This window comes from Pseudomonas spartinae, assembly GCF_965197125.1.
Taxonomy (GTDB): Bacteria; Pseudomonadota; Gammaproteobacteria; order Pseudomonadales; family Pseudomonadaceae; genus Aquipseudomonas; species Aquipseudomonas composti_A.
This window is the reverse complement of sequence record NZ_CBDAMB010000004.1, coordinates 226,130-335,716: the sequence shown is the minus strand read 5'-3', so window position 1 is coordinate 335,716 and position 109,587 is coordinate 226,130. Positions and strand designations below refer to the sequence as shown.

Here is a 109,587-nt window from a genome sequence, read left to right as displayed (position 1 = left end):
GGAAGTGCGCGATGTTTCCGCGTAATGCTTCGCTGGTGCGCGCCAGGCTCTCGCTTTCCTGCTGTGCATGCTGGAAGGCGGAGGCCGATTGCTCGGTGCTGTCGCGTACCGAGACGATGCCTCGGCTGATCTCTTCCGCTACCGCGCTCTGCTGCTCGGCGGCCGTGGCGATCTGCTGGTTCATGCCGTTGATGCGTTCGATCATGCTGACGATGCGGGCCACCGCCTCGCCAGCCTCGGACACGCCGGAAACCGACTGCGAACTGGAGTTCTGGCAGCGTTCCATGTAGCGCGCGGTCTCGTCGGCGATCTTCTGCAGGCTGGCAATCAGCCCTTCGATCTCGGTGGTGGCCTCCTGGGTGCGCCGGGCCAGGCTGCGTACCTCGTCGGCTACCACGGCAAAGCCGCGCCCGGCCTCACCGGCACGGGCCGCTTCGATGGCTGCGTTGAGGGCCAGCAGGTTGGTCTGGTCGGCCACTGACTTGATCACGTCGAGCACGCTGCCGATATTGCTGCTTTCGGCTTTCAGGCGTCCCATGGCCTCGCTGGAATTGTCGATCACCTGTGCCAGTTCGCCGATCAGGTTCACTGCCTGCCCGGCTTTCTGCTGGCTTTGCGCTGCGGCCTCGTCAGCCTCGCTGGCGGCTTGGGCGGCGGTTTCGGCACTACGCGCCACGTCCTGCACGGTCGCCGCCATTTCGTGCACGGCGGTGACGATCTGCTCCACTTCGCGCTGAGCCTGGGCCACGCTTTCGGCGTTGCGCAGGCTCGACTCGCTCAATTCCTGGCTGGAGTGAGCCACGGTACGTGATGAGGCATCGATGCCCTGGGTGACCTGGCGCAGGTTCTGCTGCATGCGCAGCAGGGCGGCAAGTACGCTGTTTTCCGCACTGTTGACGGCGGCTTCCATCGTCCGCAGGTCACCTTCGGCGACACGCTGGGCGATGCGGTTCAGGTCGCCTGGTTCGGCGCCCAGAGCGCGCAGCAGTTTACGGCTGATCAAATGGCCGAGCAGGGCGGCGAGTATGAAACTGATCGCCGTGATCAGAATGAGGATATTGCGCTCCTCCTTGTAGTGCGCTTCGTTTTCGCTCAAGCGTTGGTCGGCAATCTCGGTGGTGTGCTTGAGATAGCCCTCCAGGGTGCCGGTCAACTCCTCAAGTAGAGGCGTGCATTGCTCCTTGACCATGCGTTTCGCTTCCACGTCTTCACCGTTGAACAGGTGCTCGGCGATGCTGTGCGCGACCTCGCTGTAGCGTGCTTCCAGTTGTTCGATGCGTGCGAGCAGCTCGTGCCCTGTTGTTGAAACGTCCTTGTGGGTCGTGATTGCCTGGCGCAAGGCGGCGAGACTGTCGACGACTCTTTTCTCTTTCTGGGCGATGAAGTCACGCTGCGCCCCACGCTCTGCCGGCTCGCTGTTGAGAGCCAGGTTGCGCAGTGCGATGGCCCTGTCGCTGACGGCGTCACTGAGCTGGTTAGCCAGCTTTTTACGAGTCTCTATCCCGTTGATGTAGATGGAGAAGTCTTCGTCCGATGCCGCGAGGTTGTAGAGCGAGACGCCTGCTATCAGCAGCAACAGGGCGAGCAGAGAGCCATAGCTGGCGTACAGCAGTGTGCGGATCGAGAAGCCAGTTGCGGTAGACGGCATAGAGGCACCCTTTAGGGATATGACGCGTTTGTGCGGATTGTTTTGATGTACGCAAGAGCGATGGCTGCGTTTTATTTTTATGTGCATCCTGCGTCTAACCGTATGTCCCTAACGAGGTTGTCGTCTGAAGGTGCGCTCCTTGGCTGACTCGCACTGTGGTCAGCTGTCATTGCCTGGTGTGGTTGTGGCTTGCTGGGCTTGAGTCTCGCTCTGCGTGGCGCTCAGCAAATGGATCAAGATGATTGGACTTGAGCTTAGGATAGATATCGGTATGCCGCTTCGCTTCTTTAGGGTCGCGATATGGCATGTGGACGAGGCGATTTCCGAGAGCCGCTGTCTGGGAGCGATGCGGGCGCGCGAGGGGAGGGACTGGCTGGCGCTTGAGTGATCTGGAGATGGCCGGCGGCGAGCGCCGCCGGCCATGGCCTTACTTGAGCTTGGGCAGCTTTTCGTCCGGCAGGGCGTAGCTGTGCTTCTCGTGGATCATGGTGGCGATCAGCGCGTAGAGACTGACGCCGGCCACCAGCAAGCTGATGAAAACCAGGATGGCCGGCTTGTCGGCGAAGGTGAATACGGCGCTGGCGCCTTCGTAGGTAGTGATGCTCATGCTGCGTTCCTCGCGATAGGGCTGGCCGCTTGAGCGGCCAGGCTACAAAAAAGACTCAGGCCGACTTCGGCGTGGCGGTGGCCAGCGCTGCCGGCTCGCTGCCGCCGACGCTGCTGCTCGGGCCATACATCGAAGCCCATTCCGGGTAGGCCTGGGCTGGCACCTCGGTCAGATCCAGGCCACGTTCTTCGGCATGCGCCGGGACGCGCAGCAGGTCGGCCTTCTTCAGTGCATAGGAAATCAGGTAGCCGGGGACGAAGCCCAGGGTTGCCATGACCAGAGCGCCGCCCAGTTGGCCGAAGAAGCTGATCTCCGGCATGCCGTTCACGTTCGGGTAACCGGCCAGGAAGATGCCGCTGATGACGATACCGGCGAAGCCGCCGAAACCATGCACGGCGAAGGCACCGACGGCATCATCGAGCTTGAACTTGAGCAGCAGGTTGTTGATCAGCGGCGCGGTGGCCGATACGCCCATGCCGATCAGGTAGGCCAGGCCGGGGTGGTACAGGTCCAGACCCGGGGCTACCGAGATGATGCCGACCAGGCCGCCGGACATCATCCAGAACGGCTCGCGGGTGGTCAGGTAGGCGCCGATCAGGCCGCCGGCGAAGCCCATCAGGGTGTTGAAGGCGAACGCCGAGAGGTTGGTCGGCTGGCCGTAGATGTTGATCCACTGTGCGCCCGAGTTGTAGATGATGCAGCCGCCGAGGAAGCCGAAGAAACCGACGATGATCAGCATCAGGCCGACCACGCTCATCGGCATGCTGTGACCGACGATGGCGTTGGCGCTGCCATCGGCGTTGAAGCGGCCGATGCGTGCGCCGAGGTTGATCACCACCGCCAGGGTGAAGAAGCCGGCGATCATGTGCACGCAGCCCGCCGCACCGACATCATGGAAGCCCCATTTGACGGTCAGCCAGCCTTCCGGGTGCCAGCCCCAGGAGGCCGCCAGCAGCCAGAGGAAGCCGCCGAGGAAGATGGTCATGATGATGAAGGCGCTCATGCGCGTACGTTCGATCAGCGCACCGGAGAGAATCGAACCGGTGGTGGCGGCGAACATGGCGAAGGCGGCCCAGAAGATACCGGTGGCGTTATCGCTGATGTTCGGGCCCATGGACTGGCTCCAGGGCATGCCGGCGAGAATGGCGTCCATGCGCGGCACGATGCCGTCCGGGAAACCGTTGTAGACCGCCCAGCCGACCAGGAACACGCTGGGCACGATGAAACCGAAGGCGAGGATGTTCTTAACCCCCGCGGCCAGTGCATTCTTCAGACGAGACGCGCCGATCTCGTAGGAGAGAAAGCCCACATGAATGCAGATCATCAGGGCGATACACCACCAGTAGAATATTTCCATATTCAGGGTGTTGGTCATCTCTATCAGAGCCTGTAGCTCCTCCAGAGTGGGGGTCTTCTGCTCTTCCATCTATCAATCCTCGATACTGTTCTTGGAATGTCGGTCGGTCTTGGCAGTGGGACTTCAGGTGGACGCCATACAGGCGCGTTATTTATCTGTAGTTATAAAAAGTTCCCTGAATGAATAGGCAATCCTTGTGCCAGAAGGCGGCTCGCTGGCCCGCGGGCCAAAGGCTGGGATCGCTTGGAAACATCCGGTTAAAAAATGCCCCCTTTGTGTTCATCTCGCTGGCATCGCGCATGAAAATGGGTCGTTGTCATGGGTTTTTCTGCAACATGCCCTGGATCTGTTGCACCGATTCCTGGGTGCGCCGTGCCAGGTTGCGCACTTCGTCGGCGACCACGGCGAAACCTCGGCCCTGCTCGCCGGCACGCGCGGCTTCGATGGCGGCGTTCAAGGCCAGCAGATTGGTCTGCTCGGCAATGCCCTTGATCACGCCAGCGACCTGAGCGATCTGCCCGTAGGTGGCCTGAATGCTGGCCTGTTCGCGCTCCTGCAGGCTGGCGGCGGCTTTTTCATCGGTGATCTCGCGTACCGCGCCGGTGACGTAGAGCAGCTTGCCCTGGGCATCGCGCAGGCAGCGGCCGCGCTCGCGGTACCAGACTTCGCCACGGGTCTTGTGGCGCATGCGGTACTCCACGGCATAGAAACCGTCGCCGCTCCTGTCCACCATCGAGGCGTTGAAGGCCTGCATCACGGCCTTGAGGTCATCGGCATTGACCACCTGGAAGTAACTCTCCCAGCCGTCCGGGAATTCGGCGCGGCTGTAGCCGATCAGCTCGCGAAACTGCTCGGACCAGCGGATCAGGTTCTGCGGGTGGTCGGGGTCGCCGTCCACCACATTCATGGCCCAGCAGCCTTCGGTCAGGGTGCGCTTGGTCAGTTCCCAGACCTGGCGTTCCTCATCCCATTGCGCGCGTTCGGCGGCGACATTCTGGTTCTGTGCATGGCTGGCTCGCAGTTCGTCATCGAGCAGGGCGCATTGCTGTTCGGCCTGGGCCAGACGTTGTTGCAGGGCCGCGTATTCGGCTGCGCTGCAGGGCGGCGGGGGTTGCTGCTCACTGTGCTGACGAATGCGCTGCAGCTCCTCCCAGTCGCGCTGCAGACGCTGCAGGCTACCGAGCAATTGCGGTTGCTGCTGCAGGTGCGGTCGTTCGCCTGCCGGCGGACGCTGGCTGAGCAGGTGTTCGAGCCATTGATTGAGTTCACTGGCCAGGTTTCGGGTCGTATTGCTGAACCACATCGGCCGATCCTCCTCGGGGTCGTTGAGGGCTGCCCTCCTGATTGGCAGCCGCTGCCCGGTTCCCTAGCAATTCTCTTTCCAAAAGCCGCGGCAGCGCGCACGGTGCTCGCGGCATGCCGACCTCAGGCCTTGACCCGGCTCTTGTCCGGGTCATAGGCCACGGTGCCGGCAGCGACAGTGGCGCCGATGCGTTTCTGCTGGCCATCCAGCTTGCCGACCTCCAGCCGCGTGCCGGGCGTGCAGTAGTCCACTGCCAGGCGGCACAGGGCGATGTTCTTGCCCAGTACCGGCGAGCGTGTGGCGCTGGTGATGACGCCGACCTGAGCGCGGCCGACATGCACGCAATCGCCGTGGGCGGCCGGCTCGTTACCGTCCAGCTCCAGGCCTACCAACTGCTGCAGGGGGTGCGCCTTGCGCCGCAGCAGGGCGTCGCGACCGATGAAGTCGTCCTGCTTGCTCTTGAGCGGCACACAGAAGCCGATGCCGGCCTCGAACGGATCGGTCTGGTCGCTGAACTCGTAGCCGGCGAAGATCAGCCCGGCCTCGATGCGCAGCATGTCCAGCGCGTGCAGGCCGAGCGGTGCCAGGCCCAGCGGCTGGCCGAGCTGCCAGAGGCGTTGCCAGAGCACCATCGCATCGCTGGGGTGGCACCAGATTTCATAGCCCAGCTCGCCGGTGTAGCCGGTGCGCGAGACCATCAACGGCACACCGCCGTAGTCGTCGAGGCGACCGATGAGAAAGCGGAACCAGCCCAGCTCCTCCAGCTTCGGTTGAGTGCCGGGCGTCCAGATCATCTGCCGCAGCAGCTCGCGGGCGAGCGGGCCCTGCACGGCGATATTGTGGATCTGCTCGGAGGCGGACTTGATCCACACCTTCATGCCCAGCTTCTCGGCCTGCTGGCGCAGCCAGTCGCCGCCGAAGTCCTCGCCGCCGATCCAGCGAAAGGCGTCCGGCCCCAGGCGCAGCAGCGTGCCGTCATCGAGCATGCCGCCGTGCTCATAGCACATGGCGCTGTACACCACCTGGCCAACGCTGAGCTTGCGCACGTCGCGGGTCAGGCAGAGGTTGAGCAGGGCTTCGGCGTCGGGGCCGAGCACCTCGAACTTGCGCAGGGCGGACAGATCCATCACCGCCACCCGTTCGCGGCAGGCGTGGTATTCGGCCAGCGTGCCGTAACCGTCGAACTGGGTGGGCGTCCACCAGCCGCGATAGTCGACGAACTGGCGGGTGAGGGCGCTGGTGCCCGGATGGAAGCCGCTTTCGCGGGTCAGCACTGGGTCGGCGTCGGGCGTCTTGCGGTTGGCCATGGCGATACTGAAGCGCTCCTTGTCGGCATACAGGCGGATATGGATGTCGGTTGGCTGCCAGCCGTTGGCCGGGTCGATGTCGTCCGGGCAGGAGCTGCTGGCGCACACCAGCTCGCGCTGGGCACGCAGCAGCACGTAGTCGCCGGGGCGCGACCAGGGTTCATCCAGGGTCAGCTGCTGGTGCGCATCGATTCCGGTATTGAAGAAAAAGTTGATCGCTGGCCAGCCGCGCCGCGCCTGCACGCCGTGGGCGGCGAGCGCGCGGCTGAGGTTGTCGCTGCAGTTGGCGTGGCCGAAGTAACCCTGCGCCTCGTAGTAGCGTGCGCTGCAGGCCAGGGCGAAAGTGTCGTGGCGGCCGACGGTGTCGCGCACCACCTCCAGCATCGGCCGCAGGTCGCGATCGAAGAAGCGGCTGAACAGGCCCGGGCCGGGATAGGCGTTGCCGTTCAGGGTGCGGGTGACGGTGGGGTCCAGGTCGATCTCGCGGCCGGCGTCGAGGCCATGGCGGTCGAAGGCGACGAAGTCCGAGCACTGCCGGCCGGCGACGTCGATCACCTGGATGTACTGACCCGGCGCGACGATGTAGTCACGCGCCGTGCCAGGGGCGATGGTGAATTCGTCGACCACTTCGCCGAGCGGCGCCGGCAGGCTGGGAATCAGCAGGCTCGAGGGGGTGGCGCGGTGGATGAGCAGGCGCAGCTCGCTGGCGCGTTGCTGGCTGTCCACGGTGACCGCGCCGCCGGGCGCCGCGACTATCACCAGCAGCGCCGCGCTGGCGCTCAGGCTGCGGCTGAAGCCGGCGGGCGTAGCGGGCTGCCAGAGACATGCGGCCGTGGGCAGGTGGCGGGAATCGATATGGCGTTTGCCCAGGCCGCTGACGACGTGCTGCGATTCACGACTGCCATCGTTGAGCAGGCGCGCAATGAAATCGGCGCCAGGGCTGGAACGCAGGCCGAGAGCAGCGAGCGCCTCGCGGCCCGTTTCGTCGAAAGCCAGCAGCTCGGCGTGCTGGTCACCTTCGAGGTCGATCACCTCGATCCGGTCGCCCGGCTCCAGAGCGATCACCGTCAGCCCGCCCGGGGCGACGCGATGGCGCTCCAGGCCGGGAGCGCGAGCGAACAGCGCCGGCTCGTGCGGCCGGGAAATCACGGGCATCTGCATGCAGGGCACCTTGGTTCTTGTGATTGCTGCCGGTGCGCATGGCGCACCCTGGGGGCGTGCGCAGGCTGGCAGGGGGCGTGCGCAGGCTGGCAGGGGGCTCAGCCCACGGCCTTGATGGCCGTCTGTGGCGCATCGGAAAGGTAGGCTTCGAGCGAATCGTCCAGTGCTTCCAACCAGGGGGTGTGATGCGGCGTGGCCAGGGTGCCGGTCATCAGCGAGCGGTGGCACTTGTTGCGGTAGCCCATGATGTCGTCGTACTTGTCGTGCTTCCACTCGAGGAAGGTCTGGTTCACTGCGGCGATGTCGAAGCTGGGGTAGTCGGTGGCGTCGATCAGGGTCTGGATGTACTGGCCCTGGTACTCGAACATTTCCTGGGCGTTCTTCAGGGTCAGCTCCTGCTCGCGCCAGGCCAGGTCCTCGGCGTGCATGGCGGCGTGGTCGGGCAGGGCGATACGTCCGAGGATCACGTCGCGGGCGTACCAGGCCTGCGCGTCGAACATGTTGAAGCTGTACCACTGGTCCTGCATGCCGAGGTAGACCAGCTTGGGGTTGTCCTCCCAGAACACGCCCTTGTACAGGTTCAGCGGCCACAGGCGGTTGTCGGTCTTCAGCCGCAGGTTCTCGGCCAGGAAAGGGAAGTGGTGCTTGTAGCCGGTGCACAGGACGATGGCGTCGACGTGCTTGCTGGTGCCGTCGGCGAAGAACGCGGTGCTGCCTTGGACGTGGCTCAGCAACGGTTTCTCTTCCCAGTTTTCCGGCCACTTGTAGCCCATCGGTGCGCTGCGGTAGCAACTGGTGATCGAGCGTGCGCCGTACTTGTAGCACTGCGAGCCGATGTCCTCGGCCGAGTAGCTGGCGCCGACGATGAGCACGTCCTTGCCCTTGAATTCCAGTGCATCGCGAAAATCATGGGCATGCAGCACGCGTCCGGCGAAGCTCTCGAAACCCTCGAAGTAAGGCACGTTGGGGGTGGAGAAGTGGCCGCTGGCGACCACCACGTAGTCGAAGTGTTCGCTGCTGGTGAGGTCCTGGTCGTAGCTGTGCACGGTGACCTCGAACTGGCCGCTGGCCTCGTCGAAGGCGACCCCGCGCACGGCGGTGTTGAAGCGGATGTACTGGCGCACGCCGGCCTTTTCGACGCGACCCTTGATGTAGTCCCACAGCACTTCGCGCGGCGGGTAGGAGCCCATCGGCCGGCCGAAGTGCTCGTCGAAGGTGTAATCGGCGAACTCCAGGCATTCCTTCGGCCCGTTCGACCACAGGTAGCGGTACATGCTGCCGTGCACCGGCTCGCCGTGCTCGTCCAGACCGGTGCGCCAGGTGTAGTTCCACATGCCGCCCCAGTCGCTCTGTTTCTCGAAGCAGACCAGTTCGGGAATCTGCGCGCCCTTGGCGGCGGCGGACTGGAAGGCGCGAAGCTGAGCCAGGCCGCAGGGGCCGGCGCCGATGATGGCGATGCGAGTGGTCATGGAGAGTCTCCCGTGTCGATCATTTCTAATGACTTTAAGGAAATAAAAGTTCCTGTTGAGAAATACGATACGGGCTTGGCGCCTCCCTGCAATTCGCTCTGAAGAGATACCTCGTTGGAGATAGTTGGCCGCCTGTCGTTGCCCCGCTGCGGGGCAGGAAGGCCTCTCGCTGGTGCAATTGAGTGAGTGTTTTTGTTTCTCTTCGGGAAATAATCTTTCTTTATGGTGTTTTTTACCGAACGCCCTGGGGCATGGAAATTGCTGGTTCCATTGACCATCACCTGCCTTGGTGGAGAGCGCATGCTCCAGTTGCTATTGCGGACCTTCCTGGCCGAGCGTCGGCCACGAGGCGTGCCGGCAGCGCCGGCCTATCGTCAGGCGCTCGCCGCCTTGCCCCTGCGCCTGTTGCAGCAGGGCGGAGCTGATGCACCGCTACTGGAGCTGCTGCCGCAACTGCAGCGCGCGCTCGATGCTGCCGCGCTCAACCTGTGGTTGCCGCAGCAGGGGTTGCCGGGCTGGCGCTACCTGGGAACACCGGCCGCTCTGGAGGCAGGCGACTGCCCCGGGCACGGTGATGAACTGCCGCTGCCAGGTGCTGTGAAGCTTTGTGCCGGGTGCCTGTCTCAGGGCCGCTATCGTGCTCTGGCCGGCCTTTATCAGGAGCAGGGGCGTAGCGCTGTGCTGCAGGTGGATTTCGCCCGCCGTCCGCAGTTGTGGCAGCGTGATCGCCTGCGCGAGATGGCTCGCCCGTTGGCAGAGGCCCTGCAGGCCTTCGCCGAGGAGCGGCGCCTGCGTCGGCGCGAACTGAGCGCCGAGCGTGGCGTACTGGCGCGTGAGCTGCACGACTCGGTGGCGCAGCAGCTCAGTTACCTGCAGATTCGGGCCAGCCGCTTGCAGGCTGTGCTGGAGCAGCGAGAGCACGCGGCGGCCGATGTCATGCTCGATGATTTGCGTGAGGGCTTGCGGGTCATGCATCGGCAGGTGCGCGAGCTGATCAGCAGTGCGCGACTGACCATGGACGGCCACTCCCTGCGCCAGGCACTGGAAGCCTCGGTGGAGGCGTTCTCGCGCAGCAATGGCTGCGTCTTCAGCCTGGATAATCGCCTGCCCGCCCATTCGCTGCCGAGCGAGGTGGAGTTGCAGGTGCTGCAGATCGTGCGTGAGGCGCTGGCCAATGTCGTGCGCCACTCACATGCCAGGCAGGTGTCGATACGTCTGTGGCCGCAGGGCAGCGGTGTGGTGGTGGAGGTGCATGACGACGGTGTCGGGTTGCCACCGATGCCGCCAGAAGAAGGGCATTTCGGCCTGAACATCATGCGTGAACGAGCGGCTTCCATCGGCGCACAGCTGGCCATCGAGTCGTCGCCTGGCAAGGGCACCTGCGTACGCCTGCAGTGGGGACGAACATGAACGCGCCTTTCAGCCTGCTGTTGATCGATGACCACCCGCTGTTACGACGAGGGCTGGCGGAGCTGTTCGAAGCATCCGGGGCATTTCGGGTGGTTGGCAGCGTATCCAGCGGTACCTCGGGTATCGAGCTGGCACGGCGTCTGCTGCCGGACATGATCCTGCTCGACCTGCACATGCCCGGTCTGGATGGGCTGGATACGTTGCATGCGCTCAAGCTGGATCTGCCGGACAGTCGGGTCATGGTGCTGACCGCTTCGGCTGCCCGTGACGACCTGCTCGCCGCGCTGCGCACCGGCGCCGATGGTTATCTGCTCAAGGACAGCGAGCCGGAGGAGCTGTTGGAAGCGGTCACGGCCTGCGCCAGCGGGCAGGCGCGGCTCGATCCGGCGCTCTCGGCGCTGTTGGCCGGCGGCATGCGTGAGCGCGCAGTTTGCCGCGAGGCGCCGCGCGTCGAGCTGACCGAGCGCGAGCGGCAGACCCTGGTGCTGATCACCGAGGGCTTCAGCAACAAGTTGATTGCCCGTCAATTGGGCATCAGCGAGGGCACGGTGAAGATCTACGTAAAGCATCTGCTGAGCAAGCTCAGCCTGCGCTCGCGCCTGGAGCTGGCAGCCTGGGCGCATCGTATGAACCTGAGCGATGGCATGGGAGAGTCGTGATGGAGTGGCTGAAGCAATGCCTGGGGCCGTTGCGTGGCCGTCTTGCCAGGGCCATCGGTACGCCGGATTTCGATGAGCTGCCGGTGGCGCTAATTCAGCTGGATGAGTCCGGGGCAATGGTGCGCGGCAATCGTGGCTGGGAAGTGCTCAGCGGACATCGCGTGCGCGATTGCCTGGGCCTCGATCACCGCGAGTTTCTGCATATCGAGGATCGGGGGCTATGGCAGCAGGCCATGCACGACCTGAGTGTGGGGATGCCGCCGTGGATCGGCAGTTTGCGCTACCTCGGCCGTGGTGGTGAGCTGTACTGGGTCGAGGCCCGGCTGGTGCGGCGCACGGGTGGCTACGTGGCCAGCCTGGCCGACATCAGTGCCCAGGTGCCGCGTAATCAGCAGCTGCAGGCAGGTTATCGCAGCCTCAGCAACCTGCTCGATGGCCTGCCGCTGATGGTGTACCGCTGCCGCAACAATCGGCAGTGGACCATGGAGTACCTCAGCGCCGGCTGCCTGGAGCTGACTGGCTACGCACCACACGCGCTGGTCGACAGCCAGAGCCTGACCTTCAACAGCCTGATCCATCCCGAGGATCGCGGACGCATCTGGCGTCTCGTCCAGGAGGGCGTGCGCAGTGCGCGGCCGTTCAGCTTCGACTATCGCCTGTTGTGCGCCGACGGCAGCGAGAAGGCGGTCAGCGAGCGTGGCCGGGGGATCTACTCGGATCTCGGCGATCTGCTCGGGCTCGAGGGGGTGGTCATGCCGCGCGATGGCGAATCGGCGTATCTGCAGGAGGTGGTCGCGGGCTTTTACTGAGAGCAAGAACGTTCAAGACCTGCCTGGGGCGTTTGGCTAAGCTCGCCGTCCCAAGGAGGTTCCATGTCCCGTCAACACGAATTCACCCACGGCGTCCGCGATATGCTGCCCATGCTGCTCGGCGCGATTCCCTTCGGCATCATCTTCGGCAGCCTGGCAGGCGCTGCCGGGCTCGATCCCTGGCAGACCCAGGGCATGTCCCTGCTGGTTTTCGCCGGCTCGGCGCAGTTCATCGCCATCAGCCTGCTGAGCGGTGGTGTCGGCATCGCCGTGGTGCTGCTGACCACCCTGGTGGTCAATCTGCGCCACGCCCTGTACAGCGCCAGCATGCAGCCCCACGTGCGTCATCTGCCCAAGCGCTGGCGCATGCCGCTGGCCTTCTGGCTCACCGACGAGGCCTATGCGGTGGTGGTGCAGCGCTATGCGCGGGGCGATCAGGGGGTCTATCGCCATTGGTACTTTCTTGGCGCGGCGCTGGCCATGTACTGCAACTGGCAGTTGTGCACGCTGATTGGCGTGCTGTTCGGCCAGGCGGTGCCAAATATCGCTGATTGGGGGCTGGACTTCGCGATGTTGGCGACCTTCATCGGCATCGTCGTGCCGATGCTGCGCAACCAGCCGCAAGTGGCTGCCGCTCTGGTCGCTGGCGCCGTGGCGCTGCTGTGTCATGCCTTGCCCTACAAGCTTGGGCTGATGGCGGCTGCGGCCAGTGGCATCGTCGTCGGCGTGTGGTTGGAACGACGCAATCCGGCGCTGCAGGAGGAGTTGGTCTGATGGATATCTGGTTGCTGATTCTGGGCATGCTGGTGATCACCTTCATCACCCGCTACAGCCTCTTCGCCTTCCCTGATCTGCGTTTCCCGCCGTTGATCAGGCAAGGGCTGCATTACGTACCGACTGCCGTGCTCACGGCCATCGTGATACCCGGCATGCTGATGCCGGATGGACAGAACTGGATGCTGAGCTGGAACAATGCCTATCTGCTGGCGGGTGTGGCGGCCATCGCCATTGCCGCCTGTACCCGGCATCTGCTGGCGACCATTGGTGGTGGTTTGCTGGTGTTCTTTCTGCTGCGCTGGGCGGTCGGGCAACTGCCCATCTGAAGATGGGCGGCACCCGCATCGTGCATTGAGGCCCTCTACACCAGCGCGCTGACCTTCAGCTCGCGCTGGCTCAGGCGCAGGTAGTGTTCGTCGGCCTTGAGCAGCAGCGCCTGGTCGTCGACGCTCAGCTCTGCCTGCGCGCGTCCTTCGGCCTGGCTGCGGTAGAGGCTTTCACCGGGGCGGCGCCGCAGGCATTGATAGCGCTGCTGGCGTGACTCCACCTTGAGACTGAGCATGTCGATATAGGCGACCTGCATTTCCTCGCTCTGCCCGGTCTCCAGTGCGCTGCGTTGCAGGGCTGGCGTGTGGGTGAAAGGCGAGGCCGAGAGCATGACGTGTTGGCATTGCTGCAGGTCGGGGCGCGGTTCGCCATTGAGCAGCCAGTTGCCACGCAGATCGCGCTGCAGGCACAGGTTGCGCTGACCGTGGTTGTCGACCTTCAGCCAGAGGCGGCGGAAGCGCCAGCGTGGGTCGCAATCAATCAGGTAATTGGCAACGATGCTGTCGCCCTTGATGACTTGCATGAGGTGGCTGGTAGCGTGGATGCCATTGGCATCCTGGCTCAGGCGCAGGGTTTCCACGCCGGGGGTGTACCAGGGTTTCCATACCAGGGTTTGCTGCATCGGTCGACTCCATGCCGAGCGCGAAACAGGAGGGAAGGCGGCTACTGCGCGCAGAACACGTTCCCTCGTGTTCCATGTTGTTTGTGCGCGCAGCATAAAACGATAGCAATGTGATGTCTGCCAGCTTTTGCTGACAGTTGCGCAGTTTTTTGCGCTACAGCTTCAAACTCTCGGCTTGAGCGGTTGCTGCTCGAACTTCACGGCGTCCAGACCATGGTTGATCAGCGCACGGATGTTGCCGTGATCGCTGCCTTGCGGCGTGGCTACTACGCTGCGGTAGTGCTCACCGAAGGCGCGCAGCGCTTCGTCCTGGCTGAACCCTTCCAGCAGGGCCAGGCCCAGCGTCTTGCAGGAGCCTTCGTTCTGTCCGGCCGCGTTCTCCACGTCACCGTTGCGGAAGGCGCTGGGCTGATAGTCATAGTGCTCGGCGACGAAGGCCAGGGTTTCACTGAAGGCGTAGTCGTCCTGCTGCAGACGGCTGCGCAGCGCGTTGAGAGCGGTCATTCATGCTTTCCTTTGGCAAATGCGGCTTTCTGCTCGGCAGAGGCCTCTTTCTGATACTTGGCCTTCCAGTCGGCATAGGGCATGCCGTACACGGTCTCGCGGGCCTGGTCGGCGCTGACGTCGACACCGAGGTCGTCGGCGGCGGCCTTGTACCACTTGGACAGACAGTTGCGGCAGAAGCCGGCCAGGTTCATCAGGTCGATGTTCTGCACGTCAGGACGGCTGCGCAGGTGCTGCACCAGTGCGCGAAAGGCTGCAGCTTCCAGCTCGAGGCGTTCTTGCTCGGTCATGGTGGGCTCTCCGGGGATTGGGTGGCGCGATGATAAGAGCCTCGCCGGGGAGCGACAAGCCGCCAGGAGAGGCTGTCAGCGATGGCCGGCGAGGGTGATCGATACCGACTCGGCGAAACGCAGGGCATGGGGTTTGTCCACTTCCACTTCAGCGTAACGCACGGCCTGGTGGGTCATGACCAGGTCGAGGATTTCCTGGGTCAGGCGTTCGAGCAGGGCGAAACGATTACCCTCGACATGGGCGATGATCGCCTTGGTGATGGTGCGGTAGTTGAGCGCATGCTCGATGTCGTTGACCTGCACGGCATCGACGGCCGGGTACAGGATGGTCAGGTTGATCAACACGTCCTGCTTGTTGTTGATCTCTTCTTCCTTGATGCCGATGTAGGTGCGCAGGCGCAGGTCCTTGACGCGGATGCGCGCCATTCCGGGTTCCAGTCGCGGCATTAGTTGTTCCGTCCGATCAATTGCAGAAATTCGTGGCGAGTGTTGCAGGACTCGCGTAAGGCGCCAAGCATCACCGAGCTGCTCATGACCGAGTTCTGCTTCTCCACGCCACGCATCATCATGCACATGTGCTTGGCTTCGATCACCACCGCGACGCCGGCGGCGTTGGTCACGCTGGCAATGGCATCGGCGATCTGCTTGGTGAGGTTCTCCTGGATCTGCAGGCGCCGCGCGTACATATCGACGATACGCGCCACCTTGGACAGCCCGAGCACCTTGCCGGTAGGAATGTAGGCGACATGCGCCTTGCCGATGAAGGGCAGCAGATGGTGTTCGCACAGCGAGTACAGCTCGATGTCCTTGACGATCACCATCTCGTCGTTGTCGGACTCGAATAGCGCACCATTGACGATTTCGTCCAGCGATTGCTGGTAGCCATGACACAGATACTGCATGGCCTTGGCGGCCCGCTTGGGCGTGTCGAGCAGGCCTTCGCGCTCCGGGTTTTCACCGAGGCCTAGAAGAATTTCGCGATATTGCTGGGAAAGTGGTTGGCTCATGGCAGGGTCCTGAGCGGTCGCCTCACTTGAGGTGGCGGCCGCCGTTGAGGGTAATGGTGGTTCCGGTTACGTAGGGGGTGTCCAGCAGATAGCGCAACGTCTGGTAGAAGGCCTCTGGGCCGGGTTCTATGCCCAGCGCCGATTTGGCCAGGGTTCTGGTGCGGTAGGCGTCGTCATCGTCGGCGTTGAACATCAGTAAGGCCGGCGCGATGGTGTTGACCTTGATGCGTGGCGCCAGGCGCGCGGCGAACGACAGCGTCAGGCTTTCCAGGCCGGCCTTGCTGGCGCAGTAGGCCGGGCGCTTGGCACTTCCCTTGCGCACCACGTCATCGCTTACGTGAACGATATCGGCCTGGGCCGACTGCAGCAGCAGATCGCTGCAGTGCAGGTTGATCAGATAGGGCGCCAGCATGTGCACGCTGAACAGTTGGCGAAAGGCATCGGCCTCTTCGCCGGGTGTTTCGGCCAGCCACTGCGAGGCGTTGTGCACGATTGCGCGCAGGCCGCTGCACTGCGCCTTGATCTGCTCGATGAAGGTCAGAATTCCCGTCTCATCGCTGAAGTCGGCCTGCACGGCGATGGCGCCGCGCTCACGCAGCCGCGCGATGCTGTCGCGTTCCTGGCGGTAGCTGATGATCACCGGCTGGCCCGCGTCGAGCAGGCGCTCGGCGCAGTGGAGGCCGACCCGCTGGCCGGCGCCGGTGATCAGAATGGGGAAGCTGGCAGCGCTCATGTGCAACTCGTGTGAGACATGGGAGGGCAGGGCGCTTGCGCCCCTGCAATACCTGGCCGTGGCAGGCGATGTTGGTCAATCGTCGGACAAAGCTATACCAGAGCTGCAGGTTGTACAACCATGCGGGCCATGTGGTTTTGCCGTCAGGATCAGCGGATAGGCCTATTTGTCTGAGTTTCAAGGCTTTTTGTAGGGATGTTTGAGCGGTGTTTATTTGTACGTTACCTGTACGTTATGTGTGTTTTGTATAGGTGTTGGTGGCTGCGCAACGAAATCGGCCAGCGCTGGGCTGGCCGATTCGGTGGGGGCGGGGGCGATCAGGATTTGCCGATGCTTACGGCTCGCCTGTTCAAGCGCTGCGGCTGGTTGCCCAGCAGCCAAGGCTCCAGCAGGCGCGTGGATAGCGGGATGAACAGATAGGTCATCAGTGGCGTCAGGGCCAGCGTCGACAACAGTACGCGGGTCACCAGTGACAAGTCGGCGAGCCAAGGGCCCAGCAGCAGGTTGAACGCCAGTGATACCGGAAAGAACGCCAGCCAGATCGCCACGCTCTGCTTCCAGCGTGGCGCTTGGCGGTGGGCGCTGCCGAACCAGGCGTCGAGGCCGACTGCGCGCTTTTCCTGCGGTTGCGCAAAAAGCCCTGCACCACGCTGCAGCCAGGCCTGGCGTGAGGCGGAATGCTCCCAGGAGGCCATGGTCTGTTCTTCACTGAAACGGAAAACGATCTGGAATTCGTCGTCACCGGCTGGTGGTGCCAGTACGCCGGAGCCGAGATAGCCCGGGAAGTCGGTGGCCAGGTGTTCGCCTTCACGCAGCCAGGCGATGAAGTCGTGATAACGGCCATTGGCGACGCGGCGCGCCACCATCAGGGTTACAGGGGACATTGTGTATCTCCTCGGGTGTTGCCGTCAGCCGGGGTATGGCGTTGGGCGTGGTCGAACACGGGGTGCTGTGCTCGACGAACAATGCAGCAAGGATTATTCCCGTTTTGCGGAAATTAGCCAGCGCCAGCTGATGGTGGGCGTTGGGGCGGGCAGGTGTCGTTTCTTCGGCAATGTGCCGCACTGTCAGGGTGCGGTAATTGCGCCAGATGAGGGCGCAGGCGGCAGAACAGTCGATAGCCCCACTCCTAGCTGCTTACGCGCACAGAGCGAGCAGTCGCCGCTGAAATAAAGGCTCGATGACCAAGCCGGGTTGTGCATGGAGCTATCTTGTATAATTCTTGCACAATGTGAGCCCGGCCAAGCTGGGTTACAATTCCCGAACATTCGTTGCCATGATGCCCGAAGCCATGCCCGAACTCGCCTCCGTCACATCGCTTACATCCAGCGCGTTGAAGCAGGAAGAGCTGTTCCCCATCCGTGAGGTGTCCCGTCTTACCGGCGTCAACCCGGTCACCCTGCGTGCCTGGGAGCGGCGTTATGGCCTGATTCAACCGACACGGACCGACAGCGGCCATCGCCTCTATTCGCAAGCCGATATCGATGCGGTACGCAGCATCCTCGCCTGGATCGAGCGCGGCGTCGCGGTCAGCAAGGTCGGCTCGATCCTGGCCAAGAGTGCCAGCAGTCGCAGCACCGCTGCGCCCGCCTACAACGAAGTCAGCGGTGACGACTGGAGTCAGTGGCAGGACCAGCTGCGCAGTGCGCTGCAGAACTTCGACGAGCCTCGCCTGGAACGCCTCTACGGGCAGATTTTTTCCTGCTATCCGCTGCCGGTGGTGTTTCAGGACATCTTCATGCCGGTCTGGCAGGAGCTGTTGCTGCGTCAGGACGAAGTGGGCCAACGCGGCGAGTGGCTGATGCTCGACGGCTTCCTGCGTGGGCGCTGCCTGCAGCGCCTGCAACTGGGGCGTGATGATTCGCGCGAGCGTATTCTGCTGGTGGCTTTACCCAGTCACTGCCGGGAGCTGGAGCTGCTGGTTGCCGCGTTGTTGCTGGGCAATCAGGACATCGAAGTGACGGTGATGGGCCCCGGAGTACCCTTGACCGACCTGGCGCTGGTCTGCGAACGCATGCAGCCGCAGGCGCTGGTGGTCTTCAGCAATCAGCCGCCAGGCGAGGAATTTCCGCGGCAGCTGGCACGCCTGGCGCTGGGGCTGCAATGCCCGGTGTTGCTGGCCGGTGACAGTGCCGATCTGGCGGAGGAAAGTCTGGCCGGTTCGGCCATTGCCTGTCTGGGTAATGAAGGGCGTCTGATGCAGCGTCGTCTGCAGCAGTTTCTGGCCGGTCACCTCGACACCTGAAGCGGCGCTTCAGCCAACCGCCGCCGTTTGCAGGTGCAGTTCACTGTGCTGCTCGAACAGGTACTGGCGCAGGGTCTGTTCATCTTCAGCATGCAGCGTCTGCAGGGTGTAGGCGTAGTGCGTCTGGCCGACGCGCCTGACCAGCTGGGCGCGCAGTTGTACGCGCTGCCCCTGCGGTAGAAGCAGCTGCAGCAATTGATCCTTGGCCGGCGTGCCGCTCTTGCTGTACTTCACCCGCATCCCGTTGTTCGACAACTCCAGCGCCTTGAGGCCGCTGGGGCGATCACTGCTGTCGAGCAGGGTCAGCGCCATGGGCAGCACGAGGCGCCAGGGGCGTTCGCTCACACCTTGTTCGAAGATCAAGGGTGCGCCCAGCTCCAGACGCGACTGGCTGTGCCCATCCTGAATCAGGTGCAGGGGAAAACTCAGGTGCTGCTGGTCGGTGTGGGTGTCCAGGCTCAACTGTTCTTCGCCACCGAGGCGGGCCAGAAGCTCATTGAGTTGTTCGCCCAGCGTCAACTGCGGCGCAACATTGGTGCGTCGCTTTTGCGCAGGTTTGGAGACGATCTTCTGGATGAAATCCAGTTCGTCCTGAGTCAGCAGCGGGTCGCTTTGCATGGAATGAGACTGCATGGGAACAAACTCATCTGACTGCGCTGCCGGAGGATAGTTTTGGCCGTTCGTCAGCTTCTCAGCCGCTTCAATTCGGCCTTGAGCTCGGCCACTTCCGCCTCCAGTTCGCGCACGCGCTGTTTGGCTTCGACCTGCTCGGTGACGTCTTTCTGGATGCCGATGTAGTAGGTCAGCTGATCGCTCTCGTTGAGCACGGGCGTGATCGACAGCTCGTTCCAGAAGGCGCTGCCATCCTGGCGATAGTTGCGAATGATCTGACGGCACGGCTTGCCGGCCTTGACCGCTTCGCGAATGGCCTGCAGGCCGAGCTGGGCGCGGTCGCTGCCCTGCAGGAAGCGGCAGTCCTGATAGAGGATGTCATCGCAGGTATAGCCGGTCAGGCGTTCGAATGCCGCGTTGGCGTAGATCAGGATATTGTCTTCGCCCTCCTGCTCGGCCACCACGATGCCATCGTTGGAGGCGTCGACTACCAGTTGCAGCAGTTTGGCATTGATCATGGGTCCGGTTCCGCGATGGAGGTGCGTTGCATTCTAAAACATCGGGTCGGGCTGTCCACTTGCGGCATAATGCGCGGCGTTTTTCCTGTTTCTGGAGTTGTCATGAAAGTCGCCATTCTCTCGGGCTCGGTCTACGGCACGGCCGAGGAAGTCGCTCGTCATGCCGAGCGACTGCTCAAGGCCGCCGGGCTGGATGCCTGGTACAAGTCGAACATGAGCCTCGAGGAGCTGCTGGCCTTTGCGCCGGATGCGTTCCTCACCGTGACGTCCACCACCGGCATGGGCGAACTGCCGGACAACCTGCTGCCGCTGTACTGCGAAATTCGCGACCGCCTGCCGGCCTGGAGCGGCAAGCCGGCTGCAGTACTGGCGCTGGGCGACTCCAGCTATGACACCTTCTGCGGCGGCGGCGAGCTGATACGCGAGCTGTATGCCGAGCTGGGCCTGCGCGAAGTGGCGCAGATGCTGCGCCTGGACTCCAGCGAGACGGTGACCCCGGAAGCGGATGCCGAACCCTGGCTGCACGAGCTCGCTGCCGCGCTGAAGGCTTGACGCGCAGCCTCGCGACACCTCGGGCTGGTCGCCTGCCCGAGGTTGGCTCCTGCCGATAAAGACGGCGAATACCTGCCTATCGCCCCGCGGCGCATCGGCGCCGTGACCCGTAAAGCCATCAACATGGCTGCCAGGGCAACTATCGCCGGCGACGCGCCTGGCTAGACTGCGGACACCACCGATCAACAAGAATATCGAGGTGACCGCCGTGAATGCTCCGCTGAAGCTCCCTGCCGTGAAGAATCAGGTGTCCGAGGTCGAATGGCGCGCGCGCATCGACCTCGCCGCCTGCTACCGGCTTATCGCCCTCTATGGCTGGGACGACCTGATCTTCACGCATATCTCCGCCAAGGTGCCGGGCACCGAGGACTTTCTCATCAACCCCTACGGGCTGATGTTCCACGAAATCACCGCGTCGAGCCTGGTTAAGGTCGACCTGGCGGGCAACAAGCTGATGGACAGCCCGTTCGATATCAATCCGGCCGGTTACACCATTCACAGTGCCGTGCACGAGGTGCGCGAGGACGTCGGGTGCGTGCTGCACATCCATACGCCAGCCGGCATCGCCGTGTCGGCGCAGCAGCAGGGCTTACTGCCGTTGTCGCAGCAATCGCTGTTCGTTCTCTCCAGCCTGGCTTACCACGGCTATGAAGGGGTGGCGCTGCATCATGACGAGAAGGCGCGGCTGCAGGCGGACCTGGGCGACAAGAACTTCATGATCCTGCCCAATCACGGACTGCTGACCGCGTTCGGCAGCATTGCCGATGCCTTCCTCGGCATGTTCATCCTGCAGCGTGCCTGCGAGATCCAGGTCATGGCGCAAAGCGGCGGTGCCGCGCTGATCCACATTCCGCAGCAGATTCTCGACGGTGCGCGGGCGATGGTCGCGGGTGTGATGAAGACGTCACAGGGCATGGGCGGAGCGCTGCCGTGGCCGGCACTGTTGCGCAAGCTGGACCAGCAGATGCCGGGTTATGACCAGTGACGGGCTTGCCAGGGATCGAGCTGGATGACTGGAGGGCAAGGGCGCTGACGCTGGATTTCGCCGGTCGACAGATTCGCTACTGGCTGGGCGGTGAGGCCGACGCCGAGCCGCTGCTGCTGATTCACGGTTTTCCCACCGCCAGTTGGGACTGGCACCGCCTGTGGGCGCCGCTGGCCGAGCGCTACCGGCTGATTGCCTGCGACATGCTCGGCTTCGGTTATTCGGCCAAGCCGCGCGGGCATGCCTACAGCCTGCTGGAACAGGCCGATCTGCAGCAGGCGTTGCTGGCCCATGTCGGCGAACAACGCCCGCTGCACGTGCTGGCCCACGATTATGGCGACAGCGTCGCCCAGGAGCTGATCGCGCGGCATCAGCAGGGGCGGCTGCAGCTGGCGAGCTGCGTGTTCCTCAATGGCGGCCTGTTCCCCGAGACGCATCATCCGGTGCGGGTGCAAAAGCTGTTGCTCGGGCCACTGGGGCCGCTGATCGGGCGCCTGTTTTCGCGGCGCAAGCTGGCGCAGAGTTTTGCCCGCATCTTCGGCCCGCACACCCAGGCCAGTGACGCCGAGCTGGATGCCCTGTGGCAACTGGTGGCCTACAACGATGGCCCGGCGGTGATGCATCGCCTGATTCGCTACATGCCCGAGCGGCGTCAGCAGCGCCAGCGCTGGGTCTCGGCGATGCAGGCCACGACGCTGCCGATGCGGGTGATCGATGGTGCCTTCGATCCGATCTCCGGCGCGCACATGGTGGCGCGTTACCGTGAGCTGATCAGCGGCGCCGACACGGTGCTGCTCGACGGTATCGGCCACTATCCACAGCTGGAGGCGCCAGCCGCCGTGCTCGATCATTACCTGCAGTTTCGCGATGCGAGGAGCGTGCATGCGTAGACGTACCCTGCTCAAAGGCGCTGCACTTGGCGGCGTCGCCGCGCTCGGTGTCGGCTACTGGGCCTTGCCAGCGGGGCCGCGACCGGCAGTCGTCAGCCTGCAGGGCGCGCGCCAGGTCCTGGCGGATCTGCATGGCAAGACGCTGCAGAGCATTCGTGGCTGGAGCCCGAGCGAGGTGTTCAATCACTGCGCGCAGAGCATCGACTACTGCATCGACGGTTACCCCGAGCTGAAGCCGGCCTGGTTTCGCCACAGCCTGGGCCCTGCGGCGTTCGCCGTATTCAGTGCGCGCGGGGCGATGCGTCATCCGCTGGATGAAGCGATCCCCGGCGCCGCTGCTCTGAGTGAGCCGGCCAGTCAGGCGCAGGCGTTGCAGCGCTTGCAGGTGGCGTTCGAACGTTTCGCCGCTCACGAGGGCGAGCTACAGCCGCACTTCGCCTACGGTGCGCTCGATCATGCCGAATACGCCGAGGCGCACGTGCTGCACCTGTACAACCACCTGAGCCTGATCCGCATGGTCTGAGCAGGGGCGGGCGCTCGAATAATTTTTGTCGAACCTCGGTCTTCGTGAGCGACTCAGTAACTGTGTCACTCACAGGAAAGTCGAGGTTAGCGATGAACAAGACGTTATCTGCACTGCTGCTGAGCGGGATTCTGGGCGCGATGGCGCTGCCGGCTCTTGCCGATACCGAGTCCAGTGGCGGCACCTCCACGGGCACCACCATGCCGACGACGCCGGACGACACCAAGCCGATGCCTCCGGCCGATGACGAGGATGGCATCCCGCCGGTTCAAGGGCCGAACACCGAGGGCAACCCGGGCGGTCAGGGTGCCGGGTCGGGCGATGGTACTGGCGGCAACGGTTCGGGCTCAGGCTCCTCGGGTTCCGGTTCCGGTTCCGGCACTGGTAACTGAGCCGCATAAGGTCGCATTATCGGCCGTCATTCAGCAGCCCCGCGCGCCTTGTGAAGCACGCGGGGCTGCCTGACACTCGGCGCATTCACAACCTGCCCGAGGAAGCTGCCGATGAGCGATGCCATCCGTTTCGAAGATCAAGTAGTCATAGTCACCGGCGCCGGCGGTGGCCTGGGTCGTGCCCATGCGCTGCTGTTCGCCCGTCACGGCGCCAAGGTGGTGGTCAACGATCTCGGCGGCAGCACCCACGGTGAAGGGGCCAACGCCTCGGCTGCCGACAAGGTGGTCGAAGAGATTCGCGCCTTCGGCGGGAGCGCGGTGGCCAACCATGACTCGGTGACCGATGGCGACAAGATCGTGCAGACCGCGCTGGATCATTTCGGCCGCATCGACGTGCTGGTCAACAACGCCGGCATCCTGCGCGACAAGAGTTTCCCCAAGATGGAGGACGCCGACTGGGATCTGGTCTACAAGGTCCACGTCGAAGGCGCCTACAAGACCACCCACGCGGCCTGGCCGCATTTGCGCGAGCAGAACTTCGGCCGGGTAATCTTCACCTCGTCCACCTCCGGTATCTACGGCAACTTCGGCCAGAGCAACTACGGCATGGCCAAGCTCGGCCTATACGGCCTGACGCGTACCCTGGCCATCGAAGGCCGCAAGAACAATATCCTGGTCAACGCCATCGCCCCCACCGGTGCCACGCGCATGACCGAAGGCCTGATCCCGCCGCAGGTGTTCGAGCAACTGGGGCCTGAGCTGGTCAGCCCGCTGGTGGTGTACCTGGGCAGTGCGGCCTGTCAGGACAGCGGCGGTCTGTTCGAGGTCGGCGGCGGCTGGATCGGCAAGGTGCGCTGGGAGCGCAGCCTAGGCGCCGGTTTCGATCCCAAGGCGGGCTTCAGCCCGGAAGACGTGGCGGCGCAGTGGCAACGCATCTGCGATTTCGAGGGCGCTGCGCACCCGGCGGACAACGTCGAGGCGCTCAAGGAGATGATGGCGAACCTGCAGAAGTACGCACTCTGAGTCGCATGGAAACACCATCAGGCCGGCCGCGATGCCGGCCTTTTTCGTTCGCCTGATCGACTCTCGGGCGGGTAGCGCTGGGCCGCACTTTCGTCGGGTGCCGCCGCTGCACAGCGCGGCTAAGCTCGCTGCATCATCATCAGAAGGAATGACCGATGCGCCGTCTGCTGTGGTTGCTGCCCATCGTCCTGCTGGCCGCCTGTTCCACCCCGGGTGCTTTCTTCGGTGCCACGCAAGGTGAGGCCTTCGCGCCTCACAGGCTCAGTGACGAGAACCATGCGCTGGTCTATCTCTATCGCCCGCGCAACGACTGGGCCGACCAGGAGCTGGAGGCGCCGGGGCTGTTTCTCGACAACCGCTTGATCGGCAGCCTGCCCAGCAACGGCTACCTGGTGCTGGAGTTCGATGCCGCCAACTACAAGCTGGAGATGCGCCGGCCGCTGGCAGGCAGCTTCTGGACGCTGCTGGCCGACGGGCCGTTCGACTTCACCCTGATCGCCAGCTTCACACTCGACGCTGCAGTCGGCGCCACCTACTACCTGCGTTACGACGAGGACGGCCCGCCCCCGAGCGGCGTTGTGCCCGGCGGCGCTGGCGAAGGCCCGCTGCAATTGGTGTCAGCCGAGTTGGCGCAGACCGAGTTGAGGGCCACCCGCCAGGTTCAGCCGCTGGCGCGTATCGAGGCCAGCGATCAGGAGCCGGAGCGGCCGCAGCGTGGTTTCTGGCGCTCGATCGGTGAGTCGCTGGACAAGGTCGGTATCTGATCTCCGGCAAGGCGGGGAGTAGTACCCGGCTGTTACCTGTCGGAAGTAACAGGGGCGAATAATGGCGTTCGTTCCACCTACCTTCAGGAGACGATCATGGCTGCCAAGAAGATTCTCATGCTGGTCGGCGATTACGCCGAGGACTACGAAACCATGGTGCCGTTCCAGGCGCTGCAGATGGTCGGCCACACCGTGCATGCGGTCTGCCCGGACAAGGTCACGGGGCAGACGGTGCGCACCGCCATCCACGATTTCGAGGGCGATCAGACCTACAGCGAAAAGCCGGGCCACAACTTCGCCCTCAACTATGACTTCGCCAAGGTGCGTGCCGAGGACTACGACGCGCTGCTGGTGCCCGGTGGCCGCGCGCCCGAATACCTGCGCCTGAACGCCGATGTGATCGCCCTGGTCAAGGCGTTCGCCGCGGCCGACAAACCCATCGCCGCCGTCTGCCATGGCCCGCAACTGCTGGCTGCCGCTGGCGTGCTCGAAGGCCGCGAGTGCAGCGCCTACCCAGCCTGCGCGCCGGAGGTGGGGCTGTCCGGCGGCACCTATGTGGACATTCCGGTGGATCAGGCCCACGTGCAGGGCAAGCTGGTCACCGCGCCGGCCTGGCCTGCGCATCCGGCCTGGCTGGCGGCGTTTCTCAAGGTGCTCGGCACGGAAATTCGCCTGTAACCCAGGTAGCCGGATGCCATTCGGGGGCGCACCATTGTCGGTACCCCCGGATCGCGTCCGGGCGACGACGCTCACGAGGAGATCAAGGCGATGTGCGAACTCTATGTAAAGGCCGATCCCATCCTCTACGAATCGCGCTCGCGCTCATTGCGCATCCGTGGCGTGGTGACCACCTTGCGTCTGGAAAATCAGTTCTGGGACATCCTGCGTGAAATTGCCGAGGTCGATGGCATGACCACCAACCAGCTGATCGCCAAGCTATATGAAGAGGTCATGGACTTTCGCGGCGAAGTGGTCAATTTCGCCTCGTTCCTGCGCGTCAGCTGCACCCGCTACCTGGCTCAGAAGGCCGGGCGTCAGGTACCGCTGAGGGTGGTGGGGGCCAACGCCTGAGTCACTGGTACATCCAGAAATTGGGATGTTCCTGCGCCTTGGCGGCCTCGGCTTGCTGCGCTGTGCGGGGCTGCTGGAAGAATCGTTTGATCAGGCTCATGCGCGGTGGCTCCTGTGAGGGTGGGTGAACAGGCGTGCATGATCGGGAAACCGCTTCGATTGATAAAACGGATTGTCTCTATTCTGGTGATTAGCGAAGACTATGCTTTCGCGCTGCTGCCACGTCGAGGCAGATGCACGCTGACGCGCAGGCCACCGAGCGGTGATTCGTCCAGGGCGATACTGCCCTGATGCAATTCGACCACGCGGCGCACGATAGACAACCCCAGGCCGGCGCCCTGGCCTTCGCCAGTGCGGAAGAAGCGCTCGAACAAGCGCTCGCGCAACTCCACCGGCACACCGGGGCCACTGTCGAGTACCTGCAGGACCAGATTCTGCGGCGTAGCCTGCAGCTGTACCTGAATGCAGCCGCCGGCCGGCGTGTACTGCACGGCATTGCTCACCAGGTTCTGCAACAGGATGCCCAGGCTGGGGCCATCCGCCGGCAACTGATAGTCACCAGGCTCCTGCGCTTCGAAAATCAGCTCCTGCCCGCGATTGAGGGCCAGTGGTGTCAGCTCGGCCAGTTCACTGCGCAGGAAGGCCAGCAGGTCGAGGTCACTCATGTTCAGGCGCACGCCGTTGGGATCCAGGCGCGCCAGGGTCAGCAGTTGGGCGACTACGCGGGTGGCACGGTCGACGCCGTTACCCAGCTGTTTCAGCGCCTCTTCGCGGTCACCCGGATCCGGTGCCTCCAGGGCGTTCTGCGCGTGGATGCGCAGCACCGCCAGGGGCGTGCGCAACTCGTGGGCGGCGTCGGCGATGAAGCGTTTTTCCTGCTCCAGCAGCTGGTTGACCTGCATCAGCAGGCGGTTCAGCGCCGCCGCCATCGGCTCCAGTTCGTTGGGCAGCGGCGGGAAGACCAGGGGCGCCAGGTTGTCCGGCGCGCGGCCGCGAATGGCATCGGCCATGCGTTTGAGCGGATACAGGCCCCAGCCCACGGTCAGCCACAGCAGGAGGCCGACGATGGGCAGGCTGATCAGCAGCGGCTGCAGGCTGCGCTGGGCGATCTTGCCGATTAGCTCGCCGCGCACGTCTTCGCGCTCGCCAGCCAGTACCCAGTGGTAGTCGCGGCTGTCGTGCAGGACGAACACCCGCCATTGGTGCTCGCCGATGGTCAGGGTGTGGTAGCCGATCAGGTAGCGGGCCAGCTGCGCCAGGCGTTCGCGCATCGGCTGTTGATCATTGGGCAGGGCCAGGCCGAGCTGCTCGATCATGTCGTTGAGCAGGCCGGGCGGGGCGCTGGCGGACTGGAACAGCAGCTCGCCATCGTCGTCGAGCATCTGGAAAGCCAGCTTGCCTTCATATTCGTGGCCGAGCAGGTTGTCCGGGTTGCGTGCGCTGTGCAGCAGCAGGGCCTCGTCGAGCACCGCCTGCATTTCGCGGCGCTCGGTCTCGCTGAGGTCGTGACGTACCAGGCCCATGAGCAGGCGAGCGGTCTGCGCCAGTTGCGCATCGAACAGTTCGCGTACCTCGTGCACCGAGTCGTTGTAGATCTTGTGGCTGATCAGCCCGAAGCTGGCCGCTATCAGCAGTAGCAGCAGGGCGAGCAGACGGGTGCGGATGGAGCCGAAGGTTTTCAGCAACCTCATTTGTCCACCAGATAACCGACGCCGCGTACCGTGCGGATGAGCTCCGGGAAGAACTTCTTGCGCAGGTGGTGCACGTGCACTTCCAGGGCGTTGCTTTCCACTTCCTCGTCCCAGCCATACAGCGCCTGTTGCAGCTTGTCGCGGGTCAGCACACGACCGGGCTGGATCAACAACTCGTGCAGCAGGAGAAATTCCTTGCGCGGCAGGTTGATGGTCTGGCCCTGGTATTCGACCACCTGGCTCGCCGGATCGAGGCGGATGCCGCGGTATTCCAGCGCCGGCTCGGGGCGCTGGAAGCTGCGCCGCAGCAGGGCGCGCAGGCGTGCCTTGAGCTCGGCGACGTCGAAGGGCTTGATCAGGTAGTCATCGGCGCCGGCATCGAGGCCGGCGATGCGGTCGCTGGTGGCGTCACGTGCCGTGAGCACCAGCACCGGCACCGGGTTGGCGTTGGCGCGCAGCTGCTTGAGCACCTGCAGGCCATCCATGCGCGGCAGGCCAAGGTCGAGAATGGCCAACTCGAAGCTCTCGTGGCTCAGCGCATGCAGCGCACTGGCGCCGTCCTGCAGCCAGTCCACGGTATAGCCTTCGGGTTTCAGTGCGGTGCGAATGCCTTCGCCCAATGCCTGGTCGTCTTCGACGAGAAGAATGCGCATGGCAACTCCTGTAAGGGTGCGTCCGAGTTACCTGAGTTTACTCTTGACCTGCTGCAAAAGCGCCTGGGCTTCTGCACGGCGGCCCTTGTCGGCCAGTTCACGGCCCGGGCGATCCTTGGCGGCCAAGGCTTTTTCCAGGGCGGCGCGAGCTTCCTCGTAGCGTTTCTGCCGTTGCAGGTAGTCAGCATAGAAGTAGTTCGGGTCGAGGCCGTCCGGGTTGATGGCCAGGGCCTGGGTGAGCATTTTCTCGGCCTGTTCGTCATCGCCGAAGCCGATCGGCCAGCCGGGCACCTGGTAGTACAGGCTGCCGAGGCTGGTGTAGGCCGAACCGGCCAGGGCCTGCGGATCGATGGCCAGCGCCTGTTCCAGGCTGGATTTGGCCTCCTTGACCAGGCCCAGAGCGCCGAGACCACCCTTGGCGCCGGCCTGGGTGCTGAGGATGATGCCGCGCCAGATCAGCAGTTCCGGTGCCTTGGGCTCGCTGGCCAGGGCCGCATCGGCCTGTGTGACGAGCTTGGCGAAGGCCTCTTCGCGCTGCTTTTGCGGAGTCTGGTAATTGATCTCGGCCCAGCGAGTCTGCAACTGCAGCAACTGGTCCTGGCCGCTTGCACTGAGGGCGAAGGCGGGCAGGGCGGTGAAGCCGAGGGCGGCGATGATCAGGGTACGCAATGCGTTCACGGGCAATCTCCTCAGTGCTTGTGGCGGGCGAAGCGTTGAATGATCGGCAACTGCTTGCGCAGGGCCTGGTCGACCACGCGCGGCAGCAGACCGTTGAGTCGTACGAACAGGCGCTCCGGCCAGCCCAGGTGACGTTCTTCCTGCTCGCGGCGGATGGTGTCGAGCAGCTCATCGGCCACCTGCTCGGGGTGGTCCATGGCCACACCCAGCTCATCGTTCATCGCCACCACGCTGGGCACGTTCATCGACGTATGGGTGGCACGCGGTGCGAAATAGAGGACGCGCACATGGGTGTCGGCCAGCTCGCGGCGCAGTGCCTCGGAGAAACCGCGCAGGGCGAACTTGCTGGCGCAGTAGGCGGCGAAACCCGGGTAGCCGATGGCGCCGAAGGTGGAGCCGACATTGATCACCAGGGCGCGCCGTTGTGCGCGCAGCAGTGGCAGCAGGCGCTGCGTCAACTGCAGCGTGGCGGTGACGTTGAGGTCGATCAGTTCGGCGATCTGCTGCTCGTCCTGTTGGTCGAGCAGGCCGAAGCGGTTGACCCCGGCCGCGTTGATCAGGCAGTTCAAGCCGCCGAAGTTCTGCGCGGCAGCGACCAGCGCATCACGTCCGTTGCGGGTGGCGATGTCGGCCTGTACCAGCTGCACGTTCTGGGGGAAGCTCTGCAGCAGCGCCTGCAGCGGTTCCAGGCGACGGCCTACCAGCAGCAGATGAGCGCCTTCGCTGGCCAGGCGATGCGCCAGGGCCAGGCCGATGCCGCCACTGGCACCGGTCAGCAGGGCACGGCAATCCGTCGGTTGCATGACCTTACTCCTCGGTAGGCAGCGGCAGGCTGCGGAACATGTCGCCGTACAGGCGGTAGACGATCTTGGCAGTGTGCACCACAGCGGCTTTGTCATCGTCGTTGTCCAGGCGGTTCATCAGTTTCTTGAAGAACTCGATGTGCTCCAGGTCCAGGCTGCCGTGGGAGTTGAGGTAGCTGAAGGCCTTGGCCGGCAACTGCAGCTTGTCCTGGATGATGCCGGCGGCCTGGGTGGCCAGGGCAATGCTGGTGCCTTCGAGGACGTTGACCATGCCGAAGAAACTCACCGGGTTGTGCCGGGCGATGCGGTCGTAGACATAGGCCACCATCAGCTCGGTAGCCATGTGCGGGGTGCCGTTGCGCACCGCTTCCTTGTCCGCCCCGCAGGCAGCGATGTCATTGAGCACCCATTCCTGGTGGCCGGTTTCTTCCTCGATGTACTCGGCGATGGCTTCGCGCAGCCACTCCAGGCGTTCCGGCAGGCGCGCGCCGCAGGCCATCAGCAGCGGCACGGTGTGCTTGACGTGGTGGTAGGCCTCGGTGAGGAAGGCGATGTAACTGTGCAGGGCGACCTGGCCGGTCATGGCCTGATGGATGATCGGCGCGCCCAGCAGGTAGTCGCGTTCGGCCTGGGTCTGGGCCAGCAGGGATTCGTAGAAGCTCATGCGTGTACTCCTTCCGCAATCAACTCATGGATGGCGTTTTGGTAATGGGTGAAGAGGGCGGCGCGGCGCAAGCGACCATTGCTCGTGGCCAGCTCGTTACTCGCGCTGAAAGGGGCATCGGCGCGCAGCCAGTGGTGCACGCGGGCGTAGTCCGGCAAGCCTGCGTTGACGGCGTCCACGGCGGCCTGCAACTGCGCATCGGGGGTATTGGGGAAGCGCGCTACCAGCACCGCGACGTTGGCTGGCAGCGCCTCGCCGTGCAGCCAGGCCTGGGCGATGGGCAACTGCTGCACCAGCTCGGACTCGACCCACTCCGGGTTGACGTTGCGTCCGTAGGCGGTGATGAACTGATGCTTCTTGCGCCCGTGCAGCACCAGGAAACCCTGTTCGAAATGACCGAGGTCGCCGGTGCTCAGCCATTCGCCCTGCGGCGCCGGCTCACCGAGGTAGCCAAGCATGCGGGTACCCTTGACCAGCACTTCGCCGTCGGCGGCCAGCGCTACGTGCAGGTGTCCGAGCGGCTTGCCGGTGCTGCCGATACGGCGTTGCTCGGGTGTGTTCAGGCACACCACCGAGGCGCATTCGGACAGGCCATAGCCCTCGAAGATCGGCAGTGCCAAGGCGTCGGCCCGTTCCAGCAACTGGGCGGAGACGCGTCCGCCACCGACGGCTACGAAGCGCAGCGAGCCCGGCACCGGCAGTTTGCGCTCGGCAGCGCTGACCAGCGCCAGCAACAGCTGTGGCAGCAGGATCAGACTGTTCGGCTGGGCCGCTTGCAGGGCTTCGAGAAAACGCGCCAGGTCGAAGCCGCTGGCGCCCGTCAGGCCGATCTGCGCCATGGGCATCAATTCCACCCGAGCGCCGGCCAGCAGCGGCGCATAGACGCCGGCGATGTTCTCCAGCAAGGTCGCCAGCGGCAGAATGCACAGGTGCCGCTGCACATCGCGGCTGGCGCTGGCTTCGACCAGGCTGCCGGCCACGGCCAGCTGGGTGGCCAGGTCCAGGCACACGCCCTTGGGCTGGCCAGTGGTGCCGGAGGTGTAGGTGATCTTGCAGGTGTTGGCATGCAGCGCAGCCGGTTGTGCCACCGTGCGGCGATGAATATTGGCTTCCACGTTGGCGAAGCCGGGGGCGCCGTTGCCGATCAGGCAGTCGATGCCGGCGCTGTCGAGCACATGGCGCTGCTGCTCGGCGGAGAAGAACGCCGGTACCGGTACGCAGACCAGGCCGGCATGCAGCGTAGCCAGATCCCACAGTACCCAGTCGATGCCGTTGTCCAGGGCCAGTGCCACGCGATGGGCACCGAGAGCACGCAGGTGCCTGCCACGCGCCGCGACCGCGCCGAGCAATTCGGCATAGGTCAGGGTGCGTTCGCCTTCTGCCAGGGCGATCTGCGGGCCGAACTCGGCCAGGCGGGCGAACAGGGATTCAGCTGCAGACCACATCAGGCATGTCCTCCAGGGCATAGAACGGTTGATGGCCGAGACGCGGATAGGCGCCCAGCTGCAGCAGACGCTGATGGCCGCCGTGGATGTCGCCAGCCATGACCAGCGGACGGTTGTCGTAGTAACTGCCCCAGTCGGCCAGCTCTTCGCCCATGCGCGCCGGATTGGCTTCACCCAGGGCGATGGGGGTCAGGCCCAGGCGCTGGAAGCTGTTGAGCAGGGTCGGCGTACCGGTGAAGGTGACCCAGCGAAACCCCAGGGCCACCAGCAGATCGGTCAGGGCGACGATCAGCAGGCGCGCCGCACCAGGGCTGTCGGCGGCCAGGTTGCCGACCTCCACCACCTCGCCACGGCCCGGCTCGCTGTTGCCCAGGCGTGCACCGATGGCCATCTGGATCGGCTCGTCCAGATAGCGCTCGAGAAACAGCGGGCCGCTGTTGCCGCTGCGTACGCCCACCGCGCCGAGCAGTTGACCGGCCGGGTTTTCCAGGCCGAACAGGCAGGGCATGAAGTGACGGATGCGCGCGCCGTGCTGCAACTCGAAGCGCTGGCGAATGAACTGCTCCAGGACAACACGACGTGCGCTGTCGGGGGAGGCCAGGTGGAGTTCGTAACTGTCGCCGCGGCCGATGCGGGCAACGGGACGATCATGATGCGCCCAGGGTAGTTCCATGTGCGGAACCTCGGTAATGAACCTGGTGCCGATTGTGTGAGGGGTTGGCTTAACGCTGTATTAAGCCTTTGCAGAATGTTTCGGACCTGTGGCTTTTCCGCCGTGCCATCGCGGATGAATCCGCGCCGAGGCGATGGCCGGGCCGTGAGAGTGTGCTGTCAGGTTGCCGCCTGGATTGCATCAGGGCAGGTCGGCCGCCTGTTGGATGCGATCAGGCGCGCATGCCTTCGAACATCAGGCGCGTGGTGGCTCTGACGGTGGCCGAGTGGGCCTGCATGTCCAGCTCGTCGCTGGCGGTCAGGCGCAGCAGTTGCAGGTGCGAATAGTCATTGAGCAGAAAGCCGGCCAGCTCCACGTCCAGGTCGGCGCGCAGCTTGCCGGCCGCTTGCAGCTCGCGCAGCACATTGGCGATCTCGGCCTGCAGGCCCCGGTTCATCTGCCGGTAGGCCTCGGGCAGGCCACCGTTGCCACCGACCAGCACCAGCGGCAGCAGCTCGCGCCAGAGTGCGGGGGGCAGCACGTGCAACGCATAGCTGACGAGGATGTGTTCGAGATGGCAGAGCGCGTCGATCGGGTCGTCGAAGTCACGGATGCGCGTGTGCACGTCGACCAGGGCGCGGCGGTCGGCCTCCTTGATCATCTCCAGGATGATCTCGTGCTTGCTGCCGAAGTAGTTGAACACCGTGGGCGCTGAGACACCGGCATCGCGGGCGATCTGCTCGACGGTGGTTTCGCGAAATCCCTGGCGCTGGAACAGCGCCACGGCAGCTGCCGAGATGGCCTTGCGGCGCAGTGCCTTCTGACGTTCACGTAGTCCGCTCACCGTCGCTCCTTGGTTGGTGGGGAGGGCATGCGTGAATGATAGTGGCTTAGGTTTTCTCGCAAAAATATTTTATTGACTTAAATAGTTAATGGCATTAATTATTTCCTGTACCTGCTGCACGCAGGGCCACTTCCAGGATGAGTCAGATGAACCAAATCCTCGACCGCTCCCTGGTTTCCCGTAATACGGAAGTCAGCGAGATGTACGACCAAGAACAACAAGAGCCCGTACTGATGCAGGGTTTCCCTGCCGAGCCGCAACAGCGTGTGACCTGGGCCAACTGGATGTCGCCGCCGTTCAACCGCTGGGGCTTTCGCAACCTGGCACGCCTGCGTCCCACCATCGATGTCGCCGCCGGGGCGCGACCCAGTTCTGTGCTGGCCGATGCGCCGGTAGAGGTCGAAGGTCTGCCGTTCGCAAGCACCTGCGGGCGCAGCGTCAGCGTGCTCGACCACCTGCACGCCAGCAAGACCGACAGCTTCCTGGTCCTGCACAAGGGCCGCGTGGTTTACGAGAATTACTTCAATGGCCAGGTCGCCAGCGACCGCCACATCATGTTCTCGGTCACCAAGTCGCTGATCGGTGTACTCGGCGAACAACTGATCCACGACAGCGTGCTCGACCCCGAGGCGCAGACCCAGCATTACGTGCCGGAATTGGCCGGCAGCGCCTTTGGCGACGCCACCGTGCGCCAGCTGTTCGACATGGCTGTTGGTGTTCATTACACCGAGCTGTACGACGATCCCGCCTCGGAAAGCTCTCAGTACGGCTACGCCTGCGGTTTCAAGCCGGCGCTGCCCGAATATGCCCAGTACGAGTCGCTGTATCTGTACCTGCCGTCGCTGCGTAAGCGCTGCGAACATGGCGGCCTGTTCCACTACGTGACCGCCACCACCGAAGTGCTGGCCTGGGTCATGGAGCGTGCCAGTGGCGTGGGCTGCGCCGAGCAGCTACAGGCCGTGTGGCAGCGACTGGGCTGCGAGCGCGATGCCTATTTCATGGCCGATCCCTGGGGGCGCAGCGTCGCCGGTGCCGGCTTCAACGCCACCCTGCGCGACATGGGCCGTTTCGGCCTGATGCTCGCCAACGGCGGCAAGGTCGATGGCGAGCAGGTCATCGACAAGGCGGTGATCGAGGCCATCGCGGCCGGCTCCGATCCGGCCATCTACGGCGTGCACAAGGACTTCTCCGAGTGGACCCCGGGCGCCTCCTACCGCAGCCAGTGGTACGTCTTCAACGACCACAGCCCGGCCATCATGGCCAGCGGCATCCACGGCCAGTACCTGTTCGTCGATTTCAACTCTGACGTGGTCATCGTCAAGCAGTCGTCGCTGCCCGATGCGGTGACCGAGCTGGATATCGACACCGTGCAAATGCTGAGAACCATCGCCGCCCATCTGCACGGCTGACTCACCGAATACAAGAACCAAGAGCGCCGGTTCGCCAGCGCTCCAGCCTGCTGCGTCAGGTAATCGGTGGTCGATTCGGCCGCCACCAACTGCCCTGTAATACAAAAAAAATACACAGGAGCTTCATATGTACACGTCCAAGCGTTCCCCCTGCGTGCTGCTTGCCCTCGGCATTCCGCTGCTCAGCCAACCGGCTCTGGCCGGTTACCCGTTCGAATACGAGAACCTCAAAGGCGAACTCAACCTGACGGCCGGAGCCGCCTCCGTCAGTACCCGCGGCGTCAACTTCGGTACCGGTGCGGTGGATATCCGCAGTTTCGAAAACAAGGGTTCCAAGCTCGACTGGCAGGAGGCCTACCTCAAGCCAGGTATCACCCTCGACTACTCACTCAACGAAACCGTCAGCCTGCTGGCCGGCGCGTCGGCGATTGGCACCTGGACCTTCGGTGATGGCGATGCAGGAGGATTCACGCGCAGCTCCGATAACCGCATCAACACCGAAGAGGCCTACGTCGGCATCCGCGCCGGCGACTGGAAGCTCACCGCCGGCCGGCAGAACTACACCATCGGCAGCGGCTTCATCGTCATGGATGGCAATCTCGACCTGTTCGGCGATGGTGCCTACTGGCTCGCTCCGCGCACCGCCTTCAAGGATTCGGCGATCCTCGACTGGAGCCACGGCCCGGTACAGGCCCAGGCATTCACCCTGGGTACCGACGACCACTACGGCGACTACCGCATGAGCGGCGCCAACCTGGACTACGACCTCGAAGGCCAGGTGACCCTCGGCGTCATGGCCATGAAGGTCGACACCGAGGCCAGCAAGAGCAGCGACGCGATGCGCCGCGACGGTATGCAGGTCTTCAACCTGCGCGCGTTGCGCGGCCATCTGCCGGGGCTGCCGAACCTGACCCTCAATGGCGAGTACGCCGTACAGCGCGGCGGCGACTCCAGGCTGAAATTCGATGCGAAGGCCTGGTACGCGCAAGCCGATTACCAGTTTCAGGATCTGCCGTTCACACCCACGCTCGGCTACCGCTACGCCGTGTTCTCCGGTGACGACAACCTGGCTGACAACACCCAGAAAGCCTGGGACCCGCTCAGCAAGGGCTTCGTCGACTGGAGCAGCTGGCTGATCGGCGACGTGGTGGGCAACTACCTGCTGTTCAACAGCAATGAGCGGGTTCAGCAGTTCTCACTCAGAAGCCGCCTGACCGACACCCTGGCCATCGGCACCATCCACTACCAGTTCTGGCTCGACGAGAAGAACTTCCGCGGCGCCGCCATGGACAGTCGCCGTTTCGCCGACGAGACCGTGGTGTTCCTCGACTGGACGCCCACCCCGAGTTTCTACGGCTCGGTGGCCTACAACTGGGTGAATGCCAAGTCGGCGGCCAAGCAGGCTTTCGGCGACGACGACCCGTTCAGCGCCCTCGAACTCTACGTTACCTACCGTTACTGAAACCGAGCCAGCAGCGCCTCTCGGGGCGCAGGAGTGCGTGATGACAAACACAGCGCAAACCGGGCTCGGCGTGCCGACTCTGGAATGGGTGATGAGTATCCACGTGTCAATTGCCGCGGGGGATCAACTGGGCGCCTGCACGGATGGCCAGCGCAGCAACTTCAGAATACTTGGCGGGCATTTCGAAGGCCTGGACGTGCGCGGCGAAGTCCTCGCCGGCGGCGCCGACTTCTACCTGCAGCGCAGCGACGGCGTGGGTGAGCTGGATGCTCGCTACAGCCTGCTCAGCGACTGCGGTGAGCTGATCAACATCCACAACGTCGGCCTGCTCGTGCTCAGCGACAAGGCCCGCGAACTGGATGCGCAGGGCATCTGGCCGGTCGACGAGCAGGAGTACCAGTGCAGCTGTTCGCCGCGTTTTCAGGTAGCGAGCGGGCGGCTGGACTGGCTGACCCGCAGCGCACTGATCGGCAAGGTGATTTATCCCGCTGCGGACCTGGTTGCCATTCATTGTTACCGACTCGTCTGACCGGCTTTCCTTTCGTCATTCATGAATTTCACTGAAGCGGCAGGCCACCCGGTGGCCCAGCCGGCAGGTACCGACCATGAACATCGCTAACCAAACCCTCGTACGCGCCGCGTGCATTTTCATCGCGGCTGCTTCGATCATCGTCATCGGTGTGCAGCCGATCTTCATCGGCCTGTTGACCGAGCGCCTGACCCTGAGCCTGCTCCAGCAGAGCTGGACCATGTCCGCCGAGATGTGCGGCTCCATCGTCGGCACGCTGTTGTACGTGCCAATGCTGCGCTTTCTCGGCCCACGCACCATCGCCCTGAGCACGGCGCTCGTGCTGCTGCTCGCCAACGCCGCCACGGCCAGCGTCACCCAGCTCGACACGCTGCTGGTGTTGCGCTGCATCTCGGGCATCTGCTCGGGCATTCTGTATTCCTACGCCATCTACTGCCTGGGCCGCATGAGTGGGCCGGATCGCTCCTTCGGCATCCTGCTGTTCGTGCAGACTGCGCTGTTCGCCAGCAGCGCGGTGATCCTGCCGATCGTCGCCGAGTGGCAGGGCTTCTCCGGGGCGATCTACTACCTGGTGGCCTGGTTCGTGCTGCTGTGCCTGGTGTGCTTCATCCTGCCGGTCAAGCAGAGTGAGGATCAGCAGCAGCGCTCCAGCGTGCCGATGTTCTCGGGGCTGACCCTGATCGGCGTCTGTTCGCTGCTCGGCATGCTGTTCCTGCAGCTGGCGATCTACTCGCTGTGGGGCTTCGTCGAAGGCATCGCCAGTGAGGCCGGCATTGCGCCGGTAGATATCGGCTGGGCGATCAGCATCGGCCTGCTCGGCGGCCTGCCGGGTGCGGCGCTGCCGAGCATCGCCGGTCGTCACCTGGGCCGCGTGTCGATGATTCTCACCGGTTCGCTGGCCGTACTCGGCGCCATCTACATGCTCGCCACGCGCATCCACACGGCTTCGGATCTGATGATCGCGGTGTTCCTGATGAACTTCGGCTGGAACCTGGCGCTGTCCTATTACATGTCCTCGGTGGTGACCCATGACCCGACCGGGCGCCTGACCAAACTGGTCGGTGTGGTGCAAGTAGCATCGGCGGCCGCAGCGCCGACCCTGCTCAGCCTGTTCATCGAGGGCAACGACCGCTTCAGCATCTTCGTGCTGTCCTCGGGGGCGATTCTGGTCGGCTGCATGCTGGTGATCATCATGCTGCTGTTCGGGCGCCGTAACCCGCACGGCAAACCGCTCGAATGCTCGGTCTGAGGCGAGGTCCGGGGCACCGATGAAGGTGCCCCGGGCCGCTCATTGCAGTCGCCGAGGGGCGTGAGACGGTGATGGCGCGGGTGGTCAGCCTACCTGTGCAACCCAGTCGCCCAGGTTGTAGTAGTTGCTGATGCGCGCGACCTTGCCGTCCCTGATCTCGAAGAAGGCGCCGGCCGGCAGCACGTAGGTCTGGCCGTTGGCCGGCGGCAGGCCTTCGTCGTCGGCCAGGTATTCGCCGTGTACCACGAACTCGGCGGCGGCGCGGTCGCCGGCGGCGTTCTGCATGACCACGATGTCGGCCAGGCGCTCGCGGTAGCAGCGGTTCATCTTGTCCATGAAGGCGGCGAAGGTGGCTTTGCCAACCTGGCGCTCGCCCTGGTTGATGTCGTGCACCACATCCTCGGCCAGCAGGTCGAGGAAAGCGGGCATGTCGCCGGCGTTGAAGGCGGCATAGTAGGCCTGAACCAGTTCGGTGGCGGTCATGGCTAAATTCCTTTCGTAGCGTGGTTAGTGGTTGCTTGGCACGCATGATAAGTTCGCGCTTTCGTGCCGGCATAGCCGCCGGCGTCACCCTGCTGCTGGCGAACGACTCCAGATGGACATCGAATTGCTCCAGGGGCCGCAGATCGCGCCCCATATCGAAGACCTGGCGCATTTGCGGATCACGGTCTTCCGCGAGTTTCCCTACCTTTACGACGGCAGCTTCGATTACGAGTCCCAGTACCTCGACACTTATGTGCGCAGCGCGGGCAGCCTGTGCGTGCTGGTGCGTGACGAGGGGCGGGTGGTCGGCGCCTCCACCGCGCTGCCATTGATCGATGAAACCGAAGAGTTCCAGCAGCCGTTCATCAATGCCGGCTGGGATCCTGCGCGCATCTTCTACTGCGCCGAGTCGGTGGTCTTGCCGGCCTGGCGGGGGCGCGGCCTGGGCGTGCGTTTCTTTGCCGAGCGCGAGGCTCATGCACGGCGCCTGGGGCGCTTCGACTGGTGCGCCTTCTGCGCCGTGCAGCGCCCGGCCGAGCACCCGCGCCGGCCTGCCGACTATCAGCCGCTGGACGCCTTCTGGGCGCGTCGTGGCTACCGTCATCACCCCGAATTGCACACCCAGTACCACTGGCGCGACCTGGACGAAGCCGAGGAGTCGGCCAAGCCCATGTCGTTCTGGTTGAAGGAACTCACCGCATGATCAAGGTTGCCGCCTGCCAATATCACATCGACCTGCTGACCAGCTGGGACGCCTACGCCGAGCACCTCAGCGCGCTGTGCGAAGAGGCGGCCGGGCAGGGCGCCGAGCTGCTGCTGCTGCCGGAATACGCCGGGCTGGTGCTGACCGGGCAGTTGCCGGAGGCTCAGCGCAGCGATCTGCATGGCTCCATCGCCGGCATCCAGGCGCTGTTGCCGCGCTGGCTGGAACTGTGCGAAAACCTGGCTCGGCGGCTCAAGGTCCATCTGCAACCCGGCTCGGTGGCGGTGCTGGATGACGATGGCCTCTACCGCAATCGCGCCTGGCTGTTCGGCCCGGACGGCTGCCTGGGTAGCCAGGACAAGCTGATGATGACCCGCTTCGAGCTGGAGCAATGGCAGATTGCGGCGGGCAGCGGGCTCAAGGTGTTCGACACGGCGCTGGGCAAGCTCGGCATCCTGATCTGCTACGACAACGAGTTCCCGTTGCTGGCGCGCACCCTGGCCGAGGCCGGGGTGGACCTGATCCTGGCGCCCAGTTGCACCGATACCGAGGCGGGCTTTTATCGCGTGCGTATCGGCGCCCAGGCCCGTGCCCTGGAAAACCAGATTGCCGTGCTGCAATCACCCACCGTCGGCCTGGCGCCCTGGTCGCCGGCGCTGGACGAGAACATCGGCCGCGCCGCGCTGTACGTGCCGTCGGATTACGGCATGCCGGCCAATGGAGTGATCGCCGAGAGCCAAGCGCTGTGCCCCGCGCGCAGTCACTGGCTGATCGCCGAGCTGGATCTGGCCGAGGTGCGCCGGGTGCGGGAACAGGGCCAGGTGTTCACCCGCCGCGACTGGCCAACGCAGTTCGACGACGGCCGGCTGGTGCTGCGATGAACGCGCCAGAGGCGCTGCCGGATTCGCCGCTGGCCGCTTATGAACAGGCACTGGCGGGTGGTTTCGTCGTCGATGCTGCCCAGCGCCGTTCAGTCCAGGCGCTGCAGCAGTGTTTCGAGGCCGTGCATCGCGGTGAGCGGCCGCCCGGTGTCTACCTCTGGGGGCCGGTGGGGCGCGGCAAGACCTGGTTGATGGACAGCTTCTACAACGCCTTGCGCGTGCCCGCGCGGCGCCAGCACTTCCATCACTTCATGCAGTGGGTGCACCAGCGTCAGTTCCAGCTCACCGGCAATGCCGACCCGCTGCGCCTGCTGGCCGAGGAGCTGGGACGCGAGGTGCGCGTGCTGTGCTTCGACGAACTGTTCGTCACTGACATTGGTGACGCCATGCTGCTGGGGCGTCTGCTCAGCCTGGTGGTGGAGCAGAACGTGGTGCTGGTGGCGACCTCCAACCAGCCACCGGATCAGCTTTACGCCGACGGCTACAACCGCGAGCGCTTCCTGCCGGCCATCGCTGCGCTCGAGGCGCACATGCAGGTGGTGGCCGTGGATGGTGAGCAGGATCATCGCCTGCATCCCGGCGCCGAGGTGCAGCGCTACTGGGTGCAGCAGCCGCAGGCGCTGGGCGAACTGTTCGCTCGCTTGAGTGAGGGCCAGCCGGTGAGCCGTGAGCCGTTCGAGCTGAACCATCGCCGCGTCGCGACCCTGGGCCACAGCCCGGCGGCGTTGTGGTGCCGGTTCAGCGATGTGTGCGAACAGCCACTGGCCGCGCCGGATTTCATCGAGCTGTGCGAGCGCTTCCCGGCGATCCTGCTCGACCAGGTGCCGCGGCTGGGCGGCGCGCCGCGCGAGGGGCGCATCGCCCGTGGCACCGAAGATGGCGCCGAGCGGATCGATGCCGGGGATCGGCAACTGCCGGCGCTGGCGCAAAACGACGATGCGGTGCGGCGTTTCATCGCCTTGGTCGACGAGTGCTACGATCGCCGCGTGCCGCTGTATATCGAGGCCGACGTGGCCCTGGAGGAGTTGTATACCCAGGGCTATCTCGATTTTGCCTTTCGCCGCACCCTCAGCCGTCTGCGTGAGATGCAACTGGAGCGCTTCGGGGCAAGCTGAATCAGCCAGCCAGGTACTGCTCGGTCGAGATGACCTGGGCATAGGCGAAGGCCAGCGCGGCCATGTATGCGCCATGCACCTGCGCGGCGGGAATCGCCTGCCCTTCGAATTCTTGGTCGCGCGTCGCGCAGGCATCGTGAATGACCGTGGTGGCATAACCGAAGTCGCTGCTGGCGCGGGCTGCGGCGTCGATGCACATATGACTCATGGCGCCGACCAGTGTCACCTGTTCGATACCGTCGGCGTCGAGTTGAGCCTTGAGGTCGGTGCCGAGAAAGGCGTTGACCTGGTGCTTGAGCACCACCGGCTCGTCCGGCAATGGCTGCACCTGCTCGTGGATGCGCGCGCCGGTGCTGCCCGGTGCGAAGAAGGGCGCATCGTCGCTGCCGAACTCATGGCGCACGTGGATCACCTTGTCGCCTGCTGCGCGAGCGCCGGCCAGCACGCGGGCGGCGTTGCTGGTGGCGAGCTGCATCGCTTCGAGGGTCCATTTGCCGCCGTCGAAATAGTCGTTCTGGATGTCGATCAGAATCAGGGCGCGCTTGCTCATGGTGTTCTCCGTGGGATGATGTGCGGCAAACCTTATCGCCCCGGCGCCTGCGCGAGGATGGGCAGGGCCGACAATCTGTGGGGAAAAACTGACAATGAGCGAGCGCTGTCTGGAGATCGGACTACTGCTCTATCCCGGCGCGCAGCTCGCGGCGGTGCATGGCCTGGGCGATCTGTTCAGCGTGGCCAACCGGATGGCGGCGGGGCAGGAGCGCCAGGGGCTGCCTCGGCTGCGCGTCAGCCACTGGCAGGCCGATGAGAGCGGGTGCGTACGGCGCGTGTTCGGCAGCCCGGCGCAGGATGAGGCGCCGCCGCAGGTGGTGATTCTGCCGCCCTGTCTGGATGACGATGCCGACCAGCCGCTCGCCGCCTGCTATCGCGACTGGCTGCGTGAGCAGCATGGCGCGGGTGTGCTGCTGGCGTCGGTGTGCGTCGGTGCGTTCGCGCTGGCCGAGGCCGGCTTGCTCGACGGCCGCACGGTAACCACCCACTGGGCGCTGGCCGCGCAGATGGCGGCTCGCTTTCCGCTGGTTCAGGTACTTCCCGAGCGCATGGTCATCGACGACGGTGACCTGATCACCGCCGGGGGGCTGATGGCCTGGACCGATCTGGGGCTGGCGCTGGTGACGCGGCTGCTGGGGCCGACCATCGCGGCGGAGACTGCACGCTTTCTGGTGGTCGATCTGAACCGCGAGTCGCAGCGGCATTTCAGCAGCTTCGCGCCCAGCCTTGACCATGGCGACGCGGCGGTACTGGCCGTGCAGCATTGGCTTCAGGGGCAGGCCGGGGCGGAGACGAGCCTGACCAGCATGGCTGCGCGCGCGGGCCTGGGGGAGCGCACCTTCCTGCGTCGATTTCGCGCGGCTACGGGCATGAAACCGACCGAGTACTGCCAGCAGCTGCGTGTGAGCAAGGCGCGCGAGTTGCTCGAGTTCACCCGCCAGAGCATCGAGCAGGTGGCCTGGCAGGTGGGGTACGGTGACAGCGGGGCGTTTCGCAAGGTGTTCACCCGCCTGGTGGGCGTGTCGCCTGGCGATTATCGGCGGCGCTTCGGGGCCGCCGCGCGCTAGACCGCATCCTCGGCCGCCAGGCCTGCCGGGTTTTCGCGTGTCGGCATGGCGAGTATCTCTGGCAGCACGTCGCGGGCGAACACCTTGTGCAGGCGGCGCAGTTCGGCCACCGGGTCGAGGTGATGGTCGACGCGGATGTCCCACAGCGGGTAGTCCTCCTTGTCGACCACATAGATCACCGCGGAGGATTCGCCATGCCGGTCGCCGCCGCATCGATCGCCGGCGTCCAGCGCTTCGATCAGGCGTTCGATCAGCGGGCGCCTGGCTTCTCGGCGGAAGGTTTCGGCCACGGCGTCCAGCACTTGCGGGCCGACCAGTCGATTGCCCTGTATGGAGAACTGTTCGCCGCTGAGCGAGCCGGCCCAGGGCAGGCATTGTTCGCCGGTCCAGCAGACGCTGTCGCCCTGGGCGTCGATCAGGGCGCATTGGCGCAGTTCCATGCAGGGGTCGGTGCCTTTGAGGCGCTCCAGTGACTGCTCAGCCGACAGTCCCTGGCGCAGCAACTGCAGGCCATCCAGGCCCAGATAGGGGTTGACCTGCGCCTGGGTCGCCACTGCCCCGACGCCGGCAGCGGCATGGCTGAGCAGTTTGCCGACTGCCGGCATCGCGGTGGCGGCGGCGACGCCGAACTGTCCACTGCGCGGGCAGCGGGCAATGATGGAAAAGGTCATGACAGCTCCTTGGCGGTTTCCCGTTTAGGCCATGCCTCGGCGGCTATCGTTCCGCTGGTCTGCCGCTCGCGGCCTTTGCCAGATGCGCGCCGGCGTCATCTAATGGCCGCTGTTAACGGCCTGCAATGAGGAAACTGCCGATGATCCTTGGTCAGCCGCTCGCCCAGTGGCGAGCGCAATATCCGCTGCTCGACGAGCTGATCGCCTTGCGTGAAACCAGTTGGTTCAATCCCGCCGTGGCGCCGGTCAGCGAGGCGCTGGGCGATGTCGGCTTGAGCGCCGCGGATGTGGCCGATGCCAGCGCGCGTCTCGCGCGTTTCGCGCCCTATCTGGTTCGCGTGTTTGCGCAGACGGCCGCCAGTGGCGGGATCATCGAGTCGGATATCCTGCATCTGCCGCATATGCAGACCTTGCTGAGTGAAGAGATTCACGGCAAGGGCGAGATCGGCGCGCTGTGGCTCAAGCGTGACAGCCATCTGCCCATTTCCGGTTCGATCAAGGCCCGTGGCGGCATCTACGAGGTGCTCAAGCATGCCGAGGACCTGGCACTGGCGGCCGGGCTGCTCAGCCTCGACGACGACTACGCCTGCCTCGATAGCGATGCGATGCGTGCCTTTTTCGCGGGTTATCAGGTGGCCGTCGGCTCCACCGGCAATCTGGGGCTTTCCATCGGCATCATCAGTGCGCGCCTGGGCTTCCAGGCCACGGTGCATATGTCCGCCGATGCGCGTCAGTGGAAGAAGGACAAGCTGCGTGCCCATGGCGTGACGGTGGTCGAGTACGCCAGCGATTACAGCGTCGCGGTGGAGCAGGGGCGGCGCCAGGCCGAGGCCGATGCGCGCTGCCACTTCGTCGATGACGAGAACTCCAGGCATCTGTTTCTCGGCTATGCGGTGGCCGGCGAACGCCTCAAGCAGCAACTGGCAACGGCCGGTGTCGTGGTCGATGCCGAGCATCCGCTGTTCGTCTACCTGCCTTGCGGTGTGGGCGGTGGGCCGGGTGGTGTGGCGTTTGGCCTGAAGCTGGCGTTTGGCGACGCGGTGCACTGCCTGTTCGCCGAGCCGACGCACTCGCCGTGCATGCTGCTCGGCGTGCATACCGGCCGACATGAAGAGTTGGCGGTGCAGGATTTCGGCATCGACAACCGCACCGCAGCCGACGGCCTGGCGGTCGGTCGGCCATCGGGTTTCGTCGGGCGCGCCATGCAGCGTCTGATCGATGGCTACTACACGGTCAGCGATGAACAGCTGTTCCGCTACCTGGCGTTGCTGGAACAGACCGAGGGCCAGCGTCTGGAGCCTTCGGCCCTGGCCGGCATGCCGGGTGTGCTGCGGGTGCTGGGCGAGCAGCAGGGCTATCGTCAGCGCATGGGCCTGACGCCGCAGCGCATGGCGCAGGCGACTCATCTGGTATGGGCGACGGGCGGCAGCATGGTGCCGCAGGCGGAGATGGACAGCTACCTGGCACGCGGCCGACAACTGCTGCAGGGCGCCTGACGGGTTACGGATTCATCTCCAGAGAATGCAAAAGCCCGGCACTTGGCCGGGCTTCTGCTTTGCAGCGTTGACGCTTACTTCACTTCCACCGCCAGGCTTTCGGCGATCTTCTTGTTCCAGATCGCTGGGCCGGTGATGTGTACCGACTCACCGTTGGTGTCGACCGCGACGGTCACCGGCATGTCTTTGACTTCGAACTCGTAGATGGCTTCCATACCCAGTTCTTCGAAGGCCAGCACCTTGGACTTCTTGATCGCCTGGGCGACCAGGTAGGCGGCGCCGCCGACGGCCATCAGGTACACGGCCTTGTTGTCCTTGATCGCGTCGATGGCGATCGGGCCGCGCTCGGACTTGCCGATCATGCCCAGCAGACCGGTCTGCTCGAGGATCTGACGGGTGAACTTGTCCATACGGGTGGCGGTGGTCGGGCCGGCTGGGCCTACCACTTCGTCACCGACCGGATCGACCGGGCCGACGTAATAGATGAAGCGACCTTTGAGGTCCACCGGCAGCTGCTCGCCCTTGTTCAGCATGTCGACCATGCGCTTGTGCGCAGCGTCGCGGCCGGTGAGCATCTTGCCGTTGAGCAGGACGGTTTCGCCCGGCTTCCAGCTCTGCACGTCTTCCGGGGTGATCTCGTCGAGGTTGACGCGGCGCGCGCTCGGGCCAGCTTCCCAGACTATTTCCGGGTAGGCATCCAGATCCGGCGCTTCCAGCTCGGCAGGGCCGGAGCCGTCGAGCACGAAGTGGGCGTGGCGGGTGGCGGCGCAGTTGGGGATCATGCACACCGGCAACGACGCGGCGTGGGTCGGGTAGTCCATGATCTTCACGTCGAGCACCGTGGTCAGGCCGCCCAGGCCCTGGGCGCCGATGCCCAGCTGGTTGACCTTCTCGAACAGCTCCAGGCGCAGCTCTTCGATGCGGTTCTGCGGGCCGCGGGCCTGCAGTTCGTGGATGTCGATGTGCTCCATCAGCACTTCCTTGGCCATCACCGCTGCTTTTTCGGCAGTGCCGCCGATGCCGATGCCGAGCATGCCCGGCGGGCACCAGCCGGCGCCCATGGTCGGCACGGTCTTGAGGACCCAGTCGACGATGGAGTCGGACGGGTTGAGCATGGCCATCTTCGACTTGTTCTCGGAGCCGCCGCCCTTGGCCGCGACGTCCACTTCCACCTTGTCGCCAGGGACGAGGGAGTAGTGGATCACTGCCGGGGTGTTGTCCTTGGTGTTTTTGCGCGCACCTGCCGGGTCGGCCAGGATCGAGGCACGCAGGACGTTTTCCGGCAGGTTGTAGGCGCGACGCACGCCCTCGTTGATCATGTCGTCGACGCTCATGGTGGCGCCGTCCCAGCGCACGTCCATACCCACCTTGACGAACACGGTGACGATGCCGGTGTCCTGGCAGATCGGGCGGTGGCCGGTGGCGCACATGCGCGAGTTGATCAGAATCTGCGCCATGGAGTCCTTGGCGGCTGGCGATTCTTCCTTCAGGTAGGCCTCGTGCATCGCCTGGATGAAGTCGACGGGGTGGTAATAGGAGATGAACTGCAGTGCGTCGGCGACGCTCTGAATCAGGTCGTCCTGCTTGATCACGGTCATTGGGGCGCTCCTCTATCAGGGAACATCAACAAGGAAGCGCCGGACAACGACCCGGCGCAACGGCGGAAGGGCACCTCTGAAACCGCCTTGACGATATTTTCAGAGCCGCCCAAAAAGGCGCGGCAGTATACCGCAGGCGACTGTGGCGGGCACAGCAGCCGAAGGTCGATGGCACGCGCAGTGGGGCGGTTATCGGCTCGCTAGGAAATCCATGGCCAGGGGGGTAGAGTTACGGCCATATGCCAGTATGGGATGGAGCCCATGAGCCCAATGAGTCGCCGGGGAACGCAACGCAGCCTGCAGAGCCTCCTGCTCAAACGCTTCGCCATGGCCTTCGCGACGTACGCGATGATGGCGCTCGTCTGCTGGTTTGCCGTGTTCAATGGCCTGTTTCTCGGTTCGACCAGCACTGCTGGCTGGATGACGCTGGGCGTGTTCGGCAGCCAGTTGGTGTTTCTTTGGCTGTTTCTTTCCGGTCGCAACCTACGTTGTGAAGATCCCAGCCTGACCGAAGCCCAAGTGCTGGTGGCGCTGGCCTGGCAACCGCCGGTGCTGGCGCTGTTCGACAGTGCGCGTGGCGTGATGATGGTGTTCTACATTCTGATCCTGCTGTTCGGCGTGTTCCAGTTGCCGCCCAAGGTGTTCGTGCGTTGCGCCGTATTTGCTTTCTTCGGCTTCACCGCGATGCTGCTGATCGAGGGCTACCGCATGCAGCTGCGGGACCCAGGCGTGGCCTGGCTGCAGGTCTGGGTGCTGTTCATCCTGCTGGTCTGGCTATGTCTGTTTTCCAGCTACGTGCAGGCCATGCGCAAGCGCATGCGCCAGCGCCGTTTCGCCCTGCAGGCGCACCAGGACACCCTGCGTGGAATGATGCGTCAGCTCGAGGATCTGGCTGCCACCGACGAACTCACCGGGCTGTTCAACCGACGCCATTTCCTGCGCCTGGCCACCCGCGAGCTGGAGCATATGGAGCATGGCCGTCAGCACGGTCTGGCACTGATCGATCTGGACCATTTCAAACGAATCAACGATGCTCATGGGCATGCCGCTGGCGACCAGGTACTGCAAGCCTTCGCCGCGATCGCCCGTGCCTGTCTGCGTGACGGCGACATCATTGCCCGCTACGGCGGTGAGGAATTCGTTCTGCTCTTGCCCAATACCGATGCCAATCAGTTCACCGCGTGCTGCGACCGTCTGCGCGTTGCCTTCGCCAAGGCCGAGCCGGTGGGCCTGAAAGTCGACGGTCTGAGCCTCTCTGTCGGCATGACGTTGCTGGTCGCCGGTGATGATCTCGATGAAGCCCTGCAGCGCGCCGATCAGGCGCTCTATCAGGCCAAGCGCAGTGGACGCAATCGCTGCGACGCCAGCTGGGAGACTGTGGGTGCCTGAGCTGCGCGTCGGTGACCAGCTACTGCAGGTTGCCCAGCAAACCAACTTGCTCGATGCATTGCTCGGCGCTGGTGTTGCCGTGCCCTACAGTTGCCGCGCCGGTAGCTGCCATGCCTGCCTGGTGCGCTGCGTCGACGGCGAGCCGGAGGATCGCAAGCCCGAGGCGCTGGCGGCCGACAAGCGCGCCGAGGGCTGGCGCCTGGCCTGTCAGTGCCAGGTGGTCGGGAACCTGCAGGTCGAACCCTTCGATCCGCAGCGCGATGGCTTGGCGGCCAAGGTGCTCGCCCTGGACTGGCCCAGCCCGCAGGTTCTGCGCCTGCGCCTGCAGCCAGCCAGGCCATTGCGCTATCGCCCCGGCCAGCATCTGCTGCTGTGGAATGAGCAGGGTGTGGCGCGTCCGTATTCACTGGCCAGCGTGCCGGGCGAGGACGACGGGTTGGAGTTTCATATCGATTGCCGCATGCCAGGTGCGTTCTGCGATGCCGCGCGGCAGTTGCAGGTTGGCGATGCGCTGCGTCTCGGCGAACTGCGCGGTGGCGCTCTGCATTACGACGCCGATTGGCAGGCCCGGCCGCTCTGGCTGCTGGCCGCTGGCACGGGGCTGGCTCCCTTGTACGGGGTCTTGCGTGATGCGCTGCGTCAGGAACATCAAGGCGCCATCCGCCTGCTGCATGTCGCGCATGAGCCAGCCGAGCACTATCTGGCGAGCGAGCTTCAGGCATTGGTCGCGCAGCACGCCAACCTGCAGGTGGAGCTGGTAACGGCGGCGCAGTTGCCGGCTGCTTTGGCCGAACTGCGCCTTGTTTCGCGGCAGACCCTCGCCTTACTCTGCGGCCATCCCACGACGGTCGAGAGCTTCGCGCGGCGCCTCTACATGGCCGGGTTGCCACGCAGCCAGATGCTCGCCGACGTCTTCCTCACTCGCGCTTAGGTCATGTGGGGCCTGCCAGGCCCGATGCCAGTGCGTAAGTCGCACATTGGAGCTGTGGCATGAGCGAACACCTGCATATCGAACGCGACGACGGCTTGTTGACCCTGCGCATGCACCGCCCGGACAAGAAGAACGCGCTGACCCGCGCCATGTATGCCGGCATGGCCGAGCTGCTGGATGACGCCGCGCGCGACGCCAGCGTGCGCGTGGTGCTGCTGACTGGCGGCGAGGCGTGCTTTACCAGCGGCAACGACGTCGCCGATTTTCTCCAGGCGCCACCGACCGGGCTGAACAGTGAAGTGTTCCAGTTCATGCGCGCCCTGTTCGACTTTCCCAAGCCGGTCGTGGCCGCGGTGGCGGGCCCTGCGGTGGGAATCGGTACCACCTTGTTGTTGCACTGCGACCTGGTCTACGTCAGCCGCGATGCGCAACTGAAGATGCCATTCGTCAATCTTGGTCTGTGCCCCGAGTATGGCTCCAGCCTGATTCTGCCGCGCTTGCTGGGGCACGCACGGGCTGCCGAGTTGCTGCTGCTCGGGCAGGGTTTCAGCGGTGAGCAGGCTGCGGCCTGGGGCATCGCCAACCAGGCCCTCGACGATGGCGCCGCGACGCTCGGCAAAGCGCGCGAGATGGCCCGGCGTTTTCTCCAGCTGGCGCCATCGGCGGTTGTCGACAGCAAGCGCCTGATGCGCGCGCCGGGGCGTGACGAGCTGCGCCAGGTGATCGAGGAGGAGGGCGCGCTGTTCGGCCAGCGCCTGCGTTCGCCGGAGGCCATCGAGGCATTGTCGGCGTTCATGCAAAGGCGCCCGGCAGACTTCACGAGGTTCGCCTGATGGACGGCGCTGCGCTGCTCTGGGGGCTGCTGTTCGGCAGCATCGGTCTGGGGTTCGTGATCTATGGGCGGCGCCAGAGCAAACCCGTGCCTTTTCTCTGTGGCCTGGGCCTGATGGGGTTTCCCTATCTGGTCGACGGCACCCTGTGGCTGCTGGTGATCGGCTTGTCGCTGATCGCCATTGCCTATTTCGTGCGCACCTGAGGGGCGGACTTTCTACGCGCTATCCGCTGCGCACGCTGCAGCCAGGCCCCATAAAACAGAAGGCCGCTCGATGAGCGGCCTTCTGCGTGAGCGGGTGGGTTACACCATATGATCGCCGACGTGGAGGATCTTCATGGTGTTGGTGCCACCGGTACCGTGGTAGCTGTCACCCTTGGTCAGGATGACCCAGTCGCCCGGCTCGACCACGCCACGCTTGAGCAGTTCGTCCACCGCCGCCTGGCTGACCTTGTTCGCTGGCAGCGAGGCAGGGTCGAACGGCACGGTGTAGACGCCACGGAACAGCGCCACGCGGGCCTGCGCTTCGCGGTGCGGGGTGAAGGCGAAGATCGGGATCGACGAGCGGATGCGCGACATGATCAGCGGGCTGTAACCACTCTCGGTCAGGCTGATGATGGCCTTGACGCCCGGGAAGTGGTTGGCGGTGTACATGGTGGCCAGGGCGATGCTTTCGTCGCAGCGCTCGAACTGGCGGCCGATGCGGTGGCTGGACTGCTTGCTGGTCGGGTGCTTCTCGGCGCCCAGGCACACGCGGGCCATGGCCTGCACGGCTTCGACCGGGTATTCGCCGGCGGCGCTTTCGGCCGAGAGCATCACCGCATCGGTGTAGTCCAGCGCGGCGTTGGCCACGTCGGAGACTTCGGCGCGGGTCGGCATCGGGCTGTGGATCATCGACTCCATCATCTGCGTGGCGGTGATCACGGCTTTGTTCAGGCGACGGGCGTGGGCGATGATCTTCTTCTGAATACCGACCAGCTCGGCGTCGCCGATTTCCACGGCCAGGTCACCACGGGCGACCATCACCGCGTCACTGGCGCGGATCAGGCCATCGAGTGATTCGTCGTCGGCCACGGCTTCGGCGCGTTCGATCTTGGCCACCAGCCAGGCATTGCCGCCGGCTTCGGTGAGCAGGCGACGGGCGTAATCCATGTCGGCGGCATCACGGGGGAAGGACACGGCCAGGTAGTCCAGGTCCATTTCCGCTGCGACCTTGATGTCGGCCTTGTCCTTCTCGGTCAGGGCCGGTGCGGTCAGGCCACCACCACGGCGGTTGATGCCCTTGTTGTCCGACAGCGGGCCGCCGATCAGCACGCGGCAGTGCAGTTCGTCAGCGCCTTTGAGTTCGACGCGCATGACCACGCGACCGTCGTCGAGCAGCAGCTCGTCACCGACATCGCAGTCCTGGATCAGTGCCGGATAGTCGATACCGACCACGTCCTGGGTGCCGGCCGTGCGCGAGTGGCTCGAGGACAGGCGGAACAGGTCGCCGTCCTTGAGCTCGATGCGCTTGTTCTCGAATTTGGCGATGCGGATTTTCGGGCCTTGCAGGTCACCGAGCAGGGCGACATGACGGCCGTGCTTGGCGGCCAGTTCGCGTACCAGGGCGGCGCGCGCCTTGTGGTCGTCTGGCGTGCCGTGGGAGAAGTTCAGACGGGCCACGTCGAGACCGGCGAGGATCAGTTGTTCCAGCACTTCCGGCGAGTTGCTGGCCGGGCCCAGGGTGGCGACGATTTTGGTACGGCGAAAGGTCATGCACGAACTCCCTAGTGAACTATGCCGGGGAGGCTACTACGGCCTTGCGCTGTAGTCATTGTTCCTGTGCACTACCCTTTGTCGTCCGGTTTGATCACCAGCAGATCGCACTCGACACGTTCCAGCACCCGTTCCGCAGTGTGGCCGATCAGTAGGCTGTCCAGATGGCCGCGGGCGATGGCCCCCATCACCAGCAGACCGATATTGTGCTCACGCACGAAGCGCGGGATGACCTCCTCGGCAAAACCATCGAGCAGGTGGGTCTTGGCGCGATCGATGGCGTGTTCGGCGAGCAGCCTGTCGAAGGCTTCGCGGTGCTCGCGGCTGCACTGGGTCACGTAGTCTTCATATTCCTGCGCTACTTCGGCGTCGAACAGCAGTGAATGCGGCAGCGGGGCCTGCGCATGCAGGTAGTCGGCATCAAAGCCGAGGGCAGCCTGCAATGCCTGACTGACTCGAATCAGCTGGTGATCGAGGGCGGCTGGTTTGTCCGCGCTGTGCAGTGGGTCGAGCGCCGTACACAGGCTGTGACCACGTGGCTCGGCGTCGTGCACCAGCCACAGCGGCACCGGGCAGCGGCGGATCAGTTGCCAACTGGTGTCACTGAACAAGAGGCGGCGCAGCGCACTGCTGGGATGGGTCGACTTGAACAGAATATCCGGTTGCAGCGCTGCGACGCGGGCAAGAATCTCTTCATGGCGGCGCTTGCCCCAGCGCACGTCCACTTCGATCTTGAACCCTTCATCGCTCAGTTGGGCGACACTGGCGCGCAGTTTCTCGCAGCTTTGCCGGACGATGGCGTCACGGGCGCGGTCTAGCAACTGGCTGTCGAGCAGGCCGCCTTCCAGGCTGGGGTGGTATTCGATCTGCAGCAGGTGCAACTCGGCACCGACCTGGCGCGCTATTTCGACGGCGCGTTGCAGGGCGGGTTGTTGCTGGTGTTCGGCGTCGATCACGACCAGCAGTCGTTGCAGTTTCATGGCAGCGTCCTCGCCTGGAGTCTGTCACTGCATTACAGACCATGCTGCGCTGAGCGGCATTGATATGGGTCAGCGCATGCCTGGATTGAGCGCCAGGTCCAGATGGCGCGCGGCCTTGGCTGTCAGCTCGCCTTCGGGAAACTGCACCAGCAGGCGGCGCAGGTAGGCGATGGCCTTGTCGCGGTTGGCGTTGGGGTTGTCCGGCGCCATGTGCATCAGCGCCAGTTGATACAGCGCCTTTTCCTTGATGTCCGCCGGCACGTGCGGGTCGGCCAGGCCCAGCAGGTAAAGCTGCTCGGCTTCATCGACGCGGCCCTTGAGCACGGCGCGGCGCGACAGCAGGGTCATGTCCGGGTCGAGGCTGGGTTTGTACAGATCGAGGTTCTGGCTCGGTTGCCAGTTTTCCAGCAGCTCGCGCGAGGTCTTGTGGATCGGCTCGTCAGCGCGTTGGCGGATCGCCTCGATGCGCTGCTCGGCGCGGTTGGCTGCCTGGCTGGCGGGAAACTCGTTGAGCACCTTGTAGAAGTAGTTGAGCGCCTTGGGGTCATCGCGCTGCTCGTTGAAGCGGTTCATGTAGATCAGGCCGATCTGATACAGGGCGATGGCGCGCACCTCGCCACTCAGTTGCGGGTCGCGGTAGCCGTCCAGATACAGCGCTTCGGCCTTGTCGCTGTGGGCGTCGCGAATGGCCATGGCGCTGTAGGTCAGCAGATCGCCTTCCTCTTCGATGGCTGCGGTCATGCGCTTGGTTTTCAGGGCCTTGTATTCGACCACTTCGTTGGTGGTGACCTGGGCGATGAACAGCGGCGTGGTCGGTGCGCAGGCGCTCAGCAGGGTGGCGCCAATGATCAGGCAAAGCGGTCGGACGAGCGGCATGCGGGCTCCTTGGCCGAAACGGGCCGGTGCCGCGCAGTCTAGTCAGCACGCCATACAGCGCCAAGGCGTGGGCAGCAAAACCCATCGGAGGTTTGTCGCTGTTCAGTTTTTGCCGGCGCTGTCGATACACTGCCCATTGGAGGACTTGCCCATGCGTACCCTGATCATTCTGGCCGTGGCCCTGGTTGCCACGGGTTGCACCCGCGTCTCGCTCGACCATCATCTGAACAACGCTTATCGCGCCTATAACGAAGGTGACTGCGCCCAGGTCGCGCTGGAGCTGTCGCAGGCCGAGCGCAAGAGCCGCTCGCGCAGCTACCTGCAGCCGGAAATTTCCCTGCTGCGTGGTCAATGCCTGGAGCGTGAGAGCCTGTTCGTCGATGCGGCGCAGACCTACCAGTTCATCATCGCGCGCTACCCGGCCAGCGAGTATGCCTATCGCGCCCGCGCTCGCCTGCAGACCCTGGAGCAGCTGGGGCATCACAGCCCGGCACCGGCCGCCAAGATCAGCCCGGCTGCGCTCTGAACCTTCGGTCGCAAGCATTTCTCGGCGATGCGGCGCGGTATAAGCTGACGCGTGTCTCTCATGGAGGATGAACATGCGTCACTGGTTGCTGATCGCCGCGCTGCTGCCCTCGCTGGCCGCGGCAGAAATCTATCGCTGGACGGACGAGCAGGGGCAGGTGCATTTCGGCCAGCGCCCCGTGGCCGGGGCTGAAACCGTGCAGGTGAAGCCTCAGGTGGTCGAACGTGACCAGCACACGCGCGAGCGCGAGGCGCGCAGCCAGCGCTTCTACGACGCCAGGCGCGAGGAGCAGCAAGAGGCCGCCGCTGCCGCGACTGCGCAGCGCGAAGAACGAGCCAACGAATGCCGTGACTTGCGCCGGCGCCTGGCGCAGATTCCCGAAGGCTTCAGCTATTACCGCACCGACGCCAACGGTGAGCGCATCTACTACAGTGATGAAGAAACAGACACCGCTCGTCGCCAGTTGCGCGAACGGATAGCCCAACGCTGTTCTTGAGGGTGGTTAAGTGGTCGTAGTAGGGCCATACTCAAGACCCTTTGTAGCGATTTGCCACTATGCGTAGCCAGCGCCGAATCGAACGCCATCAGTTGCCCTACTACCTGAAGGTGTTCAATCGCATTACCGACAAGCCGATGGGATTCATCGGCAATGTCTCTCTCGACGGGTTGATGCTGATCAGCCAGTTGCCACTGCTGGTGGGCGCCCGTTTCGACATGCGCCTGAAAATTCCGGGTCAGCAGGGCATGCGCTTCATCGACTTCTCCGCCAACTGCCAGTGGTGTCGCGAAGACGTCAATCCCGGCGTCTACGACTCCGGTTTCGCATTGGTCGCGCCACCTGCCGACTACGTCGAGATGATCGATGCGTTGCGCTACTACTTCAGTTTCCACGGCCTGGCGGCTTCTGCCTGATAGTGCCTCGGGGCGCCGCGCTCCGTGCCCTCAATGCATCGCCGGCACACGGGCCAGGTTGCGCAAGCGCTGACTCAGTTGCAGGCGCAGACCTTCTTCCTCGCAGAACAGCAGGGCTCGCTCCAGGTCGTAGCGCTCACCCTGTGGGCAATCGAGCTGGCGGTAGACATCCGCCCGGGCCAGGTGATCGACGAGATTCGGCGGGCCCAGTTGCAGGACGCGTTCGGCATCCCTGAGTGCTGCTTCCGGGGCATCGTGCTGCAGATGCAGCAGGCGCAGATTGCGTGACAGGCGGCGCAGCATGTCGCCGGCATCGGCCGTCTGCAGGTGCGCGGCGCTGAGTTCTACGCCAGGTCCGAGCTGGCGATAGAGCTGCTCACGGCAGTCGCGCGTGTACAGGCGGCGCCCGCCGCACGGATCGAGCAGGTGATCCGCACCGGGTACGCGGAGCAGAAAATGCCCGGGGAAGTTCACCCCCTGCAACGGAATCTCCAGCCGTCGTGCCAGCTCCAGGGCGATCAAGGCCAGGGTCAATGGCTGGCCGCGCCGCCTGCGCAGCACATGATGCACAAGCGCATGCTGCGGACGCGTCACGCCTTCGTCGTCTTCCTGAAAGTCGAGTTCGGCCAGGCGGCGCAGCAGTGGTTGGGCCAGTTCGCGGACGGGCAGGGTGGGAAGCCCGGCGCTGACCTGCAGTTGCAGGCTGTGCAATTCACTCAGCACCTGTGCTGGCTGCAGCGAATCATCGTGTTCGGCGGCAATCCACAGAGCCGCCTCGAACAGGGCGGGAGGATCGCGTTGCAGGCACTGCAGACAGGCTTGGCGTGGGCTCATCGCATTCTCCGCTGACTTCTGCTGTTGTAGCCCCTGTCAGGGGCGTCGTCCAGTGGGGCTCTCCTATACTGGTGGCTGACATCTGCTCGGGAGCTCGCCCATGTTCAGCATGATGGAAGCCGCCCGCCTCGAGGCCCTGCACCTGGCCGAGGATCGGGCCAGCGGCCTCAAGGCCGTTATCGCCATTCACAACACCCGCTTCGGGGCGGCACTCGGCGGTTGCCGTTACCTGGCCTATGCCGATGAACGCAGCGCCATTGCCGATGCCATCCGTCTGGCCCAGGGCATGAGTTACAAGGCCGTGCTGGCCGGTATCGACCATGGCGGCGGCAAGGCGGTGATCATCCGCCCGGCTCATCTGCAGAGTCGGGCCGCGCTGTTCGAAGCCTTCGGGCGTTTCATCGAGACGCTCAACGGCCGCTACATCACGGCGGTCGACAGCGGCACCTCCAGCGCCGACATGGACTGCATCGCCCAGTACACCCAGCATGTCACCAGCACCACCCAGGCGGGTGACCCCTCGCCGCACACGGCGCTGGGTGTGTTCGCGGGTATCCGCGCCACCGCTCAGGCGCGCCTGGGCAGTGATGACCTGGAAGGATTGCGGGTCGCCGTGCAGGGCCTGGGCAACGTCGGGTTCGCCCTGGCCGAGGCGCTGCATGCTGCGGGAGCGGAACTGCTGGTCAGCGATATCGATGCCGGGCGTGTGCAACTGGCTGTCGAGCAGCTGGGCGCGCATCCGATTGCCAGCGATGCATTGCTCGCCACTCCCTGCGACATCCTCGCGCCTTGTGGTCTGGGTGGCGTACTGAACGTGCAGACGGTAGCCCATCTGCGCTGCGCGGCGGTGGCTGGAGCGGCCAACAATCAGCTGGCCAGCCCCGAAGTGGCCGACCAGCTGGAAGCGCGCGGTATTCTCTACGCACCGGATTACGTACTGAACGCCGGTGGGCTGATCTACGTGGCGCTGCGTCATCGCGGTGAGGCGTTGCCGGCGATCACCGCGCATCTGGCGCAGATCAGTCGACGATTGACCGAAATCTACGCCCACGGCCAGGCGGAAAAACGCTCCCCGGCGCGCGTCGCCGACTATCTGGCCGAGCGCCTGCTATACGGCGCCTAGCCGCTATTCGCGCGCTCCAGGCGAGGGGCGAAGCGAAAGACCAGAGCTAGCCCGATCAGGATCGCAGCCATCCCGGCCAGAGCACTGGCCGAAAGGCGATTGCCCAGCAGCAGGTAATCGAGCAGCGCCGTCGTCACCGGCACCAGATAGAACAGGCTGGTGACATTGACCAGATTGCCGGTCTGGATCAGCCGATACAGCAGCAATTGTGCGCCCACCGACACCACCAGCCCCATCCACAACAGCGGCATGATCAACCCGATGTCAAAACTCACCTGCCACTCCTGGCTGGGTAGTAGCACCAGGCTGCCCAGCAGGCAGAGACCGTACTGCAGCGGCAGGGCACGCATGGGCGTCTGTCGCAGGTTCTTCTGGGCGATGGTGCCGCCGGTTATGCAGAGCAGGGCGCCGAGAGCCAGTGCCACGCCGGACAGCGGCATCGCGCTGCTCATCAGGCTGTCCGCGACGATTATCGCCAGCCCGGCCAGGGCCAGCAGCAAGCCGAGCACGCGCAGCAGCGAAGTACGCCGCTCCAGCAGCATCAAGGTCAGTATGGGTTGTACACCGAGCACCGTTGCCAGCACGCCGGGTGTGACCCCTTCGGCCAGCGCCAGCATGTAGCAGATGCTGTAGCCGCCGATCAGCAGCAGGCCGGCCCTGGCGGTTGCCCAACGCAGGTCGCGCTCGGGCAGCCAGACTCCGGAATGACTGGCGATCAGCACCAGCGCGGCAAAGGCGAGGGCAAAGCGCAGCAGCAGGAAGGCGAAGGGCGAAGCATGGTCCAGGCCCAGGCGAGCGAAGATCGCACCACCGGACCAGAGCAGCACGAACAGAGCCGTCGCGCCATAGGTGCGCAGGGAAGTCGAATCGAAACACATGAGGGAACACCTGTCGAAAATCCACATGAGCTCCGCACGCGCGCAACGGCGCGCGTCGCTGAGGCGATGAAACGGAGCGAGGAGGAGCGGGATCAGCCCGCTTGGACGAGGGCCGGCGGTGGAGGGGTGCCGGCGCGACAGGCAGGTGGTGGCGCGCAGCCGTCGACAGCGACGCGATAAGCGGCGCTGGCGGAGTCGTTGTGGCAAGGCGCGGTGAGGGGCATGAAAACAGCTTCGGATATGTCGCAGAAGCCTGGAGGCTAGCCTGCCGCTGCCGTACGGTCAATGAGCGTCGAATTCGCCCTGATAGCAAACCGGTGAACTGGGCGAGTCATGACGCTGCAGTTCATCTTCGAGGAACTCCGCCAGCACCCGGGCGTTGTTATGCGCTTCGTCGCGCGCCGCATAGAGCAGCGTCAGCGTGCCCCTCGCTGCCCAGTGCAGCAGGCGCTGCCAGTGCTCGGGGTGGGCGCTCAGTTCACGGCGGTAGGCGGTGCGAAAATCATCGAAGGCCTCGGCGCGGTGGGCGAAGGATTTGCGCAATGCGTTGCTGGGGGCGACGTCGGCTAGCCACTCATCGAGCACCAGGGCCTCCCTGGAGAGACCGCGAGGCCACAAGCGGTCGACCAGCACGCGTTGGCCATCGCTGGTTTGTGCATCGAGATAAACACGCTTGCACTGGATCATGGGCTTGCCTGACTGCCTGCGGCAATGCCGCACTTGGCGGCGTCTGCAGGCTCGATTAGCGTGGTGAAAGGAGGATTCACCATGGACTATTTCATTATCGTCGTCACCACGGCAGCGGGGCTGTACTTTCACTGGTGGCTGTTTCGTCGCATTCGCCAGTGGAGTGATCGCGACCTGGCGCTGTCCCTTGCCGATGGCAATGAGCACAAGCGTCAGTACATGCTCGAGCAATTGGCCCGTGCGCGAGCGCAGGGCGTCAGGCGCAAGGAGTTGCCGGCCTGGCTGGAGCAGGCGGCGGGGCAATATCCCCGCGGCGATGCATAGCGCCTAAGCCCCTTGCGTGAACGAGGGGCTTCGACCCTCGATCATTCGCTGGCAGCTTCGATCTCGAGTTCGTCCAGCGCATCCGGCTGGCTCTTGAAGGCCTTGGCGAAGATGTCGCGGTTCTTGGCCATAAAGATTCCCAGTTCCTCGCCCTGTTCCTCGTTCAAGGATGGAACCGCCTTGTGCAGCACCTCGCTCAGGCGCTCTGCCAGTTCCAGCATCTTGTCGTAACGATCGGCTTCGGCCTTATCCATGAACAAGCGCTCCGGATCGCGACTGCTGCGATACACCACTTCGACGGCCATTCATCACCTCATCTGCCTTCATGCGTGTCTGTTGGTAACTGTTTATTTATACAGTGCTCGAAGCATAAAGAACTCGCTGCCGTTTGGCCAGCAGCGAGTGTCGAGAATTCAGCGGTCGCTGCGGATCGGGCTGAACTCGGCGGGTACCCAGGCGTAGCCTTGGGCTTCCTTGCGTACGTGGCCCAGGCCGGGGAAGGGCAGGTGCGCGCCGGCGACCCACAGCTTGTCCTTGGCCGCTTCGGCCAGGATGCGTTGGCGTGATTGCCTGGCCTTGTCGCTGTCGACATCGAACTCGATGACCACGTCAGGCTTGGCGAACTGCACGGCGTGGTTGTGCAGGATGTCGCCCCATACCAGCAGGCTCTGTTCACCCGATTTGAACAGGTAGGAGGTATGTCCGGGCGTGTGTCCCGGGCTCGCTACCAGGCTGACGCCAGGCAACAATTCGCCTTCTGTCTTGTAGGGCTTGAGCTTGTTCATCTTGGCATAGGGTGCGACTGCCTGTTGCGCCATCTTGAACATGCCCTGCATGCCTTCGGGGGCCTTGGCCATGGTCGCCTCGTCGAGCCAGAAGTCAGCCTCCGCCTGCGGCACTTCCACGGTCGCATTGGGGTAGGCCGGGCTGCCGTCGGCATTGACCAGGCCGCAGGCGTGGTCTGGATGCAGGTGAGTGAGCAGCACGGTATCGACCTGCTCCGGCTGGTAGCCGGATGCCTTGAGGTTGGTCTGCACCACGCCGAGCGTCGGGCCGAAGCATTGGGCAGCGCCGGTATCGACCAGCACCAGGTTGTCGCCGGTGTTGATCAGGTAGGCGTTGACCGCAGTCTGAACGCCTTTCTCGGACGCCACGAACATGCGCGCCAGCAGCGATTGCAGGTCCTTGTCATCGATGCCCTTGAGCAGGCTGGCAGGCAGGTCGACGTAGCCGTCATACAGAGCGGTGACTTCGAAGTCACCGAGTGCCATGCGGTAGTAGCCCGGTACCTGGGTCTTCTGTTGTGCCGGTGCGGCGGCCTGCAGCGGCAGGCTGACCAGAGCGATCATGGCGGACGACAATGCGGTGCTCAGCGAGAAAAGACGCATGGGGGATCCTTCATTGAGAGTGGCGATGGCGCAGTGTGCGACGCGTCGGGGCATCTTGGCGAGCCTGTGATGTCAGTTTCAGCCTCGTCGCGTCCGGCTGGGCCGTGCCAAATCGTCACATCGCGGCAGCATCCTCGAACTGGTCTTTTTCCTGCATGATTGTTTCTTGCGAATGCCCGATGTGGGGATTCGGGGCGTTGTGCCAGGTCTCGTGGGGAGTTGTAAGGATGAATTGGGCTGAGCGCTTGCGCGAAAACATGCACGGTCTGGCGGAGTCGCTGGGCAATTTGTTGATGGAGGCTTTCCATTACCTGGCCTTGTTCGCCATCGGGGCGATCACGGCCTGGGCGGGGGTGATGGCCTTCATCGGCATGCTGGAGAAGGGCCACATCACGGTCGATGACATCCTGCTGCTGTTCATCTACCTGGAGCTGGCGGCGATGGTGGGGATCTATTTCAAGACCAACCACATGCCGATCCGCTTCATGATCTACGTGGCGATCACCGCGCTGACCCGCTTGCTGATTTCCGATATTTCCCATACCCACAAGCCGAGCTGGGGCGTGGTGATGGTGTCGGGGGCGATCCTGCTGCTGGCGTTGGCGATTCTGGTGGTGCGCTATGCCTCGTCGCGTTTCCCGGCCGTGGCTGGCCCGCATCCGCGCAGCAAGGCGCGCAACCGTGCGGATGCGGAATCCGAGCGTGACGATATGTCTGACTGAGATGTAGGGTGGATCGGGGCGCGTAGTCGACGCTGTTCTCATCTACCCGTGCGTGATGGTGGATCGATGAAGCGTGATCCACCCCACGAGGCGAGGCGTCAGCCGAGCGGCGCGAACAGCGCCGCCAGATCGGCCTCGTCCAGTTGCCACTGGCCCTGACTGCCACCGTCGAGCACGCCCTTGGCCAGGTTGGCCTTGGCGTCCTGCAGCTGCTGGATCTTTTCCTCGACGCTGCCGCGGGCGATCAGCTTGTAGACGAACACCGGCTTGTCCTGGCCGATGCGATAGGCGCGGTCGCTGGCCTGGGCTTCGGCAGCCGGATTCCACCAGGGGTCGAAGTGGATCACGGTGTCGGCGGCGGTCAGGTTGAGGCCGCTGCCGCCGGCCTTGAGACTGATCAGGAACACCGGGAATTCCCCGGCCTGGAAGCGCTCGACCGGTGTGCGCCGATCCTGGGTGCTACCGGTCAGCTTGGTGTAGGCGATCTTGCGTGTCTGCAGTTCCGCCTCGATCAGCGTCAGCATCGAGGTGAACTGGGAGAACAGCAGCACGCGGCGGCCTTCGTCGACCAGCTCCTGAAGCATCTCCAGCAGGGCGCTGAGCTTGCCCGAGTCGCTGGCGCTCAAGGCGCTGCCGTCTTCGCCCAGCAGGCGCAGGTCACAGCAGCTCTGGCGTAGGCGCAGCAGGGCTTCGAGAATGACGATGTGGCTGCGTGCCAGGCCCTGGCGGGCGATCTCGTCGCGCACCTTCTTGTCCATGGCCAGGCGCAGGGTCTCATAGCGATCACGCTGCAGCTGGGTCATCTCGACCCACTGGGTGATCTCGGTCTTCGGCGGCAGCTCGCTGGCCACCTGTTCCTTGGTGCGGCGCAACAGGAAGGGGCGGATGCGTCCATTCAGATGGGCCAGACGATGAGCGTCGCCGCGCTTCTCGATAGGCGTGCGGTAGTCACGAGTGAAGGCCTTGGCGTCGCCCAGCCAGCCGGGCATGAGGAAGTGGAACAGTGACCACAGCTCGCCCAGGTGGTTTTCCAGTGGTGTACCGGTCAGGCACAGACGCAGGTCGGCCTGCACCTGAGCGGCGGCCGTGGCGGCCTTGCTGCGCGGGTTCTTGATGTTCTGCGCTTCGTCGAGGATCAGCAGGCGATAGCGCTGCTGGTTGAGCGCCTTGAGATCGCGCGGCAGCAACGCGTAGGTGGTGAGGATGATGTCGTGCGCGGCAATCTCCTCGAACAGCGCCTTGCGTTTGCTGCCGTGCAGGGCCAGTACGCGTAACTCTGGGGTGAAGCGTTCGGCTTCGTCCTGCCAGTTGGGAATCAGGCTGGTGGGCATGACGATCAGCGCAGGCTGTCGCAGGCGTCCGGCCTGTTTCTCGCAGAGGATATGCGCCAGGGTCTGCAGGGTCTTGCCCAGGCCCATGTCATCGGCCAGCACCCCGCCGACGCGTAGCTCGGCCAGGGTCTGCATCCAGTTCAGCCCCTCCAGCTGATAGGTGCGCAACTCGGCGTTCAATCCAGGGGGCGCAGCGACTTCACGGACGGAAAGATGCTGCAGCCGCTCGGCGAAGCCACGCAGCTCATCGCCACCTTGCCAGCTCAGGGCCGGGCCGGTGGCCAGAGTAGCCAGGCGCGCCGCATCGGCGCGTCCGAGGCGCAGTGGCAGGTGGTCTTCGGCCGGGTCGCGAAAGTACAGCTCGCCGAGCGTCGCCAGTAGCGGCTTGAGGCGGGCGAAGGGCAGGGCGATGCGTTTGCCGCCTTGCGGCAGGTTGACCAGCAGACGGTCTTCATCCGAGCGTTGTGCCAGCGCTTCGGGCGCCAGCAGCCAGGGCGTGCGGCGAATGGCCTGGAGCAGGATCGGCAGCAGGCTCAGGCGCTGGCCTTCGACTTCGATGCCCAGTTCGAGGTCGAACCAGTTCTGCTGCGGGTCCTCCTCGACTTCGGCGAACCAGTCGTCGACTTCGGCCAGGTTGTACTGGAAGTCCGGGCGCATCTGGATTTGCCAGCCTTCTGCGCGCAATTGCGGCAAGCGCTGCTGGACGAAATCCAGCCAGTCGCGCTCACGTTCCAGTTCGAACGGCTCACCGGCCTCGGCGGGCAGTGCCTCGCTCTGGCGCAACGCCACTTGCAGACCGAGGCCTTCCAGGCGTTTGCGCAGTGTGGCTTCGGCCGTCGCGTCGCGGATCAGGCGCAGGTTGGTGGCTTCATCCAGACGTTTGACCAGGTCCTTGGCCGGCTTGCCGAAGACGCGGTGTCCGGTGTAGTCGAAGGCCAGTGCAGCGCGGTGCTGGGTCTGTTCGTGCATGCGTCCCTTGCGCGCATCGAAGTGCACGCGCACCTGGCTGCCAAGGCTGAGGATGGGAGTAGGGGCGATGTTCTCGAGGCGTTTTTCCGCCAGTTCCTTGTTCGGCACGATGATGTCCGACAGGTCGCTGCCGGCACGCTGCCGGGTTTCCAGGGCGAGCAGTGCGGCGACCACGTGCTTGCAGTTGAAGCCGACCGGGCAGTTGCAGTGTCCGGTCACGCTCCACTTGCGCCCGTAGGGATGCAGGGTGATGCGTTGCTGATAGGTCTGCCCGCCCGAGCCACGGCAATTGGCGAGCAGGCTGTTGTCCTTGAGGCTGAGCAGTCTGCTGCGCTTTTCTTCTGCGTAGGCGATACCACGGCGCAGGTCGCCGGCGCCGAACTCCGAGCGCCAGTCTTCCTGTCGTAGCTGGTGGATATCCAGGGGCATCAACGAAACCCCGTGGTCAAGAGAGATGGGCGCATGAACGGGCCGTGGCAATGCAAAGCCGCAGATTTTCGCATAGCCGCGTGGGGATTAGCAGGCGTGCAGGGGCGATTGCCGACGTGCAGTCGTGGCCAGGGGCAATCTCAGGTCTCGAAAGCTGCCCGGTATTGCTTCGGCGTGGCGCCCAGTGCCTGGCGAAAGCGATTGCTGAAGTGGCTGGCGCTGGCGAATCCGCAGGCCAGCGCCACCTCGCTCAGTGCCGGGTGTGGCTGACGCAGCATCTGACAGGCGCGCGCCAGGCGCCGGGTCAGTACGTAACGATGCGGCGGCAGGCCGAAGCTGGTCTGGAACATGCGCGCGAAGTGATATTCCGACAGGGCGCAGAGCGCCGCCAACTGGCTCAGTGGCAGCGGCGTGTCCAGGTGTTGTTCGATGAAGTCGCGCACACGTTTGCGCTGCAACGGCGCCAGCCCACCTTTGAGGCGAAGGCCCTGGCGCAGGCCAACCTGGGTCAGCAGCGCATGGTCGAGCATGGCATGGGCCAGGCCGCTGGCCAGCAGGCGTTCGCCGGGCTCCTGCCAGTCGAGGACGCAGAGTTGACGAAAGCGCGCAGATTGCTCGGCGTCCTCGAGAAAGGTCGCCTCCTGCAGTTGCAGGCTACGCGGCTCGCGGTCGAGCAGGGCCACGGCGCCGAGGGCGAAGCGTTCCTGCTCTATATAAAGATGGGCAAGTTGAATTTCGCCGTTGATGATCCAGGCTGACTGATGTTCGGCCGGCAGGATGCACAGCTTGTCCGGGGCGCCCTTGTTGCCGGGTTGCTCGCGCCGGAAGGTGCCGGTGCCGCCGGCCAGATAGCAGGACAGCGTGTGATGGCTGGGGGCAAGGTAGTCGCGTGCATCGTGGGCGTTGCTCCAGCGCGCCACAGCCATGCCATTGCCCAGCTCGGCCATGGCATGCAGCCGCGCGTTAGCCGAGCGACTCATGCTCTGGAAAACCTGCAGATGCTCGAATTGCGCCATCACCTTCTCCTCGATGCCGTCATGCTACGCCAGCCGCCAGGCAAAACCAGTGGTGACGAAAAAAATGCGCAAGTTTGTGTAAGTCAGGGGTCGTACGTTCTGCAACGCCTGGCAATGGTGCCTGGAATTTTTGCGCCAACCTGCGGCGCGGTGAGTGGACTCGGAGTATCGTTGCGGCCACTCAAACAATGATTTTCATCCCGGATGCCGCTATCGATGAAATACCTGCGCCAGTTCGCTCTCGCCTCTGCCTTGATCACTCCCGGCCTGCTGGCTGCGGCTCCTTCGCTCGATGACAAGTCGGCCTTCATCGCCGACCTGGTCAGCCGCATGACCCTGGAAGAAAAGGTCGGCCAGTTGCGCCTGATCAGCATCGGCGGCGACATGCCGCGCGAGCGCATCCGTGAGGAAATGGCCGCCGGGCGCATCGGAGCGACCTTCAACTCGGTGGTGCGCCCGGAAAACCGCCCGATGCAGGAGGCCGCACTGCGTAGCCGCCTGGGTATTCCGGTGTTCTTCGCCTACGACATCATTCACGGCCATCGCACCACGTTCCCCATCGGCCTGGGCTTGGCCTCGAGCTGGGACATCCCGGCCATCGAAAACAGCGCTCGGGTCGCCGCCTTCGAGGCCAGTGCCGATGGCCTGGATATGACCTTCGCGCCGACCGTCGACATTTCCCGCGATCCACGTTGGGGCCGCACCTCCGAAGGGTTCGGCGAAGATCCCTATCTGGTCTCGCGCATCGCCGCCGCCATGGTGCACGGTTACCAGGGCAAAACACCCAGTGATCCGCAGCGCATCATGGCCAGCGTCAAGCACTTCGCCCTTTACGGCGCCGTCGAGGGTGGCCGCGACTACAACGTGGTCGACATGAGCCCGATGCGCATGTATCAGGACTACCTGCCGCCCTATCGCGCCGCCATTGATGCTGGCGCTGGTGGAGTGATGGTGGCGCTGAACGCGATCAATGGCGTGCCGGCGTCGGCCAATACCTGGCTGCTGCGCGACCTGCTTCGCCGCGACTGGGGCTTCAAGGGCGTGGCGCTGAGCGACCACGGGGCGATCACCGAGTTGCTGCGCCATGGTGTGGCCGCCGATGGTCGTGAGGCCGCGCGCCTGGCCATCACCGCAGGCGTCGGCATGAGCATGGCCGACACCCTTTACGATCAGGAGCTTCCGGGCCTGGTGCGCAGCGGCGAGGTGCCACAGAGCGTGCTGGATGAGGCCGTTACCCATGTGCTCAACACCAAGTACGACCTCGGGCTGTTCCATGACCCGTTCCGCCGCATCGGCCGCGCCGAGGACGATCCGGTTGACGTGAACGCCGAAAACCGTCTGCACCGTGGCGATGCACGGGCCATGGCGCGTGACTCCCTGGTACTGCTGGAAAACCATGGCGACACCCTGCCATTGAGCAAGAAGACCACCGTCGCCTTGATCGGCCCACTGGCGGATTCACCGGTGGACATGCTCGGCAGCTGGTCGGCAGTTGGCGTGGCCGACCAGGCCGTGACCCTGCGCAAGGGCATGGAAGCGGCGCTCGCAGGGCAGGGCACGCTGCTCTACGCCGTGGGTGCCAACGTCACCGACGATGCCCATGTGATCAATTACCTCAACCAGCTCAACTGGGACCGCCCGGAGGTCGTGCTGGACAAGCGCACGCCGCAGCAGATGCTGGAGGAGGCCGTGCGCGTCGCCGCCCAGGCAGACGTCATCGTGGCGGCGGTGGGCGAGGCGCGGGGGATGTCCCACGAGTCGTCCAGCCGTACCCGCCTGGATCTGCCGGACAGCCAGCAGGCCCTGCTGCGCGCGCTCAAGGCCACCGGCAAGCCGCTGGTACTGGTGCTGATGAATGGCCGGCCGCTGGCGCTGAGCTGGGAGAAGGAAAACGCCGATGCGATGCTGGAGACCTGGTACAGCGGCCTCGAGGGCGGCCATGCCATCGCCGATGTGCTGTTCGGCGAGCACAACCCTTCCGGCAAGCTGCCGATCACCTTCCCGCGCTCGGTCGGGCAGATTCCCACCTACTACAATCATCTGCGTCTGGGCCGTCCCTACACACCGGGCACGCCGGGCAACTACACCTCGCAGTATTTCGAGGAGCCCAATGGCCCGCTGTATCCATTCGGCTATGGTTTGAGCTACAGCGAGTTCCAGCTGTCGGCACCGAAGCTATCGGCCGAGCGCATGGCACCGAACGAGAAGATCCGCGTCAGTGTCACGCTTAAGAACGCCGGGACACGGGCAGGGGCGACCGTCGTGCAGCTCTATCTGCATGACGAGGCGGCTTCCGTGATCCGTCCGGTGAAGGAACTCAAGGATTTTCGCAGGGTCAAGCTTGAGGCAGGTGAGGCGCGCGAGCTGAGTTTCGAGATCGACGAAACCATGCTGCGTTTCTACAACGCCAGCCTGCAGCATGTCAGCGAGCCAGGTGCCTTCCGTGTCCAACTGGGGTTGGATTCGGAGAGCGTGCAGGAGGCGCGTTTCGAATTGTTGCCACGCCAGTGAGGGCGTGGCCCTAGGAGGCGAAAATATACTCGCTCAAGCACCTGTGCCGGACTTCACGATCTGGTAATAATGCGCAGAAAGAATCCGCGCATGCGGAGACGTCACCGTTCGGTTGGCTGTCTGCATCGTGCTCGCGCTGTCTTTATACCATTCGCCCGTTTTCAACTCCCTGCAGCGGCCGCCCTTGGGCTGGCCGCTGCCTGTCAGTACGTGTTGCCCTGGAGGCTTTGTGTCGATGAGTCGTTGTTCTGGAGCCCGTATGGGCAAGGCCGGCAAGCTGGCCCTCTGTGTGCTCCCCCTGCTGTTCGCTGCCCAGAGCTGGGCATTCGATCTGGATGATGTGGCGGTCAAGGCCAAGGCCCTGGCAGCCGAGAAGTACAGTGCACCGCAGAGCAATCTGCCGGCATCCCTGCGTGACCTGCCGTTCGCCGGCTATCAGAAGGTGCGCTTCCTCGAGGACAAGGCCTACTGGCGCGACGGCAAGACGCCGTTCCAGCTGTACTTCTTCCATCAGGGCATGCATTTCGATCTGCCAGTGAAGATCAACGAAGTGACCGCCGAGGGCACGCACGAAATCAAGTACGACCCGTCGATGTTCGACTTCGGCGACCTCGACCTGAAGCCGGAGGATCTCAAGGATCTCGGTTTCGCCGGCTTCAAGGTGATCAACGAAATCAACGCCAAAGGCACGCACGACGAAGTGATGAGCGTGCTCGGTGCCAGCTACTTCCGCATCGTCGGCAAGGGGCAGGTATTCGGTTTGTCCGCCCGCGGTCTGGCCATCGATACCGCGCTGCCGTCCGGCGAGGAGTTTCCGCGCTTCAGCGAGTTCTGGATCGAGAAGCCGCAACCGGATCGCCGCAGCCTGGTGATCTACGCGCTGCTCGAGTCGCCGCGTGCCACCGGTGCCTATCGCATGGAAATCAAGCCGGGCCGCGACAGCGTGCTCGACGTGCAATCGAAGGTGTACCTGCGCGATAACATCGAGAAGCTCGGTATCGCACCGCTGACCAGCATGTACCTGTTCGGCGCCAACCAGCCCTGGCCGCGTCCCAACTACCGTCCGCAACTGCACGACTCCGATGGCCTGGCCATCCATGCCGGCAACGGTGAATGGATCTGGCGCCCGCTGAACAACCCGCAGCGCCTCAACGTCAGCAGCTACCGCATCGACAATCCGCGTGGTTTCGGTCTGATGCAGCGTGGTCGCGATTTCGCGCAGTACCAGGACCTCGACGATCGCTACGAGCTGCGCCCGAGCGGTTGGGTGGAAACCGTCGGTGATTGGGGCGCCGGTCATGTCGAGCTGGTGGAGATTCCCACGCCGGATGAAACCAACGACAACATCGTCGCTCTGTGGCGCCCGGACCAGCTTCCGGCTCAGGGTGAGTCGCTGGATATCGCGTATCGCCTTCACTTCAGCCGTGATGATGCCAAGCTGCATGATTCAGAACTGGCCATGGTCAGCCAGACCCGTCTGTCCGAGGGTGACATCAAGCAGGCCAACCTGATCCGTCAGGCCGATGGCAGTACTGCGTTGGTGGTCGACTTCGTTGGCGAGGAACTGGCCAAGCGTTCTCCCGATGCGGCGCCTGGTGTGCAGGTCAGCGTCGATGGCAACGCCGAGTTGCTGGAAGACACTCTGCGTTACAACCCGGTGAGCAAGGGCTGGCGTATGACCTTGCGGATCAAGGTCAAGGACCCGGCGCAGCCGGTGGAGATGCGTGCCGCGCTGGTCGAGGATGGCAAGCCATTGTCGGAAACCTGGAGCTATCAGCTGCCTTCCCATGAATAACACCCTAGACACCACACAGATCCAGGAATATCTGGGTGAACTGCCGCTCGATCAGGAGCGGCAGCAGGCCTTGGCCAATCGCCTGGAAGAGGAGGGTGGGGATCTCGCGACCCTGCACCGTGCCCTGCACGAGGACGACCAGGCGGCTGCCGAGCCCCAGGAAGAAACCCGTGAGATGCTCGAATCGGTACCCGCTCGGCTGGCCCTGGGGTGGCCGGATGCATTCGAGCGCGGTTGCCGGATCGTGCCGGATCATCAGGGGCGTCCGACTATCGACTCGACGCCGCCGATCACCCGTACGCGCATGGTGCCCGAGCCCTGGCAGACCAACATCCTGCAACGCGGCTGGCGCCGTCTGAAGGGCGAGAAGCCGGCCCCGCGACCGCGTACGCGCGAGAGCGAGGACTTCGCCGAGGAGCGCTGGCGTCACGTTGCCGCGGTGCGCCGCACTGCGCTGCTTATCTTGATGATCTCGCAGACCGTGGTCGCCACCTGGTACATGAAGTCGGTGCTGCCCTACCAGGGCTGGTCGCTGGTCGATCTGGGCCTGGTGTTCGAGCAGCCCTGGCAGGAGTCGGCGCGGCAGATCCTGCCATATGTGGTGCAGACCAGCATCCTGGCGCTTTTCGCCCTGCTGTTCTGCTGGGTGTCGATGGGCTTCTGGACGGCGCTGATGGGCTTCTTCCAGCTGCTCAAGGGGCGTGATCGTTACAGCATTTCCGCCAGCAGCTGTGGGGACGAGCCGATTTCGCCGCGTGCGCGTACCGCGCTGGTCATGCCGATTGCCAACGAGCACGTGCCGCGTGTATTCGCCGGCCTGCGCGCGACTTTCGAATCGCTCAAGGCCACCGGCCAGCTCGAACACTTCGATTTCTTCGTGCTCAGCGACAGCAACGACCCGGACATCTGCGTGGCCGAACAGCAGGCCTGGATGGAGCTGTGCCGTGAGGTAGAAGGCTTCGGCCATATCTTCTACCGTCGCCGTCGGCGTCGGGTGAAGCGCAAGAGCGGCAACATCGACGACTTCTGCCGGCGCTGGGGCAGCAACTACCGCTACATGGTGGTGCTCGATGCCGACAGCGTGATGAGTGGCGAATGCCTGACTCGCCTGGTGCGCCTGATGGAAGCCAACCCGGGTGCCGGCATCATCCAGACCGCGCCCAAGGCGTCCGGCATGGATACCCTCTATGCGCGTCTGCAACAGTTCGCCACCAGCGTGTACGGGCCGCTGTTCACCGCCGGCCTCAACTTCTGGCAGCTGGGGGAGTCGCACTACTGGGGGCATAACGCGATCATTCGGGTCAAACCCTTCATCGAGCACTGCGCCCTGGCGCCGTTGCCCGGAACGGGCTCGTTCGCCGGCGCGATCCTCTCCCATGACTTCGTCGAAGCCGCGCTGATGCGCCGTGCCGGCTGGGGCGTATGGATCGCCTACGACCTGCCCGGCAGTTACGAAGAGCTGCCGCCGAACCTGCTCGACGAGCTCAAGCGCGACCGCCGCTGGTGTCACGGCAACCTGATGAACTTCCGCCTGTTCCTGGTGCGCGGGATGCATGCGGTGCACCGTGTGGTGTTCCTCACAGGCGTCATGTCATACCTGTCCGCGCCGCTGTGGCTGCTGTTCCTAGTGTTGTCGACCTGCCTGCTGGCGATCCACACGCTGATGGTGCCGGAGTACTTCCTGCAGCCCAACCAGCTCTACCCCTTGTGGCCGCGCTGGCAGCCGCAAGAAGCGGTGGCGCTGTTCTCGGCGACCATGACACTGCTGTTCCTGCCCAAGCTGCTCAGTGTGTTGCTGATCTGGATCAAGGGCGCCGAAGCCTACGGTGGCCGCACGCGCGTGCTGTTGTCGATGCTCCTGGAGGCGTCCTGCTCGGTGCTGTTGGCGCCGGTGCGCATGCTGTTCCACAGCCTGTTCGTCACCGCCGCCTTCCTCGGTTGGTCGGTGCAGTGGAACTCGCCGCAGCGCGTGGATGATTCCACCCCCTGGAGCGAAGCGTTTCGCCGTCATGGCACCCAGGTCTTGATCGGTATCAGCTGGACCGCACTGGTCGCCTGGCTCAACCCGGACTTCCTCTGGTGGCTGGCGCCTATCGTGGTATCGCTGGTGCTGTCGCCGGCGGTCTCGGTACTGACCAGTCGCACCGCACCGGGCTTGGCCGCGCGGCGCAGCAAGCTGTTCCTGATTCCCGAGGAGCACAAGGTGCCGGTGGAGCTGAGCAACACTGCCGAGTACGAGCAGCTGAACAGCTCGCGCGCACTGAGCAAGGGCTTTTTGCGGGCGGTGGTCGATCCGCTTTACAACGCCCTGGTCTGCGCCATGGCCCGTGCTCGCCACGCCAAGGTGGTGCCGGCGGCCGAAGCGCTGCGCGATGAGCGTATCGATGAAATCCTCGACGCCGGGCCGCAAGGCAAGGTCGAGGCGACTCGCTGGCGTCTGCTCAACGATCCTGACGGCATGGCGCGGCTGCATGCGCGTATCTGGCAGGAAGCGCAATACCATGCCTGGCGCGACGCCCTGCGCGATGCCTGATCATCACTGTCCGCTGCAGCCTCGGGTTGCAGCGGGCGGTGATGCCTTTGTGACATACCCGCTAACATTTGCATGTCCTCCGGCGCTCTGCCGGGCTGCACCATTGCGTCTGGATCGGGTCTTTCCCACGGATAGCGGCTTTCTGCCGTCTGGCCCGATTACCGTTTCGTTCATGACATTGGAGAGGAACCACCATGTCGAATCTGCATGATTGCGCGCAGCGCTATGGCGCAGTTACGCGTTGGCTGCACTGGGGGATGGCCGTTTTGCTGGGTTGGCAATTTTTGACCGTACTGGCGCATACCCTGATGGAAGACAGCGCTCTGGATAAGTTTTTCTGGGGGACGCACAAGGCCACGGGGCTGGTGCTCATGGTGCTGGTGGTGGTGCGCCTGCTCTGGGCGCTGTACAACAGCGGCCGCCGACCTGCGCCAGTAAGCTCGCTCGCGCGCATAGGCCATCTGGCGTTGTATGGTTTGCTGTTCGTGATTCCCTTTATCGCACTGTTGCGCCAGTACGGCTCGGGTCGTGAGTTCATCGCTTTCGGCATGACCGTCATGCCCGGTTTCAGCGATGGCAAGATCGAGTGGATGATCGCCCCGGCCAGCCTGTTGCATGGCAATCTCGGCTGGCTGCTGCTGTTCATGGTGATCGGCCATGCGGCCATGGCTTTCGTCCATCGCCGTCAGGGCGGCGAGGACGTGATGGCGCGCATTATCGGTCGGTGATTCAGCCAGCTATAGCGAATGTCTTACACGCCGTGGCGGTAAGCGCCGCTTTTGCCGAGACCGGCCAGTCATTAATCTACACACATCCCCTGCAGCGATGGAACGCTGAGGATCAAGGAAGATGACCAGGCCATGAATGGCCACCGACAGGATGTCGGATGGTTGGGAAGAAACCCGCTTAGGCGGGTTTTTTGTTGCCTGCCATTCCTGGCGGCAACCCTTCGGGCCGTCGCAAGCGACGTCAAAAATCGTTCCCGACGATTTTCTGTTGCCTGCAGAAAAGTGCTTACGCGTTCTTGCCGATGAAGGGCAGCAGAGCCAGCCGCTTGTCCATGGGAGCGCCTGAAGTACCGATCAGCCTGAAGCTTGCGCGATTGGCCGGCTCGCTGCCAAGCATTGCGTGGCGCCCTGAGCCTTGCGCGTGTACCACAGCACCCGGCTCACGCCGCGGGTGATGGCTACGTAGGCCAGGCGCCGGGCTTCGTCCTGCATGGCCTGGTCGTAGTTGCCGGCGAAGAAGCCGCACTGGGCGTAGAGCGCATTGCGCAGCGGGTGTTTGTCCACGGGCAGGCAGTCGTCGAGGATGATTGCCACCTCGGCCTGCAGGCCCTTGGCGCGGTGGATGGTCATGGTTCTGACCGGCAGTTGTTTGTCGAGCTGTGCGCGCACCTGCTGCAGCGGCTCGTTACGCCGGCTGAGCAGCAGCACGGCGGTGCGGTCGGCATTGGGGCGCTGGCTGACGTGCTGGCACTGCGCGGTGATTTCCTTGAGCAGCGCCGGCAGGCCGCTGGCCAGGTCGAAGCGCTGGACTAGCTTGACGCCATGGTCGCCCGGTTGCATGGCCTTGGCCGCGACGCAGGTCTTGGCCTGCTTGCTGTGCACCTCGGCCAGCACCTTCTCGCCATCGCGGATCACCGCTTCGATGCTGCGGTAATTGGTGCTCAGCAGCAGGGTGGCGCTCTTGCCGCGTCCACGGCAGGGGAAGTGCCGGTCGAAATCGATGAACAGTTCCGGCGAGCTACCGCGCCAGCCGTAGATCGACTGCCAGTCATCGCCGATGGCCATCAGGCTGATGCGCTCACCCGCAGCGTGCAGGCGGCGATGCACGGCCTGCTGCCAGAGCACGATCTGTGGCGAGATGTCCTGAAACTCGTCGATCAGCAGGTGGCTCAGGGCGAGCAGGGCAGGCCCGGGTTTGCCAGCATCGGCACTTTGCAGGCGCTCGCTCAGTTGCGCGAAGGCACCGTTGAAGCTGACCAGGCCCTGACTGTGCAGCAGGGCGGTGAAATGCTCCTGGAAGCGCTGCATGGTCTCGATGAAGTCGCGCTCGCGGGGCGCGCAGCCGAGGGATTTCACGTCCAGGCGGTCGAGGCGAATGCCCAAGCTCTCGGCGAAATCGATCTGCCCGTGCAGCAACTCGAACAATGGCAGGGCAGTGAACTCGCCGGGCAGCTTGCAGGCATCCAGCGGCGCCCTGGGTTTGCCCTTTGGCGGCTCTTCCGGGGCCGGCGAGCCAAGCAGGCGGTGAGTCAGGGCGCGAAAGCGCGCATCGGCAGCGTAGGCGTTCTGGTAGGCCTGCTTGAGCAGGCGTTGTTGCGCGGGGCGCAGGCGAGCGCCAGCGAGCGGGTTGTCCGGCTCGTCGCTGGGGTCGTCCAGTTGTTCGAACCAGCGCGGGTTGCCCAGGCGCTCCTTGGCCAGTGCGGCCATCGCAGCGTGGAAGGTGCGTACGCACTGGCGCGCATCGTGCGGGTAGTGCCAGAAGCCCAGCAGGTGTTGCAGGCGTTCGCGCAGCTCGCTGCACGAGGCGTTGGTAAAGGAGATCACCGTCAGCCGCTTTGGGTCGACGTCCAGGTGACAGAGCAGGAACACCACGCGCAGCACCAGAGTGCTCGACTTGCCCGAGCCGGCGCCGGCGAAGATGCGCGCCAGCGGGGCGCGGCAGAGGATCATCGCCCACTGTTCGTCCGACGGTGCACCGATCAGACCGGCGCTCACCGCCTGGGCCACGCGTTCGCGCATGGCCTGCACCTGGGCGTCTTCGATCTTCAGTCGGGTCGCGGGGTAGATACCAGCAGGGCCAGGTTTGCTCTTGGCCGATTTGCTGGCGGTCGTTTTCTTGCTGCCGGTGGATTTCTTCTTGCTCTGCTTGCGTGCGGTTTTGCGCGGCTGCGCGGCTTCGCGCTCGGCGCGCAGGTAGGCGGTGGTGCGGGGGAAGTAACGGGCGAGGGTGCTGGACAGCAGTTGTTTGTAGCGCGCGACGGCAGAAAGCATGCGGTGATGATGACCTGGCTGGCAAAGCCGGAATGATAAGCCCTGGGGCGCGATGGCAGGCAACGGTGGCGCTTCGATAAATGCGCAACTTTGTGCAAGCGCGAGATGTGCGCGGGTTCCAGACTGTGATCAGTCTTGGGAGATAGCCGATGAACCTGTCGCTTTACCTGCTTACCGTACTGATCTGGGGCACCACCTGGATCGCCATCAAACTGCAAATGGGCGAGGTGGCCGTCGCCGCCTCCATCGCCTATCGCTTCGCGCTGGCCTCACTGGTGCTGTTCGCCATGCTCTGGTTCAGCGGCCGCCTGCAGCCGCTGGATCGCCGTGGCCAGGGCATCTGCCTGATACAGGGGCTGTGTCTGTTCTGCCTCAACTTCCTGTGTTTTTACACCGCCAGCCAGTGGATCCCCAGTGGCCTGATCGCGGTGATCTTCTCCACGGCCACCCTGTGGAATGCGATCAATGCGCGGCTGTTCTTCAAGCAGCGCATTGCCGCCAATGTGCTGCTCGGTGGCGCACTGGGGCTGGGCGGTCTGGGCCTGCTGTTCTGGCCGGAACTGGCCGACCACGAGGCCAGCCGTGAAAGCCTGCTGGGCATCGGTCTGGCGCTGTGTGGCACGTTGTTCTTCTCGGCCGGCAACATGCTCTCCAGCCTGCAGCAGAAGGCCGGGCTCAAGCCGTTGACCACCAACGCCTGGGGCATGCTCTATGGTGCGCTGGTGCTGGTGGGTATCTGCCTGGTCAGTGGCACGCCGTTCGCCTTCGAGTGGAATGCGCGCTATGTCGGTTCGCTGCTGTACCTGGCGATTCCCGGCTCGGTGATCGGCTTCACCGCCTACCTGACCCTGGTCGGGCGCATGGGCCCGGAGCGTGCGGCCTACTGCACGGTGCTGTTCCCGGTGGTGGCGCTGAACATCTCGGTGTTCGCCGAGGGCTATCAGTGGACGGCCCCGGCACTGCTCGGCCTGGGGCTGGTGATGCTGGGCAACGTGCTGGTGTTTCGCAAGCCCAAGCCGGTGCTTACTGAGGCCAGGGCTTGATGGCTGGGTCGGTTCGGTGCGTACGGCGCACCGTCGATCAACTCCCGCGAATCAGCGTGCGCAGCATAAAGCGATTGGGGTGGCTGGCTTCGGCTACGTCACGCGGCACTGGCAGCGGTTCTTCATCCAGCCAGGCGGCGATCAGTTCGCCTGACAGTGGCGCGGTGATCAAACCGCGTGAGCCGTGGCCGCTGTTGATGTACAGACCATTCAGCCAGGGGCAGGGGGTTTCTGGCACCTGGCGGGCGTCCTTGGCCAGCACGGCATAGGCTTCGTTGAAGGCTTGCTGCTCGGCCAACGGGCCTACCAATGGCAGGTAGTCGGGGCTGGTGCAGCGAAAGGCGGCGCGGCCTTGCAGCGTAGCGGGATCCAGCGTTTGTGCGTGCAGGCGTTCGGCTAGATCCGTGGAAATCTCCCGCAGCAGTTCCAGATTGCCGGCATGCTCGGCCACGCTCGGCGTCAGATCATCGCTGTGGAAGTCGAAGCTGGCGCCCAGGGTGTGCTCCTCATCCCGTACGGGGGCGACGTAACCTTCGGCGCAGACCACGATGCGCAGACCACGGCTCGCTTCGCTGGCCGGCAGGCGGCTGATCTGCCCGCGAATGCGCTTGAGCGGCAGGTTCGCCTCCGGCAGCAGGCAGCCGATCTCGGCGGCGCAGGCCAGCACCAGCACGGGCGCATCTGCCAGCACGCCGCGCTCTCCTTCGACGCACCAGCGATCATTCTGCCGGCTCAGGCTCAGCGCCTCCTGATAGGGCCGCAGCTCGATCAACGGGTGTTGCAGCAGTTGCCGGCACAGCGCCGGTGGATGCACCCAGCCGGCATCCGGGTAGAACAGGCCGCCGGCCGCCAGGCCGATGCCGGCGCGATCCTCGGCCTCACCCTTTGTCAGCGTATGCAGCAGATCATTGGGGAAGGCAGCGGCCAGCTTGCTCTGGCGCTCGGCTTCCTTGGTATCGAAGGCCAGTTGCAGCACACCGCAGGCATCCCAGTCCTGGCCACGTTGCAGGCATTCGAGCAGGCGACGGGTATGGCCGAAGCCGGCGACGATCAGCCGCGACAGTGCGGTGCCGTGGGCCGAGAGTTTCAGGTAGAGCACGCCTTGCGGGTTGCCCGATGCCTCGCGGGCGATGTCGTCGTGACGCTCCAGCAGGGTCACTCGCCAGCCGCGTGCGGCCAGGCTGGCGGCGCTGGCGCAACCGGCCAGGCCGGCGCCGATTACGACGGCATGGCGTTCGCCAGGCGGCAATACCGGGCGGGCGAACCAGGGCGCCGGGCGCTGCACCTGCTGCGCCTGGAACGGGCCGGCGAGCATCTCGCGCTTGTGGCCGAAGCCCTTGACCCGTACCACGGCAAAGCCTGCGGCAATCAGTCCGCGACGAACGAAACCGGCACTGGTGAAGGTGGCCAGGGTGGCGCCTGGCGCCGACAGCCGCGCCAGCTCGGCGAACAGGGCGTCCGTCCACATTTCCGGGTTCTTCGACGGGGCGAAGCCATCGAGAAACCAGGCGTCGACCTTGGCATCGAGCTGCGGCAGGCAGTCGAGCACATCGCCGATCATCAGCGTCAGCACCACGCGGCCGCCGTCGAGCAGCAGGCGCTGGAAGCCGGGATGCATGGCGCGGTACTGCGCCAGCAGTTGCTCGGTGTAAGGCGCGAGCTCCGGCCACAGGGCCAGGGCGCGCTGCAGATCGGCCTGAGTCAGGGGGAATTTCTCCACGCTGACGAAGTGCAGTCGCGCGTCACTCGGGGCGTGCTCGGCGAAGGCCTGCCAGGCGCAGAGAAAGTTGAGCCCGGTGCCGAAACCGGTTTCGCCGATCACCAGTCGTCCGCCCGCTGGCAGGGCCTGGCAGCGCTCGATGATGTGGTTGTGGGCGAGGAACACGTGACGGGTTTCCTCCAGGCCGTTGGCGCGGGAGAAGTACACGTCGCCATAGCTGCGCGACAGTGGCTGGCCGTGTTCGTCCCAGTCGAGCTGGGCATTGTGCAGATCGGGCATGACGGAGTTCCGGGCAGAGCAGGCGGCGATTCTAACCGCTGCGCACGCCGTTTACCCGGCGCAGGTCAATCGGCATGGCGTGTCCCTAGGGCAAAGTCGCAGCTGATCCGTTACGCTCTAGCGATCATTCCAGGGAGGTCACTGCATGTTCGAATCCGCCGAAATCGGCCGCACCATCGACAAGGCCACGTTCGAGGCCGAGGAACCGGCGCTACGCGAGGCGTTGCTGGAGGCGCAGTACGAGCTCAAGCAGCAGGCACGCTTTCCGGTGATCGTGCTGATCAACGGCGTCGAGGGCGCCGGCAAGGGCGAGACGGTGAAGCTGCTCAACGAGTGGATGGATCCGCGGCTGATCCAGGTCAGCACCTTCGATATACAGACCGATGAAGAGCTGGCGCGGCCGCCGGCCTGGCGCTACTGGCGACAGTTGCCGCCGAAAGGGCGCATGGGCGTGTTCTTCGGCAACTGGTACAGCCAGATGCTGCAGGGCCGGGTGCATGGTGAGTTCAAGGACGCGGTGCTGGACCAGTCCATCGACGGCGCCGAACGCCTGGAACGCATGCTCTGCGACGAGGGCGCGTTGATCTTCAAGTTCTGGTTTCACCTGTCCAAGAAGCACATGAAGGCGCGCCTGGAGGCGCTCAAGGAAGACCCGCTGCACAGCTGGCGCATCAGCCCGCTGGACTGGCAGCAATCGAAGACCTACGACAAGTTCGTGCGCCACGGCGAGCGCATCCTGCGCCGCACCAGTCGCGACTACGCGCCCTGGTACGTGGTCGAGGGCGTCGATCACTACTACCGCAGCCTCACCGTCGGGCGCATCCTGCTCGAAGGTCTGCAGGCGGCGCTGGCCAATCCGCAGCGGTCGAAGCTGCAGCCACATTCGGCGCCACTGGTCTCGAGCCTGGACAATCGCGGCCTGCTGGCCAGCCTGGACATGACCCAGACCCTGGACAAGGACGACTACAAGGAGCAACTGGCCACCGAGCAGGCGCGCCTGTCCGGTCTGATGCGTGACAAGCGCATGCGCAAGCACGCGCTGATCGCGGCGTTCGAAGGCAACGATGCCGCCGGCAAGGGCGGCGCCATCCGCCGGGTCACCGGCGCGCTGGATCCGCGTCAGTACCGCATCGTGCCAGTGGCGGCGCCGACCGAGGAGGAACGCGCCCAGCCCTATCTGTGGCGCTTCTGGCGACATATCCCGGCGCGCGGGCACTTCACCATCTTCGACCGCAGCTGGTACGGCCGTGTGCTGGTGGAGCGGGTCGAGGGCTTCTGCAGCCAGGCCGACTGGCTCCGCGCCTATGGCGAGATCAACGACTTCGAGGAAGAGCTGACCAACGCCGGGGTGATCCTGGTGAAGTTCTGGCTGGCCATTGACCAGCAGACTCAGCTGGAGCGTTTCAAGGAGCGCGAGCAGATCCCGTTCAAGCGCTTCAAGATCACCGAAGAGGACTGGCGCAACCGCGACAAGTGGGATGACTACGCCGATGCGGTGGGCGACATGGTCGACCGCACCAGCACCGAGATCGCGCCCTGGACGCTGATCGAGGCCAACGACAAGCGCTTCGCCCGGGTCAAGGTGTTGCGCACCATCAACGAGGCCATCGAGGCGGCGTTCGCCAGGGATTGAAGCGTTAATCGCGGCTGAAGCGGAATGCCGCCCAGCCGCTCCCACAGGTTGCAACGGGTTCTGCTTTGATCGCGGCTGAAGCCGCTCCTACGGACGGATGGACATCTTCCTGTAGGAGCGGCTTCAGCCGCGATGCTTTTGTGTCGATCCCAAAGCCCCGGATTGCATCCGGGCTACGCGCTGGCATCGACCCGTATACGCCTGATCAATGATGGTCGCGCCCAGGGATCGGCTGGATTTATCTTCACGTCATTCGCCATCCAATAACAACGAGGTGCGTCATGCGTGAAGTGGTGATCGTCGACAGCGTACGGACTGGCCTGGCCAAGTCCTTCCGCGGCAAGTTCAATATGACCCGGCCGGATGACATGGCCGCCCATTGCGTCGATGCGCTGCTGGTGCGCAACGGTATCGACCCGAAGCTGGTCGATGACTGCATCGTCGGTGCCGGCTCCAACGAGGGCGCGCAGGGCATGAACATCGGCCGCAACGTCGCCGTGCTCTCGCGCCTGGGCAACCCGGTGGCGGGCATGACCCTCAACCGCTTCTGCTCCTCGGGCCTGCAGGCCATCGCCATCGCTGCCAACCAGGTGGCCTCCGGCTGCAGCGAGATCATCGTCGCCGGCGGCGTCGAGTCCATCACCATGACCCTGAAAAGCATGAACATGGACAACCTATTCAACCCGCTGCTGCAGCAGGAAAACCCCGGCATCTACTACCCCATGGGCAAGACCGCCGAGATCGTCGCCAACCGCTATGGCATCAGCCGCGAGGCGCAGGACGCCTATGCCCTGCAGAGCCAGCAGCGCACCGCGCGGGCTCAGGCCGAAGGTCTGTTCGCTGACGAAATCGTGCCGATGACGGTGAAGTATCAGGTCGAAGACAAGGCCACTGGCGAGAAGAAGATCGTCGACGGCGTGGTCGAGGCCGATGACTGCAACCGCCCGGACACCACCCTGGAGTCCCTGGCCAAACTGCAACCGGCGTTCGACCCGGCCGGTAGCGTGACGGCCGGCAACGCCTCGCAGCTGTCCGATGGTGCTTCCATGACCCTGGTGATGAGTCTGGAAAAAGCGCTGGAACTGGGCCTGACACCCAAGGCCTATTTCCGTGGCTTCACCGTGGCCGGTTGCGAGCCGGACGAAATGGGCATCGGCCCGGTGTTCTCGGTGCCCAAGCTGCTCAAGGCCAAGGGCCTGAACGTGGCCGACATCGACCTGTGGGAGCTCAACGAGGCCTTTGCCTCGCAGTGCCTGTACTGCCGCGACACGCTCGGGATCGACAACGAGAAATACAACCTCAACGGCGGCTCGATCTCCATCGGCCATCCCTTCGGCATGACCGGTTCGCGTCAGGTTGGCCACCTGGTGCGTGAGCTGCAGCGTCGTGAAATGCGCTACGGCATCGTCACCATGTGCGTGGGTGGCGGCATGGGCGCCAGCGGCCTGTTCGAGGCCTATCGCGGCTAAACGACGTAGGCATCGCTGGCCCCACCGCGGCCAGCGATGCGCTGTTTATACTCGCGCTCTGCCCTACGCACGGAGCGCCCGCCGATGCCCTTTGCCGAACACCTGATCGCCTTCACTCTGGCGGCCACCTTGCTGACCCTGACGCCCGGGATCGACACGGCGCTGGTGCTGCGTACCGCTGCGGTGGAGGGCAGGCAGCAGGCGCTGCGCGCCGCCCTCGGCATCAACGCTGGCTGTCTGCTCTGGGGCGCGGCGGTGGCCTTCGGCCTCGGCGCGCTGCTGGCGGTTTCCGAATTCGGCTACAACCTCCTCAAGTATTGCGGCGCGGCTTACCTGGCCTGGCTCGGGCTGAAGATGTTGCTGCGCCCGCGTAAATCACTGGCGCCTGTGCAAGCGGGCGGCACGCCCGGCGCCAACTGGTTTCTGCGTGGTCTGCTGGGCAATGTGCTCAACCCCAAGGTGGGGATCTTCTACGTTTCCTTCCTGCCCCAGTTCATTCCGCAGGGGCAACCGCTGGTGCTCTGGACATTCGCCCTGGTGGGCATTCACGTGGCGCTCAGCCTGATCTGGGCACTGCTGCTGATTGGTGCGACCCGACCGCTCGGCCGCTGGTTGCGGCGCGAGAAGGTGGTCAGCTGGATGGATCGCAGCACCGGGCTGATCTTCGTCCTGTTCGCTGCGCGCCTGGCACTCAGCCGGCGCTGAAGCCTGGCGCCGTTTCGGCTTGGGTTACTCTGTGCCGATGCAACGGGCTAACAGGCGGTGACGATGGATCGGTTTCAGGAAATGAGGGTGCTGCTGGCGGTGACCGAAGCCGAGAGCTTTGCTGGCGGCGCCAAGCTGCTGGGCATTTCGCCGCCCAGCGTGACCCGCGCCGTCGCCGCGCTGGAGGCGCGTCTCGGCACGCTGTTGCTGGCGCGCAATACCCGCAGCCTGCGTCTGACCGAGGCCGGCCAGCGCTATGTCGAGGACTGCCGGCGCATCCTGCTGGAGCTGGAAGAGGCCGAAGAGCTGGCTGCCGGTGGCAGCGTACGCCCACGTGGCCGGCTGACGGTGACGGCGCCGCTGATGTTCGGCGAGCTGTTCCTGATCCCGCGCATCGCCCAGTACCTCGATGCTCACCCCGACGTGGAGATCAATGCGCTGCTGGTCGACCGCGTGGTGAACATGATGGAGGAGGGCATCGACGTTGCCGTGCGCATCGGCTCGTTGCCCGAGGGCGATCACCCGGCGTTGCAGGTTGGCCAGGTCCGCCAGGTGCTGTGTGCTGCTCCGGCGTATCTCGATCGTGTCGGCCGGCCGAGTCACCCGGATGAGCTGCGTGACGCACCGATCGTCCTGTCCAACGCCAGCAGCCTGCTTTCGCACTGGCAATTCATCGGTCCGGACGGCCCGTTCGGTTTCGTACCGCAGCCGCGCTTCACCGTCAGCTCCAACCAGGCGGCGATCAGCGTTGCGCGCCTGGGCTGGGGCTATACCCGCGTGCTGTCCTACCAGGTGGCCGCGGCGGTGGCGCGCGGCGAGATCGAGCTGGTACTGGAGGCGTTCGAGCCGCCGGCCCTGCCGGTGCACATCATCCATCAGGGCGGCCGCCAGGTTTCGGCCAAGGTGCGCACCTTCGTCGACCATTGTGTTGCCAGCTTTCGCGCCGATCCGGCGCTGCGTGCAGCTGGCGCAGCGCCCGCCGCATGAGTCCCTATCGCGAAATGCAGGTGCTGCTTGCCGTGGCTCAGGCGGGCAGCCTGGCAGCCGCCGCCAGGGCGCTGCAACTGTCACAAGCCACGGTGATGCGTACCGTCGCTGCGCTGGAGCAGCGTCTGGACTGTACCCTGCTGCTACGCGGGCCGCGTGGCGTGAGTTTGAGCGCCGCGGGTGCGACTTTCGCCGAAAGCTGCGAGCGCATTCTGCAACGGGTCGAGCAGGCCGAGCAGTCGGTAATGGGCTTGCACGCCAGCCCTGTCGGCCAGCTCAACCTGGCCCTGCCGTTGTTGATGACGCATCAGGTGCTGACCCCCATCGCCGTCGACTACCTGGCGGCGTTTCCCGAGGTGAGCCTGGCTACCCTGGCGCGAGACGAGTCGCCCAGGTTGCTGGAGGAGGGCATCGACCTGGCTGTGGTAGTCGGCCACCTGCCCAGTTCATCCGGTTTCGCCGTGCCGCTGGGATGGGCGCGGCCGCTGGTGTGTGCGGCACCGGCCTACCTGGAGCGCTGGGGTTGGCCCACCACCCCGCAGGCCTTGCAGGTGCACCGCACCATCGGCTGCTCGTCGACCGGTCATGCCGGGGAATGGCGTTTTGCGGACACTGTGGTGAAGCTCACGCCGCGGTTGACCTGCAGCACGCCGCAGGCCGCGATCCGCGCGGCACTCGCCGGTTTTGGCGTGACCCGCTGCCTGAGCTACGAGGCCTATCAGGAGTTGCAGAGTGGGCAGTTGCTGGCGGTATTGGAGAACTTCGCCGCAGCTCCCGTGCCGGTACAGTTGTACTACCGCGAAGGGCGCCGGGCGGCGGCACGGATACGCAGCTTTCTCGACTTTACCGTGCCACGACTGCGTGCCCATCCGGCGTTTCAGGCTTGAAGTTAGAGAGTTGCAGAAAGTGAAATAGTGGATTGTTATTTGTGGTGATTCTTATCGAGAGTGGATGGGTTGAACATGGCCCCATCGTCGCGAAGACCAGCCGTCTCGCGGTGACCAGCCCCACTTTCAAGGAGTCATCGCCATGTCCCGTCCCGCCATCAAGCTGTACAACTTTCCCCGTTCCGGCCACGCCCACCGTGCCGAGCTGATGCTTTCGCTGCTGCAGTTGCCCGCCGAGCTGATCTTCGTCGATCTGGCCAAGGGCGAGCACAAGACGCCGGAGTTCCTGGCCCTCAACCCCTTCGGTCAGGTGCCGGTGATCGATGATGGCGGCATCATCGTCAGCGACTCCAACGCCATCCTCGTCTACCTGGCCAAGCGCTACGGCAATGACGACTGGCTGCCGCAGGAGCCGGCTGCGGCTGCCCGTGTGCAGCGCTGGTTGTCGGTCGCCGCTGGGCTGGTGGCTTTCGGCCCCGCTGCTGCTCGGCTGGTCACCGTGTTCGGCGCCTCGTTCAATCCTGAAGAAGTGATCAACCGCGCCCATGCGCTGTTCACCGTGATGGAGGGCGAGCTGAGCGAAACCCCGTTCCTGACCGGCGACAAGCCGAGCATCGCCGACGTCGCCAACTACTCCTACATCGCCCATGCGCCGGAGGGCAATGTCGCGCTGGAACCCTATCCGAACATCCGCGCCTGGCTGGCGCGCATCGAAGCCCTGCCGGGTTTCGTGCCGATGCCGCGTACTGCAGCCGGTCTGCAGGCCTGACCCACAGGGCACCTCTAAAAACTACCTGCGTTGCCATCGCCTACGTTTTTAGAGGTGTGCTACAGCCGCTGCCGGGTACACCGGCAGCACCTCGGAAGGAGGGCGCAGCATGCAACAGCTTCCCAGCCACCGGCAGTCGCCCTGGCACTCCGGTGAGAAACAACTGCAGGCAAAGGTCGGTGTCGCCGAACGTATGGACGTGCTCGGGCAGAAGGTGATCCGCGACTACATGCCGGATCAGCATCGCGCGTTCTATCAGCAACTGCCGTTCATGATCGCCGGCGCCGTGGATGCTGCCGGCCAGCCCTGGGCCACCCTGATCGAGGGCGAGGAAGGTTTCGTCACCTCGCCCGATCCGCGCCTGCTGTCGTTCGACCTCGCTGCCATGGCGCTTGATCCGCTCGACCCGGCGTCGTCCGGCCTGGGCGCTGGCGAGGCCATTGGCCTGCTCGGCATCGAGTTGCATACGCGGCGGCGCAATCGCATCAACGGGCAGATCCGCCTGGCGTCGGCGCAGCGCCTGGACGTCGCCGTGGAGCACTCCTTCGGCAACTGCCCGCAATATATCCAGCTGCGCCAGTACCGCCGCGTGAAGGCGCGTGGTGCCGAGCGCATCGAGGCGAACGAGTTGGATGCACGTAGCGCCGAGATGATCCGCGGCGCCGACACCTTCTTCGTCGCCAGTTACGTCGAGCGCGACGATGGCCTGCGCTCAGTGGACGTTTCCCACCGCGGCGGGCGCGCCGGCTTCGTGCGGGTGGAGGGCAACCGCCTGACCATTCCCGATTACGCCGGCAACCTGTTCTTCAACACCCTGGGTAATCTCAGCGTCAACCCGCGCGCGGGCCTGCTGTTCGTCGACTTCACCTCGGGTGACGTGCTGCAACTGGCCGGGCGCGCCGAAATCATTCTCGACAGCCCGCTGATCAAGGCCTTCGAAGGCGCCGAGCGGCTGTGGACCTTCGACGTCGAGCAGGTGGTGCTGCGCCCGGCGGCGGCCTCGCTACGCTGGACTTTCGAGGAATATGCGCCGACCAGCCTGATGACCGGCACCTGGGCGCAAACCGAAGTGCGCCTGCGCGAACGCGAGCAGCGCAATCAGTGGCAGCGCTGGCGCGTGCAGAGCCTGCAGCAGGAAAGCGCCGATATCCGCTCGTTGGTGCTGGCGCCGGAGCAGGGCGCCGCGCCGCGTTTCGCCGCTGGTCAGCACCTACCCATTCGCATCACCACCGCCACTGGCGACACCCTGCTGCGTACCTACAGCCTGTCCAGCGCGCCGTCGGACGGTCACCTGCGCATCAGCGTCAAAGCCCAGGGCGTGGTCTCGCGGCACCTGCACGAACAGCTTCAGGTCGGCGCAGTGCTGGAGGTCCGCGCGCCGCTGGGCAGCTTCACCCTGAACAGCGACTCCCTCCGGCCGTTGGTGCTGATCGGTGCCGGTGTCGGTATCACACCGTTGCTGTCGATGCTGCGTGAACAGGTGGCGCTGGGGCGGGGCAGGCGAATCCATTTCTTTCAGGGCGCGCGGACGCTGCGTGACCTGCCATTTCAGGCCGAATTGCGCGAGCTGGTGCAACGTGCCGGTGGCCTGTTGCAGGTTCGCCGTGCTCTCAGTGCACCGGAGCAGGACGCGCTGCTCGGGCGTGACTACGAGCAGCACGGGCGCATCGATCTGGCGCAGATCAAGGCGGCGCTGGCGTTCGATGATTACGATTTCTACCTGTGCGGCCCGGCCGCCTTTACCCAGGCGCTCTACGATGGCCTGCGCGATCTGAACGTCGCCGATGCTCGCATTCATGCCGAGGCGTTCGGCCCCTCGACACTGACGCGTCACACCGATGGCCAGAGCGTGCCCCTGGTGCAGCCGCCAGCGGCGAGCGAGCCAGTGCCGGTGTACTTCACCGCCTCGGCCAAGGAGGCGCGCTGGACGCCGGATGCTGGCAGCCTGCTGGAGCTGGCCGAGCGTCGCGGGCTGACGCCTGAGTTCAGTTGTCGTGGCGGTTCCTGCGGGACTTGCAAGACGCGTCTGGTCAGTGGCCAGGTGCACTACCCCAATCCGCCCGCCGAGCTGCCGGACGATGGTGGTGTGCTGATCTGCTGCGCGGTGCCGGCAGCGGGTGAGCCCTTGCAGCTGGATCTATAGTCTGGCTTCAGGCCGCGTAGGTCTCGATGCAAGTACGGTTACGCCCTTCGCTCTTGGCCCGGTAGAGCTGCTCATCGGCCCAGTGCAGATGCTGTTCCAGGCTCGCCGTCGAGGACGGTAGTCGGGTCGCGGCGCCGATGGACAGGCTGACCCTGTTCGATACGTCGGAGGCGTTGTGTTCGATATCGAGTTGCGCGATCAAGTCCTGCAACTGCTCGGCTACCTTCAAGGCACCGGTTTCGTCGGCATCCGGCAGCAGGACGGCGAACTCCTCGCCGCCAAAGCGTGCCACCAGGTCATGAGGGCGGCGTACATTGGCATGCAGGGTTTGCGCAACCTCGCGTAGACACTGGTCGCCACGCAGGTGACCGTAGAGGTCGTTGTACTTCTTGAAATAGTCGACATCGATCATCAATAGCGACAGCGGGCGCTGCTCGCGCAGGGCATGTGCCCGGCTCGACTGGAAACGTTCGTCGAAGCTGCGGCGATTGGGAATGCCGGTCAGGCCATCGAGCATGGCCATTTCACGTAGCACATCGCTCTGCAGTTTCAGTTTGAGGTGATTTATCACCCGGGCACGCACCACTACTGCGCTGAAGGGTTTGCGGATGTAGTCCACTGCGCCCAGCTCGAAGCCGGCCGTTTCGTCATCGTCATGGCTTTTGCCGGTGACGAATATCACCGGAATCTCGCGGGTCTCGGGATCGGCCTTGAGGCGTCGGCAGACTTCGTGACCATCGATGTCCGACATTATCACGTCGAGCAGTATCAGGTCCGGCTGCAGCTCGCGGCTCATCGACAGAGCCTGTTCGCCATGGGTTGCCATGAAGACGTCGCATTCCGCGCGAAAGAGCTCGTGCAGAATGCGGATATTCAGCGGTTGGTCATCGACGATCAGCAGTTTTGGGCGTCCGTGCAGGTAGGGTCTAAGGCGCTCCAAATCAATCCCCTGTTACAGAGTGTCGTAATGCATGGAGCAACTCTCTGGCACGTTCGAAATCCAGCGCATTGACCGCCGAACTCAGTTCCTCGAACGCCGCATGCTGCTGCTCCGGCACCAGTGCAAGGATCTGCTCCATCGATGCCAGAGCCTCCAGATTGCCCTGTTCCAGTTGCACGGTAAGCGCTTCGAGCCTATCAGTCCATATTCCGTCGGATGAAGTGGGGGAAATCGTCACGTTATCCGTGTCGGGTGTGAACATGGTCATAACGGCGTTACAACTTTCATCGAGTTTTTGCCGCAGGTCATCGAGCCAGCGGCTGTCCTCGAAGGCGGCAGCGGGATTCAGGGTGAACTGCTCTTCCAGTTGCGCAAGCCGCGCCGCAAGCTGCGTAGCCCCCATGGTGCCCGAGCTGCCTTTGAGCGTATGCAGACTCCTCAGCATCGCAACCGTGTCGCCTTGGTTTACCTGGGTTTGCAGTTGACCGAGTTGCCGGCGCAGTTCATCGGGAAACATCTCCAGCATCGAGCGCAGCAGCGTCAGGTTGTCGCCAAAGCGCCTGAGAATGGCTGCACGGTCTTCCACCGCCGCTTCAACTTCAGCGTCAGTGGCGCCGCGCGTGGCTCCGAGACCGCACCAGTGACGAATAATGGCAACCAGCTTGTCGATATCGATGGGTTTGCCGGCATGGTCGTTCATACCGGCTGCCAGGCACTGCTCGCGGTCGGCGTGGGAAGCGTTGGCAGTCATGGCGATAATCGGCTGCGCCTGGTGCGCCGGATCCAGGCGAATGCGCCGTGTCGCCTCCAGGCCATCGATATCAGGCATCTGGATATCCATGAGGATGGCGTCGAACGCAGGCGTTGCGCCGAGTGCCATCTGCACCCCTTCGATGCCTCCTTCGGCCAGCATGACCTGTGCTCCTTCGCCTGCCAGCAGCTCTCTGGCGACCTGGCGATTGAGCGAGTTGTCTTCCACCACCAGCAGTTTCAGGCCCGCGAGTCGCTGGCCTGGTTTGTAGCCTTGAACAGCTGCCACTTCACTGCCGCCATGGCGTGCATTGTGAACAGCCTGCATCAGCTGCCTGGGCGTAATCGGCTTGGTGAGGAACCCGGCAAATGGCGCATCGGTGTCAGCGTAACGATCGGCCAGTATCTCTCGGCCATGAGCAGTGATCATGATGACGGTAGGCAACGCTTCACTGTCCGCCACTTGCTCGCGCAAGCGCTGGGCAGCCTCCAGGCCATCCATGCCGGGCATGCGCCAGTCCATCAGCACCAGGTCATAGGTATCCTCGGCTTGTCCGATGCACGCCAGCGCCTGCTCGCCACTGCTGGCCAGGTCAGCCTGCCAGCCCAGGCTGTGTACGGTCTGTTGCAGTAACTGCCGCGCCACCGGGTTGTCGTCGACGATCAGCAGGTGCAGCGCTGGCGAAGGCTCACCGGCTTTGGGCAGCAGGCTGCTGTCGCTGGCAGCCCCCAACTCTACCTCGAACCAGAAACAGCTACCGGCGCCTAATGTGCTGGTGACCTTCAGCTCTGCGCCCATGAGTTCGACCAGGCGCTTACAGATCACCAGGCCCAAGCCTGTTCCGCCGTATCGCCTGGTGGTCGAAGCCTCCGCCTGGGTGAAGCCGTCGAAGATGCGCTGCAACTGGTTTTCGCTGATGCCTATCCCGGTATCGCTGACGCTGATGCGCAAGCGAACCTGGCTTGGGCCGCGCTGCAGTTGCTGCAGGGCAACCACCACCTGGCCCGACTCGGTGAACTTGAGGGCATTGCCGGCGAGGTTGATCAGGATCTGCTGCAGCCGCAGGCTGTCGCCATGCAGTACGGCAGGCAGGGCCGTGTCGATGTCGAACAACACCTCGATGTCCTTGTCGCCCTGGTTGCCGGCCAGTACCACGGCCAGGTCGCCGAGTAGGGGTTCCAATTCGAAATCGTGCAGGTCCAGCTGCAGTTTTCCGGCCTCGATCTTCGAATAGTCGAGGATATCGTTGAGCAACCCGAGCAGTGAGTGGGCCGCACCCTGGGCCTTGAGCACGTAGTCGAGTTGGCGAGGATTGAGCGCGGTGGCCTGAACCAGTTGCAGCATGCCGAGCACGGCATTCATCGGCGTGCGGATTTCATGGCTCATGTTGGCCAGGAACGCACTCTTCGCTGCGCTGGCCGCATCAGCCTGCTCCTTGGCATGGCGCAGGCGCGATTCCAATTGCAGCTGTGCGGTGATATCGCGGTTGATACCGGTCATTTTCAACGGCTGACCGTCACTGTCGTGCTCGGTATAGGCGGCTGCCTGTATGTGCAGGATCTGGCCATCGGGTCGGATGATGCGAAACACCGTGTCGAAGCTGGCCACGCGCGACAGTGCATCGCGCAGGTTGACCTCCAGCGCGTCGTGATCTTCAGGATGGACGCGTGTAAACCAGTGTTGGTAGTTCAAGCCCTGTTCGCCCAGCTCGGCTGGGTAGTCGTACAGCTCGAACATGCGCTCGTTCCAGCGCAGCTGATTGTCGGCTGGGGTCCATGACCAGATGCCCAGTTCGGCGACTTCCGCCGCCATCGCCAACTGGTCCCGCGCTGCCAGCGCCTCGCGCCGCAGCCGCACTTCCTCGGACAGGTCCAGGGCGATACCAAGGTAGCCGACCAGTTCCCCGGAGGCATCGCGCATGGCGGTGACCAGCAAGGTCACCGTCAGTCGCGAGCCGTCCTTGCGCACGTAGGTCCACTCATGGCTATCGGCGCCGTGGTGCTCCGGCTTGTGGACGAATACGCGGAAACCTTCGATCACCTCGCCATATTCACGACTGAGGTCGTGGCCACGTGCTTCGACTTCTTCGCGCAGGTGAAAGATCTCCGGTGTGCTCACACCGACCACCTCTTCAGCGCTGTAGCCCAGCAAGCGTTCGGCGCCGCGATTGAACACGCGAATCATGCCTTCGAGGTCGGTGGCGATGATCGAGACCTCCGAAGCCGACTGCAGCACGTTGTTCAGCAGGACATTGAGCTCACGCAGTTCCTGGGTGCGTTCGCTGACCTGCTCTTCGAGGCTCGCATTGAGCTCCAGGATGCGGGCTTGCACTTCCTTCTGAATGGAAATGTCGCGAACCGTCTTTGACAGGCCAACCAGCGTGCCCTGGGCGTTGAACAGCGGCGACACGGAAATCGAAACATCGACGATACGGCCGTCCTTGCAGCAGCGCCGGGTGTCGAAGTTGAGCACCGGCTTGCGCGCTGCGACTTTTTGCAGCGTGTTCTGCTCTTCCTGCACCAGTTCCGCCGGCACGGTCAGGTTGATCAGCGGTTTACCAAGCGCTTCTATCGCAGTGAAACCGAAGATCTGCTCGGCGCCCTGATTCCAGCTCACCACCGTGCCATCCAGGCTCAGGCCGATGATGCCGTCGCTGGAACTGTCGACGATTGCAGCAGAGCGCGCCTGTTCGGCAAGGATCTGGCGATGACGTTGCCGGCTCACCAGAACCACCCCCAGCAGGGTCGCGACCAGCAGGCTGAGCAAGGTGCCGGCCAGGGCTACCAGGCGCGGTGGAGTCTGGCGCAGGTTTTCAAGAAACAGGGGGGTTGCGTCGAGTTGGACCTGCCAGTGGCGGCCATAGAGCTGCCGCGAGACGGAGTACCGCGCCACGCTTGTCACTGCGTCTTGCTCCGGCTCGTTGCCGTAGAAGGTCACTGGGGCATCGACGTCGGTGACGTCGTTCAGCTGCAGATGCAGGCCGTCCTTTTCCAGGCGCAGGCCCTGCAACACCTCGCCGGTCAGCAGCGGCGCATAGCTCCAGCCGATGCCTTTGCGCATGCGCTCGTCGATGCTGTCGGGCGTCACTGCGCCGCGATAGATCGGCAGCAAGATGAGGAACGATTGCTGTGGACTGCCGGAGGCTTGCACCAGCGTGATGGGGCCGGTTATGCGCACCTCGCCACTGGCCAGGGCGGCCAGGGCGGCGTTTCGGCGATTGCTCTCCGATGCGATGTCCAGGCCCACGGCCTGGCGGTTCTGCTCCACCGGCTCGATGTACTGAATGACGAAGCGTTCGCCGTCGTGAGGCTGCAACTGTCGGATGTCGAAGTCAGGCATGCCATCTGCTCGCGCCTGCGCGAGGAACTGCGCCTGATGCTCCATCGGCACACGCCGTATGAAACCGAAGCCTCGAGCACCGGGAAACTCACGGGGTACGTCGCGGGTTTTGCTGTAGCTGATGAAGTGTTCGCGGGTGATGCCGTTGGCGCCGCCAGCCAGCACGGCGCCCCGAGCGCCACGCAATCCGTACTGATAGAGTTCAACGCGTTTGGTCACCACGTCGGCGACGCGCTCGGTGGCGTTTATCAGCGCCTCCTGCGCCTGTTTCTCGTTGCTGTGCTGTACCCACCCGGTCAGCAGTGTGGTGATCGCAATGCCCGTCACGAACGTCAGCGGAACGATGAGTTTCAATGCTGTCTCTTCTTTGATCCGTCAATCAGTTGAGTTTACGCGCGACTGCCAGGCCCAGTTCGTTGCACAGTTGTTCGAAGGGCATCGGCCGGCAGTAGAAATAGCCCTGCATCAACTTGCAGCCCAGGGCAAGCAGTTGCTGTGACTGTTCCTGGCTTTCCACCCCTTCGGCGACCAGTTCCAGTTCCAGTGCCTGGCCCATGCGTACGATGGCTTCGATGATCGCAGCATCACTGCGATCGGTCAGCATGTCGCGCACGAAGCTTTGATCTATTTTCAATACGTCGATCGGCAAGCGCTTGAGGTAGGACAGGCTCGAATAGCCGGTGCCGAAGTCGTCGATGGCGATACGTACGCCCATGCGTTGAAGTTCGTCGAGCAGGCTGCGGGTCTGATTCATGTCGCGGGCCAGCACGCCTTCGGTTATCTCCAGCTCGAGTAGCTGTGCCGGCAGGGCCGTTTCCTCTAGCACGTTCCTGATCATCTCGAGAAACGACTCTTCGCGAAACTGCACGACGGAAATATTGACCCCCACGCACAGTGGCTTGCCTTGGTCGAGCAGTGTCTTGGCATCGCTGCACGCCTGATGCAGCACCTGTTTGCCAATCGGAACGATCAGGCCGGTTTCTTCGGCAAGGGGAATGAATTCGGCGGGAGAAATCAGCTCTCCATCCGAGCGTCGCCAGCGAATCAGCGCCTCCATGCCACAGCTCTGCTGTGTGCTGACGTCAAAGCGCAGTTGGTAGAACACCTCGAAAACGCCTGACTCGAGGGCGCTGCGCATGTGCCGTTCGAGCAGGTGGCGGGCGCGGGCATTGCTTTCGATGCTCTGCGAGAAGAAGCGGTAGCGATTGCGCCCCTCCTGTTTGGCCTGGTACATCGCGGCGTCGGCCTGGCGGTAGAGGGCCTCAAGATCGTCACCGTCATCGGGGAACACCGTTACACCGACGCAGGCGGAGAGGTCGTAGCGGGTCCCGCCGATGATCATCGGCAGGGTGATGACGTCCAGCAGGCGTTCCACGTAATCGCTGATCACTTCCGAGCGCTGGATGTCGGCCAGCAGAATCACGAACTCATCCCCACCCTGGCGGCTGACGGTGTCCACGTTGCGTGAGGTTTCGCTCAGGCGTCGGCCGACTTCCTTGAGAATCAGGTCGCCGGTGGAATGCCCCAGGGAGTCGTTGATGCCTTTGAAATTATCCAGATCGAGCAGCAGCAGGGCGAGGCGGGCGCCACTGCGCCGCGCTTTCTGCAGCATCTGTTCGGCGCGGTCCCGCAGTAGCATGCGGTTGGGCAGGCCTGTCAGCGCATCGAAGTAGGCCAGGCGTTTGGCTTCGGCGCGCAGATTGAGGTGCGCCCGCACATGGGCGCGGGCCACCGGGATGCTCAGTGGCTTCTGGATGAAATCGATGCCGCCATGTTCCAGCGCCTGGATTTCGTTTTCCGTCCGGGTATGGGCGGTTACGAAGAGAATCGCCGCATCGCAAAGCTTGGCGTCGGCCTTTATCAGGCGGCACAGCTCGAAGCCGCTCATGCCAGGCATTTCGATATCCAGCAGGATCACGTCGGGCCTGCAGAAAAGCGCCACTTCGAGCGCCATGCTGCCATCATTGGCGATATGGACCTGTGCCAGTTCGCCAACGGCTTCCTGCAGAATTCGCACGTCAGTGGCTTGATCGTCGACGATCAGAATCACGGGTGCGGGATCGAATCGGTTTACAGCCATTTAGGTACTCCGGAAATCCTATTTCCTCGGTGGGGAGACTAGCCCAGCTTCGCCAATGCGGCTGCCGCCTCGAGTACCTTTGTGTCGAAACATTGATAGATGGTTGTGGGGCCGATTATTCAGCCCCGCCGATGCCGGCCTGGGCGCAGCACGTCTTTGCGGTTTGGCTAAAGCTGTTGCCGTTTCATCGAAAACGGCAACAGCCTCCTTTCATCCTTGTGGTTGCGCTTCTTCCAGCGCCTGGCGGTAGGCATTGGCTTCATCCTGGCTCGGGAAGATGCCCACCAGCTCGCCATTCTGAATCACGTCCCAGACCACGACTCCCATGGCACGGGCTTCACGGGAAAGATGTTCGTTGTCACGCTCATGCACGATCACGTTCATGCTTGTCTCCTCGAAATGCGGATGCGGCGATATGTCGCACTTCGTTTATACGCCTCGTTAGCAAGCTAATTAAACCGTGGTTTGGGCAAAGGACTGTTGCATCAGCGCAACGAGCGAAACGCCGTTTCGGTTGTCTCCGGGCCAGGCAGCGGGAGTCATTGGCGGCGAGGCCGCCGCCTGCCGATTGGCGAACCCTGAGAACGAAGGGACGCTTAACGTGCTGCGCGTTGCGCCATCCAGCGCCGGTACTGACGAGTGCGCAAGAGGTCTTTCACCTGCTGCTTCACCAGCGCCCACAAGGGGGATACGCCGGGCTGGCTATCTCGACCTTGGCTGAGCTTGTGCAGCTGATACTTCACCACCGCCATGTTCGCCAACGAAGCCAGCACCTTGTTGTTCCAGGTGATCGGCGGCAGCTGAGGGGCGCTGCCGAGGCCGAGCTGCCAGTCGCGCGGCAGGTTCGGGTCAATGGCCAGGGCCGTGCCGATACCGACCATCTCGATGCCGCTGGCCAGCACCTCTTGTGCCACCGGTGCACGGCGGATGCCGCCGGTGACCATCACCGGCATGCTCGCCACGGCGCGGATCTCGCGGGCAAATTCCAGAAAGTAGGCTTCGCGCGCCAACGTGCGGCCGTCGCGGGCCTGGCCTTGCATGGCCGGCGCTTCGTAGCTGCCGCCGGACAACTCGACCAGGTCCACACCCAGCCCGTCGAGCAGGCGCACTACCTGCTGGGCATCCTCGGCGCTGAAGCCGCCGCGCTGGAAGTCCGCCGAGTTGAGCTTGACCGCCACGGCGAAGCCCGGCGAGACCACGGCGCGCACCGCCTTGACGATCTCCAGCAGCAGGCGTGCACGGTTCTCCAGCGAGCCGCCCCACTGATCGCTGCGCTGATTGCTCAACGGTGAGAGGAACTGGCTGAGCAGGTAGCCATGCGCGGCATGGATTTCCACTCCGGTGAAGCCGGCCTGCTCGCCCAGGCGCGCGGTGCGGGCGAAGCGCTCGATCACCTCCTGAATCACCGCCGGGGTCATTTCCTGCGGCGTGGCGAAACGCTTGGACAGGTTGCCCAGCTCCAGCGCTACGGCCGAAGGTGCCCAGGTCGGTTGGCCCAGGTTGGACTGCATCTGCCGGCCCGGATGATTGATCTGCAGCCAGAACTGCGCACCCTTGGCGCGGCCGATACGCGCCCAGCGCTCGAACCTGGCCAGCTGCGCGTCATCTTCCAGCACCACGCCACCGGGCCCGGTCATGGCGCGGCTATCGACCATCACGTTGCCGCTGATCAGCAGACCCGCGCCACCTTCAGCCCAGGCCTGGTAGAGCCGTATCAGCTGCTCGGAAGGGGCGTGGTCGGCATCGGCCATGTTCTCTTCCATCGCCGCCTTGGCGATGCGATTGGGAACGGTCGAGCCGTTGGGCAGGACAAGGGGATCGAACAGGGTCATGGGCACTTCCTCGGCTTGGGGTGTGGCGACCTTAACTTTAAAGTTCACTTTAATGTCAATGGTCGTTTTCGTCGTATACGCCCTCGCACGTCGCGCCTTTTCGCCTCGGGTGGGGCGCCGATTCTGCTGCTTGACCTTTAAGTTATATTTAACCTTAGGGTTGCCGCGTCTGCCCCTCGGAGAGCGTTTCGATGGGCATAGATGAATTTCTCAACGCGGATGACAACGATGAAACAGCTGGTCGAACTTACCAAACGCCTGAAACGCCAACGTACTGCACTTCTGGTCGGTGTGATTCTCAACGCCGCCGCAATGCCGCTATGGGCACAGGACGCTGAAGCGCCCACTGCAAGGGTCGATATTGCCGGCCATTCCGTGCCTGTGGTGGCGGGTGGGCTTTATGATCGCTATCACTCCAATCCACCGCTGGCGGTCATCGCTGCCGAGGCGCCGGACATCGACCTCAGCTGGTTTCGCGGTCTGCAGAAAACCAGGGTAGACATGGGCTTCGAGTCTTACTCACCCAACTTCTACTACCGCAACACGCGCGTCACGGCGGTGTTCACCGCCGACCTGGACAGGTTGCGCGAGCTGATGCCCGCCGCGGTGCTGGAGCAGGTGCAGCCACTGCAAATCTGGCCGGGCAGGGGGCTGGTTGCCTTCACCGCCTATGCCTATCACTACTGCGATAACGACAGCTACAACGAGATCGCGCTGTCCATCGTCACCAACAAGCCTGGCAATGCCAACCTGGGGCCCATCAGTCTGCTTGGCCAATCGCTGTCCAAGGACTTCTGGGGGTACGTGCTCAAGTTGCCGGTCAACACCGAACTGGCGCGAGTGCGTGGTGTGGTTGGTTACAACCTGCCGAAGTGGCTGGCGCCCATCGATTACCGCGAAACCGACGAGCGTCTCGTCTTCGAAATCGCCGACAGCGAAACCGGCAAGCCCGACGTTACCTTCGAGGTGGAGAAGCTCGCTGAGGTCTCCAGCGAACCGGAGTTGGTGACCAACAGCTTCACCAATATTGGTCACGATGGTGAGCTTGCCTACGGCTATGCCGTTTCCCGGCAGATGAGCCATGCCTCCAGCTCGAACGCGGAAGCGGTGAATCTCAAGCTCGGTGCTGGCAGCCTCTCGACCTATATCGAGTCGCTGAAGCTGGGCAAGATGATGAGGTACGAATACGTGCCGGACTTCCAGAGCGCGCTCTATGCGCCAGAACCACTGGCGCAACTGACGAGTCCGGAGTGACGAAGGGCCGAGCCGAGGAGGGCAAGGCCTGTATTGGCTGCACCGTGCAGGCGTTTCGCGAGAGTCCGCTCGCTGGGCGCTGATGCCGGTATGGCGAGCGGTCGCTCATTTCTTCGCGCGTTTGGGTCGCCCGCTCGGTTCGCCCAGGTTCATCTTTGCTAGCACCCGCTTGGCATTGGCGGCGCAGTCGAGGTCGTCCGGCTTGCTTTCGATCTCGTCGATCAGTGCCAGCAGGTGCGTCTTGCTCTGGGCCAGGCGCTGCTCCAGCGCTTCGATGTCTTTCACCTTTGCCTGCAAGGTGTCGAGCAGTTTGCCGTGTTGCCACTGCGACAGATCCTGCGGCAGCAGGGTACGCAGCTCATCCAGGCTGAAGCCGGCTTGCTGGGCGGTGGTGATCAGGTTGAGCACCATCACGGCCTGTTCCGGGTAACTGCGATAGCCGTTGGCCTGACGCTCCACCAGTTTGAGCAGGCCAATGCTTTCATAGAAACGAATGCGCGAGGCCGCCAGGCCGGTGCGTTGCGCCAGTTCGCCGATCTTCATGCCAATTGCGCCTTTTATGGTGCTGCTCTAGTCATAGGTTGAAGCAGCACTTTAACCTTCGCCTCGGCCTGTGCAACGATTTTTTTGCTCTCAGCCGATCAACAATGCGATGCAGACGACAGCGGCTATGATTGCCTGAACCTCCGAATCGCCAGGCACGATGCGTGAAGCCTTCGATCCTCTTTCTAGTGCTGCTGTGCTCGTTGTCTGGCGCCTTGGCCAGGGCAGGGACCTATCAGATCGTCACGGAAGAATGGGCGCCCTACAACTATGAGGAAAACGGCCACCTCACCGGTATGTCGACGGAGGTCGTGCGGGCCATCATGGCGCTTACCGGGGATGACTTCGAAACCACCCTGTTGCCCACCATGCGCGCCACCTATGCGCTGCAGAATCACCCCGGAACCATCATGTACTCGATGTTCCGCACACCCGAGCGCGAGCCGCTGTACAAATGGGTCGGGCCAATCGTGGAGGAGTCTATCTACCCCTATCAGTTGGCCGGCTCGACTGCGCCGATCACGTCCCTGGAGCAGTTGATGCGCGCGCCGCAGATCACCACGCGCCACGCAGGCCTGGTGCCGAAAACGCTCGATTCACTGGGGTTCAAGAACCTCGACAAGAGTGCGGCCGAGAGTTACCAGCTCTATCGCATGCTCCTGGCCGGGCGTACCGAGGTGATCGTCGGCGATACCGATGCAGGTGTGGCCTACTACAGCCGCCAGTTGGACATCGCCCCGGACACCCTCCGGCGGGTGCCCATCGAGCTTTACCGTTCCTCGTTGTACATCGCCTTCAGCCGCGACTGTGACGATGAGCTGGTCGCGGCCTGGGCCGCTGCCCTGAGTCAGCTGCGCCGTTCGGGTGAGCTGGCGCGCATCCAGCATCGCTACGAACGGCGGGGCGATCAGTGACCGGCTGAAACGCCCTGGTCGATGGCCATGTCGGCACCGGTGATCGAGCGGGCGCCGGGCTGGCAGAGGAAGAACGCCAGCTCGGCCACTTCCTCCGGCTGGATGAAGCGCGCCTGCTCACCTTGCGGATATTTCCCCAGCAACTCGCGGTAGTAGGCTGCCGGGTCGCCATTGCCATAGCGCTCGGCCTGGAACTTGAGCATCGGCGTCTCGATGTCGCCGGGCGAGACGGCGTTGCAGCGCACGCCGTAGGGCGCCAGGTCCAGTGCCAGCGCCTTGGTGAAGAGGGTGAGGCCGCCCTTGCTGGCGCAGTAGGCGGCCGCATTCGGATTACCCTGGCGCCCGGCATCGCTGGAGATATTGACGATGGCGCCGCGCGTTTCACGCAAGTGTGGGATAGCGGCGGCGCAGATGAAGAAGCTGGCCTTGAGGTTGACGTCCAGGACCAGGTCGAAATCCTCCTCGCTGAAGTCTTCCACCGGCCCTTCGCGCCATACCCCGGCCGCGTTGATCACTGCATCGAGCCGTGCGCATGTCCTGACTGCCGCGCTCACCACGGCATTGCAGGCCGCCGCTGTGCGGATGTCCGCCGGCAAACTGCCGGCCACTGCGTGGCGCTGGGCCAGATCGTCCAGGCCGCTGGCGTTGGCATCGGTGGCGAACACCAGCCAGCCACCGGCCAGAAAGCGTGCGACCAGCGCACTGCCCACGCCCCCTGCGGCGCCGGTGATCAGGACGACGGGGCGAACCTCGCTCGTGGCGCTCATGGTGCCTTGTCCTCGATCAGGCAGTTGCCGCCATCCACCACCAGCACTTCACCGGTGATGTAGCTGGCTTCGGGGGAGGCGAGGAAGGCCACGGCTGACGCCACCTCCTCGGGGCGGCCTGCGCGGCCGATCGGTACGTAGGCGGCGGCGCGCTGTTCATGTGGCGTGCTCGAGCCCGTCGCGATCCAGCCCGGCGCCACGGAGTTGACCGTAATGCCCTGGCGGGCCACTTCCAGCGCCAGGCCCATGTTCATTCCCACCATGCCGGCCTTGGCAGCGCTGTAGGCCGCTTCGCCGGGGTGGCCGGCCTTGGTGCCAGTGGTGGAGCTGATATGGATGATGCGCCCGTAGCCGCGCATGCGCATGCCCGGCAGCACGGCGCGGGTGAGCAGGAAGGCCGTGGTCAGGTTGCGCGCGATCGTCAGGTTCCAGTTCTCCAGGCTCATGCTGGACACCTCCTCGAGCTTCTCGGGGCTGCCCTGCATGGTCATGCCGGCGTTGTTCACCAGGATGTCGACGTGCCCCCACAGCCCTTCGGCCCAGATGGCGAACGCCTGCACGCCGGCTTCGTCGGTGAGATCGACTGCCCGGCCCTCGGCCTCGAAGCCCTCGGCACGCAACTCGGCTACACGCTCGGTGATGCGCGCGCTGCTGGCGGTGACGATCAGCTTCGCCCCGGCCGCGCCCAGACGCCTGGCGATGGCCATGCCGATACCCTGTTCGCTACCCGCGCCGCTGACCAGTGCGACCTGATCTTTCCAGTTGTGAGCCATGACGTTGTTCCTCTTGCTGTTGCAGATAAGTGGAACCTAAGTTGGTTTATCTGATAAACAAAGACGATAGTTATCAGAAAAACTGACAACAACCATGGCATTCAACAGCGAAACCCTGCGCGTTTTTCTCGCCGTGCTCGATGCGGGCTCGTTTTCCGCCGCAGCTCGACGGCTGGGGCGCGTGCCTTCGGCCGTGAGCATGGCAATTGCCCAGCTCGAAGCCGAACTGGATCTGGAACTCTTCGACCGCAGCACGCGCAAGGCGCTACCGACCGAGGCAGCGCTGGCGCTGGAGCCCCAGGCGCGCCAGGTGGCCAGCCAGCTCAACCGCCTGGATGCCCAGGCGCTGCAACTGCATCAGGGGCTGGAACGGCGCCTGGTCATCGCCATGGCGCCGGAGCTGCAGACCGGCATGTGGAGCCAGCCACTGATCGGCCTGGCGCAGGAATTTCCCATGCTGGAGATAGAGGTGCGTTCCGCCTCGCAGGCCGAGGCCGTGCGCCTGATACACGAGGGCAGCGCCCATCTGGCGCTGGTGTTCGAGCGTCCCGGCATCGATGAGCGCGAACACTTTCTTGAAGCCGGTAGCCAGTTGCTGGTGGCGGTGGCCGTGCCGGAGTACCTGAAGGAAATGGATGAGCGGAGCATGAGCGATGCACGGCAGATCGTCGTCGCCGCAGGTTCGCCTTCGGCGACGGATCCGCAGGTGATCCTCTCGCACCGGGTGTGGCTCACCGATAGCCACCTGGCCACGCTGAACCTGGTGCAGGCAGGGCTGGGTTGGGCGTACCTGCCGGTGCCCCTGGTCGCTGCGCTGATTGCCTCGGGCAGCTTGCAGGAGGTGCAGTTCGGCAACATGGCCAGCCAGTTGCGGCTCTGGGTCGACATCCTCTGGAACAGCGGCCGGCCGCTTGGTCTGGGGGCTCGGCGCTATCTTGAGCTGATACGGGAGGGGATCAAGGCGCAGCCGCCTCGGAGCTAGAACTGGCCGGCAAGTGATCGTAGCGATACGAACACTTTCCGGGGCGTATGAGGTGTCGCCTGGAGGTCAGATCGTCTGCCCGCCAGATACTTCGATGCGCTGAGCATTGATCCAGCGATTCTGCTCACCGAGCAGGCTGGCGATCATTGGGCCGATATCGTCTGGCACGCCAACGCGACCAAGTGCCGTCATATTTGCGAATACCGTATTCAGATCCGGCATGTCGCGTACGGCACCGCCTAGAAAGTCCGTCTCGATCGCGCCGGGCGCCACGGTATTGACCGCGATACCGCGGCTACCCAGCTCCTTGGCCAGGTAGATGCTCAGCACTTCCACCGCTCCTTTGACTGCCGAGTAGGCCGCAAAGCCCGGGTAGGCGATACGTGTCAGCCCGGAGGAGATATTGACGATACGACCGCCCTCGGCCATGAGCGGCAGCAGCGCCTGGGTGAGGAAGAACACCCCTTTGAAGTGCACGTTCACCAGTGCATCGAACTGCGCCTCGTTGGTTTCGGCAATCGAGGCCATGTCCCCGTGTCCGGCGTTATTGACCAGATGATCGAAGCTGTCGCGCTGCCAGGTGTCGCGTAGCGCCTGGCGCAGGCGCTCCACGAAAGCGGGGAATGTGCTGACATTGCCTGCATCGAGTTGCAGTGCAACAGCCTTTCGCCCCAGCGCCTCGATTTCGGCTGTCACGGCCAGCGCGGCATCGGCCTGACTGTGATACGTGACGACGACATCGTGACCCTGACGAGCGATATTCAGGGCGGTATTACGGCCTAGGCCACGGCTGGAGCCAGTTACGATGGCGATCTTGGTCATGGTAAAAACCTCTGGTTGGTGAAGGGGATTTCATTGTGTGATCCGTGGGGTAACCCCGTCCTTACCGAAACCTCGACGCTTTTTGCCTATTTCTCCAAGGGTGAACAACGTGCCCATTACCAGCCTCAGGAAGCCACGATGAGCAAGACGTTGTTGGCGGTCGTTCGCGACTATCTGGATCAACATGCCGATCCCGATGGGCTTGCCCAAACTCCCATTCCAGGCTTGACCATCATCCGCACGCAGCAGCCCAGTGGGCTGGACTACGCGATCACCCGGCCTCTTGCCTGCCTTGTGCTACAGGGCGGCAAGCAGGTCATGACGGGCGCACGCACGTTCACTTTCAGAGCGGGTGACTCCTTGTTGATCAGCGCCGATGTACCGACGGTCAGTCAGATCATCGAAGCGAGTCCCGCAGAGCCTTACATCTCGCTGGTGATCGATCTGAATCCAGCCTTGCTGACCGAGTTGATGGAGCAAATGAAGTCAGCTCCGATTGCGGACGAGGCACCGATCAGGATCGAGCCTACCGACAGCGAGGTGGCCGAGGCTGCGCTGCGCCTGATGCGCTTGCTGGATCGACCGGCTTCGGCAGCGGTGTTGCATGCTTCGCTGGTGCGTGAGCTGCACTACTGGTTGTTGGCTGGGCGTCACGGCTCGGCAATCAGCCGTCTGGGCTGGCCGGACGGCCATGCGCAACGGATCGCGCGGGCGGTGAAGGTGCTGCGCACCGAGTTCAACCGATCCCTGCCAGTGGAATATCTGGCTTCTGTGGCCGGCATGAGCACCTCGTCTTTCCATCAGCACTTTCGTAACCAGACGTCGCTGACGCCGTTGCAATTTCAAAAGCAGCTGCGTTTGATCGAAGCGCGTCGGCTGATGCTGGGGGAGGGGGTAACTGCCAGCAGTGCGGCATTCGCCGTTGGGTACGAAAGCGTCTCGCAGTTCAGTCGAGAATACCGCCGCCTGTTTGGCCTGCCCCCGGCCAGGGATGCGAGTGTCGCGTGTTAATCACTCGGTTACGCCCCGCCGGTCAACGAGTCGCTACCGTCCATGGGTTCGAAGCGCTCGCTGGCATCCATGCGAATGCCCCGCAGGTTCCGCGTCTGCAGGTGTGACTCGTACAGCGCCTCGGCGAAATAACTGATCAGGATCGAACGGCGACGTCGGCCGGTTAGGTTTCGGCTACCGGCGTGTACCAGGTCGACGTCGAATACCAGGATGTCGCCCGCGGCACCGGCAAGTTGCACGGAGCGCGACTCGTCGTTGAAGTCGAATGGTGGCTCGCCCGGTTGTGGGCGGTGGCTGCCGGGGACGATGCGGGTGGCGCCATTGTCCGGGCCGTAGTCGTCGAAGTAGACCATGACGTTGGCGATATCGCCTGGGCGCTGCATCGAGAGATCACGGTGCAGTTGCTGGTGGCCGCCATCTGCCAGGGGTTCACGGCCTTCCACCTGGGCGAGGAAGAAACGCTCGCCGATCAGTTCACCGACCACCGCCAGCAGCTGAGGCAAGCGGCACACGGCTTGAATCCTGGGCTCATGATCAAGCAGCGCGTGGCGCCAACCGGGGCCGCGCGGCACGGGCCATTGCTCCGAGGCTTTGACGCCGGCATCGAATGCGCAACGCAGCTCATCCAGCCAGCCCGAAGGAACCGCCTGGCGCAGCAGGGCGTAGCCTTCTCGATGAAGTTGTTGGGGCACTGTCGAGGTCCTTGTCATCCATTCATCCTGACGGCAGCAGCGGTCAATCCACTCATTAAGGTCGCGGCTCTCGGCCAGAAAATTCAACCGCAGGCCCTGGCCAAGACTGCATACAATGGGCGCCTGATCATTCCGGGCCATGAACATGGCTGCAGCCAACGAGGAATTCGCCCCCATGGCCTCTCCAGACAAACAGAAGAAGCGCGCCCAGCGGGCCAAGACCAGGGCCAAGCAGAACCGCATGGGCAAGCCCAAGCCACAGGCCAACGTCGTCCACCCGATTCTGGCCAATCCCTTTATCAACGAACCCTTCGATGATGTCGAGATCGACCTCGCCACCTTCGATTTCAAGGACATCGAGGAAAACGGCTTCGACCCCGCGCATTTCGACGACCTGTTCCAGGCCATGAAGGCCGGCGAAGGCATCAGCCTGCTCGCCCTGTGCCTGGTATTCCTGCAATACCCGGTGCTGGAACTGGTGGTCGCAGAAGAATCGCAGGAGGCCGCGACCGATTTCATGATGGGCCTGCTGATCGTCTATCGCGCCATCTTCCATGACGAGGACGAAGAGACCGCGCTGGCCTGGATCGGCAGCGAAGCCTTCCAGAGCGCCTACAACGAAGCCTCGGAGATCCTGCAGAAAAAGAACGTCCGCGCCTGACGATCACGGATCAACCTTTCAGCGCCGCCTCGATCGTCGCGATGTCGATCTTGCTCATGGTCATCATCGCCTCGAAGGCACGCTTGGCTGCCGCGCGGTCAGGGCTGGCGATGGCGGCGCTGAGGATGCGCGGGGTGATCTGCCAGGAGATGTCCCCATTTGCCAGCGCGTAGATGTGGGACAGACCACGATTAGTTACGCTTCTGCTTGATCATTCAAGCCATAACCGTGGTCTGTTCGCTATTGTCTCATCAATGAGAATGGATACGTGCTTGTGCCTAGCGCGTTAGCACAAGGTCTCGCTCATCACGGTTTCCTAAAGCCACTGTACACTCGCGCTCTATGAAGGAGGGAAAGGGGCTCATTTATTTACTGGGCCACCGTCCGCTCTTGGCCGATTGCTGCCCCTCGGAGTAGCGTGCGAGAGGCTATGATGGACGTCTCGGAAGCTTATTATGACGAACAGCAAAAAGGCGCAACACTGCACGATCTGTGCATGCCTACTCGATAATCTGGAAGATCCGCTATCGGCTAATACCGGCGGGGATTGCTGGAGATGCATAGGCGCTATCGAGGCGGAAATGGGATGCGCAGAGTCACTCGAATATGTACGCCAAGAATACGAGGCGGGACTTCGGCCTGGCTGGATCGATCCGTTCAAGCCATGATTCGAAAGCTGCATTTACGACTGCTTCGGGTAGGTTTCTACCATTCCTCTGAGGCTGCCGTCGGCCCAGAGAAGACGCCCATACCTAGAAAAAGTAGCCTCTACAGACTCCAGGGATCCGAGAAGTGGGATGAGTAACCTGCTATCCATTACAAGTCATAAATCTAAGTACAGCTCCGGCTTCTACTCTACCTTTACCATTGACGGTATACCTCTGGAGGTCTGGTTACCTCGTCATAATCGAGAGGCTGAATTACACCTCGTAGCTGCTCATTCAGGCTTGCATAGCGATGACGACACCTATTTGGTCTGGGATCGGATCTACTCCACCGCGCCGGGCTGGAAGACCTTGGTTCCCCTGCTCGTATGCTCTGATGACTTGGACCTAACCTGTACCGTCATTGTCGCTGAACAGCATGCTGATGAGCACAATGTCCACTGGCGTCGATTTGGCTTGATGAAGGATTTAGTCACTCTGCAATCTCCTGCTGTCGATTGGTACGACTCAATACCGGGTCTGACTTTCGAGCGTCTCCAGTTCCAGAGCGTACTGGACACGTTCCGAAAACAAGAGAACATCAAGATGTACTGGGATTAGGGGCGAAAGCTGGGGGGCGGCTATCGGCCAAGAGCGGACATTCAGCCAATAAATAAATCTTTCCCATTTTCCTCTTCAGGCTTGTGCTGGCCTGTTTGTCGTTACGGCTGAGGCTCTCTCACCCAGAACACCGGGTACTGATCGAACGGGTACTGCTTGCCGTCGTAGCGGACAGTGGTACTGACCTTGCGTAGCACGGGCTCCTGCCGACTCTCGCGGACATGAGCAGTTACCAGCAGGTCGGCGTAACCATGGGCTTGCTTCGGCCCAAGGCCCAGCGTCAGCTCGGCTCGCTCTGACTGGAAGTCACTGTCCATCACACAGGACGTACCCCTTACCGTCGTCCATGAGTACAGATAGGTGGCAAACACCGACCTCAGCCGAGGCCCTTCCGGCACCATCAGCGTCAGTAGATCGTTAAAGCCGGCATCCGGACAGCTTGCCCCGCGCGCGACACTGCGTACCACCACGCCGAGCACGCGAACGCCGGGCGCCAGGTGATAGCGCGCGGCCACTCATCAATGCGCCGCGGTCTTGGCCAGCTCAGCTCACCCAGCGCTGCCGCGCCCAGCCACTCAAGCCATCGACCATCAGCACCAGCAGCAACATGGCCAGGATTACCGTGGCCGCCTGGGCTTCCTGAAACAGGCTGAGGCTCATGTAGAGCATCTGCCCCAGGCCGCCGGCGCCGACGAAGCCGAGCACGCTGGCCATGCGGATGTTGTTCTCCCAGCGGTAGAGCGTGTAAGCCACCAGTTGCGGCCAGACGCCGGGCAGGGTGCCGTAGCAGAAGGCGGCCACGCGTCCGCCGCCGTTTTCGCGGATGGCATCGGCGGGCTCGCGCGGGGTGTTTTCCAGCGCTTCGGCGAACAGGCGGCCGAGCACGCCCGCCGTGTGCAGGGCCAGGGCCAGGGTGCCGGCGTTGGGGCCGAGGCCGGCGGCCAGCACCATGAGCGCGGCCCACACCAGTTCGGGGATGGCGCGCAGGGCATTGAGCAGCAGGCGTGTGGCGTGCAGGGCGACGCCGCCGAAACGGCCGGCGGCCGGCAAGGCCAGAGCCAGGCCGAGCAGGGCAGCGAGCAGGGTGCCGAGGGCGGACATCGCCAGGGTTTCCAGCGCGCCCCGGCCAATGGCCTGCAGGTGCGTGGCGGAGAAGTCCGGCCGCAGGAAACCGCTGGCGTACTGGCCCATCTGCGCCAGGCTGTCGCCGGCGACCAGGGCGGCGAGGTCGATGCCCAGGTAGAGGAACGAGGCGATCACCGCGCCGAGGATGGCGGCGAGCAGAATCAGGTTGCCGGCTCTCATGTCAGCCTCGCACGCAGCAGGCGGCTGAACTGGTCGGCCAGCAGCACCAATAGCAGGAAGGTGAGCAGCATGCTGGCCACTTCGCCGCCAGAGAACATGCGCAGTGACAGGTCGATCTGCTGGCCCAGGCCACCGGCGCCGACGAAGCCCATTACCACCGAAGCGCGAATGGCGCACTCCCAGCGGTAGACGGTGTAGGACAGCATCTCGCCGGCGGCATTGGGTAGCACGCCGTAAGCGAAGGCGCTCAGGCGGCTGCTGCCGGCACCCAGCAGTGCGCGTGCCGGGCGGGCGTCCACCGACTCGAAGATTTCCGCATAGACCTTGCCGAGCATGCCGGCGTAGGTGATGGCGATGGCCAGCACCCCGGCGGTGGGGCCGAGGCCAACGGCGCGCACGAACAGCAGTGCCCAGACGATCTCCGGCACGCTGCGCAGGAAGATCAGCAGGCCGCGCACCGGCCAGCGCGCCAGGTTCGCCCACCAGGCCGGGCGGCCGCCACGGTGTACGGCCGACAACGACAGCGCACGGCTGGCCAGCAGTGCGGCGGGAATGGCGATCAGCAGCGCCAGGCTCATGCCGGCGGTGGCGATGGCCAGGGTTTCCAGGGTGGCGCGGCCGAGCAGGGCGAGGAACTCGGCATCGTGCGCAGGAGGCCAGAAACCAGCGAGGAAATTGCCCATGGCGCGGCTGTTGTCGCCATCGACCAGCACGCTCAGGTCCAGCTCGCTCAGGTGGATGCCCGGCCACAACAACAGCAGTGCCAGCGCGGTGATCAGCAGACGCGGCAGGGCAGCGGGGTCGCGTGGAGCGGTGCTCAGCATCGTGGGATATGCGCCGGTTGCGCCTGCACGGAAGGGCTGGGTGCGGCCTGCAACTGCTCGTTGGCGTACAGCGCCTGCAGTTGCGCGGGCTGCACCTCAGCTGCCGGCAGGTCGAAAGCGATGCGCCCGTCGCGAATGCCGACCACCCGGGGGAAATGCGCCAGTGCCAGGTCGACGGCGTGCAGGCTGGCCAGCAGGGTCATGCCACGCTCGGCGGCCTCGCGGTTGAGCACGGCCAGGGTATGGCCGGCCAGCACCGGGTCCATGGCCGAGACCGGCTCGTCGGCGAGGATCAGCTCGGGCGCCTGATACAGCACGCGGGCGATGCCGACGCGCTGCAGCTGGCCACCGGAGAGCTGGTCGCAGCGCTGGTAGAGTTGTTCGCTGATGTCCAGGCGTGCCAGAGCAGCCTGGGCGCCGCTGGCATCCAGCGGATGCAGCAGGTTGATCAGGCCCTTGGCCAGCGACCACTGACCAAGTTTGCCGGCCAGCACGGCGGTGACCACGCGCTGGCGCGGTGGCAGCGGCGGAGACTGGTGGATCAGGCCGATACGCGCGCGCAGCCGTTGGCGCTGGCGGGCAGCCAGGCGCCAGGGGTTGCTCTGCAACAGTTCGATCTCGCCGTGCGTGGGTTGCAGGCTGGTGGCCAGCAGGCGCAGCAGGGTGGTCTTGCCGGCGCCGGAGGGGCCGATGATGGCGACCCGTTCGCCGGGGCTTACCCGCAGATCGATGTTGTCGAGCGCGACCTTGCCGTTGGCGTGGGCCAGGCCCACGCCACGCAGGGCGATGCTCACTTCAACAGGCCGGCAGCGCGAGCGGCTTCCTCGATGCCTGCGTAGTTCTCAGGCTTGGTTTCGATGAAGCGGCTGGCGGCCTGCAGGTCGAGAATCGCCTTCTGCTCCGGCTTGGCCGGGTCGAGGGCGAGGAAGGCCGTCTTGATCTTCTCCTGCAGCGCCGGGTCGAGGTTGCCGCGTACCGTCCAGTTGTAGTCGTAGTAGGTGGGGGTGGTGGCGAAGACCTTGACCTTGTCGGTGTCGACCTTCTTGGCGTCCACCAGCTTCTGCCACACCGAGGCGTTGAGCACGCCGGCGTCGGCCTTGCCGGCCTGGACCCAGGCTGCAGTGGCGTCGTGCGCACCGGAGTAAGCCACGCGGCTGAAGAAGTCTTCCGGCTTGATGCCGTCCTGCAGCATGAAGTAGCGCGGCATCAGGCTGCCGGAGGTGGAGGACACAGAGCCGAAGGCGAAGGTCTTGCCCTTGAGATCCTGCAGGGATTTGACCGCCGGATCGGCAGTGATGAACTTGCTGGTGAACTCGGCATCCTGCTCGCGCTGTACCAGCGGCACGGCGTTGCCGGTCTTCAGGCGCGCCTGGACGAAGGTGAAGCCGCCCAGCCAGGCCATGTCGATACGGTCGGCGGCCAGCGCCTCGACCACGGCGGCGTAGTCGGCCACCGGCACGAACTCCACCTTCATGCCCAGCTCCTGTTCCAGGTAGGCGCCCAGCGGTTTGAACTTGCGCAGCAGCTCGGTGGGAGCCTCGTCAGGGATGGCCGAAACCTTGAGAACGTCGGCGGCGACAACGGAAAAGGACAGGGTCAAGCCGGCGGCCAGGGCCAGGATATGTTTGAACATGAAGATTCTCCGGTTCAATGGCGGAAAAGGTTCGCAGTGGCGCAGGTGCGCCTGCTGAGGGTAGTCGAGACGCGGGCGATTATAGGGGCGAGCTGGTTAAAGAACAGCTTTGCTAGAATCCGCGCCTTGTTTCTGATTTGCCGAGAGCGATGCCATGAGCGAGCCGATCCGATTGACCCAGTACAGCCACGGTGCAGGTTGTGGCTGCAAGATTTCTCCCAAGGTGCTGGACGTGATCCTGGCGGGTAGCGGCGCGCAGAACCTCGATCCACGGCTGTGGGTCGGCAATGCCTCGCGCGACGACGCTGCGGTCTATGCGCTCGATGAAGAGCGCGGCGTGGTTTCTACGACTGATTTCTTCATGCCCATCGTCGATGACCCCTTCGACTTCGGCCGCATCGCCGCCACCAACGCCATCAGCGACATCTACGCCATGGGCGGCGAGCCGCTGATGGCCATCGCCATTCTCGGCTGGCCGGTCAACGTGCTTGCACCGGAGGTCGCCCGCGAGGTGATCCGTGGCGGCCGCGCGGTGTGCGATGCCGCGGGCATACCGCTGGCCGGTGGACACTCGATCGATGCACCGGAGCCGATCTTTGGCCTGGCCGTGACCGGCGTGGTGGATAAGCGACACATGAAGCGCAACGACACTGCCACGGTCGGCTGCAAGCTGTACCTGACCAAACCGCTGGGCATCGGCATCCTCACTACCGCCGAGAAGAAGGCCAAGCTGCGCGAGCAGGACGTCGGGCTGGCACGAGACTGGATGTGCACCCTGAACAAACCGGGCAGCCGCTTCGGCAAGCTCGCCGGTGTGCAGGCGATGACCGACGTGACCGGGTTTGGCTTGCTCGGCCATCTGGTGGAGATGGCCGAGGGCGCCGGGCTGACCGCGCAACTGGACTACGCGACCGTGCCATGCCTGCCGGGTGTCGAGCACTACCTGGCCGAGGGCTGCGTGCCGGGCGGTACGCTGCGCAATTTCGACAGCTATGGCGAGAAGATTGCGCCGATCAGCGAGGCGCAGCGCAACCTGCTGTGTGATCCACAGACCAGCGGCGGCTTGCTGGTGGCGGTAGCCGCCGAAGGCGAGGCAGAGTTTTTGGCCGTGGCGGCCGAGCTGGGCCTGAATCTTGCGCCCATCGGCCAGATGATCGAGCGACAGCGTTACGCGGTAGAGGTGGCCTGATGCGTGACAACACTGCCGACTATCGCGAACTTTTTCTCAACGACGTGCCGATGATGGATATGCGCGCCCCGGTGGAATTTACCAAGGGCGCCTTTCTCAATAGCACCAGCCTGCCGCTGATGACCGACATCGAGCGGCAGAAGGTCGGCACCTGCTACAAGCAGAAGGGCCAGCAGGCCGCCATCGAACTGGGCCATCAGCTGGTTTCCGGCAAGGTCAAGGCGCAACGCGTCGAGGCCTGGGCGGCCTTCGCCAATGCCCATCCCGATGGCTACCTGTACTGTTTTCGCGGCGGCCTGCGTTCGCAGATCGTCCAGCAGTGGCTGAAGGATGCCGGCATCGACTACCCCCGGGTGATTGGCGGCTACAAGGCGATGCGTACCTTCCTCATCGAAACCCTCGAGCAGGCGGTGGCCGAGTGCGAT

The 109,587-nt window shown here is 64.1% G+C and carries 107 protein-coding genes and 2 pseudogenes (2 of these 109 only partly in view); 54 read left to right on the top strand and 55 right to left on the bottom strand.

The window, feature by feature from the left end; translation table 11 throughout:
• The 6 genes and pseudogenes from ACN8M7_RS12310 to ACN8M7_RS12285 all read right to left on the bottom strand — a co-directional run.
• Window positions 1-1,648 carry the 5' portion of a methyl-accepting chemotaxis protein gene (locus tag ACN8M7_RS12310; RefSeq protein WP_061237687.1) on the bottom strand. Its footprint begins 8 nt before the window's first position, so the window shows 1,648 of its 1,656 coding nt (coding positions 1-1,648); the start codon lies at window positions 1,646-1,648; its stop codon lies beyond the left edge, outside the window.
• Window positions 1,649-2,075: 427 nt separating this feature from the next.
• Window positions 2,076-2,255, bottom strand: a complete 180-nt coding sequence (locus ACN8M7_RS12305) for a hypothetical protein (protein WP_037048173.1) — start codon at window positions 2,253-2,255, stop codon at window positions 2,076-2,078.
• A gap of 55 nt (window positions 2,256-2,310) precedes the next feature.
• A complete protein-coding gene (locus tag ACN8M7_RS12300) occupies window positions 2,311-3,681 on the bottom strand; it encodes an ammonium transporter (RefSeq protein WP_061237688.1) in 1,371 nt (456 codons plus the stop codon).
• Between the two features lie 262 nt (window positions 3,682-3,943).
• Window positions 3,944-4,519, bottom strand: a pseudogene (locus ACN8M7_RS12295) (PAS domain-containing protein); the annotation flags it as partial.
• A gap of 518 nt (window positions 4,520-5,037) precedes the next feature.
• A complete protein-coding gene (locus tag ACN8M7_RS12290; protein WP_490260950.1) occupies window positions 5,038-7,383 on the bottom strand; it encodes a trimethylamine N-oxide demethylase in 2,346 nt (781 codons plus the stop codon).
• Between the two features lie 98 nt (window positions 7,384-7,481).
• Window positions 7,482-8,852, bottom strand: a complete 1,371-nt coding sequence (locus tag ACN8M7_RS12285; RefSeq protein WP_490260949.1) for a trimethylamine monooxygenase — start codon at window positions 8,850-8,852, stop codon at window positions 7,482-7,484.
• A 300-nt stretch (window positions 8,853-9,152) separates the two neighbouring features.
• On the opposite strand from ACN8M7_RS12285, the gene ACN8M7_RS12280 reads away from it, so the two are divergent.
• The 5 genes from ACN8M7_RS12280 to ACN8M7_RS12260 all read left to right on the top strand — a co-directional run bounded on the left by ACN8M7_RS12280 (window position 9,153) and on the right by ACN8M7_RS12260 (window position 12,833).
• Entirely contained in the window at window positions 9,153-10,262 is a 1,110-nt protein-coding gene (locus ACN8M7_RS12280; protein ID WP_490260948.1) for a sensor histidine kinase, read from the top strand.
• Complete coding sequence (locus ACN8M7_RS12275) at window positions 10,259-10,921, top strand: response regulator (protein WP_061237693.1); 663 nt, start codon at window positions 10,259-10,261, stop codon at window positions 10,919-10,921. Before ACN8M7_RS12280 ends, ACN8M7_RS12275 begins: the two co-directional genes overlap by 4 nt.
• Entirely contained in the window at window positions 10,921-11,730 is an 810-nt protein-coding gene (locus ACN8M7_RS12270; protein ID WP_490260947.1) for a PAS domain-containing protein, read from the top strand. Before ACN8M7_RS12275 ends, ACN8M7_RS12270 begins: the two co-directional genes overlap by 1 nt.
• A 63-nt stretch (window positions 11,731-11,793) precedes the next feature.
• Window positions 11,794-12,504 (top strand): AzlC family ABC transporter permease, encoded by a 711-nt coding sequence (locus tag ACN8M7_RS12265; protein WP_490260946.1) that lies wholly within the window; start codon window positions 11,794-11,796, stop codon window positions 12,502-12,504.
• The gene (locus ACN8M7_RS12260) at window positions 12,504-12,833 is read left to right on the top strand and encodes an AzlD domain-containing protein (RefSeq protein ID WP_490260945.1); all 330 of its coding nucleotides are present in this window, start codon (window positions 12,504-12,506) and stop codon (window positions 12,831-12,833) included. Before ACN8M7_RS12265 ends, ACN8M7_RS12260 begins: the two co-directional genes overlap by 1 nt.
• Before the next feature lie 35 nt (window positions 12,834-12,868).
• Here ACN8M7_RS12260 and ACN8M7_RS12255 read toward each other — a convergent pair whose 3' ends face one another.
• The 7 genes from ACN8M7_RS12255 to ACN8M7_RS12225 form a co-directional block, all read right to left on the bottom strand.
• Window positions 12,869-13,456 (bottom strand): putative glycolipid-binding domain-containing protein, encoded by a 588-nt coding sequence (locus ACN8M7_RS12255; protein ID WP_490260944.1) that lies wholly within the window; start codon window positions 13,454-13,456, stop codon window positions 12,869-12,871.
• Window positions 13,457-13,618: 162 nt separating this feature from the next.
• On the bottom strand, window positions 13,619-13,960 hold the full coding sequence (locus ACN8M7_RS12250; RefSeq protein WP_490260943.1) for a HopJ type III effector protein: 342 nt from the start codon (window positions 13,958-13,960) through the stop codon (window positions 13,619-13,621).
• Window positions 13,957-14,250 carry a DUF1244 domain-containing protein gene (locus ACN8M7_RS12245; protein WP_490260942.1) on the bottom strand — a complete coding sequence of 98 codons (294 nt, stop codon included), beginning with the start codon at window positions 14,248-14,250 and terminating at the stop codon, window positions 13,957-13,959. The genes ACN8M7_RS12250 and ACN8M7_RS12245 overlap by 4 nt, the downstream gene beginning before the upstream one ends.
• Before the next feature lie 75 nt (window positions 14,251-14,325).
• The gene (gene folX / locus ACN8M7_RS12240) at window positions 14,326-14,697 is read right to left on the bottom strand and encodes a dihydroneopterin triphosphate 2'-epimerase (RefSeq protein WP_037003250.1); all 372 of its coding nucleotides are present in this window, start codon (window positions 14,695-14,697) and stop codon (window positions 14,326-14,328) included.
• A complete protein-coding gene (gene folE / locus ACN8M7_RS12235; RefSeq protein ID WP_490260941.1) occupies window positions 14,697-15,257 on the bottom strand; it encodes a GTP cyclohydrolase I FolE in 561 nt (186 codons plus the stop codon). The genes folX and folE overlap by 1 nt, the downstream gene beginning before the upstream one ends.
• Before the next feature lie 22 nt (window positions 15,258-15,279).
• Window positions 15,280-15,990, bottom strand: coding sequence for a dihydromonapterin reductase (gene folM, locus ACN8M7_RS12230; protein WP_490260940.1), 711 nt, complete (start codon window positions 15,988-15,990; stop codon window positions 15,280-15,282).
• A 317-nt stretch (window positions 15,991-16,307) separates the two neighbouring features.
• Complete coding sequence (locus tag ACN8M7_RS12225) at window positions 16,308-16,874, bottom strand: antibiotic biosynthesis monooxygenase (RefSeq protein ID WP_490260939.1); 567 nt, start codon at window positions 16,872-16,874, stop codon at window positions 16,308-16,310.
• A gap of 407 nt (window positions 16,875-17,281) precedes the next feature.
• Between ACN8M7_RS12225 and ACN8M7_RS12220 the strand changes: the two genes are divergently transcribed.
• A complete protein-coding gene (locus tag ACN8M7_RS12220; RefSeq protein ID WP_490260938.1) occupies window positions 17,282-18,235 on the top strand; it encodes a MerR family transcriptional regulator in 954 nt (317 codons plus the stop codon).
• A 9-nt stretch (window positions 18,236-18,244) separates the two neighbouring features.
• Here ACN8M7_RS12220 and ACN8M7_RS12215 read toward each other — a convergent pair whose 3' ends face one another.
• Together ACN8M7_RS12215 and ACN8M7_RS12210 are read right to left on the bottom strand one after the other, a co-directional pair.
• Window positions 18,245-18,868: a PilZ domain-containing protein gene (locus tag ACN8M7_RS12215; protein ID WP_490260937.1), complete on the bottom strand. Its 624-nt coding sequence runs from the start codon at window positions 18,866-18,868 to the stop codon at window positions 18,245-18,247.
• A gap of 50 nt (window positions 18,869-18,918) precedes the next feature.
• On the bottom strand, window positions 18,919-19,365 hold the full coding sequence (locus tag ACN8M7_RS12210; protein ID WP_490260936.1) for a PAS domain-containing protein: 447 nt from the start codon (window positions 19,363-19,365) through the stop codon (window positions 18,919-18,921).
• A gap of 102 nt (window positions 19,366-19,467) precedes the next feature.
• Here ACN8M7_RS12210 and ACN8M7_RS12205 point away from each other — a divergent pair, with 102 nt between their 5' ends.
• The 9 genes from ACN8M7_RS12205 (at window position 19,468) to ACN8M7_RS12165 (ending at window position 25,565) form a co-directional block, all read left to right on the top strand.
• Window positions 19,468-19,917: a flavodoxin gene (locus ACN8M7_RS12205; protein ID WP_490260935.1), complete on the top strand. Its 450-nt coding sequence runs from the start codon at window positions 19,468-19,470 to the stop codon at window positions 19,915-19,917.
• A 208-nt stretch (window positions 19,918-20,125) separates the two neighbouring features.
• On the top strand, window positions 20,126-20,902 hold the full coding sequence (locus ACN8M7_RS12200) for a class II aldolase/adducin family protein (protein WP_490260934.1): 777 nt from the start codon (window positions 20,126-20,128) through the stop codon (window positions 20,900-20,902).
• Window positions 20,899-21,792, top strand: a complete 894-nt coding sequence (locus ACN8M7_RS12195) for an alpha/beta fold hydrolase (RefSeq protein ID WP_490260933.1) — start codon at window positions 20,899-20,901, stop codon at window positions 21,790-21,792. Before ACN8M7_RS12200 ends, ACN8M7_RS12195 begins: the two co-directional genes overlap by 4 nt.
• Window positions 21,785-22,315 carry a DUF1569 domain-containing protein gene (locus ACN8M7_RS12190; protein ID WP_490260932.1) on the top strand — a complete coding sequence of 177 codons (531 nt, stop codon included), beginning with the start codon at window positions 21,785-21,787 and terminating at the stop codon, window positions 22,313-22,315. The genes ACN8M7_RS12195 and ACN8M7_RS12190 overlap by 8 nt, the downstream gene beginning before the upstream one ends.
• A 92-nt stretch (window positions 22,316-22,407) precedes the next feature.
• Window positions 22,408-22,707: a hypothetical protein gene (locus tag ACN8M7_RS12185; RefSeq protein ID WP_490260931.1), complete on the top strand. Its 300-nt coding sequence runs from the start codon at window positions 22,408-22,410 to the stop codon at window positions 22,705-22,707.
• Window positions 22,708-22,818: 111 nt separating this feature from the next.
• Complete coding sequence (locus ACN8M7_RS12180) at window positions 22,819-23,730, top strand: SDR family oxidoreductase (protein ID WP_490260930.1); 912 nt, start codon at window positions 22,819-22,821, stop codon at window positions 23,728-23,730.
• Between the two features lie 155 nt (window positions 23,731-23,885).
• On the top strand, window positions 23,886-24,494 hold the full coding sequence (locus ACN8M7_RS12175; protein ID WP_061237711.1) for a DUF2846 domain-containing protein: 609 nt from the start codon (window positions 23,886-23,888) through the stop codon (window positions 24,492-24,494).
• 93 nt (window positions 24,495-24,587) lie between these two features.
• Window positions 24,588-25,172 carry a DJ-1/PfpI family protein gene (locus ACN8M7_RS12170; protein WP_197432133.1) on the top strand — a complete coding sequence of 195 codons (585 nt, stop codon included), beginning with the start codon at window positions 24,588-24,590 and terminating at the stop codon, window positions 25,170-25,172.
• 90 nt (window positions 25,173-25,262) lie between these two features.
• On the top strand, window positions 25,263-25,565 hold the full coding sequence (locus ACN8M7_RS12165; RefSeq protein ID WP_061237713.1) for a ribbon-helix-helix domain-containing protein: 303 nt from the start codon (window positions 25,263-25,265) through the stop codon (window positions 25,563-25,565).
• 200 nt (window positions 25,566-25,765) lie between these two features.
• Here the strand turns inward: ACN8M7_RS12165 and ACN8M7_RS12160 are convergent, their stop codons facing one another.
• From ACN8M7_RS12160 to ACN8M7_RS12125, 8 genes are all read right to left on the bottom strand, one after another.
• A complete protein-coding gene (locus ACN8M7_RS12160) occupies window positions 25,766-27,256 on the bottom strand; it encodes an ATP-binding protein (protein WP_490260929.1) in 1,491 nt (496 codons plus the stop codon).
• Entirely contained in the window at window positions 27,253-27,909 is a 657-nt protein-coding gene (locus tag ACN8M7_RS12155; protein WP_061237715.1) for a response regulator, read from the bottom strand. Before ACN8M7_RS12155 ends, ACN8M7_RS12160 begins: the two co-directional genes overlap by 4 nt.
• Before the next feature lie 27 nt (window positions 27,910-27,936).
• Window positions 27,937-28,578 (bottom strand): tetratricopeptide repeat protein, encoded by a 642-nt coding sequence (locus tag ACN8M7_RS12150; RefSeq protein ID WP_490261020.1) that lies wholly within the window; start codon window positions 28,576-28,578, stop codon window positions 27,937-27,939.
• 20 nt (window positions 28,579-28,598) lie between these two features.
• Entirely contained in the window at window positions 28,599-29,390 is a 792-nt protein-coding gene (locus tag ACN8M7_RS12145) for an SDR family oxidoreductase (RefSeq protein ID WP_061237717.1), read from the bottom strand.
• Window positions 29,391-29,394: 4 nt separating this feature from the next.
• Window positions 29,395-30,054, bottom strand: a complete 660-nt coding sequence (locus ACN8M7_RS12140) for an iron-containing redox enzyme family protein (RefSeq protein WP_490260928.1) — start codon at window positions 30,052-30,054, stop codon at window positions 29,395-29,397.
• Complete coding sequence (locus ACN8M7_RS12135) at window positions 30,051-31,499, bottom strand: AMP-binding protein (protein WP_490260927.1); 1,449 nt, start codon at window positions 31,497-31,499, stop codon at window positions 30,051-30,053. Before ACN8M7_RS12135 ends, ACN8M7_RS12140 begins: the two co-directional genes overlap by 4 nt.
• The gene (locus ACN8M7_RS12130; RefSeq protein WP_490260926.1) at window positions 31,483-32,172 is read right to left on the bottom strand and encodes a thermostable hemolysin; all 690 of its coding nucleotides are present in this window, start codon (window positions 32,170-32,172) and stop codon (window positions 31,483-31,485) included. Before ACN8M7_RS12130 ends, ACN8M7_RS12135 begins: the two co-directional genes overlap by 17 nt.
• A 211-nt stretch (window positions 32,173-32,383) precedes the next feature.
• On the bottom strand, window positions 32,384-32,995 hold the full coding sequence (locus tag ACN8M7_RS12125; RefSeq protein ID WP_061237721.1) for a TetR/AcrR family transcriptional regulator: 612 nt from the start codon (window positions 32,993-32,995) through the stop codon (window positions 32,384-32,386).
• Window positions 32,996-33,141: 146 nt separating this feature from the next.
• Here ACN8M7_RS12125 and ACN8M7_RS12120 point away from each other — a divergent pair, with 146 nt between their 5' ends.
• The 4 genes from ACN8M7_RS12120 (at window position 33,142) to ACN8M7_RS12105 (ending at window position 37,644) form a co-directional block, all read left to right on the top strand.
• Window positions 33,142-34,404, top strand: a complete 1,263-nt coding sequence (locus tag ACN8M7_RS12120; protein WP_490260925.1) for a serine hydrolase domain-containing protein — start codon at window positions 33,142-33,144, stop codon at window positions 34,402-34,404.
• Between the two features lie 127 nt (window positions 34,405-34,531).
• The gene (locus tag ACN8M7_RS12115) at window positions 34,532-35,866 is read left to right on the top strand and encodes an alginate export family protein (protein WP_490260924.1); all 1,335 of its coding nucleotides are present in this window, start codon (window positions 34,532-34,534) and stop codon (window positions 35,864-35,866) included.
• A gap of 40 nt (window positions 35,867-35,906) precedes the next feature.
• Entirely contained in the window at window positions 35,907-36,395 is a 489-nt protein-coding gene (locus ACN8M7_RS12110) for a DUF3237 domain-containing protein (RefSeq protein WP_490260923.1), read from the top strand.
• 76 nt (window positions 36,396-36,471) lie between these two features.
• Window positions 36,472-37,644, top strand: coding sequence for an MFS transporter (locus tag ACN8M7_RS12105; RefSeq protein WP_490260922.1), 1,173 nt, complete (start codon window positions 36,472-36,474; stop codon window positions 37,642-37,644).
• Between the two features lie 84 nt (window positions 37,645-37,728).
• Here the strand turns inward: ACN8M7_RS12105 and ACN8M7_RS12100 are convergent, their stop codons facing one another.
• Window positions 37,729-38,127 carry a nuclear transport factor 2 family protein gene (locus ACN8M7_RS12100; protein WP_061237726.1) on the bottom strand — a complete coding sequence of 133 codons (399 nt, stop codon included), beginning with the start codon at window positions 38,125-38,127 and terminating at the stop codon, window positions 37,729-37,731.
• Window positions 38,128-38,239: 112 nt separating this feature from the next.
• Here ACN8M7_RS12100 and ACN8M7_RS12095 point away from each other — a divergent pair, with 112 nt between their 5' ends.
• The 3 genes from ACN8M7_RS12095 to zapE are packed head-to-tail and all read left to right on the top strand — an operon-like array spanning window position 38,240 to window position 40,826.
• Window positions 38,240-38,830 carry a GNAT family N-acetyltransferase gene (locus tag ACN8M7_RS12095; protein WP_490260921.1) on the top strand — a complete coding sequence of 197 codons (591 nt, stop codon included), beginning with the start codon at window positions 38,240-38,242 and terminating at the stop codon, window positions 38,828-38,830.
• On the top strand, window positions 38,827-39,711 hold the full coding sequence (locus tag ACN8M7_RS12090; RefSeq protein ID WP_490260920.1) for a carbon-nitrogen hydrolase family protein: 885 nt from the start codon (window positions 38,827-38,829) through the stop codon (window positions 39,709-39,711). Before ACN8M7_RS12095 ends, ACN8M7_RS12090 begins: the two co-directional genes overlap by 4 nt.
• Entirely contained in the window at window positions 39,708-40,826 is a 1,119-nt protein-coding gene (gene zapE, locus ACN8M7_RS12085; RefSeq protein WP_490260919.1) for a cell division protein ZapE, read from the top strand. The genes ACN8M7_RS12090 and zapE overlap by 4 nt, the downstream gene beginning before the upstream one ends.
• Before the next feature lies 1 nt (window position 40,827).
• On the opposite strand, the gene ACN8M7_RS12080 is transcribed toward zapE, so the two are convergent.
• Complete coding sequence (locus ACN8M7_RS12080; RefSeq protein ID WP_061237730.1) at window positions 40,828-41,376, bottom strand: cysteine hydrolase family protein; 549 nt, start codon at window positions 41,374-41,376, stop codon at window positions 40,828-40,830.
• 94 nt (window positions 41,377-41,470) lie between these two features.
• Between ACN8M7_RS12080 and ACN8M7_RS12075 the strand changes: the two genes are divergently transcribed.
• Window positions 41,471-42,445: a GlxA family transcriptional regulator gene (locus tag ACN8M7_RS12075; RefSeq protein WP_061237731.1), complete on the top strand. Its 975-nt coding sequence runs from the start codon at window positions 41,471-41,473 to the stop codon at window positions 42,443-42,445.
• Here the strand turns inward: ACN8M7_RS12075 and ACN8M7_RS12070 are convergent.
• Window positions 42,442-43,116, bottom strand: coding sequence for a DUF1028 domain-containing protein (locus ACN8M7_RS12070; RefSeq protein ID WP_490260918.1), 675 nt, complete (start codon window positions 43,114-43,116; stop codon window positions 42,442-42,444). The two genes, ACN8M7_RS12075 and ACN8M7_RS12070, sit on opposite strands and share 4 nt — an antisense overlap.
• 140 nt (window positions 43,117-43,256) lie before the next feature.
• On the opposite strand from ACN8M7_RS12070, the gene dsdA reads away from it, so the two are divergent.
• Complete coding sequence (dsdA, locus tag ACN8M7_RS12065) at window positions 43,257-44,612, top strand: D-serine ammonia-lyase (protein WP_490260917.1); 1,356 nt, start codon at window positions 43,257-43,259, stop codon at window positions 44,610-44,612.
• Window positions 44,613-44,686: 74 nt separating this feature from the next.
• Here the strand turns inward: dsdA and ACN8M7_RS12060 are convergent, their stop codons facing one another.
• A complete protein-coding gene (locus tag ACN8M7_RS12060) occupies window positions 44,687-46,210 on the bottom strand; it encodes a fumarate hydratase (RefSeq protein ID WP_490260916.1) in 1,524 nt (507 codons plus the stop codon).
• A gap of 261 nt (window positions 46,211-46,471) precedes the next feature.
• On the opposite strand from ACN8M7_RS12060, the gene ACN8M7_RS12055 reads away from it, so the two are divergent.
• The 4 genes from ACN8M7_RS12055 to ACN8M7_RS12040 are packed head-to-tail and all read left to right on the top strand — an operon-like array spanning window position 46,472 to window position 49,566.
• Window positions 46,472-47,599: a GGDEF domain-containing protein gene (locus ACN8M7_RS12055; protein WP_490260915.1), complete on the top strand. Its 1,128-nt coding sequence runs from the start codon at window positions 46,472-46,474 to the stop codon at window positions 47,597-47,599.
• Complete coding sequence (locus ACN8M7_RS12050) at window positions 47,592-48,530, top strand: iron-sulfur-binding ferredoxin reductase (protein ID WP_490260914.1); 939 nt, start codon at window positions 47,592-47,594, stop codon at window positions 48,528-48,530. Before ACN8M7_RS12055 ends, ACN8M7_RS12050 begins: the two co-directional genes overlap by 8 nt.
• A 59-nt stretch (window positions 48,531-48,589) precedes the next feature.
• Window positions 48,590-49,363 (top strand): enoyl-CoA hydratase, encoded by a 774-nt coding sequence (locus tag ACN8M7_RS12045; protein ID WP_061237737.1) that lies wholly within the window; start codon window positions 48,590-48,592, stop codon window positions 49,361-49,363.
• Complete coding sequence (locus tag ACN8M7_RS12040; protein ID WP_061237738.1) at window positions 49,363-49,566, top strand: hypothetical protein; 204 nt, start codon at window positions 49,363-49,365, stop codon at window positions 49,564-49,566. Before ACN8M7_RS12045 ends, ACN8M7_RS12040 begins: the two co-directional genes overlap by 1 nt.
• A 99-nt stretch (window positions 49,567-49,665) precedes the next feature.
• On the opposite strand, the gene pyk is transcribed toward ACN8M7_RS12040, so the two are convergent.
• The 3 genes from pyk to ACN8M7_RS12025 all read right to left on the bottom strand — a co-directional run bounded on the left by pyk (window position 49,666) and on the right by ACN8M7_RS12025 (window position 52,973).
• Entirely contained in the window at window positions 49,666-51,117 is a 1,452-nt protein-coding gene (gene pyk, locus ACN8M7_RS12035; RefSeq protein WP_061237739.1) for a pyruvate kinase, read from the bottom strand.
• A 71-nt stretch (window positions 51,118-51,188) separates the two neighbouring features.
• The gene (locus ACN8M7_RS12030; protein ID WP_490260913.1) at window positions 51,189-52,097 is read right to left on the bottom strand and encodes a universal stress protein; all 909 of its coding nucleotides are present in this window, start codon (window positions 52,095-52,097) and stop codon (window positions 51,189-51,191) included.
• 69 nt (window positions 52,098-52,166) lie between these two features.
• On the bottom strand, window positions 52,167-52,973 hold the full coding sequence (locus ACN8M7_RS12025) for a tetratricopeptide repeat protein (protein WP_061237741.1): 807 nt from the start codon (window positions 52,971-52,973) through the stop codon (window positions 52,167-52,169).
• A 151-nt stretch (window positions 52,974-53,124) separates the two neighbouring features.
• Here ACN8M7_RS12025 and ACN8M7_RS12020 point away from each other — a divergent pair, with 151 nt between their 5' ends.
• The 3 genes from ACN8M7_RS12020 to ACN8M7_RS12010 all read left to right on the top strand — a co-directional run bounded on the left by ACN8M7_RS12020 (window position 53,125) and on the right by ACN8M7_RS12010 (window position 54,411).
• On the top strand, window positions 53,125-53,499 hold the full coding sequence (locus ACN8M7_RS12020; RefSeq protein ID WP_061237742.1) for a tetratricopeptide repeat protein: 375 nt from the start codon (window positions 53,125-53,127) through the stop codon (window positions 53,497-53,499).
• 73 nt (window positions 53,500-53,572) lie between these two features.
• Window positions 53,573-53,995, top strand: a complete 423-nt coding sequence (locus ACN8M7_RS12015) for a DUF4124 domain-containing protein (RefSeq protein WP_061237743.1) — start codon at window positions 53,573-53,575, stop codon at window positions 53,993-53,995.
• A gap of 59 nt (window positions 53,996-54,054) precedes the next feature.
• Window positions 54,055-54,411, top strand: coding sequence for a PilZ domain-containing protein (locus ACN8M7_RS12010; RefSeq protein WP_061237744.1), 357 nt, complete (start codon window positions 54,055-54,057; stop codon window positions 54,409-54,411).
• Between the two features lie 30 nt (window positions 54,412-54,441).
• Here ACN8M7_RS12010 and ACN8M7_RS12005 read toward each other — a convergent pair whose 3' ends face one another.
• On the bottom strand, window positions 54,442-55,245 hold the full coding sequence (locus ACN8M7_RS12005) for a SirB1 family protein (protein ID WP_490260912.1): 804 nt from the start codon (window positions 55,243-55,245) through the stop codon (window positions 54,442-54,444).
• A gap of 100 nt (window positions 55,246-55,345) precedes the next feature.
• Between ACN8M7_RS12005 and ACN8M7_RS12000 the strand changes: the two genes are divergently transcribed.
• Entirely contained in the window at window positions 55,346-56,368 is a 1,023-nt protein-coding gene (locus tag ACN8M7_RS12000) for a Glu/Leu/Phe/Val dehydrogenase family protein (protein ID WP_490260911.1), read from the top strand.
• Here the strand turns inward: ACN8M7_RS12000 and ACN8M7_RS11995 are convergent.
• Complete coding sequence (locus tag ACN8M7_RS11995; RefSeq protein WP_490260910.1) at window positions 56,365-57,246, bottom strand: DMT family transporter; 882 nt, start codon at window positions 57,244-57,246, stop codon at window positions 56,365-56,367. The genes ACN8M7_RS12000 and ACN8M7_RS11995 overlap by 4 nt on opposite strands.
• A 282-nt stretch (window positions 57,247-57,528) precedes the next feature.
• Complete coding sequence (locus ACN8M7_RS11990; RefSeq protein WP_490260909.1) at window positions 57,529-57,933, bottom strand: DUF488 domain-containing protein; 405 nt, start codon at window positions 57,931-57,933, stop codon at window positions 57,529-57,531.
• An 81-nt stretch (window positions 57,934-58,014) separates the two neighbouring features.
• Between ACN8M7_RS11990 and ACN8M7_RS11985 the strand changes: the two genes are divergently transcribed.
• A complete protein-coding gene (locus ACN8M7_RS11985) occupies window positions 58,015-58,257 on the top strand; it encodes a hypothetical protein (RefSeq protein WP_061237749.1) in 243 nt (80 codons plus the stop codon).
• Window positions 58,258-58,298: 41 nt separating this feature from the next.
• On the opposite strand, the gene ACN8M7_RS11980 is transcribed toward ACN8M7_RS11985, so the two are convergent.
• On the bottom strand, window positions 58,299-58,562 hold the full coding sequence (locus ACN8M7_RS11980) for a YebG family protein (RefSeq protein ID WP_037003310.1): 264 nt from the start codon (window positions 58,560-58,562) through the stop codon (window positions 58,299-58,301).
• 108 nt (window positions 58,563-58,670) lie between these two features.
• Window positions 58,671-59,645: an MBL fold metallo-hydrolase gene (locus ACN8M7_RS11975; protein ID WP_490260908.1), complete on the bottom strand. Its 975-nt coding sequence runs from the start codon at window positions 59,643-59,645 to the stop codon at window positions 58,671-58,673.
• 227 nt (window positions 59,646-59,872) lie between these two features.
• On the opposite strand from ACN8M7_RS11975, the gene ACN8M7_RS11970 reads away from it, so the two are divergent.
• Entirely contained in the window at window positions 59,873-60,367 is a 495-nt protein-coding gene (locus ACN8M7_RS11970; RefSeq protein WP_061237751.1) for a phosphate-starvation-inducible protein PsiE, read from the top strand.
• A gap of 98 nt (window positions 60,368-60,465) precedes the next feature.
• On the opposite strand, the gene ACN8M7_RS11965 is transcribed toward ACN8M7_RS11970, so the two are convergent.
• Window positions 60,466-63,096, bottom strand: coding sequence for a DEAD/DEAH box helicase (locus tag ACN8M7_RS11965; protein WP_490260907.1), 2,631 nt, complete (start codon window positions 63,094-63,096; stop codon window positions 60,466-60,468).
• A gap of 140 nt (window positions 63,097-63,236) precedes the next feature.
• Window positions 63,237-64,112, bottom strand: a complete 876-nt coding sequence (locus ACN8M7_RS11960) for a helix-turn-helix domain-containing protein (RefSeq protein ID WP_490260906.1) — start codon at window positions 64,110-64,112, stop codon at window positions 63,237-63,239.
• A 216-nt stretch (window positions 64,113-64,328) separates the two neighbouring features.
• On the opposite strand from ACN8M7_RS11960, the gene bglX reads away from it, so the two are divergent.
• From bglX to ACN8M7_RS11940, 4 genes are all read left to right on the top strand, one after another.
• On the top strand, window positions 64,329-66,623 hold the full coding sequence (bglX, locus tag ACN8M7_RS11955; protein WP_490260905.1) for a beta-glucosidase BglX: 2,295 nt from the start codon (window positions 64,329-64,331) through the stop codon (window positions 66,621-66,623).
• A gap of 259 nt (window positions 66,624-66,882) precedes the next feature.
• Window positions 66,883-68,418: a glucan biosynthesis protein G gene (locus ACN8M7_RS11950; RefSeq protein ID WP_490261019.1), complete on the top strand. Its 1,536-nt coding sequence runs from the start codon at window positions 66,883-66,885 to the stop codon at window positions 68,416-68,418.
• Window positions 68,411-70,951, top strand: a complete 2,541-nt coding sequence (gene mdoH, locus ACN8M7_RS11945; RefSeq protein ID WP_490260904.1) for a glucans biosynthesis glucosyltransferase MdoH — start codon at window positions 68,411-68,413, stop codon at window positions 70,949-70,951. Before ACN8M7_RS11950 ends, mdoH begins: the two co-directional genes overlap by 8 nt.
• Before the next feature lie 194 nt (window positions 70,952-71,145).
• The gene (locus ACN8M7_RS11940) at window positions 71,146-71,679 is read left to right on the top strand and encodes a cytochrome b (RefSeq protein WP_490260903.1); all 534 of its coding nucleotides are present in this window, start codon (window positions 71,146-71,148) and stop codon (window positions 71,677-71,679) included.
• Window positions 71,680-72,033: 354 nt separating this feature from the next.
• Here the strand turns inward: ACN8M7_RS11940 and ACN8M7_RS11935 are convergent, their stop codons facing one another.
• Complete coding sequence (locus ACN8M7_RS11935) at window positions 72,034-73,950, bottom strand: UvrD-helicase domain-containing protein (protein ID WP_490260902.1); 1,917 nt, start codon at window positions 73,948-73,950, stop codon at window positions 72,034-72,036.
• 149 nt (window positions 73,951-74,099) lie between these two features.
• On the opposite strand from ACN8M7_RS11935, the gene ACN8M7_RS11930 reads away from it, so the two are divergent.
• The gene (locus ACN8M7_RS11930) at window positions 74,100-74,993 is read left to right on the top strand and encodes a DMT family transporter (protein WP_490260901.1); all 894 of its coding nucleotides are present in this window, start codon (window positions 74,100-74,102) and stop codon (window positions 74,991-74,993) included.
• Window positions 74,994-75,030: 37 nt separating this feature from the next.
• On the opposite strand, the gene mnmC is transcribed toward ACN8M7_RS11930, so the two are convergent.
• Window positions 75,031-76,992 carry a bifunctional tRNA (5-methylaminomethyl-2-thiouridine)(34)-methyltransferase MnmC2/FAD-dependent 5-carboxymethylaminomethyl-2-thiouridine(34) oxidoreductase MnmC1 gene (gene mnmC, locus ACN8M7_RS11925; protein WP_490260900.1) on the bottom strand — a complete coding sequence of 654 codons (1,962 nt, stop codon included), beginning with the start codon at window positions 76,990-76,992 and terminating at the stop codon, window positions 75,031-75,033.
• 145 nt (window positions 76,993-77,137) lie between these two features.
• On the opposite strand from mnmC, the gene pap reads away from it, so the two are divergent.
• The 7 genes from pap (at window position 77,138) to ACN8M7_RS11890 (ending at window position 85,585) form a co-directional block, all read left to right on the top strand.
• The gene (gene pap, locus ACN8M7_RS11920; protein WP_061237761.1) at window positions 77,138-78,625 is read left to right on the top strand and encodes a polyphosphate:AMP phosphotransferase; all 1,488 of its coding nucleotides are present in this window, start codon (window positions 77,138-77,140) and stop codon (window positions 78,623-78,625) included.
• A 281-nt stretch (window positions 78,626-78,906) separates the two neighbouring features.
• Entirely contained in the window at window positions 78,907-80,094 is a 1,188-nt protein-coding gene (locus ACN8M7_RS11915) for a thiolase family protein (protein ID WP_061237762.1), read from the top strand.
• A gap of 84 nt (window positions 80,095-80,178) precedes the next feature.
• On the top strand, window positions 80,179-80,799 hold the full coding sequence (locus ACN8M7_RS11910) for a LysE family translocator (RefSeq protein ID WP_490260899.1): 621 nt from the start codon (window positions 80,179-80,181) through the stop codon (window positions 80,797-80,799).
• Between the two features lie 63 nt (window positions 80,800-80,862).
• Entirely contained in the window at window positions 80,863-81,786 is a 924-nt protein-coding gene (locus ACN8M7_RS11905) for a LysR family transcriptional regulator (protein WP_490260898.1), read from the top strand.
• Complete coding sequence (locus ACN8M7_RS11900; RefSeq protein ID WP_490260897.1) at window positions 81,783-82,673, top strand: LysR family transcriptional regulator; 891 nt, start codon at window positions 81,783-81,785, stop codon at window positions 82,671-82,673. Before ACN8M7_RS11905 ends, ACN8M7_RS11900 begins: the two co-directional genes overlap by 4 nt.
• Before the next feature lie 142 nt (window positions 82,674-82,815).
• A complete protein-coding gene (locus ACN8M7_RS11895) occupies window positions 82,816-83,442 on the top strand; it encodes a glutathione S-transferase family protein (RefSeq protein ID WP_490260896.1) in 627 nt (208 codons plus the stop codon).
• A 109-nt stretch (window positions 83,443-83,551) separates the two neighbouring features.
• Window positions 83,552-85,585: a pyridoxamine 5'-phosphate oxidase family protein gene (locus ACN8M7_RS11890; protein ID WP_490260895.1), complete on the top strand. Its 2,034-nt coding sequence runs from the start codon at window positions 83,552-83,554 to the stop codon at window positions 85,583-85,585.
• 7 nt (window positions 85,586-85,592) lie between these two features.
• Here ACN8M7_RS11890 and ACN8M7_RS11885 read toward each other — a convergent pair whose 3' ends face one another.
• The 5 genes from ACN8M7_RS11885 to ACN8M7_RS11865 form a co-directional block, all read right to left on the bottom strand.
• Entirely contained in the window at window positions 85,593-86,525 is a 933-nt protein-coding gene (locus ACN8M7_RS11885) for a diguanylate cyclase (protein ID WP_490260894.1), read from the bottom strand.
• 1 nt (window position 86,526) lies between these two features.
• A complete protein-coding gene (locus tag ACN8M7_RS11880; protein ID WP_490260893.1) occupies window positions 86,527-90,969 on the bottom strand; it encodes a PAS domain-containing hybrid sensor histidine kinase/response regulator in 4,443 nt (1,480 codons plus the stop codon).
• A 25-nt stretch (window positions 90,970-90,994) separates the two neighbouring features.
• A complete protein-coding gene (locus ACN8M7_RS11875) occupies window positions 90,995-92,695 on the bottom strand; it encodes a putative bifunctional diguanylate cyclase/phosphodiesterase (protein WP_490260892.1) in 1,701 nt (566 codons plus the stop codon).
• 210 nt (window positions 92,696-92,905) lie between these two features.
• On the bottom strand, window positions 92,906-93,079 hold the full coding sequence (locus ACN8M7_RS11870) for a hypothetical protein (RefSeq protein WP_197432131.1): 174 nt from the start codon (window positions 93,077-93,079) through the stop codon (window positions 92,906-92,908).
• 212 nt (window positions 93,080-93,291) lie between these two features.
• A complete protein-coding gene (locus ACN8M7_RS11865; protein WP_490260891.1) occupies window positions 93,292-94,527 on the bottom strand; it encodes an NADH:flavin oxidoreductase/NADH oxidase family protein in 1,236 nt (411 codons plus the stop codon).
• A 228-nt stretch (window positions 94,528-94,755) separates the two neighbouring features.
• On the opposite strand from ACN8M7_RS11865, the gene ACN8M7_RS11860 reads away from it, so the two are divergent.
• Complete coding sequence (locus tag ACN8M7_RS11860; protein WP_490260890.1) at window positions 94,756-95,781, top strand: acetoacetate decarboxylase (ADC); 1,026 nt, start codon at window positions 94,756-94,758, stop codon at window positions 95,779-95,781.
• Window positions 95,782-95,886: 105 nt separating this feature from the next.
• Here the strand turns inward: ACN8M7_RS11860 and ACN8M7_RS11855 are convergent, their stop codons facing one another.
• A complete protein-coding gene (locus ACN8M7_RS11855; protein WP_061237773.1) occupies window positions 95,887-96,324 on the bottom strand; it encodes a MerR family transcriptional regulator in 438 nt (145 codons plus the stop codon).
• A gap of 164 nt (window positions 96,325-96,488) precedes the next feature.
• Here ACN8M7_RS11855 and ACN8M7_RS11850 point away from each other — a divergent pair, with 164 nt between their 5' ends.
• A complete protein-coding gene (locus tag ACN8M7_RS11850) occupies window positions 96,489-97,238 on the top strand; it encodes a substrate-binding periplasmic protein (RefSeq protein WP_490260889.1) in 750 nt (249 codons plus the stop codon).
• Here the strand turns inward: ACN8M7_RS11850 and ACN8M7_RS11845 are convergent.
• Both ACN8M7_RS11845 and ACN8M7_RS11840 read right to left on the bottom strand, forming a co-directional pair.
• Window positions 97,232-98,005 carry an SDR family NAD(P)-dependent oxidoreductase gene (locus tag ACN8M7_RS11845; RefSeq protein ID WP_490260888.1) on the bottom strand — a complete coding sequence of 258 codons (774 nt, stop codon included), beginning with the start codon at window positions 98,003-98,005 and terminating at the stop codon, window positions 97,232-97,234. The two genes, ACN8M7_RS11850 and ACN8M7_RS11845, sit on opposite strands and share 7 nt — an antisense overlap.
• A complete protein-coding gene (locus tag ACN8M7_RS11840) occupies window positions 98,002-98,778 on the bottom strand; it encodes an SDR family NAD(P)-dependent oxidoreductase (RefSeq protein ID WP_490260887.1) in 777 nt (258 codons plus the stop codon). The genes ACN8M7_RS11845 and ACN8M7_RS11840 overlap by 4 nt, the downstream gene beginning before the upstream one ends.
• A 94-nt stretch (window positions 98,779-98,872) precedes the next feature.
• On the opposite strand from ACN8M7_RS11840, the gene ACN8M7_RS11835 reads away from it, so the two are divergent.
• A complete protein-coding gene (locus tag ACN8M7_RS11835; RefSeq protein ID WP_490260886.1) occupies window positions 98,873-99,760 on the top strand; it encodes a LysR family transcriptional regulator in 888 nt (295 codons plus the stop codon).
• A 66-nt stretch (window positions 99,761-99,826) separates the two neighbouring features.
• On the opposite strand, the gene ACN8M7_RS11830 is transcribed toward ACN8M7_RS11835, so the two are convergent.
• A complete protein-coding gene (locus tag ACN8M7_RS11830; RefSeq protein ID WP_490260885.1) occupies window positions 99,827-100,582 on the bottom strand; it encodes an SDR family NAD(P)-dependent oxidoreductase in 756 nt (251 codons plus the stop codon).
• A gap of 138 nt (window positions 100,583-100,720) precedes the next feature.
• Between ACN8M7_RS11830 and ACN8M7_RS11825 the strand changes: the two genes are divergently transcribed.
• A complete protein-coding gene (locus ACN8M7_RS11825) occupies window positions 100,721-101,593 on the top strand; it encodes an AraC family transcriptional regulator (RefSeq protein ID WP_490260884.1) in 873 nt (290 codons plus the stop codon).
• Between the two features lie 8 nt (window positions 101,594-101,601).
• Here ACN8M7_RS11825 and ACN8M7_RS11820 read toward each other — a convergent pair whose 3' ends face one another.
• Complete coding sequence (locus ACN8M7_RS11820; RefSeq protein ID WP_490260883.1) at window positions 101,602-102,303, bottom strand: phytanoyl-CoA dioxygenase family protein; 702 nt, start codon at window positions 102,301-102,303, stop codon at window positions 101,602-101,604.
• A gap of 157 nt (window positions 102,304-102,460) precedes the next feature.
• Between ACN8M7_RS11820 and ACN8M7_RS11815 the strand changes: the two genes are divergently transcribed.
• The gene (locus ACN8M7_RS11815; protein ID WP_490261018.1) at window positions 102,461-102,946 is read left to right on the top strand and encodes a hypothetical protein; all 486 of its coding nucleotides are present in this window, start codon (window positions 102,461-102,463) and stop codon (window positions 102,944-102,946) included.
• 10 nt (window positions 102,947-102,956) lie between these two features.
• Here the strand turns inward: ACN8M7_RS11815 and ACN8M7_RS11810 are convergent.
• Window positions 102,957-103,097 (bottom strand): annotated as a pseudogene (locus ACN8M7_RS11810) (VOC family protein); the annotation flags it as partial.
• Between the two features lie 646 nt (window positions 103,098-103,743).
• Here ACN8M7_RS11810 and ACN8M7_RS11805 point away from each other — a divergent pair.
• Window positions 103,744-104,211, top strand: a complete 468-nt coding sequence (locus ACN8M7_RS11805; RefSeq protein ID WP_490260882.1) for a hypothetical protein — start codon at window positions 103,744-103,746, stop codon at window positions 104,209-104,211.
• 101 nt (window positions 104,212-104,312) lie between these two features.
• Here the strand turns inward: ACN8M7_RS11805 and ACN8M7_RS11800 are convergent, their stop codons facing one another.
• From ACN8M7_RS11800 to ACN8M7_RS11780, 5 genes are read right to left on the bottom strand one after another with little or no spacing between them, the layout of a single operon-like run.
• Window positions 104,313-104,726: a PA3715 family protein gene (locus tag ACN8M7_RS11800; RefSeq protein WP_490260881.1), complete on the bottom strand. Its 414-nt coding sequence runs from the start codon at window positions 104,724-104,726 to the stop codon at window positions 104,313-104,315.
• A gap of 28 nt (window positions 104,727-104,754) precedes the next feature.
• Window positions 104,755-105,516, bottom strand: a complete 762-nt coding sequence (gene phnE / locus ACN8M7_RS11795; RefSeq protein WP_490260880.1) for a phosphonate ABC transporter, permease protein PhnE — start codon at window positions 105,514-105,516, stop codon at window positions 104,755-104,757.
• Entirely contained in the window at window positions 105,513-106,340 is an 828-nt protein-coding gene (locus ACN8M7_RS11790; RefSeq protein WP_061237783.1) for a PhnE/PtxC family ABC transporter permease, read from the bottom strand. The genes phnE and ACN8M7_RS11790 overlap by 4 nt, the downstream gene beginning before the upstream one ends.
• The gene (locus tag ACN8M7_RS11785) at window positions 106,334-107,134 is read right to left on the bottom strand and encodes a phosphonate ABC transporter ATP-binding protein (protein WP_061237784.1); all 801 of its coding nucleotides are present in this window, start codon (window positions 107,132-107,134) and stop codon (window positions 106,334-106,336) included. The genes ACN8M7_RS11790 and ACN8M7_RS11785 overlap by 7 nt, the downstream gene beginning before the upstream one ends.
• Window positions 107,131-107,973: a putative selenate ABC transporter substrate-binding protein gene (locus ACN8M7_RS11780; RefSeq protein WP_061237785.1), complete on the bottom strand. Its 843-nt coding sequence runs from the start codon at window positions 107,971-107,973 to the stop codon at window positions 107,131-107,133. Before ACN8M7_RS11780 ends, ACN8M7_RS11785 begins: the two co-directional genes overlap by 4 nt.
• A 154-nt stretch (window positions 107,974-108,127) precedes the next feature.
• Between ACN8M7_RS11780 and selD the strand changes: the two genes are divergently transcribed.
• Window positions 108,128-109,162: a selenide, water dikinase SelD gene (selD, locus tag ACN8M7_RS11775; RefSeq protein WP_490260879.1), complete on the top strand. Its 1,035-nt coding sequence runs from the start codon at window positions 108,128-108,130 to the stop codon at window positions 109,160-109,162.
• Window positions 109,162-109,587, top strand: the beginning of a protein-coding gene (gene mnmH / locus ACN8M7_RS11770) for a tRNA 2-selenouridine(34) synthase MnmH (protein ID WP_490260878.1). Its footprint extends 675 nt past the window's final position; the window shows 426 of its 1,101 coding nt (coding positions 1-426); the start codon lies at window positions 109,162-109,164; the stop codon falls past the right edge of the window. The genes selD and mnmH overlap by 1 nt, the downstream gene beginning before the upstream one ends.

What these genes read in the sequence shown, in the direction of transcription:
- ACN8M7_RS12305 (WP_037048173.1), bottom strand. Translation starts at nt 2,255, where the DNA reads ATGAGCATCACTACCTACGAAGGCGCCAGCGCCGTATTCACCTTCGCC.
- ACN8M7_RS12300 (WP_061237688.1), bottom strand. Translation starts at nt 3,681, where the DNA reads ATGGAAGAGCAGAAGACCCCCACTCTGGAGGAGCTACAGGCTCTGATA.
- ACN8M7_RS12290 (WP_490260950.1), bottom strand. Translation starts at nt 7,383, where the DNA reads ATGCAGATGCCCGTGATTTCCCGGCCGCACGAGCCGGCGCTGTTCGCT.
- ACN8M7_RS12285 (WP_490260949.1), bottom strand. Translation starts at nt 8,852, where the DNA reads ATGACCACTCGCATCGCCATCATCGGCGCCGGCCCCTGCGGCCTGGCT.
- ACN8M7_RS12280 (WP_490260948.1), top strand. Translation starts at nt 9,153, where the DNA reads ATGCTCCAGTTGCTATTGCGGACCTTCCTGGCCGAGCGTCGGCCACGA.
- ACN8M7_RS12275 (WP_061237693.1), top strand. Translation starts at nt 10,259, where the DNA reads ATGAACGCGCCTTTCAGCCTGCTGTTGATCGATGACCACCCGCTGTTA.
- ACN8M7_RS12270 (WP_490260947.1), top strand. Translation starts at nt 10,921, where the DNA reads ATGGAGTGGCTGAAGCAATGCCTGGGGCCGTTGCGTGGCCGTCTTGCC.
- ACN8M7_RS12265 (WP_490260946.1), top strand. Translation starts at nt 11,794, where the DNA reads ATGTCCCGTCAACACGAATTCACCCACGGCGTCCGCGATATGCTGCCC.
- ACN8M7_RS12260 (WP_490260945.1), top strand. Translation starts at nt 12,504, where the DNA reads ATGGATATCTGGTTGCTGATTCTGGGCATGCTGGTGATCACCTTCATC.
- ACN8M7_RS12255 (WP_490260944.1), bottom strand. Translation starts at nt 13,456, where the DNA reads ATGCAGCAAACCCTGGTATGGAAACCCTGGTACACCCCCGGCGTGGAA.
- ACN8M7_RS12250 (WP_490260943.1), bottom strand. Translation starts at nt 13,960, where the DNA reads ATGACCGCTCTCAACGCGCTGCGCAGCCGTCTGCAGCAGGACGACTAC.
- ACN8M7_RS12245 (WP_490260942.1), bottom strand. Translation starts at nt 14,250, where the DNA reads ATGACCGAGCAAGAACGCCTCGAGCTGGAAGCTGCAGCCTTTCGCGCA.
- folX (WP_037003250.1), bottom strand. Translation starts at nt 14,697, where the DNA reads ATGCCGCGACTGGAACCCGGAATGGCGCGCATCCGCGTCAAGGACCTG.
- folE (WP_490260941.1), bottom strand. Translation starts at nt 15,257, where the DNA reads ATGAGCCAACCACTTTCCCAGCAATATCGCGAAATTCTTCTAGGCCTC.
- folM (WP_490260940.1), bottom strand. Translation starts at nt 15,990, where the DNA reads ATGAGCGCTGCCAGCTTCCCCATTCTGATCACCGGCGCCGGCCAGCGG.
- ACN8M7_RS12225 (WP_490260939.1), bottom strand. Translation starts at nt 16,874, where the DNA reads ATGTCCCCTGTAACCCTGATGGTGGCGCGCCGCGTCGCCAATGGCCGT.
- ACN8M7_RS12220 (WP_490260938.1), top strand. Translation starts at nt 17,282, where the DNA reads ATGCCCGAACTCGCCTCCGTCACATCGCTTACATCCAGCGCGTTGAAG.
- ACN8M7_RS12215 (WP_490260937.1), bottom strand. Translation starts at nt 18,868, where the DNA reads ATGCAGTCTCATTCCATGCAAAGCGACCCGCTGCTGACTCAGGACGAA.
- ACN8M7_RS12210 (WP_490260936.1), bottom strand. Translation starts at nt 19,365, where the DNA reads ATGATCAATGCCAAACTGCTGCAACTGGTAGTCGACGCCTCCAACGAT.
- ACN8M7_RS12205 (WP_490260935.1), top strand. Translation starts at nt 19,468, where the DNA reads ATGAAAGTCGCCATTCTCTCGGGCTCGGTCTACGGCACGGCCGAGGAA.
- ACN8M7_RS12190 (WP_490260932.1), top strand. Translation starts at nt 21,785, where the DNA reads ATGCGTAGACGTACCCTGCTCAAAGGCGCTGCACTTGGCGGCGTCGCC.
- ACN8M7_RS12185 (WP_490260931.1), top strand. Translation starts at nt 22,408, where the DNA reads ATGAACAAGACGTTATCTGCACTGCTGCTGAGCGGGATTCTGGGCGCG.
- ACN8M7_RS12180 (WP_490260930.1), top strand. Translation starts at nt 22,819, where the DNA reads ATGAGCGATGCCATCCGTTTCGAAGATCAAGTAGTCATAGTCACCGGC.
- ACN8M7_RS12175 (WP_061237711.1), top strand. Translation starts at nt 23,886, where the DNA reads ATGCGCCGTCTGCTGTGGTTGCTGCCCATCGTCCTGCTGGCCGCCTGT.
- ACN8M7_RS12165 (WP_061237713.1), top strand. Translation starts at nt 25,263, where the DNA reads ATGTGCGAACTCTATGTAAAGGCCGATCCCATCCTCTACGAATCGCGC.
- ACN8M7_RS12160 (WP_490260929.1), bottom strand. Translation starts at nt 27,256, where the DNA reads ATGAGGTTGCTGAAAACCTTCGGCTCCATCCGCACCCGTCTGCTCGCC.
- ACN8M7_RS12155 (WP_061237715.1), bottom strand. Translation starts at nt 27,909, where the DNA reads ATGCGCATTCTTCTCGTCGAAGACGACCAGGCATTGGGCGAAGGCATT.
- ACN8M7_RS12145 (WP_061237717.1), bottom strand. Translation starts at nt 29,390, where the DNA reads ATGCAACCGACGGATTGCCGTGCCCTGCTGACCGGTGCCAGTGGCGGC.
- ACN8M7_RS12140 (WP_490260928.1), bottom strand. Translation starts at nt 30,054, where the DNA reads ATGAGCTTCTACGAATCCCTGCTGGCCCAGACCCAGGCCGAACGCGAC.
- ACN8M7_RS12135 (WP_490260927.1), bottom strand. Translation starts at nt 31,499, where the DNA reads ATGTGGTCTGCAGCTGAATCCCTGTTCGCCCGCCTGGCCGAGTTCGGC.
- ACN8M7_RS12130 (WP_490260926.1), bottom strand. Translation starts at nt 32,172, where the DNA reads ATGGAACTACCCTGGGCGCATCATGATCGTCCCGTTGCCCGCATCGGC.
- ACN8M7_RS12120 (WP_490260925.1), top strand. Translation starts at nt 33,142, where the DNA reads ATGAACCAAATCCTCGACCGCTCCCTGGTTTCCCGTAATACGGAAGTC.
- ACN8M7_RS12115 (WP_490260924.1), top strand. Translation starts at nt 34,532, where the DNA reads ATGTACACGTCCAAGCGTTCCCCCTGCGTGCTGCTTGCCCTCGGCATT.
- ACN8M7_RS12110 (WP_490260923.1), top strand. Translation starts at nt 35,907, where the DNA reads ATGACAAACACAGCGCAAACCGGGCTCGGCGTGCCGACTCTGGAATGG.
- ACN8M7_RS12105 (WP_490260922.1), top strand. Translation starts at nt 36,472, where the DNA reads ATGAACATCGCTAACCAAACCCTCGTACGCGCCGCGTGCATTTTCATC.
- ACN8M7_RS12100 (WP_061237726.1), bottom strand. Translation starts at nt 38,127, where the DNA reads ATGACCGCCACCGAACTGGTTCAGGCCTACTATGCCGCCTTCAACGCC.
- ACN8M7_RS12095 (WP_490260921.1), top strand. Translation starts at nt 38,240, where the DNA reads ATGGACATCGAATTGCTCCAGGGGCCGCAGATCGCGCCCCATATCGAA.
- ACN8M7_RS12090 (WP_490260920.1), top strand. Translation starts at nt 38,827, where the DNA reads ATGATCAAGGTTGCCGCCTGCCAATATCACATCGACCTGCTGACCAGC.
- zapE (WP_490260919.1), top strand. Translation starts at nt 39,708, where the DNA reads ATGAACGCGCCAGAGGCGCTGCCGGATTCGCCGCTGGCCGCTTATGAA.
- ACN8M7_RS12080 (WP_061237730.1), bottom strand. Translation starts at nt 41,376, where the DNA reads ATGAGCAAGCGCGCCCTGATTCTGATCGACATCCAGAACGACTATTTC.
- ACN8M7_RS12075 (WP_061237731.1), top strand. Translation starts at nt 41,471, where the DNA reads ATGAGCGAGCGCTGTCTGGAGATCGGACTACTGCTCTATCCCGGCGCG.
- ACN8M7_RS12070 (WP_490260918.1), bottom strand. Translation starts at nt 43,116, where the DNA reads ATGACCTTTTCCATCATTGCCCGCTGCCCGCGCAGTGGACAGTTCGGC.
- dsdA (WP_490260917.1), top strand. Translation starts at nt 43,257, where the DNA reads ATGATCCTTGGTCAGCCGCTCGCCCAGTGGCGAGCGCAATATCCGCTG.
- ACN8M7_RS12060 (WP_490260916.1), bottom strand. Translation starts at nt 46,210, where the DNA reads ATGACCGTGATCAAGCAGGACGACCTGATTCAGAGCGTCGCCGACGCA.
- ACN8M7_RS12055 (WP_490260915.1), top strand. Translation starts at nt 46,472, where the DNA reads ATGAGCCCAATGAGTCGCCGGGGAACGCAACGCAGCCTGCAGAGCCTC.
- ACN8M7_RS12045 (WP_061237737.1), top strand. Translation starts at nt 48,590, where the DNA reads ATGAGCGAACACCTGCATATCGAACGCGACGACGGCTTGTTGACCCTG.
- ACN8M7_RS12040 (WP_061237738.1), top strand. Translation starts at nt 49,363, where the DNA reads ATGGACGGCGCTGCGCTGCTCTGGGGGCTGCTGTTCGGCAGCATCGGT.
- pyk (WP_061237739.1), bottom strand. Translation starts at nt 51,117, where the DNA reads ATGACCTTTCGCCGTACCAAAATCGTCGCCACCCTGGGCCCGGCCAGC.
- ACN8M7_RS12030 (WP_490260913.1), bottom strand. Translation starts at nt 52,097, where the DNA reads ATGAAACTGCAACGACTGCTGGTCGTGATCGACGCCGAACACCAGCAA.
- ACN8M7_RS12025 (WP_061237741.1), bottom strand. Translation starts at nt 52,973, where the DNA reads ATGCCGCTCGTCCGACCGCTTTGCCTGATCATTGGCGCCACCCTGCTG.
- ACN8M7_RS12020 (WP_061237742.1), top strand. Translation starts at nt 53,125, where the DNA reads ATGCGTACCCTGATCATTCTGGCCGTGGCCCTGGTTGCCACGGGTTGC.
- ACN8M7_RS12015 (WP_061237743.1), top strand. Translation starts at nt 53,573, where the DNA reads ATGCGTCACTGGTTGCTGATCGCCGCGCTGCTGCCCTCGCTGGCCGCG.
- ACN8M7_RS12010 (WP_061237744.1), top strand. Translation starts at nt 54,055, where the DNA reads ATGCGTAGCCAGCGCCGAATCGAACGCCATCAGTTGCCCTACTACCTG.
- ACN8M7_RS12005 (WP_490260912.1), bottom strand. Translation starts at nt 55,245, where the DNA reads ATGAGCCCACGCCAAGCCTGTCTGCAGTGCCTGCAACGCGATCCTCCC.
- ACN8M7_RS12000 (WP_490260911.1), top strand. Translation starts at nt 55,346, where the DNA reads ATGTTCAGCATGATGGAAGCCGCCCGCCTCGAGGCCCTGCACCTGGCC.
- ACN8M7_RS11995 (WP_490260910.1), bottom strand. Translation starts at nt 57,246, where the DNA reads ATGTGTTTCGATTCGACTTCCCTGCGCACCTATGGCGCGACGGCTCTG.
- ACN8M7_RS11990 (WP_490260909.1), bottom strand. Translation starts at nt 57,933, where the DNA reads ATGATCCAGTGCAAGCGTGTTTATCTCGATGCACAAACCAGCGATGGC.
- ACN8M7_RS11985 (WP_061237749.1), top strand. Translation starts at nt 58,015, where the DNA reads ATGGACTATTTCATTATCGTCGTCACCACGGCAGCGGGGCTGTACTTT.
- ACN8M7_RS11980 (WP_037003310.1), bottom strand. Translation starts at nt 58,562, where the DNA reads ATGGCCGTCGAAGTGGTGTATCGCAGCAGTCGCGATCCGGAGCGCTTG.
- ACN8M7_RS11975 (WP_490260908.1), bottom strand. Translation starts at nt 59,645, where the DNA reads ATGCGTCTTTTCTCGCTGAGCACCGCATTGTCGTCCGCCATGATCGCT.
- ACN8M7_RS11970 (WP_061237751.1), top strand. Translation starts at nt 59,873, where the DNA reads ATGAATTGGGCTGAGCGCTTGCGCGAAAACATGCACGGTCTGGCGGAG.
- ACN8M7_RS11965 (WP_490260907.1), bottom strand. Translation starts at nt 63,096, where the DNA reads ATGCCCCTGGATATCCACCAGCTACGACAGGAAGACTGGCGCTCGGAG.
- ACN8M7_RS11960 (WP_490260906.1), bottom strand. Translation starts at nt 64,112, where the DNA reads ATGGCGCAATTCGAGCATCTGCAGGTTTTCCAGAGCATGAGTCGCTCG.
- bglX (WP_490260905.1), top strand. Translation starts at nt 64,329, where the DNA reads ATGAAATACCTGCGCCAGTTCGCTCTCGCCTCTGCCTTGATCACTCCC.
- ACN8M7_RS11950 (WP_490261019.1), top strand. Translation starts at nt 66,883, where the DNA reads ATGGGCAAGGCCGGCAAGCTGGCCCTCTGTGTGCTCCCCCTGCTGTTC.
- mdoH (WP_490260904.1), top strand. Translation starts at nt 68,411, where the DNA reads ATGAATAACACCCTAGACACCACACAGATCCAGGAATATCTGGGTGAA.
- ACN8M7_RS11940 (WP_490260903.1), top strand. Translation starts at nt 71,146, where the DNA reads ATGTCGAATCTGCATGATTGCGCGCAGCGCTATGGCGCAGTTACGCGT.
- ACN8M7_RS11935 (WP_490260902.1), bottom strand. Translation starts at nt 73,950, where the DNA reads ATGCTTTCTGCCGTCGCGCGCTACAAACAACTGCTGTCCAGCACCCTC.
- ACN8M7_RS11930 (WP_490260901.1), top strand. Translation starts at nt 74,100, where the DNA reads ATGAACCTGTCGCTTTACCTGCTTACCGTACTGATCTGGGGCACCACC.
- mnmC (WP_490260900.1), bottom strand. Translation starts at nt 76,992, where the DNA reads ATGCCCGATCTGCACAATGCCCAGCTCGACTGGGACGAACACGGCCAG.
- pap (WP_061237761.1), top strand. Translation starts at nt 77,138, where the DNA reads ATGTTCGAATCCGCCGAAATCGGCCGCACCATCGACAAGGCCACGTTC.
- ACN8M7_RS11915 (WP_061237762.1), top strand. Translation starts at nt 78,907, where the DNA reads ATGCGTGAAGTGGTGATCGTCGACAGCGTACGGACTGGCCTGGCCAAG.
- ACN8M7_RS11910 (WP_490260899.1), top strand. Translation starts at nt 80,179, where the DNA reads ATGCCCTTTGCCGAACACCTGATCGCCTTCACTCTGGCGGCCACCTTG.
- ACN8M7_RS11905 (WP_490260898.1), top strand. Translation starts at nt 80,863, where the DNA reads ATGGATCGGTTTCAGGAAATGAGGGTGCTGCTGGCGGTGACCGAAGCC.
- ACN8M7_RS11900 (WP_490260897.1), top strand. Translation starts at nt 81,783, where the DNA reads ATGAGTCCCTATCGCGAAATGCAGGTGCTGCTTGCCGTGGCTCAGGCG.
- ACN8M7_RS11895 (WP_490260896.1), top strand. Translation starts at nt 82,816, where the DNA reads ATGTCCCGTCCCGCCATCAAGCTGTACAACTTTCCCCGTTCCGGCCAC.
- ACN8M7_RS11890 (WP_490260895.1), top strand. Translation starts at nt 83,552, where the DNA reads ATGCAACAGCTTCCCAGCCACCGGCAGTCGCCCTGGCACTCCGGTGAG.
- ACN8M7_RS11875 (WP_490260892.1), bottom strand. Translation starts at nt 92,695, where the DNA reads ATGGCTGTAAACCGATTCGATCCCGCACCCGTGATTCTGATCGTCGAC.
- ACN8M7_RS11870 (WP_197432131.1), bottom strand. Translation starts at nt 93,079, where the DNA reads ATGAACGTGATCGTGCATGAGCGTGACAACGAACATCTTTCCCGTGAA.
- ACN8M7_RS11865 (WP_490260891.1), bottom strand. Translation starts at nt 94,527, where the DNA reads ATGACCCTGTTCGATCCCCTTGTCCTGCCCAACGGCTCGACCGTTCCC.
- ACN8M7_RS11860 (WP_490260890.1), top strand. Translation starts at nt 94,756, where the DNA reads ATGAAACAGCTGGTCGAACTTACCAAACGCCTGAAACGCCAACGTACT.
- ACN8M7_RS11855 (WP_061237773.1), bottom strand. Translation starts at nt 96,324, where the DNA reads ATGAAGATCGGCGAACTGGCGCAACGCACCGGCCTGGCGGCCTCGCGC.
- ACN8M7_RS11845 (WP_490260888.1), bottom strand. Translation starts at nt 98,005, where the DNA reads ATGAGCGCCACGAGCGAGGTTCGCCCCGTCGTCCTGATCACCGGCGCC.
- ACN8M7_RS11840 (WP_490260887.1), bottom strand. Translation starts at nt 98,778, where the DNA reads ATGGCTCACAACTGGAAAGATCAGGTCGCACTGGTCAGCGGCGCGGGT.
- ACN8M7_RS11835 (WP_490260886.1), top strand. Translation starts at nt 98,873, where the DNA reads ATGGCATTCAACAGCGAAACCCTGCGCGTTTTTCTCGCCGTGCTCGAT.
- ACN8M7_RS11830 (WP_490260885.1), bottom strand. Translation starts at nt 100,582, where the DNA reads ATGACCAAGATCGCCATCGTAACTGGCTCCAGCCGTGGCCTAGGCCGT.
- ACN8M7_RS11825 (WP_490260884.1), top strand. Translation starts at nt 100,721, where the DNA reads ATGAGCAAGACGTTGTTGGCGGTCGTTCGCGACTATCTGGATCAACAT.
- ACN8M7_RS11820 (WP_490260883.1), bottom strand. Translation starts at nt 102,303, where the DNA reads ATGACAAGGACCTCGACAGTGCCCCAACAACTTCATCGAGAAGGCTAC.
- ACN8M7_RS11815 (WP_490261018.1), top strand. Translation starts at nt 102,461, where the DNA reads ATGGCCTCTCCAGACAAACAGAAGAAGCGCGCCCAGCGGGCCAAGACC.
- ACN8M7_RS11805 (WP_490260882.1), top strand. Translation starts at nt 103,744, where the DNA reads ATGAGTAACCTGCTATCCATTACAAGTCATAAATCTAAGTACAGCTCC.
- phnE (WP_490260880.1), bottom strand. Translation starts at nt 105,516, where the DNA reads ATGAGAGCCGGCAACCTGATTCTGCTCGCCGCCATCCTCGGCGCGGTG.
- ACN8M7_RS11790 (WP_061237783.1), bottom strand. Translation starts at nt 106,340, where the DNA reads ATGCTGAGCACCGCTCCACGCGACCCCGCTGCCCTGCCGCGTCTGCTG.
- ACN8M7_RS11780 (WP_061237785.1), bottom strand. Translation starts at nt 107,973, where the DNA reads ATGTTCAAACATATCCTGGCCCTGGCCGCCGGCTTGACCCTGTCCTTT.
- selD (WP_490260879.1), top strand. Translation starts at nt 108,128, where the DNA reads ATGAGCGAGCCGATCCGATTGACCCAGTACAGCCACGGTGCAGGTTGT.